A 115343-nucleotide genomic window follows, 5' to 3' on the forward strand; every position below is an offset into this window, starting at 1 on the left:
GTCACATTGCTGATCGTCCGCGTGTATTCGTAGTTGTTCGCATTCCACGTCAACGAACCCGGTGTCTCCGGCGCAGCTCCCGCAACCCCGAGACCCGTAACCGCCGCGAAACCCGCAGCAACAGCAAACACACTCAAACCTGCAACTGCACGACGTGCAGAACCTACAGACATAGATTTTCCTTCTCGAGAAGTGAGGGATATGGGTGATGCCCCACCACCTGAAGCGGGCGGGGCATCACCGGGTATCGATTGCTAGGAGCCGAAGATGTTGCCGAGGCTGCCGAGCGAACCGGTGCCGTTGCCTGGTTCTTCACCGTCGACCGGTGCGGCGATCTGGACGGAGACCTGATCGGAGGATGCCGTCACTGTGCCGGCGCCCGAGTACTCCGCCGCGACAATTCGCTGACCCTGAGTTGCGGGCTTCCACGAAAGGCTGGCCTTTCCGGATGAATCGACCGTAGCCGTGCCGATGACGGTCTCGCCGTCCTTGAAGGTGACTGTGCCACCGGCATTTGCAGGACTGATCTGAGCGGAGATCGTCTGTGCAACGCCGACCTGCCCCGCTACTACGCTGAGATCTGTTGTGGAGCTAGTTGTTCCGGCGGGCTGTTCGGCGACTGTCACATTCGCGGTGGTACTCGACCCGGTGACGCCGGATCTGCCGGCGAACACAGCCTCGACGTTCTGCGCACCGGCAACCGTCGGAACCCAGGCGTAGGTCGCTTCACCGTTGCCTGCCACCGGCACCGAAGCGAGCACCGTCCCGTCGACCTTGAACGTGACCGTTCCACCGGTGCCCGACGCGGACACAGTCGCTTTGAGAGTGGTCGACTTGCCGACCTGCGCGCCCGAGATCGGCGCCAGCGTCGTACTGGACTGAGCATCGGCCTGCGAAACATTCACGATCAGCGCTGCCGAAGCGGAACCGACGGCACGCGCCGTGTCGGCGAACTTCGCTGTGATCGAGTGATCTCCACGGGTGGTCGGTGTCCAGGCAAGTGTTGCAACACCATTGGCGAGCGCGCCCGCACCGATCTTGGAACCTGCGTCGAAGAACTCCACCGAATCACCGTCGGCACCACCGGTCACCGTCGCACTCAACGTCACCGGCTGCCCCACCTGAGCGCCACTGACCGGTGACACGGCCGTCGTCGACACGTTCTTCTGAACATTGATCGACGGGCCACGACCATTCGTCGTGTCGTCAACGAACACCGTCCCGTCGAAATGCACCGTCGTCGACAAATTGGTACCACGAGCACAATCCGCGCCGACGCGATACTGGAATTCGAACGTCTTGACGTCACCGCCCCACATCGGCCACTCCGTAGCACCCGCACTCAACCGAACAGAATCAGTAGCCACCTCGTTGACACGGAACGCACTACCGTTCACCGTCGCCGAACCATCGACATACGTCATACACGCCGGATGAAAATCGCGCACCGCATACAGATTGTGAACCCCAGCAGTTCGCTTGAACACCGTCTTCGACGTGATCACATCACCCTCGGACGGCGTGCCGTTACTGATCGTCCGAGTCACCTTGTACCCATCGGAATTGAACTCAGCCGTCACCGGAGCCGCACCAGCAACCCCGACACCCGCAACCACCGCGAAACCTGCAGCAACAGCAAAGACACTCAAACCACCGACAACACGACGAACACCACTCACGGACATCCACATCCCTCTCGCACACGGGAGCAGACAGCCGTCCAGGACAAGCGTCCGTCTGCTTTTGATGCCGTGACGTTATCCCATTGACTGTAAAGTAACTACGCTTTTCACCGAATTAGTTCATCGCCGACATCACCAAGCTGCAGCGATCATGGGTCGAAAGTCCCGAAGTACTGGTCCAGATATCGCTCCACCTGCACTGAAGAGAGAATATTCGCCCCGAAGTAGCGCATTTCAAATCTCTGATATTGGTGTCATATTCGATTTCGAACGTGATGCCAGAAGGTCGCAGAAGCATAGAATTCAATCTCGATTACAGGCTTGCGGCGAGCGCCAACTCCACTCGGACGGCAACGTCGATGCTCGCGTTTTCACACGAGAGATACAACTCGTGCGCGTCGAGTCGACCTATCGCTACCGCATCGGCGACTACTTCATTGAGCAGAACTTGAGAAATTCCACCGGATGCGAGGTCGTGCACGGTGCGCAAAGGCGTGGTGATGCGGATGGGTCCAATCTGTTCGCACTCGTCGTCCGCGAGCGGCAGTCGGTGCAGGGCGACTTGGCGGGTCGGCGCCGCGAGTGGGTGCGCTGTCGAGAGATGAATAAAGCGAGGTTGCAGGTGCCCGAGGCCATGTAGATCTGCGGCGCTGTAATGCGAGACGGTGGCGCTACCGGCGAACCACGTGCACCACTTCGCAAATTCGTCCAAGGCAGTATGTCTGACGCGTTCGAGGCGAAAGAGTCCGCGGCACTCACATGTCCATGTTCCGGATTCCGTCATCTCCTCCATCGACGCCAGACCGAAACCCAGTTCGGACGCTTGGAGAGCCGTGACGAATCCACACTGTCGCAGCGCAAGCAGCTCGAGTGATTCGTAGTCCGAAGCCATGACCACCTCCGGTGACCGTCGAAAACGCCGTTTCGAACAGACTACGGGCGACTGTGTCGCGCATCACAGGAATGAGGAAGTGCGTATTCACAGAGTTCGTTCAGACTCGTCGGGAAGAATCTGGCGAATGACTGTCGCAGCGAACAACCCTCGTCCGCGCAACCGAGTGCTCGTCATCCTTCTCGTGGTGATCGCCGTGCTCGTGGCGGCACTCGTCGGTGGAGAACTGTACGTACGCAACCAGGTGAAGACCTGCATGGCCGATCAGTTCCAGAGCGAACTGGGATCCCAGGTCGACGTCGGGTTGAGCTGGAAGCCCGTACTCCTGCAGGCAGTCGACAAGAAGGTGCCGTACATCAGCATCGACAGTGACGACTCTTCGTTCGGCCCCGCAACGGGCATGCAGGTTCACGCGAAGGTGAACGACATCAACTTGCAGCCCTCGGCGGGTAACAGCGGCACCATCGGCAGCTCCAGCGCCGACGTCACCTGGTCTACCGCAGGCATTCTCGCCACCTTGCAGGAGCAGACCTTCGGTGGCCTCGTCTCCGGCGTCACCGCCGACTCGAGCGCCGGAACACTCGCGTTCGACGTCGGACCGGTCGGGCTCGCGAAGCTCACGGTCAAGCCCACCGTCACCAACGGTGTGGTCGACGTTCAGACCGTCGGCGCCGAGATTCTCGGATTGGGTCTGCCGACAGACCTGGTCGACGGCATCGTCCAGACACTCACCGACAGCCTGCAGACGTACCCGCTGGACATGAAGCCCACCAAGCTGACCGTTACCGACGACGCAATCCAGATCTCACTGGAGGGCGGCGCTTACGCCATGCCCGTCGCCGACGCGAACAACCAGAACGCCTCGGCGGTGCCGGACAGCTGCGGCCTGCTGACCTAGTCGGTCAGACCGTCCAATACTGCTCCGGTTCCGGACAATCCGAGACGGGTGGCGCCGGCCGCAATCATGTCGAGTGCGGCCTGCGTCGTACGTATTCCGCCACTGGCCTTGACTCCCACGCCTGGGCCGACCGTCCGTGCCATCAGTTCGACGGCCTCGACCGTCGCCCCACCCGCGGGGTGGAAGCCGGTGGAGGTCTTGACGAAGTTCGCCCCGGCGCGCACGGCCGCGCGGCAGCATTCGACGATGGCCTCGTCGGACAGCGCTGCGGTTTCGAGAATCACTTTGAGGATCGCACTCTCCCCCATCGCCTCACGGACGGTGAGGATGTCTGCGAGCACAGCGCTGTAGTCGCCGGCGACCGCCGCTCCTACGTCGATGACCATGTCGATCTCGGTAGCGCCCTGATCGACGGCCAGTCGCGCTTCGGCACCCTTGACCAGTGAATGATGCTTCCCCGACGGGAATCCGACGACGGCCGCCGTCACCAGTCCGTCGGCGCGAATCGGCAACATCGACGGCGAGACACAGACGGCCAGCACACCGAGACTGCGCGCCTCGTCGATCAGGGCGGTCACATCGGCCGCGGTGGCTTCGGGTTTGAGGAGAGTGTGGTCCACCATCGCGGCAACCTGGGAACGAGTGAGTGCAGCTTCAGACATGATGGAAAGCTTGGCACACCACCACGCGACCGTCGCCGCAGCCGCACCTGAGAGACTAGGCCGCATGACCGCTGCACCTTCGATCGACGATCGTCGCTATGTTCTTTCCCTCGGCTGCCCCGACACCACGGGCATCGTCGCACGCATCTCGACCTTTCTCACCGACGTCGGTGGATGGATCGTGGAGGCCGCATACCACGCCGATGCCGACACCGGATGGTTCTTCACGCGTCAGGCGGTCCGTGCGTCGTCTGTGAGCATGAGCATCGACGAGCTTCGTGAACGGTTCAAAGCTGTTGCGGCCGAGATCGGTCCGGAAACCGAGTGGACTCTTCACGACTCCGGCGCACCCAAGAAGATCGTGCTGCTCGTGAGCAAGGAAGGTCACTGCTTGCATGACCTCCTGGGCCGCGCTGCGGGCGGAGAACTTCCGGCAGAGATCAGCGCCGTCATCGGAAATCACGAGGACCTGCGCAGTGTCACCGAGCGCCACGGGATCGACTTCCACCACGTTCCGTTCGCCAAGGACCCGGCCGAACGGGGACCGTCCTTCGAGAAGGTCCGCGCCCTGGTCGACGCCCACAACCCCGACGCCGTGGTTCTTGCACGCTTCATGCAGGTGCTTCCCGAATCACTGTGCGAGCACTGGGCCGGCCGCGCGATCAACATCCACCACAGCTTCTTGCCGTCGTTCATCGGTGCCCGCCCCTATCACCAGGCGTTCGCCCGCGGCGTGAAGTTGATCGGCGCCACCTGCCACTACGTGACCGCCGAACTCGATGCCGGTCCGATCATCGAGCAGGACGTGATCCGCGTCGACCACGCCGACGATGTCGCCGACATGGTCCGCCAGGGTCGAGACATCGAAAAGCTCGTGCTCTCACGCGGACTGCGCTGGCACCTCGAGGATCGTGTTCTGGTCCACGGGCGCAAGACGGTCGTATTCAGCTAAGGCTGATCGGCAGGCAAGAGGGCAAGGACCTCCGGTACCGGCCGGAGGTGTGCGGCCAGAATTTCGAGAGCCTTGTCTGCATCGGATTCGTCCAGCGCCTCAACCAAGGCACGATGCTGCGCATTGATCGTGTCCAGGCGGTGCGGTCCCACGTTCAGGGCGCGCACCGCAACTCTCTGTTGCCGTGACCGGAGCGACTCGTAGAGTTCGGTCAGTACCGAGTTCTGTGCAGCTCTGACCATCGCAAGATGGAATTGCCGGTCGAGACCGGAAACCTCGAACCAATCACGTTCGCGCCCTGCAGCTTCCATCGGTTCGATCAGCTCGATCATTGACGTCGGCGCGCCGAAGCCTCGGGCACACAGCACCGTCACCGCGTGACCCTCGATCAGTTGCCGGCTCTGGTAGACCTCTTCGAGCTCACGGGCTGTCACGGTTCGGACCTGCGCGCCCTTGCGCGGCAGGAGAGTGATGAACTTTTCGGCGGCCAGCCGATGGAATGCCTCTCTGACCGGCGTACGGGACACCCCCATGGTCCCGGAGACCCACAGCTCGTCCAGGAATCGCCCCCCTTCGATCGATCCACGAATGATCTCGTCCCGCAACCAGACGTAGACGCGGTCGCGTGCCGGCCCCTGGGTGGCTGACGGGTCGGCAGTTGCCGGTGTCGACATCACAATCCCTTCGCACTGGCGTCCGCCGGGTTGACGAACTTGTAACAAATTCACCATACCGACTCTGGACACACCAAGTATTCTCTGTGTATACATGACGTATACAACAGCTGTGCGGGTCGTCACACCGATCAGATCAGTCGTAAAATCCCTACTGCCAAGGAGCCCACCAGCATGTTCAGCACTCCCGCCGACCGCCGTCACGCGATCTGGCTGTCCGATCCGAGCTTTGCCGCAGCAGAAATTGCGCGTGGGCTCGGCTACGGCGCGGTGATCCTCGACATCGAACACGGGTCGTTCGACCTTGCCGACCTCGAGCGATTCATCCCCTTCCTTCGCGGCCTGGACATGGAGGTTCTCGCGAAAGTACTGGGACCCGAGCGCGGACCCATTCAGCAGGCTCTCGACTTCGGCGCCACTGCCGTTGTCATTCCGCACATCGAAAATGCTTCCCATGCAAAGGAAGTCACTGCGTTCGCCAAATTCCCACCGCTAGGCGACCGTAGTTTCGCCGGCGGGCGCACGACCAACTACGGCGGTTTCACCGACGACTGGGTCCGTCGCCAGGACACCTTCACCCGTTGCTACCCGATGATCGAGGATGCCGGAGCAATCGAGAACATCGCAGACATCCTGGCACTGGACACCGTCGACGGCGTCTTCGTTGGCCCGTCCGATCTTTCGCTGCGCCGAGAACGCGGTGCATACACACGTACCGAGGGCGATTTTGCCGACCTCGCTATCGTTGCCGCAGCGGCAGCCGAAGCAGGCAAGCCGTGGGTACTGCCGGCGTGGAGCGTGGAAGAGAAAGAATTTGCCGTCCGACACGGCGCTGATCAGATGGCGTTGATCATGCAGCACGGTGCCCTCGCTGCCGGCTTTGCCGGACCGCTCGATCAGATCACTCGGATTCGGGAGTCTCGATGACAACACAAACCTCGGAACCCGGCTCGTCACCGATAAAGGCGGCCGTCCCGCCGAAGATCGGCCGTGCCCGTTGGGGTATCGCCGGAGTTCTCGGCGTCGGCATGTTCGTCAACTACATCGACCGCGTGAACCTCTCCATTGCCGCACCGGAGATCATGCGCGACTTCGACATCAGCGCTTCGCAAATGGGAATGGTCTCGTCCGCGTTCCTGTGGACGTACGCCATGCTCCAGATGCCGATCGGTTCGTTCATCGACCGCATCGGCGTGCGGTGGGTCAATCGAGCTGCCGCGTTTCTCTGGGCCGTGGCGTCGTTCGCCTCCGCTGCGGCAGGTGGACTGGGAATGCTCCTGGTCGCCCGACTCGTCCTCGGTGTCGGCGAAGCGCCTACTGTCCCGGCCGGCTGGAAAGCAATCGGCCAATGGTTCCCGAAGCAGGAGCGTGGGACCGCGACTTCCATCTTCGACGGGTGTGCCAAGATCTCGAACGTGATCGGCATCCCGATCATGGCGTTCTTGGTCACGACGTTCAGCTGGCACGCGGCCTTCATCTTCACCGGCATCCTCTCCGTGGCCTACCTCGCGATTTGGTGGCTGCTGTATCTGACGCCCAAAGAGGCACTGGCGAAAGGTCGGCTGAGCCAAGCGGAGTTCGACTACATCCGCGAGGGCGGCGCCGAAGACGAGGACGCAGAAACCAGCGGTTCGCTCAATGGTCTGGGCTACCTCCTGCGGCGACGCAAGACTTGGGGACTCGCACTCGGGTACGCGTCCTATACGTACGCCTACTACGTGCTCTTGACCTGGCTCCCCGCCTACTTGGAGAAGAGTTTCGGGGTCAACCTCCTCAAGGGCGGCATCTACACGATGATCCCGTGGCTCGTCGCCGTGATCGCACAGTTCCTCATCGCCGGCATCCTGATGGACAGGTGGTTGGCCAAAACGGGTGACGTCACCAAGGTCCGCCGTACGGTCCTCGTGGTCAGCCTCCTGGCATCACTTGCTGTCACGGGAGCGGCATACGCGGGATCGATCGCAGTCGCCCTGATCTTCCTCTCGATCGGAGCAGCAGGACTGGCAGTGTCGGTCCCCGCAGGTTCGTCCATCGTGGCGCTCATTGCGCCTGAGGGATACACCGGGTCGCTCGGCGGCATCGTCAATTTCGTGGCGAATCTGCTCGGAATCGCGGCGCCCATCGTGACCGGCATGGTGGTCGACGCCACCGGTTCGTTCGCCGGCGCGTTCATCGCGACCGGTGCGGTACTCATCGGCGGAATCTTCTGTTACACCGTGGTGCTCGGCAAGATCGAGAGAATGCCGGCGCCCCAAGCCCAGAAAGGCACAACCACATGGTCGACGTAGCAATCGCACAGTACGCCCCAGGACTCGACAAGCAGTCGAATCTCGAGCAACTCACGAAACTGGCGAGCGAAGCGGCGGAATCCGGCGCTCGCATCGTGGTCGCTCCCGAGTACGCGATGTTCACGGCTCCGAGCATGGACTCACGTTTCGTCTTGACCGCCGAGTCGCTCGACGGCGAATTCGTCTCAGCGCTGGCAGACCTCGCAACAACTCTCGGCATTCACATAGTCGCCGGGATCAACGAGGCAGTTACGGGCTCCGACAAGATCTCGAACACCTTGGTCGCCCTGGCCCCGAAACTCGGTGTCGTTGCGATCTACCGAAAGCTGCACCTGTACGACGCTTTCGGTTACAAGGAATCGGACGTCGTCCGTGCCGGTGAGATTCACGACCCCGAAACCTTTGTCGTGGAAGACGTCCGGTTCGGTCTTCAGACTTGCTACGACCTTCGCTTCCCGGAAACGACACGACGGATCGTCGATGCAGGCGCCGACGTTCTCCTCCTCCCGGCAGAGTGGGTGCCCGGCCCGTTGAAGGAAGATCACTGGACAACTCTCGTCCGCGCCCGCGCGATCGAGAACACGATCTACGTCGCGGCGGCCGACCAATGCGCACCGGCGGGATCAGGCGCGAGCATGATTGTGGATCCGATGGGCGTCATCGTCGCATCTCTGGGAGAACGCGTGGGTATGGCGACTGCAACCGTCTCCCTCGAACGAATCGCGGAGGTTCGGATGAAGAATCCGGCTCTCGAACTACGCAGATTCGGAGTCACCGCGCGCTAGAGATTGCGCAGTCGCACGATTTCCTTGTCGAACTCGTCGATGTTCTCGATCGACGACATGTGACCGACGCCCGGCAACACGATCAACCGTTCGAGGTTGCCGGCGTCGTCGAGGACCTGCGCAAGCTTGCGCGCATGGACCGGCGGAGTGAGCCGATCGAGCGAACCGACGAGCACGGTGGTCGGCACTTCGAGATTGTCGAGTCCCTCGTGAATGTCGAGGGTGCTCAGCGCTGCTCCCCAACCGCCACGAATACGCGGCTTGCACTCACGAACGATGTTCTCGCAGAACTGAATCTCGGCCTTGGTCGCGTTCGGTGACATCGAGACGTACTGGATCGCCTTCGTCATGGCGCCCGAGGAGACAAACGGAACGGGCGAACTGAGGATGGCGCGGCCCACGGGGACCGGCACCCGAGGAAAGCGATTGGGCAGTGGGATGACCGTGGTCTCGGCGATCAACCTTTCACTCGCGGTGCTCGCGAGCATGACCGCCGACGCGTACTTCTTGACCTCGTCGGGGTGACGACCAGCCCAGGCGATGATGCTCATCCCGCCCATGCTGTGACCGACGATGACCGCCTTCTTGTCCTCGCGAACCGTGGCTGCCAGCACGGCAGAAAGGTCGTCGGCGAGGACGTCCGGGCCGAGCGGAAGATTACCGACGGTGCTGCGTCCGTGACCGCGCTGATCGTAGGTGATGACGCGATATTCACCGGCAAGCGCATTGACCTGCGGGTACCAGAATTCGGTTGAGCACGTCCAGCCGTGACTGAGAACGATCGGATCGCCGTCGACGGGACCGTAAGCCCGGACATTGATGATCGCACCGTCGTCGGTGGTCAGTTCACTGATATCAGCTTTGAGCGTCGGAGTCTTCAGGAGTGCGTTGGGCTCGACGTCGCTCGAAAGAGTCAACCCGCGCGTGGATCGCCGATGACGGATCCCAGCGACTGCCGCGACGAGTGCTCCCACTCCGACGGCGCCTGCCAGTACTCGAAGCTCTGTGGTGCGCGAACGACTGGACATGCATTTACCCCTGACTGCTGCTGACGACAGACGGATGCAATCTATGTGTGACTGCCGTTAACCGACACTATCACTCGAACAACGCGCGTTGTCAGCGTTGGAGCGAAGAGTGGGGCAACACACCGTGACCTGGAACCGCGTCACCGGATGAGCAGAAACCGCGGCCCACTACCAGCGGGAACCGCCATGCTGGATGTCGTCCACGCGCGGTCGAACGTCGACGAGATATACACACACTGCAACAACCGCGATGATGCCCAGGAGACCGACAGGGGATGTCGCCAGCAGGATCAACGCCGCAACGATGAGAATTCCGAGCCAGATCGGCTTGGTCAATTTGTTGACCGCGGTAAAGGCGTCCGGACGCTGCCTGACGGCATGAACGATCGCGTAGACAGCACCCACCAACGCGAGCACTTTCAGTGCGAGAAAGATCAGACCGACTAGCCCATCGACTTGAGTCACAACTACATCCTAAGTTCTCATCCGGTTCCCGACGAACACGAAGGCTCCCACACTCGGCTGAGCGCGGGAGCCTTCGTCAGGTGGAGCTGGGCAAAATCAGGCCTTCTTGGCCGGAGCAGCCTTCTTGGCCGGAGCCGGCGCGGTGGCCTTGGCCGGAGCAGCCTTGGCCGGTGCAGCCTTGGCCGGAGCAGCCTTCTTGGCGGCGGTGGTTGCGCGCTCCTGGACGTCGGACGCAGCAGCGGTCACGCGAGCGGCAGCTTCCTTGGAAGCCTCGTCTGCCTGGTCACCGAGGTCGAGGACCTTCAGTGCAGCCTCGTCGCCTGCATCGGCGATCTTCTCGCCGGCGTCAGCGATCTTCTCGCCGACCTCTTCTGCGGTGTCGGAGATGCGTCCGGCGGCGCGGCCGGCCAGCTTGGCAGCCTGCTCGCCCACGGCGCGCGTCTGACGAGCAACGGTTCCGAGTGCATCTTCGGTCAGCTCGACGGCGTCGCCGAGTGCCGACTCTGCAGCAGCGATGCCCTCTTCGACTGCGGGCTGCTTGCGGATGCGCTCGACTGCGTCTTCGCCACGCTCTGCGAGGGAGTTGTACAGATCGCCGGCAACCTTGAGGTATGCCTCGGCGACCTTGCGGAGTTCCTCGGGTGCGAACTTCTCTCGCAGCTCGGCGAGCTCTTCGGGCAGCTCGGACGGCAGGCCGGCGAGACGCTCGCGCAGTGCCTCGACGCTCTCGGCAACGTCACCCTGAACGGAAGCAAGCTTCTCGCGGGCACCGTCGACACGGCCGTTGACGTCACCCTGGGTGTTCTCGGCGCGCTCACGAACCTGAGCGACTACATCGGCCACGGCCTGGACAACCAGGTCGCCTGCGCCGACAGCGGCGTAGAGCGAGGTCTTGACGCTGTCGATGGCGTTCTTGTCAGTCATCTTGTTCTCCTAGTGAAGTCTCGGTGTCTAAAATTGCGGCCGATTCAGCGAAATCGGGCGCTGCGGCTGGTCTGGACGACTCGTTCTCGCGACAGAACGAGTCGTAGATTTCGAGCAGTACTTGCTTCTGCCGTTCGTTGATGGCCGTCTCGGCCAACACCGCGTCCCTGATGGGACTGTGCGGGCGTTGTTCGAGATATCCCGCTTGGACGTACAGGACTTCTGATGAGACTCGAAGACCCTTGGCGATTTGCGCCAGTACGTCTGCCGACGGTTTACGCAATCCGCGTTCGATCTGACTCAGATACGGATTGCTGACGCCGGCGAGTTGAGCAAGTTGGCGCATCGAAACTTGGGCGGCTTCCCGCTGTGCACGAATGAACCCCCCGATGTCGTGTGCCGCAGAGCTGACGACGCGAGCTGCCAAGTCGCTTGCTCCGGCTGCGGCACCGGATAATTCACGATCTCCGTCATCGGAGTTCGTCGACTTCGCTGGCATTGCGTCCTCCCTTTCCAGTGGACATTTCCCAGGATAGGAGAGGGTGCTAACTATTGCAAGCACTACTGCTAGCACTCGTGGTGGACGTCACATACCGGACAGCTCAGCCGAAGATGAGCGTCGAAATCGTGTAGATCAGCAGCCCGGCGATAGATCCGACAACGGTGCCGTTGATACGGATGAACTGAAGATCTCGACCGACCTGCAGCTCGATCTTCTGGCTCGCTTCGTCGGCATCCCACCGCTCGACCGTGTCGCTGATGACTCCGGTGATCTCGTCGGTGTAGTTCTCCGCGATGTACTTGGTGCCCTGCACCAGCCAGCCGTCGACCTTCTCACGCATGGATTCGTCGTCTCGCAGCCTGATTCCGAAGCCGGCCACGTTCTCGGCGACCTTGGTCCGCAGGGTGCTGTTCGGATCGTCGACCGACTCCATGATGAGGCGCTTGGCGACCTGCCACGTCGAGGACGCCAGACCCGTCACTTCCTCGCGGCCCATGATCTCCGCCTTGATCCCTTCGGCCTTCTTGATGGTCTCCGGGTCGTTCTGCAGATCATCGGCGAAGTCGATCAGGAAGCGGTTGGCGGCGAGACGTACCTCGTGTTCCGGGTTGGAACGGACCTTCCAGGTGAACTCGACGAGTTCCTTGTAGATCTTCTCCCCCAGCATCGCGTCGACGAATTTCGGCGACCACGCCGGCGAATCGCGAACGATCACACGGTCGATCGTCTCCTGGCTGCCGAGTGCCCACTGATGCGCGCGCTCGGCAAGCAATTCGATGATCGGCAGTTGCTTGTTGTCCTTGAGCAACTCCCCGAGCACTCGGCCGATCGGCGGTCCCCACATGGGCTCGGCCAGCCGCTTCACGATCGTGTTGTCGATGATCTGGGCAATGTCCTCGTCGCGAAGAACCTCGACCATCCCGCGCAATACCGTCGACGTCTCGGCGGCGACGCGAGCGGCATTGGCAGGTTCAGCCATCCACGTACCGAGGCGGAGCGGAATCTGCGCCTGCTGCACCTTGGCCGACACAACCTCGGGAGCCAGGAAGTTCTGACCGACGAACGAGCTCAAACTGGCTCCGAGCTGGTCTTTCTTACGCTTGATGATGGCAGTGTGCGGGATGGGAAGCCCCATCGGATGACGGAAGAGCGCGGTGACGGCAAACCAGTCGGCAAGCGCGCCGACCATGCCCGCCTCGGACGCGGCCCGGACGTACCCGACCCACTCTCCGGCGCCGCGGGATTCCTGCCACCGGCAGAAGATGTAGACCACCGTCGCGAAGCCGAGGAGGCCAGTGGCGAAGACTTTCATCTTGCGAAGGTCCCGACGCTTGGCGGCGTCGTCGAAGGCGGAGAGGCTCAGTTGCTGCACCCTCGCCATTGTGCCGAAAGGTGTGACGCGGCGTAGCGCGAGCGACACGATGTCCGATTCGCTAGGACTTAATCCCCCGAACTGCGGATGTGAGTGCCCGAGATAAAGGCACGGACATTAAGCTGGACCAGAAAGTAGACCGATCGGACGTGGCTCGCACCACAGATATGAGATGACTCGTGGCCAAGAATGCCGTGCAGGACAACGAGCAGGTAGACGGCCCAGTCGTTGCTGATGCGAAGCCCGAGAAATCCGACGGTCGCAAGCGTCGGTGGCGCGAACACAAGATCGCTCGCCGCGAGGAACTCGTCGACGGCACCATCGCTGCTATCCGGGCACGCGGCCGTGAGATCGGCATGGACGAGATCGCCTCCGAGATCGGTGTGTCCAAGACCGTGCTCTACCGGTACTTCGCCGACAAGAGCGACCTCACCACCGCCACGATGATGCGGTACGTCGAGACCATCCTGTCGCCGCGTATCTACGAAGCGATCAGCGGTGATCTCGACGATTTCGAACTCACCCAGGCCAGCATCACCGCGTACGTCGAGACGGTGGCGTCCGACCCCGACATCTACCTCTACGTCATGGCCAACGGCGCCGGCGCCAACCGCGACGTCGTTGCCGATTCCGAGCGCATGATCGCCGAATTGCTCTCCACGGTGTTGGGCAATCGTCTTCGCGAGATGGAGATGGATTCCGGCGGTTCCCTGCCGTGGGCGTTCGGGATCGTCGGCGGAATTCAGCTCGCGACGCACTGGTGGATCTCCAACAAGTCGATGTCCGCAGAATCGCTGATCGACTACCTCACCATGATGACGTGGGGCGGCATCACCGGCATTGCTGCGGTCAACGGATCACCGGCCAAGTTCAAGTCCGTTCCGCATCCCCTCGTCAAGCCTGCCGAGGACTGACTCGCCCGAGACCGAACTTTCGAGCCACAGGGGTCGATCCTGTGGCACTCTTTCGGCATGGCACAAGACTCGCTGTGGGAAACACCGGCCGCCAAGACACTGCGGGCGGAGCCCGGGTTCGAACTCGATCAACTCGATCGCAACAGCACTCCGGGATTCACCGGAAACAAAGCTGACGGCGAACGTCTACTCGAGGAGCGCGGCGCGGTCCTGTCCGACCTGCAGGAGTTGCTCTACGCCAACGGCAGGTCCGGGGACAGCCGTTCCATCCTGCTGGTCCTGCAAGGAATGGACACCGCAGGCAAGGGTGGCATGGTCCGACACGTGATCGGTCACGTGGATCCTTCGGGAGTTCAGCACGCGGCCTTCGGCGTCCCGACCGAAGAGGAAAAGCAACATCACTACCTCTGGCGGATCAAGAAGGAACTCCCCCGCGGCGGCTATCTCGGTGTGTTCGATCGCTCCCACTACGAGGACGTCCTGGTCGTGCGTGTCCACGATCTTGTCCCTGAGGATGTCTGGAGCGCGCGCTACGACGAGATCAACCAGTTCGAGAAGGAACTCGTCGACGCCGGAACCACCATCGTGAAGGTGGCGATGTTCGTCTCGCTCGACGAGCAGAAGAAGCGGCTCGAAGAGCGTCTCGACCGCCCGGACAAGTACTGGAAGTACAACCCGGGTGACGTGACCGAACGCGGTTTGTGGCCTGCATATCAACAGGCGTATCAGGCAATGCTCGACAAGACGTCGACCGAGCACGCGCCGTGGTACGTCGTGCCGTGTGATCGGAAGTGGTACAGCCGAATTGCGGTCACGGAGCTACTGATCGACGCTCTGGAAAAGCTCGATCTCGACTGGCCGCCTGCCAACTTCGACATCGAGGCGGAGAAAGCGCGACTGGCACAGTCCTGATCAGAAGCAGTCCTGATCAGAACAGGTGTGGGGATTCGCGGTGCACTTTGTGGTCGTGATGAACGGTGCTGGTGTACAGGGCAACCGCCAGTCCGATGGACGCGACGCCGGCGAGCCCGGCAATCAACGCCCAACCACCGTGCCCTGAACCGGCGGCCACGAGAAAGCTGCCGAGACAGACAACTGTGGCCAGCACCAGGAAATACGACGCCCACGCTGCAAAGAGATTGAGCTTCATCGTTCGCTCCTCCGGTCGGATCTCTTTCGTTTCGACCGTACGCCGGAGCATGACGGTCGACAAGACACTCCTGTCGTGAGGTTTCCCGACGTCTACGCCGGGTAGCCGAATTGCATGGACATCGGAACTCTTTACCGCGGAATCGAATCGGCGCGCGGACTGGACGGTCCGTCCACTGGCATCAGACGCAGAATCCTCGAGATCACCGAGCGATCCGACAGATCGCGTACTGTCGCCGCACTTCTGCGCGGCGCCCTCGTCGGGCATCCCATCCATCCCGCCCTCGTGACCATTCCCGCGGGCGCATGGACGGCTTCGCTGATCTTCGACGTGTCAGGCGATCCGCAGACTGCACGACGGTTGATCGGGCTCGGGCTGGTCTCGACGCCGCCGGCTTTGCTGACGGGCTGGCTGGACTGGTCCGAACGTGGCGACGTCGCACGCCGTGTGGGGCTGGTACACGCCGCGTCGAATGCTGTGGGGATCTGGTCTTTTGCCGCGTCGTACTGGCTGCGCGGCAAGGATTCACTCGCGCTGGCGCGAGTTCTGTCGGTGCTGGGCCTCACCGCGGTCGGTGTCGGTGGCGCGCTCGGCGGTCACATCGTTTTCAAACTCATGGACGATCCTGCCGTCGAGGCTACAGCGACTCCGGTTCTCGATCCCATCCTGGATGTGGTCAACTGAGCTGATCGGACCTCAATACTATTCAGGCGTAAGCACTTCCGGAGTAGCTCCGTAGTTCTCGCGCGGTCTCGTCCGAATCCGCCAGTGGCCTGTTCATGACCCAGTGCGGGCTGCGCGTGCCCAGTGTCGCGGCAAAGTCGGCGACGGCGTCCGGGGTCGGCACTGCGTGTTCGCCCAGATATCCGAGAACGATGAGGTCCTCCCCTGAACGAGTCTCCACGGCCAGGGCCCAACCGCACGTCTCCTCCCACAGCAACGCCACCTCACGCCCAGGGAAACGCGGCACAGTTCGATCCAACGCGATGTAGGCCTCCAGAGGATGCTCGCGCCTGCAACACCATTGCTCTATGCCGGCCCCCACGCCGACCGCCACCCGTTGTACGTACCGCTCGAACCCGAGTCCGACGGTTGCGTCGACCAGCATTTGTTCTGTCATCGAACCTCACTCCTCGCCATCGTGTTTGGAATGTGCCCAGCGCTGACCGCGCCGAAACCCGGTTCAGATCACGGACTCCGGGTATCCCCAGACGAACCGATCAAGTGGAGAGGGGACCCGATGAAGTACTCGCCCGCTATGGCTCCCGGACGAATGCTGAAGATCTCCATGGTGTCGGTGAACGCCGATCCACTCGCACCGGTGGGCTGCTCGGCAGCCGGTGCACAGAACCTGCACGTCGACGAACTGTCCGCGGCCCTGGTTCGCGCCGGACACGATGTCACCGTCTTCACCAGGCGGGCACACGTCGGTGGACCGGACCGCGTTCGCGCCCGCGCCGGGTACTCCGTCGACTATCTCGAAGCCGGCCCGACACACGCTCTCCCGGACGCCGAAATACTCCCCCACCTGGGCACCTTTGCCAGCATTCTGCGCGCTCAGTGGAGTACCGACCGACCCGATGTGGTGCACTCGCACTTCTGGATGTCTGGTGTGGCAACGGAACTCGCGACCCGCTCACTCGGCATCCCCGTACTTCAGACATTCCATTCCCTGGGATCTGCGGCGCACCGACACCTCGGAGCAGCCGACGACAGCCCCTCGGAGCGGACTCACCTGGAACCGTTGATCGCCAGGGGCGCAACCCATGTCATCGCGACAAGTTCGGACGAAATCTTCGATCTGGTTCGGCAGGGATCACCACGATCACGGACCACGATGGTGCCCTCGGGTGTCGATACCGAAGCGTTCACCCCGGAGGGACCCGCCGCGAAGAAGACCGCGCCGCACCGATTGATCTGCGTCGGAAGGCTGGTGGAGCAGAAGGGCTTCGATGTTGCCGTCGCCGCGCTGGCTTCACTGCCGGACACGGAGTTGGTGGTGATCGGCGGGCCACCCGTCGCGCAACTGAGCACCGACGAGGTTGCGATCCGCTTGGTCAAGCTCGCCGAGCGGCTCGGCGTCGCAGATCGAGTCCAATTACTGGGACGGGTTCCGCACCGCCAACTACCGAAACTGATGCGGTCGGCCGACGCCCTCGTATGCACCCCCAGATACGAACCTTTCGGAATCGCGGCGCTGGAAGCGATGGCGTGCGGCGTTCCTGTAGTCGCGACTCCTGTTGGCGGACTGCGGGATACGGTGATCGACGGACTCACGGGGCGTCGGGTGCCGGTGAACAGCCCCGTGGAAACCGCGCGCGCGGTCCGGCATCTTCTGGACGACGAAGACGAGGGCGCGGCGTTTGCACGGCAGAGTCGGGCCCGAGCGTGCGAATCGTATTCATGGGATCACGTCGCCACCGAGGTGGTCCGAACCTACGGCCGCTGCGTCACAGCACCGCCGAGAGCCCGCCAACACAAGGGCACTCACCGAAGTGAAGTGCACTGACGCTGACGGGCTCTACGAAGCTGATTTCTCGAATCTGTAGGTGACTCGAAACTATCGGCGAAAGGGCGGTATCAAGCCGGGAAACGTCGGGTCTCTTCGAGTCCGATTGCATGATCCAGCGACTCGTAGCAGGCAAACATCGACTCCTGACCAGCTGCTTTGAGTAGCCTCTGAACCGGGCGGGCGCAGACGAGCGCGAGTGTGCCGCCCACGTCGCGTGATCGCGTCGACAGGACCGACAGCACGGACAAGCCGCACGTCCCCATGAATTCGAGTTCGGAGAGATCGACAACCAGCGTCCGGTCCGCGGCAACGTGGTACGTCAAGAAGTCACGAAAAGCATTGGCGCTCATCAGGTCGATCTCGCCACGAACGTGGATCACAGCGGTATGTGCACTGATGCGGTGCGCGTGAAACGATGCGGTCGCTGTCCCGGTCGCGGGAGGTCCGTAATCTACCGATCCCTTCGCCGCGTTCGTAAAGCCTGAAATAGATGATCCTGGAACAACAGTCATGGTTCTCCCATCCCGCAACGGTTTACACTCTGCAAAAGAGAAGGGACCTCCGAAGGAGCCGCACGATGAACGGGTCTCCAGAAATACGGATAAATCCCTCATCGGCTGTGTGCTCAACCTCGGTTTGAAACAGTACGCCAGCATGACCGGCGTCACAAGTGCGTTGCGACCATTCGTTTCGGTGTTCCGAACAAAAATGTGGTTTGGTCTGCGGTTCCGCGAGGTAATCCGATGTTGCGATCGCCAACGGTCGTGAGCAGAATCGTGTCGTTTACCCCGGCACCACCATCGACCAAATTTCGTGTTCGGGGGTCACTGTGAAGGTCGAGATGGGTATCGTTCTCGGCACCAGACTTCACCGCGACCCCTGGTACGACGATCCGGAGAACTTATGGCACACCTCAGCGCACTCGAGCCCGATCAGGATCAGACTCAGCCAGTTGTGGAGTTGAGGATTCAAGCGACTCTCGATCAGCTGTCGATTTTGCGTGCACTGGCCGCCACTGTTGCCATTCAGGAAAACTTCGACCTCGACGCCATCGCCGACATCAAATTGGCCATGGACGAAATCTGTACGCATCTGATTGTTCGTGCTGCGCCTGATTCGGTTCTGGTGTGTCGGTTCGTGTTCACTCCCCCGCAACTGCACGTATCCGTATCGACGACAACCACGGAGTACGAGGACAGCACTCAGCGATCGTTCGGGTGGCACATCCTCACCGAACTCACCGATTCGATTTCGCTCGACCAGGAAGAGAACCTCGGCGGCGTCGGCTACATCACGACCATGAAGTTCACCAAGGCCCTCAGCGGGCGCCTGTGACCGCTTCCGCAGACGGCCCGTCACGCCCGCGCCGGCGGTCCACCGACGAATATCGGGACGTCATACCCGTTTTCGAGGAAATGCGGACCCTCGAGCCCCACAGTCCGGAGTACGAACGAGTGCGCACCGCACTGATAACCAGGTGCCTACCGTTGGCCGAACACATCGCCAGACGATTCGACGGACGCGGCGAGGCACACGACGATCTGGTTCAGGTGGCGCGCCTCGGTCTGGTCAACGCCGTCGACCGTTTCGATTCCACGCGCGGATCCGATTTCGTCTCGTTCGCGGTTCCCACCGTGATGGGCGAAGTTCGACGACACTTCCGCGACACCGGTTGGGCATTGCGGGTTCCACGCCGGATGAAGGAGTTGCACTTCCAACTCGGGCAAGCCATCAGCGAGCTGTCACAACAACTCGGGCACGCGCCGACCGTCGACGAGTTGGCTGAGACGTTGGGGATCGAACGTGAAGAAGTTGCCCAGGCGTTGATCGCCGGCAACGCGTACCAGACCGTCTCGGTCGACGGTGCCGCGTCCAATCACACCGACGATCTTCCGCTCGTGGAAACACTCGGTGACTACGACGCAGCACTCGAGAACGTCGAGAATCACGAGGCATTACGTCCACTTCTCGACAAGCTGCCCGAGCGAGAGCGGACGGTGTTGATGCTCAGATTCTTCGGAAACCTGACGCAGACACAGATCGCCGAGAAGGTCGGTGTGTCCCAGATGCACGTGTCGAGGTTGCTCGCGAAGACACTGAGTAATCTTCGCGAGCAACTCGACTGAGCGGGACCGAGCGGGTCAGATTGTTGCGGTGTCGATCACGAATCGGTATCGAACGTCGCTCTTGATTACGCGCTCGTAAGCGTCGTTGATATCGCTCGCCGGAATCAGTTCGATTTCTGCACCGATGCCGTGCTCGGCGCAGAAGTCGAGCATCTCCTGCGTCTGCGGGATACCGCCCACCATGGAGCCGGCGAGGCTACGACGGTTTGCGGCGAGCGAGAATGCTCGAACTTCGATCGGCTTCTCCGGCAGGCCCAGTTCGACGAGCGTGCCGTTGATGGCGAGCAAGGACATGTAGGCGTCGATATCGAGATTGACCGAGACCGTGTTGAGGATCAGGTCGAACTCGCCGCGAAGAGCCTTGAACGTCTCACGGTCATTGGTCGCGTAGTAGTGATCGGCGCCGAGACGAAGGCCGTCTTCCTTCTTGCCGAGCGTCTGGCTCAGGACGGTAACTTCCGCGCCGAGCGCCTTGGCGATCTTCACACCGACGTGACCGAGGCCGCCGAACCCGATGATGGCGACCTTCTTGCCGGGGCCGGCATTCCAGTGCCGCAGCGGTGAGTACAAGGTGATGCCGGCGCACAGCAGCGGCGCGGCAACGTCGAGTTCGATGCCCTCGGGGATCGAGAGAACAAAATGCTCGGTGACGACGATGTGCGTCGAGTAGCCACCCTGAGTGCGCTCGCCGTCGCGTCCGGTGGCGTTGTATGTACCGGTCACACCCTTGCGGCAGTACTGCTCTTCGCCGGCCAGGCAGGCGTCGCACTCTCCGCAGGAGTCGACGAAGCAGCCGACGCCCACGCGGTCGCCGACTTTGTGCTTGGTGACATCCGAACCCACCGCGGCGACGACGCCGGCGATTTCGTGTCCGGGGACGATCGGGTACTTGGCTCCGCCCCACTCGTTGCGAGCGGTGTGGATGTCGGAGTGGCAGATGCCGGCAAATTTGATGTCGATGAGAATGTCCAGTGGACCGAGCTCGCGGCGTTCGACGGTGGTCTTCTCGAGCGGACCGTCAGCGGACGTCGCGGCGTAAGCAGCAGCAGTAACCATGCACACATGCCTACCCGTGCATGGAGGGACCTGCAAATCGCAGGCCCCTCCATGACGTGTTCTTGACGTGACTTACCCGGCGTCGCGCTCCGCTTGTTCGGCGCGACGACGCAGGCGCCTCGCGGCCGCAACCATGTTGCGCAGCGAAGGCTCGAGCTGCCATGGATGGCGGGTCTTGAGGCCACCGTCCGGGTTGGCCCACAAACGATCGAGAGAGATCGATTCGCTTGCCTCGGTGAGCAATTCGTCGAGCTCGTCGATGTCGGGAATCCGAGCCGAACGAGATTCGTACACACCGGGGCCGACGCCGTGCGTGAGCGCGCCTTCCTTGAGTGCTTCGAGAACCCACGTGATGGAGCGGGTCGCGACGATAGCCGTCACATCGGCGTCCAACCGTTCGATGGCGTCGACCACCGACGACCGAGCGGAGTACGTCAGATGTGTGTGGATCTGTGTTTCCGGCTTCGCTCCACCTGTTGCCAGACGGAACGCGTCGACGGCCCACTCCAGGTAGGCCTCCCGGCCGTCCTCACGCAGTGGCAGCAGTTCACGAATTGCCGGCTCGTCCACCTGGATGATGGCGATTCCGGCAGCTTCGAGATCCGCGATTTCGTCTCGAATGACAAGTGCCAGTTGCTCTGCCGTTTCGTAGAGCGGCTGATCCTGACGAACGAACGAACGGGCGATCATGGTGACCGGACCCGTCAGCATGCCCTTGACCGGCTTGTCGGTCAGCGACTGCGCGTACGCAATCCATTCGACCGTCATCGGCTTCGGACGTGCAATGTCGCCGTAGAGAATCGGCGGACGCGTACAACGAGATCCGTAGGCCTGAACCCAACCGTTGTGCGTGAAGGCATAGCCCTCGAGCAGTTCGGCGAAGTACTGGACCATGTCGTTGCGCTCGTGCTCGCCGTGCACGAAGACATCGAGACCGATGTCCTCTTGCAGACGGATTGTGCGCTCGATCTCTTCCTGGATGCGCTTGTAGTAGTCGTCCCACTCCAAACGCCCCTGGCCGAGTTCGTAACGAGCCTGGCGAATCGCGTCGGTCTGCGGGAACGAACCCAATGTCTGGGCCGGAACCAAGGGCAGGTTCAACCGTTCCTGCTGGGCTTTACGACGCTCCTCGTACGGTGCACGCACACGATCTTCGGGCTTGATCGCGTTGACCCGAGCACGGACAGCGTGCTTGAGCTTGAAGTGCACCTTCGTCGGACGCTTACGCCACTTGTCCGAAGGACCTTCGGTGAGTGCCTTCGCCAGGGAGACGACCTCGCCGACCTTCTGCTTCGCAAAAGCCAGACGGTCTGCGACGTCTCCCGGAATGTCGTACTCGGAGAGCACGTCGTACGGCACGTGCAGCAGCGACGACGACGTGGAGACGACGAGGTCGGGCACAACGTCCTTGAGTTCGTTCAGGTACGTCAAGGTGTTGAACCGGTCGACGCGCCAGACGTTGCGACCGTCGACGACGCCCGCGTAGATGCGCTTGCGCTTGATGTTCGGCACCGCGGCCAGTTCCTCGGCCGTGATCTTGCCGTGCACCAAGTCCAGACCGAAGGCCTCGATCTTGGTGGGCGCCAAAATGTTGAGGGCTTCGCCGAACTTGCCGTACGGACCCGTCACCAACAGGCGTGGGCGGAGCGGAGCCGTCGACAGCTTCTCGTACGCACGTCCAAGAGCGGCTAGCTCCTCGGGGGTGCGGTCCTCGGTCACCGAAGGCTCGTCCAACTGAACACAGGTGGCACCGGCCTTGGCGAGCTGCTCGAAGAGCTTCTCGTACTCGGGCAGGAGCGCGTCCAACAAGTCGAGCGGGGTGAAGTTCGGATCGGACTTCTCGGTGGCAGGTCCGACCTTCGATAGCAGAAGCAGCGAGACGGGCCCCATGATGACGGGGCGCAATTCGATGCCGCGCGCCTTAGCGCGTTCGAACTCGTCGAGAAGTGCCTCCGAGTTGAGCGAGAACACCGTGTTCGCGTCGATCTCGGGCTGACGGTAGTAGTAGTTCGTGCCGAAGAAGCGCACCAGCTCGAGAGGCGGGAAGTCCGGGCGACCGCGGGCCATCGTGAAGTAGAAATCGAGCGGATCGAGGGCGCCCTCGAGCGGCTTGAACCGCTCCGGCACTGCGCCGAAGAGCAGCGCATTGTCGAGGACGTGATCGTAGAAGGAGAAGGTGTTGCCCGGAACCTGGCTCAGTCCCGTCGCAGCCAGTTCACTCCAGGTCGATTCCTGGAGTTCCTTGGCGACCGCGAGAAGTGCGTCCTTGTCCGAAGTGCCGTGCCAGTAGGACTCGAGGGCGCGCTTGAGCTCACGGCGCGGCCCGATGCGCGGATACCCCAGGACGCTGGAGCCGAATGCTGCAGTGCTGCTGGACATGCGGTCGACCTTTCTAACCGAGGGGCGCGAGCGCCCTGTGCGCCTTTGTGGTAGCCGGAACTACCAGAAAGGCGCACAGGGGCTTTGGGCCTTAGCTTGCCTGCTTGGTGGAGCGACCGTTGTCGGCGTATTCGTAGAAGCCCGCGCCGGACTTCTTGCCGGTCAATCCGGCTTCGACCATACGCAGGAGCAGCGGCGGAGCGGAGTACAGCGGCTCCTTGAACTCTTCGTACATGGAGTCGGCGATGGACTTGACGGTGTCGAGTCCGACCAGGTCCGTCAGAGCCAGCGGACCCATGGGGTGCGCGAGGCCGAGAACCGTTGCCTTGTCGATGTCTTCCTTGGTCGCGAAGCCAGACTCGACCATGCGGATCGCCGAGAGCAGGTACGGCACCAGGAGTGCGTTGACGACGAAGCCGGAGCGGTCGGCACTGCGGACGACCTGCTTGCCGAGGATGTCGCTGGCAAAAGCCTCGGCGCGCTGCGAGACGGAGGCACTGGTCTTGAGCGTCGTCACCAATTCGACGAGCGGCAGGACCGGAACCGGGTTGAAGAAGTGCATACCGATGACTCGCTCGGGACGCTTGGTCGAGATGCCGAGCTTCATGATCGGGATCGACGACGTGTTGGATGCGAGAACCGCATCCGGGTCCGTCACGACCGCGTCGAGCTCGGCGAAGATTTCGCTCTTGATCTTCTCGTCTTCGACGACGGCCTCCACGACGAGCTGGCGGTCCGCGAAATCTCCCAGATCGGAGGTGAAACGCAGACGCCATGCGGCCTGCTCACGCTCACGTTCTGTGATCTTTCCGCTGCTCACACCGCGGTCGAGCGAACGCAGGATGCGTGAACGCCCGGCTGCTGCAAGCTCGCGAGTCTGCTCGAAGACCAGAACATCGACATGTGCGCGGGCGCACACCTCGGCGATTCCGGCACCCATGATTCCGGCGCCGATAACGCCGACGCGCTGAATTTTTTCGCTGGTCACGTCAGCTCCTTGTTTGTCTCGTGGAGTTTGTCTGGTGAAGGTGTTGTAAAAGAAGCACTTCGAACTGCGTCGACGCTGGTGGCCGATGCAATCGGAACTGCCTTGAAGACGAGAGAAAGTAGTGCGGTGATACAAGCAGGGGAGAGACCCGAAGCCGAGCCTCTCCCCCACCCGAAGTCAGTTCTTAGTGGAACTGGCCCTCTTCGGTGGAGCCCTTGAGAGCTGCCGTCGAGGTGTTGGGGTCAACGGTGGTGGCGATGGTGTCGAAGTAGCCGGCGCCAACCTCACGCTGGTGCTTGATGGCGGTGAAGCCACGCTCTTCGGCAGCCTTGAACTCGCGCTCCTGCAGGTCGACGAATGCCGTCATGCCTTCGCGGGCGTAGCCGTAGGCCAGGTCGAACATGCCGTAGTTGAGCGAGTGGAAGCCGGCCAGCGTGATGAACTGGAACTTGAAGCCCATCGCGCCGAGCTCCTTCTGGAACTTCGCGATGGTCGCGTCGTCCAGGTGCGCCTTCCAGTTGAAGGAAGGGGAGCAGTTGTAGGCCAGGAGCTGGTCCGGGAATTCGCTGCGAACGGACTCGGCGAACTTCTTCGCAACCTCGAGATCCGGCACGCCGGTCTCCATCCAGATGAGGTCTGCGTACGGTGCGTAAGCCTTGGCGCGAGCGATGCAGGGCTCGATGCCGTTCTTGACGCCGTAGAAGCCTTCAGCCGTGCGGGTTCCGTCGAGGAACGGGCGGTCACGCTCATCCACGTCGGAGGTGATGAGGGTTGCAGCCTCAGCGTCGGTGCGGGCGATGATGACGGACGGAACGTCCGCAACGTCGGAAGCCAGGCGAGCCGAGGTCAGGGTGCGGATGTGCTGCTGCGTGGGGATGAGCACCTTGCCGCCGAGGTGGCCGCACTTCTTCTCCGAAGCGAGCTGATCCTCCCAGTGGACACCGGCAGCGCCGGCGCCGATCATGGCCTTCTGCAGCTCGTAAGCGTTGAGAGCGCCACCGAAGCCGGCTTCGGCGTCGGCAACGATCGGAGCGAGCCAGTTGCTGACGGAGGTGTCACCCTCGGTCTTGGCGATCTCGTCGGCGCGCAGCAGTGCGTTGTTGATGCGACGAACGACGGTCGGAACCGAGTTGGCCGGGTAGAGGCTCTGGTCCGGGTACGTGTGGCCCGAGAGGTTAGCGTCGCCGGCAACCTGCCAACCGGAGAGGTAGATGGCCTTCAGGCCGGCGCGAACCTGCTGCACAGCCATGTTGCCGGTAAGTGCACCGAGGGAGTTGATGTAGTCCTCGTTGTTCACGAGATCCCACAGGATCTCGGATCCGCGACGAGCGAGGGTCTGCTCCTCGACGACGGTGCCCTGGAGCTTGACGACCTGATCGGCCGTGTAGTTACGAGTAACGCCCTTCCAGCGAGGGTTGGTGTCCCAATCCTGCTGGAGCTCAGCTGCGGTCTTCGGGGTGCCGGTGGTCGACATCAAGACTCCATCTCTTTGATCTGCTGGTCCGGCCTGTTGTGAGCAGTACGTGCGTACTACTTCACATACTTGCCAGGCCCTTCTTGTGTACTTACCGAGAATGTCACATCGAAAAAGTGCCGTCTACCTGTTGCTAATGCCAATCTTCGCTACCTTTTCAACACACTTTGCTAAGTCTGTGAAGATTCCGACACGGCTGGTACTACCCAATCGGACAGGTTCCGTACTGGCGAGTAGCAAAGAAACCGCAGGCTGTGAACGAAATGCACTCAACTCCGCCACTTGCGAATTCCGGCAGTTCGCGCGGCACTCGGAACAGGCCCATCCGCTACTTCGGAGCCAACTTCACGACTCGCAAGTGACCGCAATCACTTCGTGGCAACAGGCTTCGCTCGGGCAATTCCAGGGATCTACCCGCCAGAAAGCCACAGACAACCCATTCGCCGGCCATATGCTGTCGAACCATGACTTGTCGTTCGACGCCCCCGACCGGGCGATAAAGCGGTGCCGGACAACTATCAGCGGCCACCGAACAACCAGGCATGGTCGCAATCCGGTCCACAGCCGCCGCAGTTGGGCTACCGGGCCGCGCCGCAGTCGTATCCCCCGCCCCAGGGATTCCCGCCTGCACCGCCACGTGGAAATCCGCCGCGGCGTCGGCCCGGCTGGGTGATTCCGGTATCCGTAATCGGAGTCATCACTGTGTTGGCTCTCTTCGGCGGGCTTGCCTGGGTCCTCTGGCCGAAGGACGTCCCAAACTCAGCCGCCGGTGGCGCGGCCCAGACCACCATCACCGCCGCGAACACACCCGGCACCACGACAACCGCTCCCAGCACGACATCCCCGACGACCACACGCGCCGCGAACTTCCCCGCCGGTGCGTCCGCCTGCCCCGGCGGGCAGCCGGCCGGAAGTTACAAGGAGTCCGCGACAAGTGGGGGCAAAACTTCGTGCGAGTTTGCCGAGGCAGTTCGGATCGCCTACGGAAACTCCGGTGCCGCCGGTGCCTCCAGCACCGTGTCCGCACGTAGTCCGGTGACCGGCAAGGAGTACACGATGGCATGCAAGGTGACCTCCGGCATCGTCACCTGTACCGGCGGAGACAACGCGGTTGTGTACTTGCGCTGACGGGCGCAATTGCGGCATCGGCAACCCGGTGCGTGTCGTTCCAGTGTCGCACTTACGGATCCTCCGATAGCGTGACCGCATGCCTCTGTACGAGTTTCGCTGTACCGGCTGCGGCCCGCTCGAGCGGTCGTTCGCGATGGCCGAAGTGCCCCAGTCGATCCGTTGCCCCCAGTGCAGTCTCGAATCGAAGCGTGTTGTCTCGTCTCCCCGTTTGAGCCACCGCTCGTCAACCGCGATGGGTTTACTGGACAGCACTGCCCGATCAGCTCACGAGCCTGCCGTGGTCAGTGGGTCACTACCGGGCCGCGGCCGACAATCTGCCCCGACGACGTCCAATCCGTTGCACCGCAAGCTACCTCGCCCCTGAGCGTCCTCACCGCGCGTCCTGGCCGTGAGTCCCGATCCGACACGAAAGTCCTGCCGCCACGAGTTTTCCGTTTCTTCGAGAATGAGGAGTGCATATGCCTGAACTGCTGTTTCCACTCGATTCCGCCAAGAAATTCACCGACCAGGCGATCGTCGGCCACAATCGGTGGCACCCGGACATCCCGGCGGCGGTGACGGTGAAACCCGGTGATGCGTTTCGTGTCCATTGCCGCGAATGGTTCGACGGCGCAATACACAACGACGACTCGGCCGACGACATTCTCAATGCACCACTGACCACGGTCCACACGTTGTCCGGCCCCTTTTCCGTCGAAGGCGCAAAGCCCGGCGACCTCTTGATCGTCGACATCTTGGATATCGGGCCTATCCCCCAAGAAGATTCGGGTCCGTTGGCCGGCCAAGGCTGGGGGTACACGGGCATCTTCCCTCGGAACAACGGCGGCGGCTTCCTCACCGAACAGTTCCCCGACGCGTACAAGGCCGTCTGGGATTTCTCCGGCCAAACGGCGACGTCGCGTCACATTCCGCACGTCTCGTTCACGGGCATCGTCCACCCGGGACTCATGGGCACGGCTCCGTCGGCAGCCTTGCTCGCCAAGTGGAATGCCCGCGAGGGCGCCCTCATTGCCACCGATCCCAATCGGGTTCCCCCGCTTGCACTTCCGCCCGAGCCCCGCGATGCAGTACTGGGAACCTTGACCGGTGACGAGTACACCCGCGTGGCCGGCGAGGCGGCTCGCACCGCTCCCCCGCGTGAGAACGGCGGAAACCAGGACATCAAGAACCTCACCAAGGGCAGCCGAATCTTCTATCCGGTGTTCGTGGACGGCGCGAATCTGTCGGTCGGCGATCTTCACTTCTCCCAGGGCGACGGTGAGATCACTTTCTGCGGTGCCATCGAGATGGGCGGCTTCATCGATCTTCGTGTGGACATCATCAAGGGCGGAATGGATACCTACGGCGTTTCCGAGAACGCCATCTTCATGCCGGGCAACACGGATCCGCAGTATTCCGAGTGGCTTGCGTTCTCGGGCACTTCCGTCACGTTGGACGGCGAACAGAAGTACCTGGATTCACATCTGTCCTACCAGCGTGCGTGCCTGCATGCGATCGAGTACCTGACCAAGTTCGGGTACGCGCCGGAGCAGGCGTACCTGCTGCTGGGTGCGGCACCGATCGAGGGCCGTCTGTCTGGCGTCGTGGATATCCCCAACTCGTGTTCGACGGTGTATCTCCCGACTGCGATCTTCGACTTCCCCCTCGCACCCTCGTCGAGCGGACCGTTCCAGATCGATCCCGGAATCGGCGCTCCGCGTTCGGAGAACAGGGTCTAGGCCTCCGGCCCCGTGAGTGGTTGAGGAGTGTGAGGACTCCTCAACAACTCACAGGGGGTACCGGTGTGAATTCTGCAAACCCACCTTTGCGAAGCCGGACTGTCACTCGTATCCTGGGAAAATGTCGAAAACCTTTGTCGGTGTCCGGCTCCGCCAACTGCGGACCGAGCGCGGGTTGAGTCAGGCTTCGCTGGCCAAGACGCTGGAGATCTCGGCAAGCTATCTCAATCAGATCGAGCACGACGTCCGGCCACTCACCGTGCCGGTCCTCCTGCGAATCAGTGAAGTCTTCGGCGTCGACACCACCTTCTTCTCCCCACAGGACGACACGCGCCTGATCGCGGAAATGCGTGAAGTTGCCCTCGATCAGGAGATGGGCATCGACGCCGACGCCCACGAAATCGCGGAGATGGTCTCCACGCACCCGGGCCTGGCCAAGGCGATGGTCAACATGCATCGCCGCTTCCGCAACACCACGGCGCAACTCGCCGCAGCGACGGAAGACCGCTTCTCGGACGGCAGCGGCAGCGGTTCGATCACCATGCCGCACGAGGAAGTGCGCGACTACTTCTATCAGCGGCAGAACTACATTCACGATCTCGACACCGCGGCCGAAGAACTCACTGCCCGGATGCGCTTTCATCGCGGCGACGTCGCCGGCGAGATCGCCAGGCGCCTGGAAACCGTCCACGGCGTGCAGATCGTTCGACGAGTCGACCTGGGCGAGAACATACTTCATCGTTACGACCCGGATACCAGGGTCCTGGAAATCTCCGCACGGCTCTCCGGCGGGCAACAGGTCTTCAAGTTCGCGACAGAACTCGCGTACCTCGAGCACGGCGATCTGCTCGACTCGTTGGTGGCCGAAGGCAACTTCACCAGCGAAGCGTCGGTCTCCCTGGCGCGACTTGGATTGGCCAACTACTTCGCGGCGGCCACCGTGCTCCCCTACAGCCAGTTCCACGACGTCGCCGAGGACTTCCGGTACGACATCGAGCGCATGTCCGCCTTCTATTCCGCGAGCTACGAGACGATCTGCCACCGCCTCTCGACCCTGCAGCGCCCCAAACTTCGCGGGGTTCCGTTCATGTTCGTCCGTGTCGACCGTGCCGGAAACATGTCGAAGCGTCAGTCCGCCACCGGATTCCACTTCTCCACCAGCGGCGGTACGTGCCCGCTGTGGAACGTCTACGAGACGTTCTCATATCCGGGCAAGATCATGCCCCAGATCGCACAGATGCCCGACGGCCGCCGATACCTCTGGGTTGCTCGCACGGTCGAACGTCGAGCGGCTCGATACGGACAGCCCGCAAAGATCTTCGCCATCGGATTGGGATGCGAGATTCGACACGCCCACCGACTCGTCTACAGCGACGGTCTGGATCTGGACGAGTCGAATCCGGGAACGCCGATCGGCTCGGGCTGCCGTGTCTGCGAACGCCTCAACTGTCCGCAGCGTGCCTTCCCGCCGTTGGGTAAAGACCTCGACATCAGCGAGCACCGGAGTTCGATTTCGCCTTACGTGATTCGCTGACCGCGCTAACGCACGTAGTTGCGCAGGAACGCGACTGTGCGATCGAACGCGATCATCCCGTCCACGGTATCGAGGTCGAACTGATATTCGTGGTCCAGCGCAGGCTCGTGATCTTCGGGGTAGAACAGTGCGTCTACTTCGACGCCCAGATCGGCGAGCCGTTCTGCCATGGGTTTCGACTGGCTGGCGGTCAGCGGGTCGACATTTCCGCCGGTGATGAACGTCGCTGGAAAGTCCGAGGTCACATGGCCCAGTGTCGACATCTGACCCACTGCAGTCGACCCGTCGAAGTCCCTCGTTCCGAGATACCCCCACAGCGATTGCTTGTCGACGCCCCAACCGAAGTACTTCCCCTGTGACAGCAGCGGTTTCAGATCGAAGACCCCACAGTCGAGGACAACTCCGCGTATCTGCTCGGGACGTAATGCCGGCTCCACACCCATTTCCGACGCGTAGTCAGGGCTGGTCATGACCGTCGCCAACTGACTGGACAACTGCGCGCCTGCCGAATCTCCCGCAAGAAAGAGATTGTTCGAATCGACATGCAACCTGTCCGCATTGCTCACGATAAATCGATACGCGTCGTTCAGTTGATTCACTGCGGTGGGGTAATACGCATCTGGTCCCAGTGAGTAGTCCACCGAAATCACTGTGAAGCCTTGATTTGCCAACAGTTTGTAGTAACCGTCGGCATCAGTTCTCGATCCTGATATCCAGCCACCCCCGTGCACCCAGACCACCGTGGGTAGCGCCGAAGTGGACTCCGACGGGTAGTAAACGTCCAGTTGTGCATCGTCGTCGCCGTCGCGGTACGACTGATCGAGAATCGAGACGATTCCTGACGGTGCATGCCTGTCGAGTTGTGCGTGAGTCGCTTCGGAGCCACCCGCTGACATCCACCGTACGAGGAGAACTCCTGGCCACGGACTGACGATTGCCGCGGTTACCCCGGACAGCAGAATGACGACGAATACCGCCGCGATTCCGACAATGCGCCTTCGCCGTCTGTCGGGGGAAGACGCGCGCACAACAACTCCTGGGGTCGGATCGGATTCACCCAGGCTAGACCAAAAGGACTAGTCGAGAATTCCCCGGCAACACACCCGCGGCGCTTTGTCTGAAATGACCATTTCTTCAGCGTCTCAGCATCATCCGACAACTAGCTGGTGTGTGCGTCGAGAAACTGAACCGTGCGATCGAGGGCAGTGAGACCGTCGGCATTGTCCAGATCGAACTGATACTCGTGACCGAGCGCCGGAACGTGATCGGCCGGATAGAACAGTGTGTCGACCGCAACTCCCAACCCCGTCAATTTGTCAGCCAACGGTTTCGACTGAGAATCTGTCAAAGGATCCGCGTTGCCGCCGCTGATGTAGGCAGGCGGAAATTGAGCGCTGACGTAGTTCAAGGTCGACATCTGATCCGCTGCGTCGGTACTCATGAAGTCACGCACGCCGGTATACGCCCAGAGGGACCGATCAACCCCCCAACCGATGATGCCGGGTCCGCCGACCATGTTCCCGACGTCGTAGATTCCACAGTTCAGGATTACTCCACGTAACTGATCCGGCCGCAGCGACGGGACCACGCCCACACGGTTCGCATACGCGGGATCAGTGACGAGAGTGGCGAGCTGACTCGAGAGTTGCGCTCCCGCAGAATCACCGGCGAGAACGACCGTCGTCGGATCAACATGCAGCCGTTCCGCATTCGCGACGACGTACGCGTGAGCGTCGTTGAGCTGCCGCACCGCTGTCGGATAGTGGTGCTCAGGTCCGAGTGAGTAGTCCAGGGACACAACGGTGTAGCCACGAGAGGCCAGCAACTCGTAGTACGGCGCGTAGTTGGACTTGCTTCCCGAGATCCAGGCACCGCCATGAGTCCAGATCACCGTAGGCAATGCGGTCGTCGTCGCTGCGGGAAAGTAGACATCCAGGTATGCGTCGTCGTCATCGGCGCGGTACTGCTGGTCCTTGATCGAGTCGACGCCTTCGGGCGCGTGCTTCTCGAGCGCCTCGGTGACTTTCACGGCATCACGATCGAAGACCCATCGTACGGTGAGTGCGCCAGGTCTCGGGCTCAGAACGAAGGCCAGAACCACGGCTCCGACCAGAACGAACACAATTGCCAGAGCCCACAGCAAGCGCCTGCGCCACCGATGCGGTGAAGGGTTCGTCATCGGGTTTCCTTCACTCTCGGCAAAATGTCCGGATCAGCGTAACGCGACGCCGGTACTGTCAGGCGCGATCAGCCGAGTTCAGCGATCCGCCGCTGCGCGAGTGCCTTGACTTCGCCCTTGGCTACTTTGCCGCCTGCCGCCATCGGCAATTCGGCGACCGTCATCACGTACTCGGGTATGTACTCGCGGGTCACTCCTCGGCTCTGCAGCCAGGCGGTCAGGTCCACCGAACTCAGATCGTCATCGGCGGACACGACGACCGCACAGACCTTCTCACCGAACAGCGGATCGTCGACTCCGACCACGGCGACCAGTTCCACCGAAGGATGCGCGCGCACGTACTCCTCGACCTCGACCGCGGAAATGTTCTTGCCGCCTCGAATGATGATGTCGGCTTTGCGCCCGACCACACGCACCCGCCCGGTCTCGTCGATCTCGACGATGTCGCCGAGAAGCATCCAACCGTCGTCGGTGTACAACTCGTCGTTTGCATCGACGTCGCCCCAATAACCCTGGCACATCAGCGGGCCGTTGACCGCAGGCTGACCGCGACGGACGGAGCCGGTCACTTCCTTTGCCGCATCGTCGAATACACGAACTTGCATGCGATCGATGACGTGGCCGCACGTCTTCAGTCGGGTATCGGAACCGTCCGAAACCGTCGTCACCGAGACGGCGCCGGTTTCGTTTGATCCGTAGAACTGCAGGACAGCCGCTCCGGTACGTTGTTCGAAGGCCAGTGCCTCCGAATACGGCACGGCTTCACCACCGGTGAACATGAAACGAAGTGACGAGAGATCGGCCGATTCCGCGGCCTCCGAACGCAACAGCATCTTGAATTGTGTACTCACACAATTCAAAGCAGTCACCCGTTCGCGCTCGATCAACTCGATCATCACCGAAACGTCGAAGCGTTCCATGACGACATTGCGAGCACCGAGTAGCGCCGGCAGGAAATGCGAAGTCCAGAGGCCGAATCCGAAAGGTGCCGGAACCGCACCGAGGAACACCTCATCCGGACCGATCGCCGCCGCCTCGGCGGCAATCTCGGAGAAACCAACCCAACGATCCTCGGTTTGTGTGACCAGTTTGGGTAGGCCCGTTGTGCCGGACGTCGAGTTCAGCATCGAAACGGCTGACGTGACAAAACACGGGCTGGTTGCGGGGAACTGCTTTAGTTCGACCGACAACGAGGTGAGTTCGCCGTTTGCGCTCACGCGTTCGAAACTCACGTCGGCGCGTTCGTCGGCGAAGACGACGTCCAGTCCGGGATGCTCTGCCCGCAGACTCGCCACGAGTTCGGCGGTATCGACGCCGCGCAGCGTGCGTGTGGTGACGAGAACGGAGGCTTCCGAGCGGGCGATCAGATGAGAGATCTCGCGAATGCCCGAGCGCGAACCGATTCCGACGGCGACGCGGCCGGTACGAAATGCTGCGCAGAGAGCCGCATGGAATACAGCGGTGTCGGGGAGCAACACGGCTACATGTCCGTATCCCTCACCAGCTAGATCCAGCGCCGACGCGATCGCATCGGCAGCCGCGTCGTACTGTTTCCACGACACCCTCGATTCCGGAGTGACAAAGGCGGTTTCGTCCGGGATGGTCTCAGACCAATGCCTGACCATTTCGCTGATGCTGACGCCGGCGAACCGGTCCGGATTCGTGGCGAATTCACCGACGGTGAAGTCGAGTGTCTTCGTTTCAAGCATGATCGTCGATCATCTCCCGTCGGCGCTGAGTACGCCCATCGATTGTTTGTACGCGTTGTCCAGTGTCGCTGCGGAATCGCATTCGCGGACGAGTTCGCCGCGCTGCATGACATATCCGCGGTCGACAACCGATTTCAGTGCAGTAAGTGCCGGTTCCGTCACGATGACGGTCACACCCTCGGCGGCCAGACCCCCGACCAGCGCTCGCAGCTCCGCGACGATTTTCGGTGCCAGTCCTGTCATCATCTCGTCGAGGAGCAACACCTTCGGGGTTTCCAGAAGGGCCCGCCCCAGAACCAACATCTGCTGCTCACCACCGCTGAGTACCCCGGCATAACTCTCGGAGCGTTCACGCAGGATCGGGAACCTCTCGAAAGCTGTTTCCACGGCATCGGCTTTCAATCCCAGCAGGTCTGCGCCGACGCGTAGGTTCTCGCGAACGGACATTCGCATGAACAGTTGCCTGCCTTGGGGTACGTAGGCAAATCCGCTGCGGACACGATCCAGTGCCGATAATTTCTGGATCTCTCGACCATCGAATTTGATTGTCCCGGTGGCGGGAACCGAGCCGTAGATGGATCCCGCCAAGCTGGTCTTGCCTGCACCGTTCGGCCCGACGATCGCTGTCACTTCACCGGCGGGGGCGACAAGGGAGACTTCCCGGACGGCGACAGCGGATCCGTATCGAACTGTGACTCTGTCGAGTTCGAGCATGTCAGGCGCCTTCCTCGTATTCGGAACCGAAATAGACTTCTCGCATCGCGTCGCTGGCCAAGCACTCCTGCGGTGGTCCGTAGAACGCCACTGATCCGAAATTGAGCAGCACGATCTTGGTGGCGAGCGCCGCGATGAGATCGACGTTGTGATCGACCAGGACTACTCCTTTGCCCTGCGCGGCAATCGATCGCACGGCACCGGAGATGGCAGCGATGCCGTCGTGATCCGCGCCGGCAAACGGTTCGTCCAACAGGAGAACATCGGGTTCGGTCGCCATCGCCCGCGCCACCTCGACCAGACGCTGCGCCCCCAAACTGAGATCCCCGCAAGCACTCTCGACGTCGGTGACCGAGTATCGCGCAGCAATCTCCCGGGCCCGCTGTGCTGTCCGGTCCCAGTTCTCGAAAGGTCCTTTGATCGCCCACCACAGCGAGTGCAGAGGTGAGGTGATCTTGTGCCCGTACAGTCCCGGGATGATGTTGTCGACGGCGTCGAGTTCCGCCGCGAGCTGCGGATGTTGAAACGTGCGCGAGAGCCCTTGCCGTGCACGGCGCTCCGACGGCCCGGTCAAGGGAGCACCGGCGAGCGCGACGGTTCCGGAGTCTGCTTGCTGTGTGCCGAAGATGCAGTCCACCAGTGTGGTCTTGCCTGCCCCGTTCGGGCCGACCAGGCCGATCACCTCTCCCGGTCCGACGCTGAACGAGACATCGTCGACAGCGCGGACGCCGCCGTAGGACTTGTGGAGCCCGCTCACTTCGAGTAGCCGAGTCATCGATTGCCACGCTCCTTGTACAGACGGTTCATTCGACCGAGAACGTTCTGACTCCACCCGATCACCCCACCAGGCGCCACGATGAGGATCACCAGGACGGCTCCGGCAAGCAGGAGTTCGCCACTTCCCTGGTAGCCGGGCATGTTCAGCGTCACGATCACCACGATCAATGCACCGAGCGGAGCACCCCACGCCGAGCCGCGACCGCCGATGATCGGCATGAAGATTGCAAGGAAAACAATACTGAGAGTGAAGGTTTCAGGAGTGACAGCTTGCACCGACACGGTGAACAGCGATCCGCCGGTCGACGCGATCGCGGCACCGATCGCCAGCGCCACAACGGTCAGGTGCGCAGGATTGACGCCGGAAGACCGTGCGACATTACGATTGTCGCGGGCAGCTTGCAACATCAGCCCCCACACCGATTTCCGAAGTCGATCGACAGCGACCGCGATCAGACACACGAACAAGATCGCGAACACGACCAATGCGTAGCGCGGTGGCTCCCAGCCGAACATCGTCACAGTCTCGACGCCCGAGACCCCGGCCGACCCGCCGGTGAAACTCGGCCCGTCGATCAACCAGTGCTCGAAAGCGATACCGAACAACAAGGTCACAGCGGCAAGGTAGAAGCCGGAGAGTTTCTGCGTTGCCAAGCTGAGGAGTACTGCAACCGCTGCAGCGGCGAGGGCGCCGAGAATCCATCCCCACCACATCGACAACCCGGTCCGAACCGAGATCAGCGCAACGGCATACGCGCCGATCGCCGCATACGCGCTGTACGCCATCGACAGTGATCCCGCGAGCACGAATGGCACGTACATGCCGAGGGCGATCAGCGAATACGTCGCAGCGAGGAACACCAGATCCTGTCGGTACAGACTCGGCCCCATCCACAGCAGCACGGCAGCGACCACGACCACGGTGATCAGCGCTTCCCGTGACACAGCGAGCATCCTCGTCCGGGAACTGCCGGCCGGAGTGGGCGGATTTGACGTCAGCGGACTGGTAGAAAGCGAGGCCATCAGACGCGAACCTTCCTCGAGAGCAAGCCTTCCGGACGGAAAGCGAAGAACACCAGGGCAATCAACAGAATCGCGGTTTGAGCAGCACTCGCACCGAAGTAGTACGGGGCGAATACCTGGACGACGCCCAACACCATTCCGCCGATCAGCGGAGCCCAACTCCGGCCGGTACCACCGATGACGAGTGCGATGAATGCCGTCAGCGTCCATGACAGACCGCTCGTGAACTGAACACCGGCCTTGGGAGCGAACAGAAGTCCGGCGACGGCGGCGATCACACCCGCGAGGGTGAACGCGATGAGGCGTACCCGATCCACCGGCAAGCCCAGGACGCGGGCGGCATCCGGACTGTCGCCGACGGCGCGAAGCAGACGGCCCGAGGTGGACCGGTTCAGCCACAGTCCGATACCGACGAAGATCACTGCAGTTCCGACGACGAGTACAACGGTCGAACTGTCGACGGTGGCACCGAGCACCGATATCGGATCGAAGTCGAAGATCTTCTGCCCGGGAAGTGGTGTTCGGCCGAAGACAGTGCCGGCGAGCTGCTGGATCCCGAACAGTACTGCGGTCACAGCCACCAACGCCGGTAGTTCCCCACGACCCGATCGCTTCTGAACCTGTTTGACCACAAGCTTTTCCGTCAGGATCGACAGCGCCACCGCTACCGCGATCCCTAGCGGCATGGCAATCCAGAGAGCGAGCCCGTAATTGATCGCGACCCAACTCGACGCCAAGGCCGCAGCCATCGCATACGGACCCATCGCAAAATTGAAGAAATCGGCGCCGACCACCACGAGATACATTCCGAGGGCTATCAGTGAAAAGAATGCACCGATCTCGATGGCAGCGAGCCACAGTTGTGCGTCTGTCATGTCAAGGCTCCTCGGTTATCCACACGGGGGTTGGTAGGAATCCCACGGATGGGCCGGCTTGTTGTCCTCACCGAATTCGACGAGCACCAGTCCGCAGAGGCTGTCCGGAGCCAGGTGATCCTGCGAGGAGAACGACAGTGTCAATCCGTCCTGGCCGAAGCTGGCGGGAAGTGCCGAAACCTGTTGAAGAGCATCACGAACGGCCGTCCGATCTCGGTGGTCGCCGGCAATTTCGATTGCCTCGGCCAACATCATGACGGCGTCGTACGCCTGTGCGTCGTAGGCAGTCAGTTGATAATCAGGCCCCTTCACCGCCTGCACCTTGCGACGCAGTTCGGCGGTTCTCGGGTTGTTCTCACTGAGCGAGCCCATGTACACCATGCCGCTCAACGCCTTCGGGTCCGCCAAAGCCCAAGATGCGGGCTGGTTTCCGATGGAAGCGAGTGAGAAGCGTTGCGTCTGTGGGGTGATCTTCGACAAGGTGTTGTGCGCGAGGATTTCGAAGTGCCCGCCGATACTGGCGACCAGAATCGCGTCCGGTTCGGTTTCCGCGAGACGTGAGACCTGTGCGGTGATGTCCGCGGCATCGACCGGCGCCTTTTCGACGCCCGTCACTCTCGCGCACTTCTCGAGCGCCGGCCGCAGGGTCTTGATGATTCCGTCGATGGACGCACTCGCGTCACCGAGAATTCCCAGGGACTTGTACCCCATCTTCTCGAAAGCCCCGCAGTACACCTGGGCGTACTGCTTCAACGAGTTCGGAATCATGAACGAGAAGTCGTTGTCGGGCGCCGAGGCAAAGGCGTCGCTGAGAACGACCGGAGCTATCGCGGGAATCTTCGACTGCTGGAGAATCGACTTGGCCTGCAGCACCGACCCGCTGCCGGTGGCGAGGATGACCGCACTTGATCCGTGATCGACCAACTTCCGAATGATCGACGGGGTCTTGGTGGGACTGCTCTCGTCATTCTCGACAACCAATTCGACCTGCTTGCCGTTGATTCCGCCGGCCTGGTTGATCAGGTCGACAGTCATACGCACGGTCTTGCCGGCGATCGTGCTGTACGACGCACCGGGCCCGGTGGAGTCCTCGTCCAAACCGATGACGATGGTGTCTTCGGGAATGACACCGGCAGATGCGCACGCGCTCGCCCCGAGGACCACTGCCGCGCAGACGGCAATCGCCTTTCCGAGTCTCACATCAATCTCCCGTCCAAACTCTGCTTGGTAAATCAAACAAGCGCTTGATTTATGAGTGTGGACAGAAGTATGCACTGGGTCACACCGATAGTCAAAATTCGAACTACACGCGCAGGAACTGCGGTGTTACGGCTTCTGCAGCTGCCGGATCGAGGAGCTGAGTTCGCGAATGACGGACTTCAATTCGTCGACGTCCGAACGGAGTTCGGCCATTTGGGAGTCAGAGCGGAGTTCGGCAAATTCGGAGGCAGGAGATACGGTCTGCGCTTCCTTCTTCGTCGTGCGCCGCGCAATGCGTGCCACCGGCTCGCCGTCGACGGAACGTGCGGCGAAGCCGTCCAGGAATACCGAAATCAGATTGCGCTGCAGATCATCCGCCAACTCGGAAAGCTGCGGGCGATACTGCGCGACGGTGGACCAGACGGATTCACGCAGGAGACGGTGAAACTGTTCGGGATCGATGTCTTCCCGAAACTCCGCGTCGGCAATTCCGCGAGCGATAGCCGATCGCCAGTAGCTGTGTGCCTTCTGAACCAGGATGGTGATGGGCGCGTCCGCCGGTTGCGACGAAAGTATGGCTTCTCCCTGATAGACCTCCGTGGCATACGGGTGATCCACCGCCGATGCAAAAGACACCGAGACCATCGTTGCCAGGCGATCTCGGGCCGAACCTCCCGGCTCGATCGAGTCTTCGTACCTGACGTTGAGGTCTTCGAGAAACCGGACGACGATCTCGTTGGCTATCGCATCCTTGGAGTCGAAGTAGTGGTAGAGGCTGCCGGAGAGAATCCCGACTTCGTCGGCGATGTCGCGTACCGTCGTCGCGGCGATTCCCCGCTCACTGAACAGCTTGGCCGCATGAGCGAGTATTTCGTCCCGTCGGGTCGAGCGCACGAGAAGATCCTTCCGACGTTCCGATCGTCAAGCGAGTGCTTGATCAATTTCTCGTCGATGCTAACACCGCACCCTCGCTGACCTGCGGTGTGAGGTCCTGGACATCCAATCGAAACACCGGACACACACTTGTCACCGACAGTCATTCCACCGCAACAACTTCCACCTACTCTGTGCACTCGACGAATACAGCGTTGTATACGCACTCCGGATACAGATCTGTCAGAGCCATTGTCTGCCAGAGCCATCGACACGAAAGGCCCGTACATGCGAACCTTCTCGAAGCGCACCCTTGCCGCGCCGGCCGCTCTCGCCGCGCTGGGCTTGGTTCTCACCGGCTGCGGAAGCAAGGCGACAGACACCGCATCGGGAGATTCGACGGCTACGTCGTGCGTCGACACCTCGGGGGACACGATCAAGGTCGGTTCTCTGAATTCACTCTCGGGCACCATGGCCATCAGTGAAGTGACGGTCCGCGACTCCATCTCGTTGGCGGTGCAGGAGATCAACGATTCCGGCGGTGTGCTGGGCAAGAAGATCCAGATCGTGGCAGAGGACGGCGCGTCGGAGCCGACAGTGTTCGCCGAGAAGGCCGAGAAACTGATCAGCAGCGATTGCGTCGCAGCAGTTTTCGGTGGCTGGACTTCCTCGAGCCGCAAGGCCATGCTGCCGGTGTTCGAGGACAACAATTCCTTGCTCTACTACCCGGTCCAGTACGAGGGGCTGGAAGATTCGAAGAACATCTTCTACACGGGTGCAACGACCAACCAGCAGATCATCCCCGCTCTGGATTACCTGAAGGAGAAGGGCGTCAAGTCGCTGTATCTGGTCGGCAGCGACTACGTGTTCCCGCAGACCGCCAACCGCATCATCAAGGCGTACGCGGCAGCGAACGGCATCGAGATCAAGGGCGAGGATTACACGCCATTGGGCTCGACCGACTTCTCCACCATCGTGAACAAGGTCCGCACAGCCGACGCCGATGCCGTGTTCAACACACTCAACGGTGATTCCAACGTCGCGTTCTTCCGTGAATACTCGAATGTCGGCCTGAAGCCCGCCGACATGCCCGTCGTCTCCGTCTCCATTGCGGAGGAAGAGGTCGGCGGTATCGGAGTCCAGAACGTCGAAGGCCAGCTGACGGCGTGGAACTACTACCAGACCATCGACTCCCCCGAGAACAAGAAGTTCGTCGAGGCGTACAAGGCGAAGTTCGGCCAGGACAAGCCCACGTCCGATCCGATGGAAGCGGCATACACCTCCGTCTACCTCTGGAAGAACACAGTCGAGAAGGCCAACTCGTTTGCGGTCAAGGATATTCAGGACAACGCCGACGGTGTGACCTTCCAGGCACCCGAAGGACTCGTCACCATCGACGGCGACAACCACCACATCACCAAGACTGCCCGAATCGGCGAAATCCGTTCCGACGGACTGATCTACACGGTCTGGGATTCGGGACAGCCGATCGAGCCGGATCCGTACCTGAAGAACTACCCCTGGGCCGAGGGACTCGGCAGCTGATCGACGAAAGGCGGAATTGACGGAATCGACGAGTAGAGAGGTGGAGCGTCTGTCATGGATGTTGTGATCGGACAGTTGTTCACGGGTTTGAGTATCGGATCGATTCTCCTGTTGGCAGCGTTGGGATTGTCTCTCACGTTCGGGCAGATGGGTGTCATCAACATGGCACACGGCGAGTTCATCATGGCCGGCTCGTACACCGCATACGTAGTGCAGCAGGTGATCTCGAATGCAACGGGATCTTTGATCATTTCTCTGCTCGTCGGTTTTGTCGTCGGCGGACTGATGGGTGTCGTGCTCGAAGTGGTCCTGGTATCGCGGATGTACCACCGACCCCTCGACACCCTGTTGGTGACATTCGGCGTCGGATTAATCCTTCAGCAGTTGGCGCGCGACATCTTCGGCGCGCCGGCAGTCAATGTTTCGGCGCCGAGCTGGCTTTCGGGCGGGGTCGATATTTTCGGCGCCGTAGTACCGAAAACCCGCATCTTCATTCTGGTGTTGGCGATCGCAGCGGTGATCGCGCTTTCGGTCGCACTGAAGCAGTCGTCGATGGGTCGACGCATCCGGGCCGTCGTCCAAAATCGCGATCTGGCCGAGACGAGCGGAATCTCTTCTCGTCGTACGGACATCACGACCTTCTTCCTCGGTTCCGGACTCGCCGGCGTCGCGGGTGTCGCGTTGACACTCATCGGTTCCACCAGCCCGACCATCGGCCAGTCGTATCTGATCGACGCCTTCCTGGTTGTTGTCGTCGGCGGTCTCGGTCAGATGAAGGGAGCCGTGATCGCAGCCTTCGCCCTCGGCATCTTGAACTCGTTCATCGAGTACTCGACGACGGCGTCGATCGCGAAGGTGATCGTGTTCGTCATCATCGTCGTCTTCCTTCAAGTTCGGCCGCAGGGCCTGTTCGCAGTCAAGACGAGGAGCCTCGTATGAGCATCCTGAACAATTCCCGAATTCGGGTGTGGGGCGGTTTTGCACTTGCCGCGATCGTGCTGTTCGCCATCGCTCCGGCTGTGCTCTCGGACTTCAGGCTGTCACTGTTGGCCAAATTCCTGTGCTTCGCCATAGTCGCTGTCGGCATCGGCTTGGCTTGGGGCAGAGGCGGAATGCTCACGCTCGGCCAGGGCGTCTTCTTCGGAATCGGCGCATACGTGATGGCGATGCACCTCAAGATCGCCGATGCCGAACTCAAGGGCGACGCGGTACCGGACTTCATGTCCATCGCGGGCAAGACCGAACTTCCGGGATACTGGCAACCGTTCGCCTCGCCATTCGTGGCGATCTTCGCCATCCTTTTCCTGCCGGCCGCTGTTGCCTTTCTCCTCGGACTCGGTGTGTTCAAGCGGAGAGTCAAGGGCGCATACTTCGCGATCCTCTCGCAAGCACTCGCCGCGGCTTTCGCGATCCTCTTGATCGGCCAGCAGTCGATCGGTGGCAGCAACGGCCTCAACCGCTTTCGCACGTTCTTCGGTTTCAACCTCAACGATCCGGCGAACAAGCAGATGTTGTTCTTCATCGCCGCCGGAGTTCTTCTCGCATCGGTCGCTCTGATTCGCCAGCTGATGAACTCCCGATACGGCGAACTCCTCGTCGCCGTCCGCGATCAAGAGGAGCGCGTACGTTTCCTCGGATACGATCCGGCGAACATCAAACTGGTCGCCTACGTGACCGCGGCGTTCCTCGCCGGTATCGCCGGTGCGCTTTTCGTTCCGATCGTGGGCATCATCTCCCCCGCCGACGTCGGGATCGTTCCGTCAATCGCCTTCCTCATCGGGGTCGCGATCGGTGGCCGCGCAACGCTTCTGGGTCCGGTACTCGGTGCGATCGGCGTCGCTTGGGCGCAGTCGACATTCTCGGAGAAACTCCCTTCGGGATGGATCTACGCACAAGGGTTGATGTTCATCGTCGTGGTCGGGTTCTTCCCGGCAGGTGTGGCCGGATTGTTCGCCCTGATGCGCCACCGCAAGAAGCGTGAGACCCCGGCCGACCCGCCGGTCAAGGTCTCCCAACCCGAACCAGTGGAGGTGTCGTCATGACCAACACAACCGCCACCAGCGAACCCACACCGGCACTGGGCGGCAACGCCGGAATGTCGTCCGAGTACCTCGAAGTACGGAACCTTTCGGTCAGCTTCGACGGTTTCAAGGCCGTCGACGGCGTCGACTTGACCCTCATGCAGGGCGACCTCAGGTTTCTCATCGGCCCGAACGGGGCTGGAAAGACAACGCTGGTCGACGCCATCACCGGACTCGTTCCCGCGACGGGTTCGATCACGAAGTCCGGCGAGCAACTACTCGGCAAGAAGGTTCACAAGATCGCCCGCCTCGGCGTCGGGCGAACCTTCCAGACGGCAAGCGTCTTCGAAGAACTCTCGGTGCTGCAGAATCTCGACATCGCGGCGGGAGCCGGTCGCTCGGCGTGGAACCTGCTCCGAAGGCGCAAAGGTGTGCTCCCCGAGATCGAGGAGGCTCTGGAGACAACCGGCTTGGAGCACCTCAGAGACACTCCCGCGGGCATTCTGGCGCACGGGCAGAAACAGTGGCTCGAAATCGGAATGTTGTTGGTGCAGAACTGTTCCGTGCTACTACTCGACGAGCCCGTCGCTGGGATGAGCCTGGAGGAGCGCGAGGAGACCGGAAACCTTCTGCGTCGCATCGGCGGTGCACGAACCGTCGTCGTGGTCGAGCACGACATGGACTTCATGCGATCGTTCGCCACGTCCGTCACAGTGCTCGCCGCTGGGAAAGTACTCGCCGAAGGAACTGTGGCGGAGGTTCAAGCCGACCCCAAGGTGCAAGAGGTCTATCTCGGCACAGCCGCTGCCGGAACCGATCTCGGCGCCGACACCGAACCGACCCCGGAGGACTGAATCATGCTCGAGCTCGTCGACATCCGCGCCGGCTACGGACGCACCGAAGTAATCCACGGCGTATCCTTACTGGTTCCCAGTGACGGGGTTGCGGCAGTCATGGGTCACAACGGTGCGGGTAAAACCACCTTGCTGCGCGCCGCCGTCGGTCTGATCAAACCTACGCGGGGAAAGGTACTTCTGAACGGTGAGGACATCACCGGACTACGGCCGAGCGCCCGCGTCGCTCGCGGACTTGCCTACGTACCGCAGGGTCAGCAGTCGTTCGGACAACTGACAACTGCCGAGAATCTTCGGGTGGTCGCCGACGGGCGCAAACGCGGAAAGGCACTCATCGCAGAGGCATTGGATCTGTTTCCCGCGCTCACCACACTCCTCGACCGTCGTGCCGGGCTTCTCTCCGGTGGGCAGCGACAACAACTTGCCATCGCCCGCGCCTTGATCACCGAGCCCAAGATCCTCATCCTCGACGAACCAACCGAGGGCATTCAGCCCAACGTGGTCGCCGAAATCGAAAGAACCGTCATGGAACTCACCGAGCGCGGCGATCTCGGTGTCCTCCTTGTCGAGCAGCACATCGGTTTCGCGCTCCAATCTGCTCAGCATTACAGCATTCTCGCGGCCGGACACGTGACCTCGACCGGTGAGGGCGGCACCACGTCCACCGAGGCGGTTCGTCGAGCGATGGCAATCTGACATGAGTGTGCGGCCGCCGCTGCGCGAACAGGTTTACCGGTCGATCCGAAACGATCTGATGTCCGGTCAGATCGCGCCCTCGGAACGACTGGGCGAGGAACGCCTGGCCCATCTCTACGGTGTCTCGCGAACACCGGTGCGCGAAGCGCTCGCAAAGTTGGAATCCGACGGGCTGGTCGAGCGCGACGAACATGGACTCTTTCCGTACCGACCGCACCTCGACGAGTTGGGTGGACTCTACGAGCTGCGCATACTCCTCGAGGTGCACGGGCTTCGTCGGGTACTCGACGGTGAGGCCCACGCTCATGATCGAGACGCGCTCGGTTCCGAGCTCGACAAGTGGTACGCATTTCTCAAACAGATGCCGGTACCGGACGCCGGTTTCGTGACGCTCGACGAGGAGTTCCACATCGCGCTCCTCGCCTCGTCCGGAAACCACGCGTTGGTCGACGCCTTGCAGGCCGTCAACTCGAAGCTGCGCCCCGTGCGGATGTTCGACTACCTGACTCCCGACCGCATGAAGGCCACCGTGGAGGAACATATCTCCGTCGTCGAACTGGTTCTGGACGGCAAGATTCCGCAAGCCCACGAGGCGCTGGTATCGCACATCGACATCTCTCGTGCGGTTGTCCTCGACCGTGCTCGTCAGGCCCTCTCATTGGCCGCCATGGCCAATGCCGTGCGTAACTGATCAGCGTCGTGTCGCTGAGTTCAGGGTGACGACTCCGGTGACGTGGTCTCTCGTCAGGGGGATCCTGAGGTACTCCCCCGGTGCGGTTGGCTTCGGGCCGAGTTCAGAACCGGGGACCGTACCCGTTGTGCCGTCCGAGCATTCGACTGCAACTTCGCTCGTGTAGTCCGCATCAGGCGCAACGTCGCAGGTGAGTCCGTCATCCGTGGTGAAGGCGGAGATACTCGAACCGACGGGCCCCTGGATTACTGTCCCGATTGGGTCCGCCGGAGCCGGTGTACTCGTGGTTGGTGTAGCCGTCGTTGTCGGCGTTGTCGGCGTTGCTGTCGATGTCGGCGTTGCTGTCGATGTCGGGATTGCTGTCGGTGTCGGCACAGACGCGGTGGTCGTCATCCCTGCAGTGTTCTCAGCTGCCGTGGTCTCAGCTGCTGTGGTCTCAGCTGCTGTGGTCGAAGAAGTCGTCGATGATGGGGGTTCGCTCACCGAAGTAGGCGTCGGGCTGACCGCACGCGCAGCAAATCCGGTTGGGAGGCTCAGCGGCGTGACCGGGTATGTCGCGTTGCCAATTCCGCATTGGGCCGTTACAAGATTGAACGTCACGTTTGTGGTGCCCAGTATCTGCGCCCCCAGAATCGCAAAAGCTGCCATCGAAAGACTTACGCTCAGCGTCGATTGCGCCGTTGTTGCCGTGGACGTTCGCGTGCTCACGAGCTTGATGTTCGTGTATTGAATCGTCGCCAAGCCAGCGGCGTTCACAGTGGCGTCCGCCCCTGTCACCGTCACCGATGCGTTCTCGGCAGGCTGTGGAATCGTGAGGACGCGAGATCCCACCGTCACCTGATTCGTGGGGCTACTCGCCGATACCGATGCCCTGTTCGAGGTATCGCACGCAGCCCCTGCCGTAATCGGCGATGCCACAGTGACTATCGGCGCACTGACCAGATCAATCCCCAGTAGGGACAGCAAGTTCACTGTCACGGTCATCGAGGTGAGTGTCGACGTCGCATCGGTATCCGAAACAATTGCCGACTGGCAGCGGCCGCTCGCAGGCTGCCCGACCGAGTAGGCAGCGCACGACGAGATCGATCCGGTCCGGGACAACGAGTTGACGCCCAGCAGCTTTGCAACCACAAGATTGGTTGTGTCCAGGTCCTTTCCAATCGTGTTCTGTTGTGAGACACCTTCGAACATCGAACTGCCGAAAAGATCTATCACGATTCCGCCACTGGACAACCCGAGCCCGCCGGCGCCTCTGCCGTACCCACTCGTCGTCCATGAACCGGTGGAAATCGGACCGGTCACGTATTCGGAGTCTGTCCACGCCGCTTCGGTCTCTCCGAACAGCGGGTGAGACGAGAAACCGGAGCCCAGAACAACCGCAACTGCCAATACGATGACTGAGAACAGGTGGCGACGCTTCATTGCCTCCCGCCGTCCGGCGGTAGAAGAACCTGAATGGGTTCGGTTTTCGGTTCGGCCAATTCGGCATCATCGTCGTCATCGGTATTGCGCGGCCAGAATACCGCAACCACCAAAGCGGCCATGGTCAGCGTGATCGCCCCCAGAACAAGAGGATTCGAGAAGTAGACGATCACCCGCGCCAATCCCGGAACGTGCCAGAGCACCTTTCGGACCGTGGTGACCTCGTATACCGCGGGATCAGCCGAAGCGTTGGCATCACCCTTGAGATCGAGAATCGTGATGCCGTTGTCCTGGGTACGAGCGGAGACGACCCGGTGGGTCACCGGCAGTTCGGACACTCCCCGATCGACGGTGACGACGTCGCCCACCTCGACGGAATCTGCCGGTACTTCCCGTACAACTGCCAGAGATCCGGTCGGAATGGTCGGCGACATCGATCCGGTCTTGAACATGATCAGTGTGATGTCGAAGGCGACGGCACAGATCACCAAAGCGATACAAACAACCCCACCGGCAGCGAGAACCTGAAGGATGCAGTCCCCGATGATCGTGGGGACCGAACGCTTCTTCGTCCGGACATGTGTTGCCCGGGCATGTGTTGGCATTGCAGCTCCTTCAGGGTGTTGCACTGAACTGCCAAGTGGGAGTTGCCGTTTTACCGATCAACGCCGAGTTACTCCAATTAGCCGAGGTTCCGGGCAGCGAAATCTCGAAGCACAGCGCCACCGCGGCGCCCGGGGACGCTCCACCGGCGGGTAGCGCGATGGCCCCGACTGCGGAACCAGTTGAGAGCGACGGAAACACCGTCGCACTTCCCACCACGAATTGTGGTGTTCCCGTGGAGAAGGCTGACGCATCACAGGTCGTCGACTTGACCACCCGATACCGAAGCGCCGACGCCAGAGTGGAGTCGCCGGCAACCGTGGCCGCCTGCAGAGTGACGGATGCTGCCGGCGAGACCGGCACTGTTCGAAGAGATATCGGGCCGTACGAGAACGCACCGGGGCGAATCAGGAGCGCCGAGGGTGTGTACGTGAAAATGCCAGGGGCACTGGATGCATGCGACGACCATCCACCGCCGACGTTCGACTCGATTCCGAAGGTTCCGGTGCGAAACGATGCATCGCCCATCGTGCTGTCCACCCAACTGGCAGCCACGGTGGTTGCACCGATACCCAGGACGAGTCCCGAGGCCGCCAGTGCGTACACCTGACGCATTCGCCGTGTGACCACGCAGGCGTCAGGGGGTGGACTGGCCGGTGAACTGCCAGAGCAAGCGCCCGGTGTCCTTGCCCGACACGATCGAGGGGTCGACTCCGGCGGGCAGCGTGACCGCGAAGCACAGTTCGACCGGCACACCCGTGCCTAGCAAGGCGACATCCGAACCCGAACCTGCCGTCAAGGCCACCGGACTAGCTGTCGTGCCCACCCATGCTGTGCCTGCTCCAATTCCCGCCGCCGTGCAGGCCGTGGAGGAGACACCTCGATACACCGAGTACCGCAGGGCGGGTTTGAGATCGGCATCACCGCCCGTCGCACCGAGTAGTTGTACCGTCGCGCCGAAAGCGCTGGCCGTGGGACCGATCCGTAGCGCTACCGGCGCATATACCGTCGTTCCGGGTGCGAGTGTGTTGAATCCCGTGCTGAATTGGAAGTGGCCGGCGGAAGCGTCGACTTGATACTCACCCCAGGTCGTCAGTCCGTCGAAACTGCCCTGGAGATTCCAACTTCCCGTCTTGAACTGCGCGTCGCCGAAAACATTGTCTGTCCACGCTGCCAAGGTGACAGCGGCGCCGATACCGAGGACAAGTCCTCCGGCTAGTAATGCACGTACTTTGCGCTTGTTTACAGCCTTCCGATCAGTGGCCATGCTGGTCTCGATTCACTTGGAATGCGAAAGAACCTCCGATTCGGGAAATCTAGCCCCCACTTTCACCCGAAATATCCGAAATGACCGAAATTGAGACAAAGACTTGACGCCTTCTCCTCCTCGCCGCCATCCGTGGGCGTTGACCAGGGGGAAATAGGAAAGCCGGCCAGATGGTTGCACCCTCCAACGACGCTTGCGTTCTATTCGCTGAGAAAGGCTCCACCTCCATGGCCGTACCACTTTCCATCCTCGACCTCGCCCACATCGGGGACGACGAAACCGCCAAAGACAGCTTCGACGCCAGCGTGACCTTGGCGCAGCGTGCCGAGGAGTGGGGCTACAAGCGAATCTGGTACGCCGAGCACCACAACATGGGTTCCATCGCGTCTTCGGCAACCAGCGTTCTGATCAGCCACGTCGCCGCGAACACCAGCAAAATCCGCCTCGGCGCCGGTGGAGTCATGCTGCCCAACCACGCACCGCTGACGATCGCCGAGCAGTTCGGCACCCTCGAGACTTTGCACCCCGGTCGAATCGATCTCGGTCTCGGCCGCGCGCCCGGTAGTGATCAGAAGACGATGCAGGCTTTGCGACGCGACCCGAGTTCTTCGGACAGCTTCCCGCAGGACGTACTCGAGCTTCAGGGCTACCTCGGCGACACCTCGCGCGTCCCCGGAATCAATGCCGTTCCCGGTAAGGGCACTCACGTTCCGCTCTACATTCTCGGATCGTCACTGTTCGGCGCCAAGCTCGCCGCGATGCTCGGCCTGCCGTATGCATTTGCCTCGCACTTCGCCCCCAACGCCCTGCGCGACGCCGTCGCAATCTACCGACGCGAGTTCAAGCCGTCGGAGCAGTTGGCGGAGCCGTACGTCATCGCCGGCGTCAACGTCATCGCCGCCGACACCCATGAGCAGGCTCAGCAGGACTTCCTCGCGGCCAAGCGTTCGCGCGTCAGTCTTCTTCTCGGGCGTGGACGCAAATTCACGGACGACGAAGCGGACATGCTGCTCGACTCCCCCGCCGGTCAGCAGGTTCTGCAAATGACCAAGTACAGCGCCATCGGCACGCCCGCCGAGGTGCGTGCGTACCTCGACGAATTCACCGAGCATGCGCAGGCCGACGAGCTGATCACGGTGTCGACCGGCACCAACCGCGAGGCATGGTTGCGCACGTTTGAACTCCTCGCCGACGTGAGCGATCTGGTGCCCGCCTAAGCTGCCGGTATGGGCGATCCATCCCGTCGCGGGTTCATCTCGGTACTGGCCGTACTACTTTCGACGGGTTGGGCCGCCAACCACTTTGCTTCGCTCATCCCGGTTCTCCGGGTGGACGAGGGCCTTTCGCATATCGTGCTCGACGGTGTTTTCGGTATCTATGCGCTCGGACTCCTACCCGGCCTGTTGACCGGTGGAGCAGTGTCGGACCGCGTCGGCCGAGCTGTAGTCGTCCTTCCCGGAGCACTCGTAGCCTCGCTCGGAACCTTGATTCTTCTTCTCTGGCACGACGCGCCCGGGCTCATGGTCGGGCGCCTCGTAGTCGGTATCGGTGCCGGTCTGGCAATCGGCGCGGGTACCGCGTGGGCGGCCGACCTTCGCGGCAAGTCCGGAACCGTGATGGCGGGCGTCGTACTCACCTCGGGTTTTGCACTGGGACCACTGTTTTCGGGTCTGTTGGCACAATTTGCCGCCTTCCCACTCGCTACGCCCTTTGTCGTCTCGTCCGTCTTGTCGGTGGGTTCGGTTGCCGCGGCAGCTGTGTGGAGTCGTACTCCTGCTCCCACCAAAGCTGCGATGTTCACACAGATTCCCGACCGTGCAGAGCGGTCGGGAGCCGGTGTGAAGGTCGCACTGCTCTGGGCACTTCCGTTGGCGCCATGGGTGTTCGCCAGCGCAACAGTGTCTTTCGTGACCATGACGGCCAGGCTCGGGGACCGCTACTCAGGTCCTCTCCTTCCGGGTTTCGCCGCGGCGCTGACTCTGGGTGCTGGAATCCTGGTTCAAACCGCTGCGCGCCATCGCAATTGGGGTCCTCAGGCCGGCACGGTCGGCGCCGCACTGGCGGCACTCGGATACTGCCTGGTCGCAGTCGGCGGCGCGCACCCCGCGCTCGGGTTGTTCATCGTCTGCGCGCTCGTCCTCGGTACGGCCTACGGACTGTGTCTGCGTGAGGGACTGCTCGACCTCGAGTCGCTGGCTCCCCCGGCCTCGCGGGGCGCTTTGACCGGGATCTTCTACGTCGGCACCTATCTCGGATTCGGACTGCCGGTGCTACTGGTTGTCATCGAACCCACGATGGGTCCGTCACTGCCGTTGGTGATCCTCGCCGCTGTTGCCGCCGTCGTTGCCGTGGTCCGATTCCGTCGATTGCGGTCGACCCAGGCTTCCACGTCACATCCGCGTCTCGAAGCCGCATCGGTCTGAACACCCGTTCGGACGGAGTTGGCGGTACTTGCAGTCGCAGCTACCCGGCGGTGTTAGCGTCGGAGGACCAGAAGGTAACTGCGTAGGGATACAGCACATGGGTAAGAGCGAGGCGGGCAAGGCCGAATCGGGCAAGAGCAGTGCCGACGATCTGACGGGTCGGCGCATCCTGATCACCGGCGCTGCCCGCAATATCGGTTCTTCGCTGGCCAGACGCCTGTACGACCGTGGTGCGTCCGTGGGACTGCTCGGCCTCGAGCCGGAACTTCTCGAGCAAGTCGCCACTTCCTGCGGCCGCGCACCCTGGCAGTTGTGCGATGTCGCCGACCCCGAGCAGGTATCTCGCGGCGTCGACTACATCGCTGAGAAGTTGGGAGGCATCGACGTCGTCGTGGCCAATGCCGGCGTCGAGGCGAACTCGTCGATCCTCGACGGAGACGTCGAAGACATGCGTCGCGCAGTCGAAGTCAACCTCATGGGCACGTACTACACCCTGCGCGCAGCGGGTCCCCACATCAGTCACGAAGATGGTTACGCCCTGGTGGTCGCCTCGGCCCACGGCGCGGCGAAGCACCCGTTCCGCGGACCGTTCGGTGCTTCGCGCGCCGGTGTCGAAGCGTTGGGCGACGCGTTGCGCCTGGAAATGAAACACCTTGGTACCAAGGTGGGCGTCGCGTATATCGGAGACATCGACACCGATACCACCGCACTCTCTTTCGACGGCGCTCGCGGAACCCTCGCCAGCGCCGGCACCACGACCGTCGCTGACGCCGTCGACGCGTTCGAGCGCGGTATCGTCGGCCGGAAGTCACGCGTACACGCGCCCCGCCGCAGCGCTGCGGTTCGCCACATCGCGCAACGAGCTATCGACCTCCGTCCCTCTCACATCCGTGGAGTCGCATGAACCCCCGCATCCCGCCCGGCCGATTCAAAGATCTCGGTCCGATCAACTGGGGAATCTGGCGTGTCCTGTCGAAGGCTGCCGGAGCACCCGATGCGCATCTGTTCAGCACCTTGGGGCGCACGGGTGGACTCTTCCGCGGTTGGCTGCACTACTCCGGCTCACTCATGCCCGGCGGCAAGATCTCTCGCCACGACACCGAACTGATCATCCTGCGGGTCGCGCACCTGCGGGACTGCGGTTACGAGATGGATCACCACATCAGGCTCGGCCGCAAAGCCGGAATCGACGCAGAAGAACTGGCCCGAATCATCGAGGGCCCTGGCGCTTCCGAGTTGAGTCCGCGTCACCGTGCGATCTTGACTGCGGTCGACGAGTTGGTCACCACCAAGGACATCACCGACAACACGTGGGGAACGCTCTCGCAGCATCTCGACGATCGTCGGTTGATCGAATTCACCTTGCTGGTCACTCAGTACGACGGCCTGGCCACCACGATCGGAACCTTGCGAGTTCAGCGCGACTTCTCCTGAAGTTCCGCGGCGACCGTAACTCAGCTCTTACCCGAAGACATCTGGACGAAACACCTGATCAATAGCGTATACAGGTATGTCGACAGGGATGAATACGGCGCCGGAGCCACTGCGTGAGGTGGTCTACCGGGAACTACGCACCGAACTGGTCAACGGGACCATCGGGTTCGATCAGCGCCTGACGGAACCGAAACTCTCCACGCGTTTCGGCATTTCTCGCACACCAGTACGGGAAGCGTTGACGATGCTGTGCGCCGATGGACTCCTGCGCCGGGAAGAATACGGGTTCTCCGCCGTGCGCCCGAGCATCCCGCGGATCCGAGACCTGTACGAGCTCCGAATCACTCTGGAACTACAAGGAATTACCCGGGCGATCGCAGATCCGACGATCCGGCACGACCGAACAATCCTCGACGACGAATTGGTGCGGTGGCGTGCCCTGGCTCTCGATCCGCCCGCTCAGGAACCGGGGTTCGTCGAACTGGACGAGGAATTCCACGTCGCCGTACTGAGGGCGTCGGGAAACAATGAACTGGTCGCGTCGCTGCTGTCGGTGAATTCCCGTATCCGGCACGTTCGGATGTACGACTTCATGGTCAACGGCCGCATCGACACCTCGATCGCGGAGCACATTCGAATCCTCGAAGAACTACGTGCCGGCAATCTGCCCGAGGCCCGCACGCTTTTGCACCAGCACATCGGCGAGTCTCTCGACGTCGTCCTCGACCGGGTGACCCGCGCGATCACCGCGCTCTCACTCGCCAACATCACGGACTGATCGGAGCAGTACACACCATGACCATCGCAGCAGAAGTTTTCACCCCGACAGCCCGGGTCGAGCAGGCATTCCAGCGGATCGAGGAAGTAGATCGCCCCGAAGTCTGGATCACGTTGCGCCGCAAGGAAGATGTGCTTGCCGATGCCGCCTCGGCCGAAGCCAGAATCGCCGCGGGCGAGCATCTTCCTCTGGCTGGGCGTCTGGTCGCCGTCAAGGACAACGTCGACGTCGCCGGTCTGCCGACCACAGCGGCGTGCCCCGAATTCGCTTATGCGCCGGATGAAACTGCCAGTGCCGTTGCGCGGTTGATCGAGCACGGAGCTGTTGTTCTGGGGAAGACCAATCTGGACCAGTTCGCCACCGGACTGGTCGGAACGCGTAGTCCGTACGGAGCCGTTCGCTGCGCCTGGGACGAGAAGTTGATCTCGGGCGGTAGTAGCTCCGGATCCGCCGTCGCCGTGGCACTGGGAATTGCGGATATCGGAATCGGCACCGACACTGCCGGTTCCGGCCGGGTACCGGCGGCATTTCACGGGATCTACGGACTCAAGCTCTCGCTCGGCGTCATTCCCGTCCACGGAGTAGTGCCCGCCTGCATCGACTACGACGCTCTGACGGTGTTCGCCGGCGACCTCGAATCGGCAACCGCGGCAGCGGCAATCATGGTCGGCCACGAACCTCGAGATCCCCGCAGCCGCGTCTGGCCTTCCGACGTTCGTCTCGCGGCGGCGCCGAATCCCCGCGTCGCCGTCCCCCGAATCGAGGATCTCGCTCAACTGAGCCCGTCGTATCTGGCAGCATTTCAGGACACTGTGACAGCTCTGGTAGCAGGCGGCGCCGAGACCGAGACCGTCGACATCTCCGGACTGCTCGACGCGGCCCGATTGCTCTACGACGGCGCCGTGGTGGCGCAGCGGTACGCCGCTGCCGGCGAGTTCCTCGAAACTCGTCCTGCCGGAGCAGATCCCGCGGTGTCCGACATCGTGCTCGGCGCGAAGCACCCCACCGGATACCAGCTAGTCGACGATCTCGACGCTCTCACCCGCGCCAAGGCAGCTGCCCGGGCACTCCTCGCCGGGTTCGACGCCCTACTGCTTCCCACCACCACCGAACATCCGACGATCGCCGCCGTGACCGAGGATGCGTTCGGAATCAACCGCCGGATGGGAACTTTCACCAACTTCTGCAACCTGCTCGACATGGCGGCCGTCGCGGCGCCCGGACACCGCACTGCCGAAGATCACCCGTTCGGCGTCATGTTCGTCGTACCCGCTTTCGACGACCAGATCGCCATCGACCTCGCTGCGCGACTCGGTGGTGTGCCTTCACCCGCCCTCGTCAATACCGGAATCGACCTCGCAGTATTCGGCGCTCACCTGCGCGGGCAACCGCTCAACACACAGTTGGTCGACCTCGGCGCGCGGTACGTCGAAACCGTCACGACCTCGGATGCCTACCGGCTCTTCGCTCTCGACACGACGCCCCCGAAGCCCGGCCTGGTCCGCCGTGGACCCGGCCTCGGGGCACCGGTCGTCGGCGAGATCTTCCGGATCTCACCGGCTGGCCTGGGAACGTTCCTCGCCGCCTTGCCTGCACCGATGGCGCTCACGAGCGTCGAGTTATCCGACGGCAGAACGACAGTCGGTTTCAGCTGCACTCATGACGCCGTAAACGGCGCAGCTGACATCACCGACTACGGCGGTTGGGCCGCGTACCTCTCTCGCTGACAGTCACGGCTTGCAGATTCGAGTGACGGCCTCGCGCACCACTTCACGGCGGCGCGCGATCTCGTCGGCGTCGACGTTCTGGTTGTCGGCCACACCGGGGGCCACTACCCAACCGAACACGAGGCCGAACAGCATCGTGATCAGGTCCTGGGGATCCCAGTGCTTCGAGATGAGGCCGTCTTCTTGAGCCTTGCGGATCGTGGCCATTCGCGGAACCCAGCTGGAATGTTCCTCGGCCAGCTTCTTCATCCGTGGTGCCTCACCCTGCAATTGACCCCAGATCATCATCCGTTGAATCTGTGGTTTGGCGAGCATTGCGTCGAACAGTTCGACGGCATGCGCGGGCATGTCTTCACCGGTGAACTCGACAGACTCCATCGCCTGCTCGAAGTCGACGTCGAGCACCGCGTGGAACAACGCGACCTTGTCACCGAAATAGGCGTAGAGGCGCTCCTTACTGGCGTTTCCGTTCTTCGCAATCCGATCGATGCGCGCACCGGCAAGCCCGTAGGTACCGAATTCTTCTTGCGCAGCGTCGAGGATTCGCTGTTTCGTCGCGGTCACGTCAGTGGGAGCCATAGTGATGATGGTAACCGAACGAACTATTTCGTTTGACTCACCCGAGAAGGCTGGAATACCTTTTTCCAATGACCACCACGTCCCACGTCGACGGCGGCACTCTGCCACCGATCCCGGCTGTCTCCGAGAATCCGAATCATCAACGTCGCTGGCTGGTGCTCTGCATCGTCGCGTTCGCTCAACTCATGGTGGTGCTCGACGGCACCATCGTCTCCATCGCCCTACCGGCAGCCCAGGAGGAACTGGGCATCAGCGACCTTGACCGCGCGTGGGTGGTCACGTCGTACGCCTTGGCGTTCGGTGCGCTGCTGCTCCTCGGCGGACGTATCGCAGACTACTGGGGCCGAAAGCGATCCTTCATCGTCGGCATGGCGGGCTTCGCGGTTGCCTCCGGCATCGGCGGCATCGCGCAGAGCGGTATCGAACTGTTCATCGCCCGCGCCGGCCAGGGCGTCTTCGCAGCATTGCTCGCGCCCGCTGCGCTGTCGATGCTCACCACCACCTTCATCGGAGAGAAGGAGCGCGCCAAGGCTTTTGCCGTCTACGGCGCGATCTCCGGCGGTGGCGCTGCCATCGGCCTGCTCCTCGGTGGAGTGCTGACGCAGTACGTCGACTGGCGCTGGTGCCTGCTCGTCAACATCCCGATCGCGCTGATCGCCATCGCTGCAGCCGTCCCGATCGTCAAGGAAACCAAAGCGCACGGCGACACGAGCTACGACCTTCCCGGCGCTGTCCTCATCGCCCTGGGGCTCGGCTCACTGGTCTACGGATTCACACGCGCCGAGCACGGCTGGGGTCAGGCGGACACTTTGCTGTTCATCGCACTGGGTCTGGTCTTCCTCGCGATCTTCGTGGTCGTCGAGAGCCGCAGCAAGAATCCGCTTCTACCGCTGAGCGTTCCGTGGCATCGTGATCGCGGCGCTGCTCTGATCGGCTCCATGCTGGTGGGCGCCGCCCTGCTCGGCGGCACGTTGTACCTGACGTTCTACCTGCAGATCGTGCTCGGATTCAGCCCGGTCATGGCCGGCGTCGGATCGCTGCCGATGGCATTCTTCATCGTCTTGGCGTCGACCATCGCAGCGCAGTTGTCCACCAAGATCGGCCCCAAGCCGCTCATGGTCGCCGGCCCGCTGGTGGCCGCAGTAGGACTGCTCATGCTGACCCAGATCGAGGTACACAGCTCCTACTGGACGCACGTGTTCCCCGGCCTCGCGATCTTCGGCTTCGGACTCGGACTGCTGATGGTGCCGATGCAGAACCTCGCACTGATCGGTGTCCCCGACCACGACGCCGGCGCTGCCAGTGCCCTGGTCAACGCCACCCTGCAGATCGGCGGCGCACTCGGAACCGCACTGTTCACCACGATCTACGCTTCGGCCAAGTCGGCCTTCACCGCCGACAACGCGGCGCCGATCCCGCCGGAAGGCATTCCTGTCGACATGTCGAATGCGACCATCCCGACCGGGGACCAATTGGCGCTACTCCCCCAGCCGGTGCAGGACTTCGTCGCCTCGATGACGGACTACTTCTTCGGCGCCGAGGTGTCCGGATACTCGGCCGCATTCGGTTGGGCGGCAATCTTGTTGGCGATCATCGCACCGGTAGTGCTGGTTCTGGTCCGCGCCAAGAAGGGTGATCTGCCCGCCGAGGGCGCAGTCCACATGGGATAACCCCCTGTGCGCCTTTATTAACCGCCCGCGGTTAATAAAGGCGCACAGCAGGTCAGGCCTTCCTCAACACCTCAGCCACCGGAGTGCTGCTGCGGCCGATCAACTTCTGCAGGTCACCAGACTCGGTGTCCAACGCCCCCTTGGCAATTGCAGCATCGGAATCCGCGAGAATCTCTGCGACCGGGGCAGGCAGGCCGACGCTCTCGAGAATCCCCTTGTATGCGTCCTCGCTCACGAACTGGTACGCGACAGGCTTGCCGGCAAACTCGCTGATCTTCTCGGCCAATTCGGCGTAGGTGAGCCTCTCGTCACCGCCCAACTCGTACACTGCACCTTCATGACCATCGGTGGTCGCGACTACTGCTGCGGCGTCGGCGTAATCCGCACGCGCCGCAGCCGCGATCTTGCCTTCCGCTCCCGCACCGACCAGTGCGCCGCGTTCGATCACACCGGCCAGGTCGTTGGTGAAGTTCTCCCAGTACCAACCGTTGCGCAACAGCGCGAACGGAATACCGCTCCGAGTGAGCACGTCCTCGGTCGCCTTGTGCTCGGCAGCAAGCTTCATCGGCGTGTCCTGAGCATTCAAGATGCTCGTGTAGGCGATGAATCCGACGCCGGCAGCCTTCGCCGCGTCGATGATGTTGGTGTGTTGCGCGAGCCGTGACCCCACTTCACTTCCCGAGATCAGCACCAGCTTGTCGACGCCCGCCAATGCGGTTTCCAACGCCGAGGCATCCGCATAGTCCGCTTGACGTACAACTACTCCGCGGGCGGCGAGGCTTTCCGCCTTCTGTGGATTGCGGACGACTGCGACGATGTCGGACGCGGCGGTTCCCCGCTCGATCAACGACTCGACTACCAGTTGTCCGAGGTTTCCGGTTGCGCCGGTGACTGCAATGCTCATGCGAACTCCCGATCCAGGTTGAAGCGTAAATGCGTTCTGCAACCATCATGCACTTATTTTTCGTAAGTGCAACACGTCGAGTTAGCGCTATGGGATCGTGCAGTAGTAGCCTGGGTTCATGACCAGCACCGACTCACCTTCACGTGCTGCCCAGACTCCTGATCCGAATGCCGACGTCGTGGACCCAACGCTCGAGGCTGACGTCTTCGCTCGCGGGTGCAACTCTCGGGCGGCATTGCAGAATGCAACCGGACGCTGGGGCGCACTCGCGCTTGCGGCATTGAACGAGGGCCCGTACCGGTTCAGTGCCCTGCGCCGACGCGTCGACGGAGTCAGCGAGCGCATGCTCTCGCAGACCCTGCAAACACTCGAGCGGGATGGCCTCGTGCACCGTGAGGTACTCGAAACCATCCCGCCCAAAGTGGAATACAGCCTGACCGAACTCGGCGCCGACGTCGCCGCAAAGATCACGGCCCTGATCGAACTACTCGAGTCGCAGGTTCCGAAAATCGTTGCGTCACAAGCGTCGTACGACGCTCGGAATCAGCTCAACTTGTCCGAAAGCTGAGCGATGAACTCGTCGAATGCGTAGGGAACGCTCAGCACCGTCGGAGCGGACGTAGCCATCGCGTAGTCCATTCCGACCAGACGAACCAGACGGCCGTTCGACACCGAGGTCATGTTCGCGAACGGACCGAAGGACATCAGCTTGTCCAGGTTGGTGCCGTCGGCGTCGACGAGAATGAAGACGTCGGCGTCGAGTGTGTCGATGGATTCCATGCCCACGGACACCGAACTGTCGCCGGAAGTGCACACTGCGTCGACACCGGGCGAGGTCTTCACCCCGAGCTGGCCGAGAAGACGGATCCGCGGGTCGGTGCCGCAGAAGACGATCAGGCCCTCGTCGGTGCGCATTGCATACGTTGCGGTTTTGCCCTGGAACTGTGGGTGATCAGCGGCTTGCTTCTCGAAGTACGCCCCGGTCTCGTCGATCAGCGTCTGAGCCTGCTCCGGCTGTCCGAGCGCTGCACCGATCATGCTCATCTGCTTGTCCCACGCCGTATCCCACGGCTGGTCGGGGAACGCGACGGTCGGCGCGATGTCACTGAGACGCTTGTACTCGCCCTCGTCGATGCCGGAGTAGACGGCGAGGATCACGTCGGGATCGAGGCCGAGGATCTGCTCGAACGGGATATCGGGATTGGTCGTCATGAGAACGGGCTTGGCACCGTTCAGACGCGAAGCGTCCCAGGGCAGGATGTTGTTCTCGATGCCGTCGCCGGAGAAGCTCTCCATGGCGACCGGAACCTTGTTCAGCGCGATCACCGCATCCTGCCCACTCCATCCGATGGTCACGATGCGCATAGGCTCCGCGTCGATCGTCGTCGAACCGTAGGCGTGGTCGACGGTCACGGGGAACGACCCCGCCTCGGCGGCACCCGAAGCTTCGGTGTCCGATCCGGAGTCACCTGAGGTTCCACAGGCGGAGAGCGTCAGCGCGACGCAAGCCGCGAGCAGTACGGAACGAGTTTTCATGAGTGGTCCTTCGAAAGCCGGATGGTCGACTCGGGACGCTAATGCGTTGCGCGCCTACACCCCGACTCGAAGGCCTCAGATGGCGGTTTCGCAACACAACTCGACACAAAAGACGAAAAACCCCGTGTGCCTTTCCGGTAGTGCGAACTACCGAAAAGGCGCACGGGGCCGAAGGCCCTGCCGTCAGAAGTTGATCATGTGGCCTGCGAGGCCGTGGATCGCTTCCTGCAGTGCCTCACTGAGTGTGGGGTGGGTGTGGACGTTGCGTGCCAACTCGTTGACCGTGAGGTCCCACTTCTGGGCCAAGGTCAGCTCGGGCAGCAGTTCCGAAACGTCCGGTCCGATGAGGTGCCCGCCGAGCAGTTCGCCGTACTTCTTGTCGGCGATCAGCTTGACGAAACCGGTCGGGTCACCGAGACCGTGTGCCTTGCCGTTGGCAGCGAACGGGAAGTTCGCGACCTTGACGTCGTAGCCCTCGGCTTTGGCCTGCTCCTCGGTCAAACCGAACGAGGCGACCTGCGGCTGGCAGAACGTCGCACGCGGCATCATCCGGTAGTCACCGAGTGTCTGCGTCTCCGCGCCGCCGATGGTCTCGGCAGCGACGACAGCCTGAGCTTCTGCGACGTGCGCGAGCTGCAGCTTGGCGGTGACGTCACCGATGGCGAAGATGTGCGGGACGTTGGTGCGCATGTAGTCGTCGATCGCGATGGCGCCGCGATCGGTCAACGCGACACCGGTGTTCTCGAGACCGAAGCCCTCCACGCGCGGTGCGAAGCCGACGGACTGCAGAACCTTGTCGACGACCACGGTCTCGATCTCGCCGGACTTGTTGTCCTTGATCGAGACGGTGACCTTGCTGCCGTCGTCGCTGATGGACTGCACAGCGGCACCGGTCTTGATGGTGACGCCGAGCTTCTTGTACTGCTTGGCGATTTCCTTCGAGACGTCGGCGTCCTCGTTGGGCAGTGCCCGATCGAGGAACTCGACGATCGTGACGTCGACGCCGTAGTTCTTGAGGACGTAACCGAACTCCATGCCGATCGCGCCGGCACCGACGATCAGGATCGAACCCGGAAGGTCACGGGTGAGGATCTGCTCTTCGTAGGTCACGACGTTCTCGCTCAGCGAGGTGCCGGGCAGCAGCTTGGTGTACGAACCCGTCGCGATGATCGCGTTGTCGAACGTGATCGTCTCGGTGCCACCCTTGCTCAGCTCCACGCTGATGGTGTTGGCGTCGACGAACGTGCCCTTGCCGTCGTACTCCGGGATCTTGTTCTTCTTCATCAAGAAGTGAATGCCCTTGACTCGCCCGTCCGCGACCTTGCGGCTGCGATCGAAAGCGGAGCCGAAATCGAAGGACACGTCTCCGGACATGCCGAACGTCTTCGCTTCTTTCGTGAAGATGTGCGCGAGTTCGGCGTTACGGAGAAGCGCCTTGGACGGAATGCAGCCGACATTCAGGCATACACCGCCCCAGTACTTCTGCTCGATGATGGCGGTGCTCAGGCCCAGTTGTGCCGCGCGGATAGCAGCGACGTACCCACCGGGGCCGGCTCCGAGGACAACGACGTCATAGTGTGAGGTCACGATTCACCAGGGTAGTCCTGCATCGTTTCGCTGTCCCCAGATGGTCGCATTACCCGTCGGTAGCCCACACTTCTCGGGCAACTCGGGCGAAATTTCCGCCGTACACGGCCTCGATCGACGGCTCGTCGAAGCCCCGGTCACGCAATACCTGATCAAGTGTCAGCACGTCCTCCGGAGGAGTCCACTGCAGTGGCCCCCACGCGGTGTACGCCTCGGAGAACGACGACGGGTTCTGCTCGATCTCTTCGCGGAAGTCGTCGGCGTCGAAGGAGAAGTCGGAGCCGATCCCGACGTGATCGATGCCGACGAGTCCCACAGCCTCTTCGATGTGGTCGGCCATCGCGGACAGCCGAGCCTGGTCGTCATCCGGTCCGTTGACGCCGAGGAATATGCCCACGCCGTTGATCCCGATGACGCCGCCGGTCTCCGCACACGCTCTGGCCTGATCGTCGGTGATGTTGCGCGGATGCTCCCACAACCTTCGGAGGTTCGAGTGGCTGTAGATCATTGCTCGCTGGGTGATAGCTGAGATGTCCAACCCCGTCCGTACCGAACAATGTGAGCCGTCGACCGTCATTCCGACGCGATTCATCTCGGCAACCAGGTCACGGCCGTATCCACTCAACCCCGTGTCCGCCAGGTCCAAGCAGCCGCAGCCGGCAGCGTTCATGTAGTTATACGTCGGCAACATCGAGCGGACTCCGAGGTCGTAGAAGTACGAGACGTTGGCCAGGTCTCCCTCCAGCGGATTCGAGTCCTCCAGGTCGAAGGCCAGGGCGATTCCGCCGGACTCCTGAATCTCGACGACGCCGTCGACGGTGAAGACAGGGGTTATCTCCGGGAACTCGACCCGCGCCTGCCACGCGAAACTCTTGGCGATTGCCGTCGAGTCCGCGCGAGTCTGCGGCGAGTAACCGACGTTCACCGAAACGTAACTCCCCGCTGGGCGCTGATATCGGAGAAGATCTTCGACAGACGCGTTCGACTGCAGAGGTAGGCAACAATGTTGTTCCCATAGTGGATATGTCCGGTTCACTCACTAATCCCGTCGATGATCAGGGAAATCCACCTGAAACTGGTCGTACGTTCAGCAAATCTCTGGTTCACTGGCGGATAACGCACCGATGCGGTAGAACTTACAAGACTCACACGCCCTGTACCTATCGACAGAGCATGTACCCAGCATGAATTCCCGCACGGGAACAGCAACAAAGGACCGTTCACTCCTGGGCGGATTCGAAGGAATTTTAGGTGGAGGTTTCTGAACGTATGCGTGCTCGCACTTTCAAGCGTGGCCGTCTGGTCGCCGCTGTAGCCGCAGTATCCGTGCTGCCGATGCTGATCAGCCCTGCAGTGTCGTCCGCAGGCGGAGATCCGTCGACCACCACGGCAACTGTTGCCAAGGCAAACACAACGGGTTCCAAGCTCTCGAGCCGCACGGACAACGGGCGCATCGCCACCATCAAGGTGTACTCACCTTCCATGGGACGCGACATTCCGCTCGAGGTCATCCTCCCAGCAGACGGCAGCGAACCCCGCCCGACGCTCTACCTGCTCAACGGTGCAGGCGGCGGCGAAGACAGGGCGACGTGGCAGCGTCAGACCGACGTCAACGAATTCTTCGCTGACAAGAACGTCAACGTCGTCACCCCGCTCGAAGGTGCATTCAGCTACTACACCGACTGGGTGAACGACGACCCGTCCCTCGGCCGTCAGAAGTGGCAGACGTTCCTGACCCAGGAACTCCCGCCCGTCATCGACGCCGAGTTCAACACCAACGGCGTCCAGTCGATCTCCGCGATCTCGATGACCGCGACCTCGGTCCTCAACCTCGCCATCGCAGCTCCGGGCCTCTACAAGGGCGTCGGTGCATACAGCGGATGCGCCGAGACCAGCACACCGGTCGGCCAGTCCTCCATCGAACTGGTTGTGGGCATGCGCGGCGACGCTGACGTGACCAACATGTGGGGCCCCCTCGACGGCCAGGGCTGGATCGACAACGACCCCGTCGTCAACGCCGAGAAGCTCCGCGGCACCGAGCTCTTCATCTCCACCGGCTCCGGACTCCCCGGCCCGCACGACACCCTGAACAACGAGGCGATCAACGGACAGGTCGGCACACTCGCCAACCAGGTGATCGTCGGCGGCGTCATCGAGGCAGCAGTCAACTACTGCACCCACAACCTCGCCTACCGCCTCAACGATCTCAAGATCCCGGCCACCTTCGACTTCAAGCCGACCGGCACCCACTCGTGGGGCTACTGGGAAGACGATCTCCACAACTCCTGGCCGATGCTCGCTCGTTCGATGGGCATCTGACCGAAATCGTTCCGACTCGACCCCGCTCCCTGCACTTCATGGAGCGGGGTCGAGTGCTTGTCTGGGCCGATTCGGGGGTTAATTCGGGGGTTAATTCCGGGGCCAATTCAATTGTCAGGCAATCGAATCGCGTCACTTTCTGCGCCCGCTCTGCTTTACTGACACATAACAAAAAGTGAACCTGTTCCAGTAAGGGCTCACAGGCACTTCGATCCGTTCCGGATCCGAAGACATTCAGGTGGAGGATCCGAACGTATGCGTGCTCGAATTTTCAAGCGTGGCAGTGTGATCGCAGCTCTCGCAGTGGCCACGGTGCTGCCGATGCTGATCAGTCCGGCGACAGCTTCTGCGGGCGGTGACACGTCCGGATCGCACGTCGTGAGCAACACCAAGACCGGCGACCGCAAGGTCACCATCTCGGTCTTCTCCCCGGCGATGGATCGCAACATCCCGCTCGAGGTCATCCTCCCAGCAGATGGCAGCGAACCCCGCCCGACGCTCTACCTGCTCAACGGTGCAGGCGGCGGCGAAGACTCGGCGACCTGGCAACGCAAGACCGACGTCATGAACTTCTTCCAGGACAAGAACGTCAACGTCGTCACTCCACTCGAAGGCGCATTCAGCTACTACACCGACTGGGTGAACGACGATCCGGTTCTCGGTCGCCAGAAGTGGCAGACGTTCCTGACCCAGGAACTCCCGCCCGTCATCGACGCCGAGTTCAATACCAACAAGGTCCAGTCGATCTCCGCGATCTCCATGACCGCGACCTCGGTCCTCAACCTCGCCATCGCGGCTCCCGGCCTCTACAAGGGCGTCGGCGCGTACAGCGGATGTGCCGAGACCAGCACTCCCATCGGTCAGAGTGCGATCGAACTTGTCACAGGTACCCGCGGCGGAGCTGACATCACCAACATGTGGGGCCCCCTCGACGGTCAGGGCTGGAAGGACAACGATCCGGTCCTCAACGCCGAGAAGCTCCGCGGCACCGAACTCTACGTCTCCACCGGCTCCGGACTCCCCGGCCCACACGACACTCTCGCCAATCCCGCGATCAACGGTCAGGTCGGTGCGCTCGCCAACCAGGCGATCGTCGGCGGCATCATCGAGGCAGCGGTCAACTACTGCACCCACAACCTCGCCTACCGCCTGAGCGACCTGAAGATCCCGGCCACCTTCGACTTCAAGCCGACCGGCACCCACTCGTGGGGCTACTGGCAAGACGATCTCCACAACTCCTGGCCGATGCTCGCTCACTCCCTGGGCGTCTGACCCGATTCGTTCTCACTCGACCCCGCTCCAGTGTTTCGGGAGCGGGGTCGAGTGCTGTCGGGAGCGAGCAGTAAGAATGGACGTATGACTTCCGATCAGCAGCCCACCACCGGCGACGACCCCTACCTCTGGCTCGAAGACGTGACCGGTGAGTCTGCACTCGATTGGGTCCGTCAGCACAATGCCGTGACCGAGGAGCAGCTCACCGACAACGAGCGCTTCGATCGACTGCAGAGCGACGTGCGCGAGATTCTCGATACCGACGCGCGAATCCCCTACGTCCGCCGTCGAGGTGAGTTCCTCTACAACTTCTGGCGCGACAGCACCCACGTTCGCGGATTGTGGCGACGCACGACGTTCGATCAGTACGTCACCGACGACCCGGAATGGGACGTCCTGGTCGACCTCGACGCCCTGGCCGAGGCCGAGGGCGAGAACTGGGTCTGGAAGGGCACGCAACTTCTACGGCCACACCGCAACCGTGCATTGATCAGCCTCTCCCGCGGCGGGGCAGACGCGGCGGTCGTTCGCGAGTTCGACATCGACAAGCGCGAGTTCCTCGCTCCCGAGGGCGAGAATCCCGGCTTCTACCTTCCCGAGGCCAAGACCGACATCGACTGGATCGACATCGATACCGTCTACGTCGGAACGGATATCGGACCAGGGTCGCTCACCGATTCCGGATATCCCCGTCTGGCCCAGCGGTGGAAGCGCGGCACTCCCCTCTCCAGTGCCGAGACCGTCTACGAGGGCCAGGCCACGGACGTGGCCATCTCGGCTTCGCACGATCCGACGCCCGGGTTCGAACGAGACTTCGTCACTCGCTCGGTCGATTTCTACAACTCTCAGCATTTCGAAGTTCGCCCCGACGGTGAGCTGGTGCTCGTGGACGTCCCCGAGGACGCCGGGATCTCGATTCACCACGAGTGGTTGTTGATCCGCACCAAGTCCGTGTGGGCCGTCGAGGACACCGAATATCCGACCGGCGCACTGCTTGCCATCCGTTACGACGATTTCCTTGCCGGCTCACGAGCACTGACATCGATCTTCGAACCCGACGCACATTCCTCACTCGAGCACTACACCTGGACACGCGATCATCTGATTCTCGTGGTACTCACCGACGTCCGCACCACGCTGCGCATCCTGACACCGGGCGAAAACGGCTGGGAGGATCGACCTTTCGAAGGGCTTCCAGAACTGACCAGTATCGAAATTCTCGACACCGACCCCGATGTCAGCAATGAATACTTCGTCAACTCGAGTGGATACACCTCCCCTGCAACTCTTTTGCACGGCGTGATCGGCGAAACCGAACCCACTGCCCTCAAGCAGGCTCCCTCGTTCTTCGATGCCGAGGGCATCACCACAGAGCAGTTCTTCGCCACCTCTGCCGACGGCACCCAAGTTCCGTACTTCGTGGTGCGCAGTCCGCGTAACGAGCCCGGCCCCACCCTGCTCTACGGGTACGGCGGATTCGAGATCTCGCTGACGCCGTCGTACAGCGGTTCTCTGGGCCGTGCCTGGCTGACGCAGGGCGGCACCTACGTGGTTGCGAACATTCGTGGTGGCGGCGAGTACGGACCCGGTTGGCACACACAGGTTCTCAAGGCCGGGCGCCACAAGGTGCACGAAGACTTTGCTGCCGTCGCGAGGGACCTCGTCGATCGCGGAATCACGACCCCGGATCTTCTGGCAGCTCAGGGCGGAAGCAACGGCGGCCTGCTGATGGGCATCATGCTGACCAAGTACCCCGAGCTCTTCGGCGCCATCGTCTGCCAGGTTCCGCTGTTGGACATGCGGCGATTCCATCTCCTGCTGGCCGGCGCTTCGTGGATGGCCGAATACGGTGACCCCGATGTCCCGGAGGAGTGGGCATTCATCTCGGAGTACTCGCCGTATCAGAACATCGACGCCGCCGCGTCGTACCCACCGATCCTGATCGCGACGTCCACCCGCGACGACCGCGTCCACCCCGCGCATGCCCGCAAGATGGCCGCACGGCTGGAAGAGCTGGGCAAGCCGGTGCTGTATTTCGAGAACATCGAGGGTGGCCACGGCGGCGCCGCGGACAATGCTCAGCTGGCCTTCAAGACTGCGCTGACCTACGAGTTCCTCTGGCAGAAACTCGGCTGATCTTTCAGCGGTCGCGCAACCACGCGACGACGCGCTCGCTCACAGCGGTGGGATTGCGTATCCAACCGTTGTGACCGAGTGGTTCGTCGATGTGCGTCATCGTCACTTGGGCCCCGGAGAGCTTGTCCACCAGGTTCTTTGCCGACCGGCGTGGAGCGAGATCGTCCCCTTCGATCGTGATCGACAGAACCGGCAAGGTCAGGCGAGCGATCCGCTCCTCGTAGTCGATATCCGCACCGACGGGTTCCATGCGACCGGTCCTGGCGAACCGGGCCCAATCGGCGATCAGTACTTTCGACTGTCGACCGAAGCCGCCGACGTTGACCCGGTCTCCCGGCCAGAAGCCGGCGATGTTGGCTGTCACCGACATCGCGGACGAGCCCAGATAGAGTCCGGGCGCACGGATTCCGGGGAATCCGCGGTGATACGGCGATCCGGAGGCAACCAGGATCAGTCCGCCGAGCCGGCCCCGAATCCTGGACGCGTACATGACCCCGATCTGGCCGCCCATGCTGTGCCCCATCAGAAATGGTGTGCTGGCCGGAAACCGCTCACGCACCACCTCGAACGTCGCCGGACAATCGATCGAGACCAGTTCCTGATATCCGAAAACACTCGACGCGCTCGGGCGCGGTTTGCTGTCACCTTGGCCACGCAGTTCACCGATGGCCGCATTGAAGCCGGCTTCGACCAGGGCCTGCGCCACCGGATCGTAGAACCCGGCGGGAACTCCGAGCCCGGGCAACATCACCACCACGGGTGCGTCGTCGTTCGGTCCGGGAAACAGACGGATCGGGGTCACGGTGCCGTCGGGGAGTTGGATCGGTACGGTCTCCATTCAACTCACACTAACCACCCACGCCGCGGATGGGCAGAGCCCACGCGCCGACTATTCGAGGCTTCCCACGATCAGCGGATCCGGAGTACCCACGATCTCGTAATCCTTGTTGTCGTAATCGAACTGACTGAGCACGTGACGCATCGCGTTTATCCGCGCGCGTTTCTTGTCATTGCTCTTGATGACGGTCCACGGAGCGGTGTCGGTATCGGTGAACCGAATCATCTCTTCCTTCGCCGCTGTGTACGCATCCCACTTGTCCAGAGAAGCGATGTCCATCGGCGAAAGCTTCCACTGCCGAACGGGATCGACCTGTCTGATCGCGAACCGCGTGCGCTGCTCCAGCGGTGAAACCGAGAACCAGAACTTGATCAAGCTGATGCCGTCGTCGACGAGCATCTGCTCGAACAACGGCACCTGGCGCAGAAAACGCTCGTGCTCCTCGTCGGTGCAGAAGCCCATGACCCGCTCGACCCCGGCCCGGTTGTACCAAGACCGATCGAACATCACCAGTTCCCCGGCTGCGGGAAGGTGCTGCACATAGCGCTGGAAGTACCACTGCGTCGACTCGCGAGCCGACGGCTTCTCCAATGCGACGACCCGTGCGCCGCGAGGATTGAGGTGCTCCATGAATCGTTTGATCGTTCCGCCCTTGCCGGCGGCGTCGCGTCCTTCGAACACTATGGCGTGCCGTGCGCCGGTTTCCTTCGACCAGTTCTGCAGCTTGAGGAGTTCGATCTGCAGCAGACGCTTGGACATTTCGTACTCGTCCCGAGGCATCCGTGCGTCGTACGGGTAGCCCTCCCGCCAGGTGTCGACCTCGAAACCGTCCGGCGACGTCAGCAGCACCGGATCGTCGTCGTCATTGTCGTCGACGGTGAAGGCGGCGGTGTCGGCCAGATCGACGGCGGTCGAGAGATCCGCGAAGGCGCTGAGGAACGGTCGGCGTTCTGCTAAATCGGTCACCGCCGACAAGTTAGTCTCCCGCAGCAACTGTTCGGTGAAGCTGGGATGAACTACCGGGGTATGACACGGCGGCCTCAAAAGATCAGGGTGCAGATGGGGGTCGTCCCCGATGGTGCGCGGCGCCATCTCGCTTCAGAATTGATGCATGACATTCGAAAGCAACACACCTCGCCCCTTCACCCGTTCCAACGACAAGAAAATGTTCGCCGGAGTGTGCGGCGGAATTGCAGATTACTTCGGCGCCGACGTAAATCTTGTCCGTCTACTCGCCGTTATCGCCGCTATTTGCACGGGTGGAACCGCGGCTTTGGTATATCTCGCGGCCTGGATGCTCATGCCGTTAGGTTGAGAGTTCCGGCAATTGACATGGCGAGAATTACGCGCCGACAAAAGGTATTTCGGGGCCTACGCGCCAACACGAGCAGGCCCCGAAATCGACAATCTACTTGGCGGCCTTCAACTCTCCACCGCTGAGCGCAGCGAGGGCCTCGAGACCCTTGACGGCCAGGCCACTGACGCTGCCCAACCAAGATGTTCAGAAAACTCGGGGACGACGGGCGGCGTAAAGCTGAGGGTGTCGAGAGATTATCGTTCGACGAACTCACGATTTTGGTCGGAAACTGCCTGCAGAAGCGCCGTGAACCCAACCCTCAATAGTTCGACGTAGTGCTCGATATCCGGCATCGTCTCTCGCGAGACGATGACATTGAGCGTCAGAGAACCTCCACGCGCGGCAATGAGGAAGTGGCGCAGAATATCTCCGTCGACCGGCGCCTGCCCGCCGAGAACTGCCACCGCCGGCGCACCTTCGAAGACATTCCCGTCGACCGATACCGGGACATTGCTGATCGTCGTGTTCTGAATGACATTGTGCGAAGGGTCCAGCTTGTTGAGCCGACGCGAGAGACCGGTGAGTCTGAGCAGAGCCGCAGGCGAGGTTTCGATGCGTGTGCCGTAACGACGGACGGCTGGGTGCAAACTCCGCCCCTTTGCCATCAGCGCCGAATCCCTGATTCGTGTCAGCCGCTCGACCGGATCTTCGACGTCTGTGTGCAGATCGACCGTCAACAGCGCCAGTTGGTTGGCCGACTCCCATTCGGCTATCTTCCGCATCGATCGGGGAACCATCGCCGCCAACCCACTGGCCGATTTCTCGCCCTTCTCCGACAGGTATGCGTCGAGAGCACCGGCGACGACGGTCAGGAAGATGTCATTGACCGTCACGTCCGGAACGGCCGCTCGGATCGCTTTGATGTCTGCGCCGTCCAGCGTCAGGAAATCGATCGTGATGTCTCCGCCCAGCACGCCGTTGAATCGGGTCGGTAGGCGGTCGGCCGAGTACGTAGGTAGCTCTCCGGCCTCTTCCGCCTCCCGAACCGTCTCGGCCGCAACCTTTGTCACGGACAGACCCCGGCCGAAGCGGATCGCCTGGCCGGGCAAACCGACGACCGTCCGCCCGATCAAATCCAGCGACGAAAGCCCCGAACCGGCACGCTTCGTCTCCGGCTTCGGCGGACCGGAGAACAGAAGGTTGGTCAGATCGCGGATCGCCAGACCGTCACCGGCTCCGTGGTGGGTCTTGAGCATGATCAGCGTCAGATTGCCCGGCAGCTCGTCGATCCCGTGCACTCCGGTCATGACGTGCAACTCCCAGGGCGGCCGGGACAGGTCCATCGGCTCCCCGAGCGAGCGCCCGAGCAATTCACGAACCGGCGCCCACCCGGCAACTGGGGCACGATGGACGTGCACGTGATCATCGACGTCGAAATCGGCCGGGACCCAATAGGGATAGTCCAGATCCAGCGGAACTCGCTGGAGGCGACTCGTGAACAGTGGCCAGTACCCGAATCTTTCGGTGATCCACCGAACCGCGTCGTCGTGCGTCATCTCTGCGAGCGGATGGCCCGTAGTGTCGAAGAAGTAGGCGCAGACCATGTGGCTCAGATGTCCGCCGGACTCGTTGTAGACGAACTCCGCGTCTCGCGGTCCCATCTGAGATACCGCGGCTGGCAACGAGTTCCGAAAGATCATGCATGCCCCTCAATTCCGACGCTGAACGAATGTCCGAATTGTAGCGAGCTGACATGCAGATCCTCTGGGTTCTGCTCGGAATCGTTGGGTATCACCAAATCCAGCAATCGGAAAAGGTGCCTGCGATTCCGATCGATCAGGAGGCAACCTCTTGGTCAGGTGAATCCGCAGTCTGCATCGCGGCTGCCGCCGCCAAATCATCGAAACTTGCTCGCAGTAGTTCGATGTAATGGTGGAGATCGGGCATGGTCGCGGTATCCGCGATGACGTTGAGGGTCAGTCCCCCACCTGCTGCGGCGACCATGAAATGCCGTAGCCCGTCCCCGTCGATAGGCGCTTGCACTGCAAGCACAGCCGCGCCCGGGGCGCCGGCAAGCGTCAACCCTTCGACCGAGAGAGGAATGTTACTCACCATGGTGTGCTGGTAACGCGGTCGATCGAGGCTGTGATCGTTCTGCTTGCGCGCATACGCCATCAATCTCATCAACGGCGCCGGCGTGGTCTCGACTGCGGCCCCGGCACGCCTGACCGCGGGATGGGACGTGCGCGCCTTCTCCGACCGTGCCGAACTCGAAATGAGCGCCAACCTCTCCAACGGGGACTTGACCTGGGTGTGCATATCCACCAGCAGAGCCACCAACTGATTCGCCGACTCCCACGCTTCGACCTTGCGTACCGAGCGAGGAACCATCGCGATCAAGGAATCTCGTGGCCGTTCGTCCTTTTCCGTGAGGTAGCGCGTCAGAGCACCTCCGACGACGGCGAGCAGAACGTCGTTGACAGTGGCACCGGGCACCGAATCCTTGATCGCACGGACCTGCTCCCCGGACATTGTCATCGGTTCCAGAGAGGCCACTCCACTCACCTTGCCGTTGAATCGAACTGCAGGCCTCTCGTTGAGGCTCTCCACCCATTCTCCTGCCCTCTTCGCAGCGTCAGCATCTCTCTGAGCGCGTCGGTTGCCTGGTACCTGCCTTGCGAAGCGATATATTCGGCCGGGAAAACCCAGTAGCGACTTGGTGAATATCCTCGCTCGCACAAACGGCACAGGCGGTTCGGACCCAGCCTGCTGCACCTTGCCCGAAAAGATAGTTTCGCCCAACGTCCTGATGGCGATACCGTCAGCTGCACTGTGGTGGGACTTGAGCACCACCGCCGTCAGTCGGCCCGGCAATTCTTCAAGTCCCTCCAAACCTACGAAGAAGTGCAGTTCCCACGGCGGACGGCGCAGGTCCATCTTCGTGGTCAACAACGCGCTCAACGGCTTTTGCAGTGCTGCCCATCCTGTTTCATTGATCTTGTTGACATACACGTGCTTTCGCACGTCGAAGTCAGGGTCTGTCACCCAGTAGGGATGGTCGAGTCCCAACGGAGTCCGTTGGACTCGTTGAGTGAACATGCGATCACATCCGAGGCGTGCGGTCACCCAGGCCACTGCCTGTTCTGCCGTGAATTCCGCGCTTGGGTGCAACGATGTTTCGAAGAAGTACACAGCGATCAGATGGTTCAGGTGACCAGCGCCCTCGTGATAGATGAATTCGGCATCGCGTGGGTTCAGCTGCGCCATCCTTGCGCCTGACGTGTTGGACGCGCCCATTGAACTCCTTGTATCGCGACTGGTTGCCCGCACATTCGCCTGAGCGTAAAAGTGACAGTAAATCCGGTGATTGCAAAACCAATGGTCCCCGAAGCCACAGGGCTACGGGGACCATAGTTTCAAGCAAGTGCAGGTTCGCCTGACTGCTCCGCTACGATGCTGTCCTCGACAACCGAACAATATGATGCAGTCGCTGGAGTGATCACGGCTTTTGTGGAGGATCCTTGATGATCTTGCTTCCAGTGGAAGTGAGACCAAGCATGTTCGATACCCACGTGATCATTCCGGTTATATAAGTTTGCAGCATGACCGATTCCGTTCTTCTATGGCGTGGGGGAAGACGACAGCGCGTTGAAATACTTCACAAACGTGCCCACGAGATCGACCGATCCGAAATCGACGATCTTGGACAGGTAGTCCAGGAAGAGATCGAACATCTTTTCTCCTTCTCCTTTTACAGGCCGGCTACGGAGCCGAGGACCGATTGGACGCTGCCCGCCGCAGCTTCACCGAGCGCACCGCCCATGTTGAGGCTTCCGGTGATCGACACGAAGATTCCGTCAACGACCTTGACCAAGTAGAACAGTGGATCCACGAGGGATCCGACGTCAACGCTTGCGAGCGCACCTATCAAACTAGCTGTGTCCACCGTATTTCACACTCCTCGAGATTGATTTCGTTCACTGGGTAAAGCAATTCACTTCTCAGTCGACGTTCGGTAACCACCCGAAGTCAACCGAGGCGATAAACGGGGTAAACAAAGCCATCCCGAGAATGTTTTTGATCAACCCCCCGGCCTCGCCCTCGAGAACATCCGCAATCGATCCCAGATCCATCATTCGCTCCTGTCATGAATAACATTGGAAGAAGAACTTGCAGGTGCTGTCAACTGAGGTCGATTGCCGAAACCAACGATCCGGTGACCCCGTCGATTCCCGGCATGAGCGAACCGGACCAGACGTTACCCAGCAGGTCGGTGAACAATGCCGCCGTTGTCTGCAGGAACATGACGATCATATTGAATCCCACGCTTTCGATTGGCCGCGAATACTCACGGAACATTTACTTTGGCATGCTTGATGCAGCCCACAAAGAACCGGTCCGAGCAGCAATTAAAGAATCCCAGTCGTACCATGAAGCCGAGATCCTCCGGGGCTGGCGCCCACTTTCCGCGGCTGTGACTGACATCAAGGTAGTGCAATAGGATCCGGTTTGGGTGCTTTTTGCCCAAGAATTTCAGATGGATCTGAAACCTGTTCCATATTCGCAGGTCTAGCGTCCAAGACGCCTGAAAATCGAGCAAAATGGAATAGCAACCGGAATGCACGTCGTCCGAAAGGCTTAGTACTTGAGGGTATTCGGAACAGAATCATCCACCAAAAGAACTAGAGGTATCCGCACTTCACAGGTTAGCGGAGGCGAACAATCGGGACGGAAAATATCAAACATCCTTCAACATTCGGATAGGTGAAGCTTCTCGTTCCCCACCTTCTCGATACACCTGTTACGCCATGAGGTTGTCCACACACACGCGGCCATCCACAAAGTGGCTTCTGAATCCGCGTCGTCAGGCCCTTGCCGCCACAGTGCATACGTGGAAGTTGTCACGAGAAACCAGTTGCTCGAGCAGGGCACCTCGAGCAGTTCGATCTCCCGATCCACGCGGTCAGGGCGACTCCATCGAATCCTGCCGTCGGTGTACTCCACCGAAGAACCTGGATACTTCGAGCGTTGCGTCGCGGTCACACTGTGGAAGCCCGAGGCCGTCCTCAGCCATACCAGCGCGGCCTGGCTGTGGGATCTCCTGCCGGAGGAACCACGCTTCGTCGAGGCCACCGTGGCTCCCAGCGTCCGAGCAGGCAGTCCGCAGTGGGTACGGCTTCACCGACGAACAGGAGTCTCGTCGGATGAGTGGATGGGTTTACCGATCGTGCCGATCGAGCAGTGCTTCATCGACGTCGCGACCACGTTGCCACGCCCGGAACTCGAGGCCTTCTTCGACGCGGCGGTATCGACCCGAGTGCCGTGGAAGTCGATAGCCCAACTGTGTGATGCGAGCCGCGGCAGGCACGGGATCCCCGCCGTACGCGAACAACTCCGCACCTGTTGCCCGCTCACTCGTTCGGAACCGGAGCGAGCAGTCGCCCGTGCGCTGACTGCGCGCAACGTCCACCTGGAGATCAACGCTCGGGTCGGACCCTACTTCGGCGACCTGGTCGACACGCGAGCCCGGGTGATCGTGGAGATCGACGGGCGCGAATTCCATACCGACCCCGCAACTTTCAACAACGATCGACGGCGTCAGAACGCACTCGTTCTCGACGGATGGATGGTGTTGCGTTACTCCGCCGCCACCGCGATGGCCCATCTCGACGCTGTGGCGGACGAAATCATCACAGTGGTCCGAAGACGCCGACACAACCGGACGTAAGCGCGGGCGTAAACGCACACAGCATCGAGCGTGCAACGGGAAACCGCGATCGCGTCGCAGTAGTGGACAAAAATGCCCGCATTTGTCTCCAGACAAGCAAAAGCCCGGCCCACCGAATGGTGGGCCGGGCTCTAGGAGCTAGGTGGAGATGGACTCAGAAGTCCATGCCGCCCATGCCGCCGGTCGGATCGCCTGCAGGCGCTCCGGCCTTCTCGGGCTTGTCAGCGACAACGGCTTCGGTCGTCAGGAACAGAGCCGCGATGGACGCTGCGTTCTGCAGTGCCGAGCGGGTGACCTTGACCGGGTCGTTGATGCCTGCAGCGAGCAGGTCGCCGTACTCGTTGGTCGCAGCGTTGAGGCCGTGACCTGCGGGCAGGTTGGAGACCTTGTCCGCAACAACGCCGGGCTCGAGGCCTGCGTTGAATGCGATCTGCTTGAGCGGAGCGGACAGTGCAACGCGAACGATGTTCGCGCCGGTTGCCTCGTCACCTTCGAGCTTGAGGTCGTCCAGTGCGGGAGCTGCCTGGAGAAGTGCAACGCCACCACCGGCGACGATGCCCTCTTCGACGGCTGCCTTTGCGTTACGCACTGCATCTTCGATGCGGTGCTTGCGCTCCTTGAGCTCGACCTCGGTAGCAGCGCCGGCCTTGATGACTGCAACGCCGCCGGCCAGCTTGGCCAGACGTTCCTGCAGCTTCTCACGGTCGTAATCCGAGTCGCTGTTCTCGATCTCGGCGCGGATCTGGCTGACACGACCGGCGATTGCGTCGGCGTCGCCGGCACCCTCGACGATGGTGGTCTCGTCCTTGGTGATGACGACCTTGCGTGCCTGGCCGAGGAGCTCGAGGCCTGCGGTCTCCAAGGAGAGTCCGACCTCTTCGCTGATGACCTCGCCACCGGTGAGGATGGCGATGTCGGCGAGCTGAGCCTTACGACGGTCACCGAAGCCGGGAGCCTTGACGGCAACAGACTTGAAGGTGCCACGGATCTTGTTGACCACGAGGGTGGAGAGAGCTTCGCCCTCGACGTCCTCGGCGATGATCAGGAGCGGCTTGCCGGACTGGATGACCTTCTCCAGCAGGGGCAGCAGGTCCTTGACCGTGGAGATCTTGGAGCTGACGAGCAGGATGTACGCGTCTTCGAGGACGGCTTCCTGACGCTCTGCATCGGTGGCGAAGTACGCCGAGATGTAGCCCTTGTCGAAGCGCATGCCCTCGGTGAGCTCGAGCTGCAGGCCGAAGGTGTTGGACTCCTCGACCGTGATGACGCCTTCCTTGCCGACCTTGTCCATAGCCTCGGCGATGAGCTCACCGATGGACGGGTCGCCGGCGGAAATACCGGCGGTAGCAGCGATCTGCTCCTTGGTGTCGATCTCCTTGGCGGTCTCGAGCAGGCGAGCTGTGACAGCCTCGACAGCCTTCTCGATGCCGCGCTTGAGGCCGAGCGGGTTCGCGCCGGCTGCGACGTTGCGCAGGCCTTCACGGACCAGAGCCTGTGCGAGAACGGTAGCGGTGGTGGTGCCGTCGCCAGCGACGTCGTCAGTCTTCTTGGCGACCTCCTTGACGAGCTCGGCGCCGATCTTCTCGTACGGGTCGTCGAGTTCGATCTCCTTGGCGATGGAAACACCATCGTTGGTGATCGTGGGGGCGCCCCACTTCTTTTCGAGAACGACGTTGCGACCCTTGGGGCCCAACGTCACCTTGACAGCGTCGGCGAGGGCGTTGAGGCCTCGCTCGAGGCCACGACGTGCCTCTTCGTCGAACGCGATGATCTTTGCCATTGCGAAGTGATCCTCCGGATAGGGGGTGACACACAAGGTGACCGCTCGTCGGGTCACCTCATCGGCACAAGGCGACCGTTTGACCAGTCACCTCATTACACGGGCGACCGATTTGCCTGGTCACCCATCTACGCCTGTGGTCTAGTCAGTGCCCGCGACGGACGACCGGGGGTGTCTATGGTTCCCGGTCTCACTGCCTCGACCTGGCACTCACGGTTCGCGAGTGCCAACTGCATTTTTAGCACTCGAGCGTGCCGAGTGCAAGGTTGAGCCTCAGCCCGCGATGCAGAACTGTCCGTTACTCAAATTGACCGCAAACGAGAGCACTCCGACGCAGTCGACGCCGTTGGCATCGGCCGTAGCGCCCGCTCCGTAACCGGCGATGGCGAAGGTGACGTTGCCGTCAGCCGCCCCGGCCCGCGCGATACCGCCGCCGAGCGCAAATGCCTGCGCCTGACCGTTACCGCGAGAAGCCCCCAGCGCGGTTCCGAAGCCGTTTGCATATGAATTGGAGTAGCCGTTGTCGGCGGCGACGCTCACAGCGGTACCGCTCTCGGCAGCACCGGCCTGCGAACGGCCGGCTCCGACGGACTGCGCGCCGCAGCTCGCGGTCTCGGAGACCTGGATGTCATTGGCCGACGGCGGCGAGACACACGTGACGGGGGCTGCCGAAGCAGCTCCCGCACCGGTCAGCGCCAGCCCGGCGGCGAGCCCCATACCTACAGTCATCACAGCCCCTGTTCTCGCCAGGCGGCCCCCCAACCGACTACTGGAAATTCCGCTGACTCGAGAGGATGAGCGACGGAACCAGACTGACGAGATCAAGGGCATAGAAAACTCCTTCGTGGAACAAGTTCATTGGATTCGGGCGCGAGAGTACCCGCTCGAGTGAAGTCCGTCACCCCCGCCTGGTCAAGCCTCGAGGACGACCCCGAGAAGGGCCGGAAGATCCGCGACCGAATCGATGACATGATCAGGCTTCTGAACCGACAGGTCGAGCACTGTTTGCCGAAACTTGCCTGTGCGCACCAGAACTCCGGTCAGGCCGACCCGCTGTGAGGAGAGGACGTCCCCGATCAGGTCGTCGCCGACCATCACCGTCGCCTCAGGTTCGACATGCATCAGCTCCGTGGCTGTCAGGAACCCCGTGAGAGACGGTTTACCCACTGCGGCGATATTTACACCTGCCACTTCCTCGAAGCCCGGCAAGTACGTTCCGGTGTCGATCCGAAGGCCGTCTACGGTCTCCCACATCATCCCGCGGTGCATCGCGACGACGGGCACACCGGCGAGCAGAAGTTCGAGCACTCGGCTCAGCGCCTCGTGGGTGAACTCCGGGCCGGCGCCGCCGAGAATCACGACCTCCGGATCGGCGTCGTCGAATTCGATTCCCTCGAGATCGGCAGACACGTCACCGTGATTGAGGACCCACGCCCGCGCGTCCGGGTAGGTCGCCCGCACGTACTCCCCTGTGAGCCTGGCGGCAGTAACTATCTGGCTCGCCTCGACCTCGATACCGGCGTCGCACAACCCCTGCGCGATGAGCGTCGAACTGCGCGAGGTTGTGTTGGTCAGAAATCCACAGGCCAATCCGCGCCGCCGAACTTCGCGTACTGCTTCCCCTGCTCCCTCGATCGGCTGCCAGGACGTGAGCAGGACTCCGTCGATATCGAACAGAACACCTTCGATGTCGGCCATTGCACCAGCCTATATTCGCCATCGAGGTCCTGCCGAGGCGTCGTAACCCGAAATCCGTCGATCGCTCAGTAGGCTCCCACCCATGGACCTGCGCGACGACGACCTCTTCTCCGTTGCCGGTTCTCTGGCCGAATTGCTCGGCGCTCCCGTCACGATCGAGGACGAGAACTCGACTGTCCTCGCGTACTCCGGCGGCGAGCAGGCCGTGGACGAAGCTCGCATCGGCACGATCCTCGGCCGGCAGGTACCCAGCCGATTCCGCCAATTACTCTCCGATGCAGGAGTATTCGATCGTCTCCACCGAGAGAGTGACCCAATCTACGTTGATCTCGAAGACCCTGCGATCACGCCGCGCCTGGTCATCGCAGTTCGCGAGAACGATCGCCCCGTCGGCTCGATCTGGGTCGCACTCGCCGGAACACCGACGCCCACACAGGAATCGATACTTCGATCCGCGGTATCTGTCGTGGCCGAGAGAATCGCCTCGGAGCGTGACCGGGTCGACAGCACACGCCGTCGCCAATCCCAGCGCGTCCAAGCTCTGATCGGCGGTGGCGAACCCGCATTCCGCGCCGCCGACGACTTGCGGTTGGCAGGCCCGCTCACCGTCGTCGCCGTCGGAACCGTTGCGGGACCACTGCCGGCGGGGTTGGTCGCCTCTTTGAGCTTGTACCTCGACACTCTGGCCGTCGACGCCGTTGCAGCTCAACTGTCCGAGACCATCTACCTTGTCATCGCGACCGACGAGACCAACGCTCGCCGATTGTCCGCCGACTTCCTCACCCGCGCCCGCGGTCGCGAATTCCTGGCAGTGGCCGTCGGTCGGACAGTGAAGTCTGCAAGCGAATCACATCTTTCGCGCTCGGACACCGACCATGTTCTCGGAGCGCTTCGTCATGGCCGGTCCGGCGGAACCGTCGCGGGAATGAGGGACACGTTGGCCTCCGTACTCGCCCTGCACGTCGCCGACATCATCGACGGACTCGGCGACTCCACACCACTCGGAAGCCTCGAACGTCACGACTCTCAGCACGGCAGCGATCTGGTCGCGACGGCAAAGGCCTTTCTCGAGCACGGCGGTGACGTGGCGAATTCTTCTGCCGCACTGCATGTTCACCCCAACACGCTCCGCAACCGCCTGCGTCGAGGCAAGGAGATGTGCGGCGTCGACCTGACCGACGCCGACACCCGCTTGATTCTGATGCTGCAGTTCAAACTCGCTCGCTGAGCAGGCGCGGCGGTGCGTTGTGCGAATCCACAACGAGGTAGCTCCGACGATGGCCGAACGGCCAGTCCTTTTGCCGCCCCCGCGATTCATGCTTGAGAGAAGAGCCGGATGTGACCGGCGTCTCGGTTCGAGCAGAGTCTGTAGAAGGAGTGCGTCATGGGAACTCGTCAGAGCCCCGATCGTGTGGTCGTGGTCGGTGCGGGTGTTGTCGGATTGTCGACGGCCTGGTTCTTGCAGGAACGTGGAGTCGAGGTCACCGTCGTCGATCGCGACGGCGTCGCAGCCGACGCGAGCTGGGGCAACGCCGGTTGGCTTGCCCCCGCATTGACGCTTCCGCTGCCCGAACCCGCAGTGCTCCAATACGGCTTGCGCGCGATGCTCAGCCCGTCGTCCCCGGTGTACGTGCCACTGACCACCGATCTGAAGCTGATTCGGTTCCTGGTCGGGTTCGCGCGCCACTGCACGCCGTCGAAGTGGCAGGAAGCGATGTCGGTCTACACCGAGGTCAACCGAACAGCCTTGGGCGCGTACGACGAACTCGCCGACGGTGGCGTCAAAGAGCTGACCCGCCTGGCCGATCCTTTCCTCGCCGCGTTTGCGTCCGAGAAGGACCGACAGACCTTGGTGGACGAGTTCCATCACGTCGAGGCCGCGGGCGGCGAGGTCGACTTCGACCTCCTCGACTACGACGCGATTCATTCGCTCGAGCCTTCACTCGGCCAGGGTGTGAAAGCCGGTTTGCGTCTGCGTAATCAGCGTTTCATCGATCCCCCGTTGTTCGTGAACTCGTTGGCGGACGCGGTTCGTGAACGCGGTGGAGAAATCGTCAGCGGTTTCGACGTCACGCAGATCGACGATCGGGTCGGCGGAGTCACTGTTCGCAGTGCACACGGTGATTCACGCGACGGCGACGCCGTGGTCATCTCGAGCGGTGCCCGCTTGAACAAGCTCGCAGCACCGTTCGGTGTGCGCAAACTGGTGCAGGCCGGACGCGGATACAGCTTCAGTGTCAAGCCCGAGCACCTCCCCAAGAACCCTGTGTATTTCCCCACCCAGCGCGTCGCATGCACTCCGTTGCACGATCGCTTCCGAGTGGCCGGAATGATGGAATTCCGCAGCCCTGACGCGCCGCTGGATCCACGCCGCGTGCAGGCGATCATCGATGCGGCCAAGCCGATGCTCAGCGGCATCGACTGGACTGCGCGGGAAGAGGAATGGGTGGGATCACGACCGTGCACTACCGACGGCTTGCCGTTGATCGGAGCCACGAAGTCGCCGCGGGTGCACGTCGCCGGTGGTCACGGGATGTGGGGAATCGCCCTGGGTCCGTTGACCGGAAAGATGGTGGCCGACTCGATGACCGGCGCTCAGACGCCGACCGTCATGCGCCACTTCGATCCGCTGCGCTGACAGCCGGTTTCACCCACTTGTAGTACGCGCCCGTCAGCAGAACCAGCCATCCGGCACCGACGAGCAGCGCAACTCGGGTATCGGCGATGACGCCGAGCAACACGATGACAAAAGCCAGGAACACGATCGCGAAGATCTGACCGTACGGCCACAGCGGCACTGGAAACTTCAGTGCCGCTGTTTCGTCTGCACTCATCTGAGCGCGGGAACGGAACTGCGAGAGCAGGATCATGATCCAGACGAAAATGGTGGCGAAGGTCGCCAGCGAGGCGATGACGAGGAACACCTGGTCCGGGATCAGGTAGTTGAGCAGTACTCCCACCAACAGGGCACCGGTCATGATGACAACAGTCATCCACGGAACACCGTTGGCGGAGACTCTCTTCATCACCTGCGGGGCCTGACCGGCATGCGACATTCCGAACATCATGCGACCCGCACCGAAAACGTCGCTGTTGATGGCGGACAGGGCCGCGGTGATGACAACGATGTTGAGGATCGATGCGGCCGTTCCCAATCCGAGGTTCTCGAAGATCTGGACGAACGGGCTGTTGTCGGAGTTGATGGTCTGCCACGGAATGATCGCCATGATGACGGCGAGGGTGCAGATGTAGAAGAGAATGATGCGCACCGGGACCGTGTTGACGGCTTTCCTGATGGTCTGCGCCGGATCCTCGGCTTCGCCCGCGGTGATACCGATGATCTCGGTGCCACCGAACGCGAACATGACGATCGCGAAACACGCGACGAATCCGCCGAAGCCCGTCGCGAAGAACCCGCCGTCCGACCAGAGGTGGCTGATTCCGGCATCGGTGTCGTGAACGCCGAATCCGAACACGATGATCGCGATGCCGCCGGCGATCATCGCGATGATGGCGGTGATCTTCACGAGCGTGAACCAGAATTCCAGTTCGCCGAACACCTTGACGCTCAACAGGTTTATCGCGCCGATGAAGAAGACGACAGCCAGAACCCAGATCCATCTCGGTACGTCCGGGAACCAGAACTGCATGTACAGGCCGAAGGCGGTGACGTCGGCGAGGCACACGATCACCATCTCGAACGTGTACGTCCACCCGGTCATGAAACCGGCGAGTGGTCCGAGGTGCTTGTTCGCGTACTCGCTGAACGAACCGGAAACCGGGTTACGGACCGCCATCTCGCCGAGCGCTCGCAACACCAGGTAGACCGCGATACCGCCGATCAGGTAGGCCAGGAGCACCGACGGGCCGGCTCGTTTGATGGCCTCGGCGCTGCCGTAGAACAGTCCGGTTCCGATGGCTGATCCGAGGGCGATGAAGCGGATATGGCGCGCTGTCAGCCCTCGCTTGAGGCCATCCTGCGTCGCGGCGTCGCTGTTCACTTCTCGGTACTCCAGTCGGATGGATCGTCATACGTGCGCGAACCATTGTCCGCTACCACCGCGCGTGTTCCCGCACGACCCTGTTGGACGGCCGTACAGTGACCTGACACACATGGTCCATTGACGGATCGCTTACGATCGACAAAAGTGTTTGTAACTTTACGTAGCATCAACTCGACTGGAGAGACTGTGTCCAACACCCTCGAAGCAAGCATCGACATCGACGCATCACCGCAGGACGTGTGGGCAATCGTCGCCGACCTGCAGCGCATGGGCGAATGGAGCCCCCAGTGCAAGGTGATGAAGGTAATCGGCGGGACCGTGCGTGAGGGCGCCAAGACGATCAACGTCAACCGCAAGGGCCTGCTGGTCTGGCCGACGTCGTCGAAGGTCGTTCGCTTCGAGCCCAACAAGTCGGTGGCGTTCCGCATCGCGGAGAACCGCACGATCTGGTCCTACGAACTCGAGCCGACCGCAACCGGCACCAAAGTGACCGAGCGTCGCGAGGCTCCCACCGGAACGTCGAAGGTCTCGCAGTTCCTCGTCAAGACCGTCCTGGGCGGAAACGCCGACTTCGAGGTCGAGCTCGTTGAAGGCATGAATGCCACATTGAAGCGTGTGAAGAGCGAGGCCGAGGCGGCTGCACGCACCTCTGCTTGACCCTCGACCTGGTCGAGGCATCAGGATCCGTTCCATGGATCCCGTGATGACACAGATAGCGCAGGCACAAGAATTGGCGAGCTCCGGCGATCGAGCCGGGGCTCGCTCTGCGTTCGAGAAGGTGTGGGAAGAGATCAGCGCCGCCCCCGATGCGCTCCACATCGTCTCCCTCGCGCACTACATGGCCGACGTTCAAGACGATCCGGCTCAGGAGCTCTGCTGGGACCTGCGCGCCCTCGACGCTGCCGATTCGTTGACCGACGCGCGAGCCCAGGAACACCACGCATCGCTGCAGGTCGCCGGTTTCTATCCATCGCTGCACCTCAACCTGGCTGCCGACTACCGCAAACTCGGACGCGACACCGAGGCCGTCGAACATCTGACGAAGGCCGAGGCGTCGGTCGGCACACTCGCCGACGACGGTTACGGCCGGATGATCAGGGGCGCCATCGAGCGACTGCGGGCAGAATTGATCCGTGACCACTAGTTCCGCCCTCTTGACGATCGGCGAGATGTCCAGGGCGTCGGCGCTCCCGATCAGCGCGCTGCGGTTCTATGACAAGGAAGGCGTGCTCGGCCCGCATTCCGTCGATCCGCACACCGGTTACCGCTGGTACACCGACGATCAGCTCCGCGACGCCCGCATGATCGCCGGTATGCGACGCGTCGGTGTTCCGATCCGCGACATGATGGCCGTCCTGACAGGGCCGGAACCGCATTCGTGCCTGGACGCCCATCTGCGCAACCTCGAGGACGGTCTCGCCGACGCCCGCGCCGAACTGGGGCGAATTCACCGGCTGATCGATTCGCTACCTGCCTCCGGCGGCGTGGACATCGACTCGTGGGATCTACGACGCGCACTCGACGCCGTGCTGTTCGCCGTGAACGAGGAATCGGAGTTCCCGATACTTCGCGGCGTCCACCTCGACATTCACGACGGCGTCGCTGCGTTTGTCACCACTGATCAGTTCCGGCTCGCGGTCGCAGAGGTGAAAGTTCACTCTGCTCTGACGGTGTCCGCTGTCGTTCCCGTGGCCTTCGCGCGATTGTTGCGCGATGTCGCCGGCGTCGTGACGCTGACTTTCTCCCCGCGCACGGTGACTGCGTCGTATCCGGGGGGGTGAGGTGTCCAGTCCCCTGATCGAGGACGGAGAGTTCCCTGATCACCGAATCCTGCGCGAGCACAACGACGCCGTCGAACTGAGCGGCGACCACCTTGCCGCCCTGCTCAACGGCACCGAGGACAGTGCCGTCGTCAGCGTCGGCGAAGACGGTGGTGCCCGGGTGGATCCGGGCGGAACAGATCCCCGTGAGAGGTTCCGAGTACTGGTCGACCGGCAGCGACTGCGCGACGCCGCCGCAGCCCAACCGGGGCGGCAACTGGTGATCCGAGTAAGCGGTGCGACGCTCCCGCTGGCGATACGCACCGGCGACTGTGTCGGGTACTACTCGTACTTGATGCCACTACAGCCTGTAGGAGAGAAGGCGTTCACGTAATCTATGGATGCTCTACCACCCCGTACTGTCAGTGCGACCAGCAGAAGACCTACCGAGTAGTTAGAGGAGCCTGTGGCACGCCGACCCACACCCCCCGGAACCCCGCAACCCACCGGGATCGGACATATCGTCGATCTGGTTCGCCATGCGATTCCGCCACTTCATCCCGCCGGCCTGCCGTTCGTGCTGGCCCCGCTGGGAGTTGCAGCTCTGGGCCGCAACCGTAAGTGGGTGCGCCGAGCCGGTCTGACCACCGCCGCCGCATGCGCCACGTTCTTCCGTCACCCGCACCGGGTGCCGCCCAACCGCATCGGCGTCGTCGTCGCACCCGCCGACGGCGAGGTGGCGCTGGTCGACAACGCCGTTCCGCCCGCCGAGCTCAATCTCGGAAGCGAGCCGCGCCCGCGCGTCAGCATCTTCCTGTCGGTTCTCGACGTGCATGTCCAGCGCAGCCCTGTCGGTGGCACGGTCAAAGAGGTCGTTCACCAGGCAGGCAAGTTCCTCTCCGCAGATCTCGCCGACGCCAGCGAGGTCAACGAGCGCAACAGCATGCTGATCGAAACCGCCGATGGTCACGACGTTGCGGTTGTCCAGATCGCGGGACTGCTCGCACGCCGCATCGTCTGCTACGCCGGTGTCGGTGACGTCCTGCCGATCGGCGACACGTACGGACTGATCCGTTTCGGCTCACGCGTCGACACCTATTTCCCCGCCGGAACCACACTCCTGGTCGAGCCGGGACAACGCACGATCGGTGCTGAAACAGTTATCGCGCAACTGCCGTGAAGACGCCGAAGATGAAGTCAGCCGTGAAGAAGCCGGGAGCAGCCCAACCCGGCGCGAAGATGCCCAAACGCACCCAGGCGGTGCGGTTGCTGCCGTCCGTCATCACCATCCTGGCGCTGTGCGCCGGGCTGTCCGCCGTCAAATTCGCTCTCGACGGACAACCCGGTACCTCGCTCGCGATGATCGGCGCCGCTGCCGTCCTCGATTCACTCGACGGCCGCATCGCGCGACTGCTCGACGCCACCAGCAAGATCGGCGCCGAACTCGACTCACTGGCCGACTCCATCTCCTTCGGCGTCGCCCCGGCCCTGGTCCTGTACGTGACCTTGCTGGACGGCACCAGCATCGGCTGGATCATCGCGTTGATCTACGCGGTCAGCATCGTGTTGCGACTCGCACGTTTCAACACCCTGCTCGACGACGACGACGTCCCCGCGTACGCACGTGAGTACTTCGTCGGCGTGCCGGCTCCGGCCGGCGCACTCATCGCCCTCACTCCCCTGGCCGCGACGGCTCAGTGGGGTGACGGCTGGTGGTCTTCGCACTTCGTCGTCATCGTGTGGACGCTCTTCTCGGCTGCACTGATCGTCAGCCGCATCCCGACGCTGGCGATGAAGTCGGTATCCGTGCCGCCGCACATGGCGGCCGGCCTGCTCGTCCTGGTGACGTTGGCTGCGGCCGCACTCATCACCTACCCGTACATCCTGCTGATCGTTCTCATCGCGATCTACCTGGTGCACATCCCGTTTGCCGTGCACTCGAAGCGGTGGGTGGCAGCACGTCCCGAAACCTGGGACATCAAGCCTTCCGAACGCCGCGCGATCCGACGTCAACCCAACGTCGGTGGCCGCCGCTCGGCCGCTCGTCTCGGATTGCGGCGACCCCGCTAGTCCACGACGTACTCTCGAGAGGTGACTTCGCCGGAACTCGCCCTCACCGTTCGACTCAACACCTCTGCCGCCGACCTACGCCGCGGGGTAGTGCGCTTGCACCCCGAAGCGTTGGCGGCGTTGGGCATCCGCGAATGGGATGCCATCGCACTCATGGGAGCCCGCGGCACCGCGACCGTCGCGGGCCGTGCGCCCACCGGAACCCCGGCAGGCACGATCCTTCTCGACGACGTCACCATGTCGAACGTCGGCCTGACCGAGAACTCTTCCGTCGTGGTCGGTCCGGTGACGGTGTACGGAGCGCGATCCGTCTCCGTCACCGGCTCGTCCATGGCGACAAATTCGATCAGCTCGACGGTTCTGCGACAAGCCCTTCTGGGCAAGGTCGTCAGCGTCGGCGACACGGTCTCGCTCCTCCCCCGCGATCTCGGTCCGGGTACGAGCACTTCCGAAGCCACCCAAGCGCTTTCCCGTACCTTCGGCGTCGCGTGGACATCCGAACTGCTCACCGTCACGGCCGTCGAACCTGCCGGTGGTCCGGTCAGCGTCCAGCCGAATTCGGCGGTCAACTGGGGTTCCGGCTCGGCGGGCACACTGACACCGAGTGCGCTTGTTTCCAGTCCGGCCGCCGTCGCAATCGAGCCTGCACCGTCGGTTCCGCTGGATCACCTCGTCGGCGCGCAGGCGCAGGCAGCCAAGCTGACCGAGTGGCTCGGCCTGGCACTCGACGAACCAGAACTGCTCCGTACGCTCGGCGCCTCACCGCACCTCGGCGTCCTCATCACGGGCCCCGCCGGCGTGGGCAAAGCCACGTTGGCCCGCTCGGTCCTGTCCTCGCGCAAACTGGTCGAACTCGACGGTCCGGGAGTCGGTGCCACCGAGGCGAATACCCGCCTGCAGCGAATCGTCGACGCCGTTGCTGCCGTGCGCGGCGGTGGTGTACTGCTGATCAGTGACATCGACGCTCTGCTTCCGGCCACCGCGGAACCGGTGTCCGCACTGATCCTCGAACAACTGCGCAGCGCCGTCGCAACCCCGGGCGTGGCATTCGTCGCGACCTCCGCCCATCCGGAGACCGTCGACGCGCGCCTTCGCGGCCAGGATCTCTGCGATCGAGAACTCGCACTTACCCTGCCGGACGGCGCAACTCGCAAGGCGTTGCTCGAACTCCTGCTCCGCCGAGTGCCCACCGGAACCCTCGAGCTCGACGCCATCGCCTCGCGCGCACCCGGATTCGTGGTCGCCGACCTCGCGGCGCTCTGCCGTGAAGCCGCCTTGCGAGCGGCGACGCGGGCCTCCAAATCCGGTGATTCTCCGGAGATCACGCAGGAAGATCTTGTCGGGGCCCTCGAAGTGATTCGGCCACTGTCCCGTTCGAGTACCGAAGAACTGTCGATCGGCAGCGTCACCCTCGACGACGTCGGCGATATGGTCGAAACCAAACAGGCGCTCACCGAGGCGGTGTTGTGGCCGCTGCAGCACCCCGACTCCTTCGCGCGCCTCGGTGTCGACCCGCCCCGCGGCGTGCTCCTCTACGGCCCTCCTGGCTGCGGCAAGACGTATCTCGTTCGCGCCCTTGCCAGCTCGGGGCACCTCAGCGTTCATGCCGTGAAAGGCGCAGAGCTGATGGACAAGTGGGTCGGCGCCTCCGAAAAGGCCGTAAGAGAGTTGTTCCAGCGCGCACGCGATTCGGCGCCCTCGTTGATCTTCCTCGACGAAATCGACGCCCTTGCCCCGCGTCGTGGTCAAAGTTCCGACTCCGGGGTGTCAGATCGCGTCGTAGCCGCGTTGTTGACCGAACTCGACGGCGTCGAACCGCTACGCGACGTCGTGGTGTTGGGCGCCACCAATCGACCGGATCTGATCGACCCGGCTCTCCTGCGCCCCGGCAGACTCGAACGTCTCGTATTCGTACCGCCGCCGGATGCGGAGGCTCGCAAAGCGATTCTGCGTGCTTCCGGCAAGTCGGTACCGCTCGCCGAAGATGTCGATTTGGACATTCTGGCCGTCGATCTCGAGGGATACTCGGCAGCAGACTGCTCGGCTCTCCTGCGTGAGGCTGCACTCGCCGCCATGCGTCGGAGCATGGACGCGGCCGACGTGACGGCCGCGGACGTGGCAACCGCCCGTGAGAAGGTACGTCCCTCACTCGATCCCGAGCAGGTGGCACACCTACAGGCGTACGCGGACAACCGATAAGGACTGACCATGGCTGCTGATCTGGTTCTGTACGGCGACATCGTGACCATGCACGAGGACTCACCACGCGCCCAGGCGCTCGCCGTGACGGGCGGCCGGATCACAGCCGTCGGAGCGCGCACGGATGTCGAGGAACTGGTGGGGCCGGACACCCGCGTCGTCGACGTCGGAGGTGCCGCTGTTCTGCCGGGGTTCATCGAGCCGCACGGTCACCCCCTGGAAGAAGCCATCGTTCTCGGGCCTGACGTCGTCGACATCCGGCCTGTCACGATCGCCGAGGCGGATGCCGTAGTTGCTGCCGTCGTCGACACTGTTCGTTCGCGAGGTGCTGCCGGCGCTTCTTTGAACGGTTGGGACCCGTTGCTGCAGAAGGGCCTACCCGATCCGACCATCGACTGGCTGGACTCCGTAGCGCCGGAGTACCCCCTCGTGATCATGCACAACTCGGGACACGTCGCGTATTTCAACACGGCGGCAGCAGTGCAGGCCGGCATCACCCGCGATACCCCCGATCCGATCGGCGGATCGTACGGCCACGACGCGACGGGCGCACTCGACGGATCCGCGTACGAAATGCCCGCGGTGTTTGCAGTCGCGGGCCACGCAGTCACCATCGGTGACGACTTCCCCGCACTGGTGGCGGCCGAATGCGCCCGGCTGAACGCCGCGGGAATCACCACCATCGCCGAATTGTCGTTCGACCCCAAGATGCGGCCCGCCCTGGCAGCGATAGCCGACGCCGGACTGCTCACCACCCGCCTGCGGCTCTACGAGATGTCCAACGACGCGCGCACTACCGAGGCGTCACCGGGCGACGGAAACGACCTGGTGCGCCAGATCGGCATCAAGGTCTGGTCCGACGGTTCACCGTGGGTCGGCAACATCGCCACCAGCTTCCCGTATCTCGATACCGAAGCCACCCGCGCGCTCGGGATCGCCTGCACACACGGGCATGCCAACTACACCGGCGAACAGATCCACGACATCAGTTCCGCCTACTTCGCCAAAGGGTGGCAGATGGCGTGCCACGCCCACGGTGACGACGCGATCACCATGGTTCTCGACGCGTGGGAGCAGCTTCTGAAGGAGCACCCCCGGCCCGATCACCGGTTGCGTCTCGAACACGTCGGCGCGATGCGTCCGGATCAGTTCGTCCGCGCGGCGGAACTGGGCGTCACGGTCAGCATCTTCATCGACCACCTGCACTACTGGGGTGACGTTCTGGTGGATGACCTGTTCGGTCCCGAATACGGATCCGTTTGGGCCGCAGCAGGATCTGCACTCGCGGCCGGACAACGGTTCACCTTCCACAACGACGGTCCCGTCACCCCCGCCAATCCGCTACGAAACATGCAGGACGCCGTCACCAGGCTTTCGCCCAGCGGCCGCGTCGTGGCACCCCAGGAACGGATCCCCGTGGACGCCGCCGTGCGCGCCCATACGGTCAACGCCGCGTGGCAGCTGTTCAGCGAAGATCACATCGGGTCCATCTTTCCCGGCGCCTACGCGGATCTTGTTGTGCTGTCGGCAAATCCCCTCGACGTCGAGCCGACCAGGCTGGCCGACATCACGGTGCTCGCCACCACCCTGGAGGGCCGGACGGTGTACGGAGACCTGAGCGCGATCGGCTGATCGGTCGCCGAACGCCGTGGACAAAGGCCGTAAACCTTCTCTGCTCGATTTCCAAGGATCGTTGCGAGAACGGAGACGGCGCAAGTGGTCTCAGGGTTCAGTGCGGATGTCGTCAATGACCTGGGCAATCGCATGTTTCGCCCAGTCCGTGATCTGCTCGTTCGTGTCGCGGTAGTACGGCAAGGCAACCAATGCAATCGACGCTCACCAGGATGTTTCCCGGGTGCAGATCCGAGTGCATCCACACCGCTGGGCCTGCGTGGTCGATGACGTGGCGCGCCTTTTCCCACGCCGCCTCCGCCAGCGCTCCGTTCAGCAGGTCGCCACACGCTGCAATACTCGCTCGAGTCGCTGAATCTCGTCGCTCAATCGGATCGGCCCGGTAGGAATGCAGCGATCCCTGTGGGCGCAATCCGATTGTGTCGATCCGACGTAGACTGTTCACGAAGTCTGCGAGTTGGATGGCCAGGTGGTCATCGACCATGCCGGGCACAGGGTTTCGCCCTGGCACCCACGGGTGCACCGACCATTGCCACGGGTATCCGAAGGCCGCCTCACCCACACCTACCGGAACGGGCACGGGGACCGGTAGGTGTGGAGCCAGATGCGGCACCAACTGTTGCTCCTTCGTGATTCCCTCTGCCGCACCTGGGGTGCGGGGCATACGGATTACGAGTGAATCGCCTACTCGGATCATGACGTTGTCGGTGCCGATCGACTCGACCAAGCGCAACGGCAGATTGGCCCACTGTGGCATCTGACTCGAGAGCAATCGCCGCACCAACGCGACATCGATGTCTGGTTCCTCCATGTGCAACTTCCGAATCTGCATGACATGAGCAAACCACTCCCGCACATTCCGGCGATCAAGAAGTCATGAAGAAGACAGCAGTCGCACAGTGCCGACAATGTCCGTCCGCATCACCGACCGCGACACATCCAGACCTCCTTCGCCGTGACTGCCGCAGATCGAATGAACATCCGAAAGGTCCCAAAAATCGGAATTGTCGAAAATTATTGCATAGGAACAGTTTTCGAGATGCAAGTCTTGTGTTCGAAACTTTGTTCGATTAGACTTTCGGCATGAACAGTCGGGAAGCATGGCAGCTGGATGGCGAGGACCTCAAGAGTGAGGTTCTCGATCTGGTGCGTGTCCGACAGGAGTTGCAGTCGCGGTTGGTGTTGTTGATCGTGGAAATGTTTTCCCGTGACGTTCTCGGCGGGAAGGGTTTTCGGGCGATCGCGCAGTGGTTGCACGGTTCGACGAATCTGGAGATCGGTGAGTGCAGTCTGCTGGTCGGGTTGGCGCGGTTGTTGATGCTCGAACCTGTTGTCGCGGATGCGTTTCACCGGGGTGACGTGGATGGGTTGAAAGCGCGTCAGGTGGCGTCGTTTGGTCAGCATCCGCCGAAGAACATGACCCTGGCGGACGTGGACAAGGCCCGGGGGATTCTGCTCGGGTTGGCGTCGAAGAACATCGCGGACTGTGATGCGGTGCGGGCAGCGATCCGCCGAATCGAGAAGCAGTACGGCAAACGCGAGGACGGCGTCCCGGTCGGCGAGGATTCCGAACGTAACGAGTTCTACGCCTCGAAAGGCCTGTACGGCAGAGTGACGGTGAAGGGTGATCTGGATGCGGTCAACGGGGCCCGTCTGATCACGTTGTTGTCGAGTTTGTCGGCGCCGACGCCGGCGAAGGACGGTGTCAAGGACACGCGTACTCCGGCGCTACGGCGTGCGGACGGGTTTTGTGAATTGTTGCGCCGGTATGAGCGGGCGGGGTTGGGTCCGATCGAGGGCGGCGTGAAACCGCACATCACGGTGACCGCGTCCGCGAAAGACATGACGGACCTTAAAGTTCTGAAAGACCTCTTGCCGTCGACGGAGGAACTCGGGTTTGCGTGGACGGATTGGGTGGGCCCGATCAGCATCGACACCGCCCGGATGCTCGCCTGCGACTGCACCGTCACCCGGATCCTCCTGGATGAGAACGGTGTTCCGCTCGACTGCGGTAAGGAAGCGAGAACAGCAACGGTGCCGCAGCGACGGGCTCTTGCGGTCCGGGATGGCGGGTGCGCGTTTCCGGGGTGCGGGACGCCGTCGGGGTGGTGCGATGCTCACCATATCGTTCACTGGAACGATGGTGGCCCAACAGATCTCGACAACCTGATCTTGTTGTGCGGTCATCACCACCGGACACTGCACCACACCGAGTGGCGTGTCGAGATCGGCCCGGATCGGAAGTCGGTGTTCTATCCGCCGATGTCCGTTGACCCGTATCAACAGCCGATCGGCGGGAACAGCCCACCAATAGCAGCCTGAAGTGAAATAACTCGAGACGCGAGCACCGGGGCACGATCATGCCCCGGTGCCCATGCTGCGTTCCGTCATCTTCGCGGAGATGTACGGCCTACCAGCGGTTCCGAACCTCCTCGGCAAATCCGAGGAGATCTCGAACGACCACGGAGGTACCGTCGTCGAGGATTACTGTGCCGGAGAACTTTCCGAACACCTGATGCTGAATCGAACGCAGTACCCCGACGTCGAAAGTCGCGGCACGGTCGATGATCGGCTCGAAAGTCATCTCGAAGCGACCATCGTTGCTCGAGAAGTTCCACGGAGCGCCGTCGTACGTTCCCTGCGGGATGCCGAAGTCGATCCTGTCCAGTTTGTGTGCCCGACCGCCGACAAACACGATGTTCTCGCTGGCCGCCGTAGTGTCGCCGAAGCCGTAACCGATGTTGAATCCGAACCGCTCGCCGTTCACCAGTCCGGATGCAGAACCCCAGTACCAGGTGTTGTCGTAAGTCCAGACTCCCCTGCCCCAATCGAGAACGCCGAACGAGTCTTCCGAGCGAAATGTGAAGTCGTCGCTCCCGATTCGCACAGTCCCGGCAGCGGGCAGGCAGTTGATCTTCTGGTTGTAGTAAAACGAACGGGACGCCTTCGGAAACGGTGTGGCGATCACCATCCGGTCATCGGCAGGACTCGCCAGGAACAAATCGGCATGAAGGCCTCGCCCACCGTCGAAAGCCGGGTAGTCGACAATCAGGTGGCGCCCACCGTCCACATGGCGAAACTCGAAGCGAGCTTTACCTTTCGACACCACCACATCACCGTCGTCCGCGCTTTCGGGCAGACCGAGCCTTCCCATCGGGAACGGCAGCATCACGTTTTCGGTGATCTCGTGTGGTGTTCGGAAATCGAGCCAGGAGACTCCGAGCAAGCCCATGTACCCGTTGTCGGCGACGGTCAACGCGATGCCGTAATCCGCAGTGAGAACGCAGTAGTAGTCCCACTCCTTGATCCGGAACTTGGGAGCGGTGATCGCAGAGCGTCGATACTTGCGAATCTCCGATGGGGCCCAACCCGTCTCGACCAAATGTCCGCGATCGTCGAGAAGCGGGCCGGGCGACATCAGTGTCTGCATTCTTACTTCCAGCGTCCCAAGATCTCGTTCGCACGGTTGGCCAATGCCATCTGGAAGAACGGACCGAAGCTCACACGTGCCACTCCGAGCGGACCGAAACTTGCCGGATCGTCCTGGTCCGGGATTCCGATCGCATTGATCGGAAGTGGAAGTTCGGACGTCAGGCGGCGCTGGGTCGCGTCGTCATGCCGCCCGACGGGGTAAAGAACGTCGGCGCCGGCGTCGGCCGCCAGCTTGAGGCGTGCGATGGCGCGATCGACACGATCGGACTCGTCACCGACCTGCTTCACGAACAGGTCGGTGCGCGCGTTGACGACAACGTGAACTCCGGCTGCGTCGGCGGCCAGACGAAGCCCACCCACGAAGTCGGCGTGCTCCTGCGCCTCACGCAAGCGTCCGCCTTCACTGTGGACGGTGTCCTCGATGTTGAGTCCGACAGCGCCGGCATCGATCAACCCGTCGATGAGAACTGCCGGCTCGAGCCCGTAACCACCCTCGATGTCCACCGAGATCGGGGCGTCGACCGCACCGGTGATCTGCTTGATCCGGTGCAGAAGTTCGTCGAAGGTGATGCCCTCGTTGTCCGGCTTGCCGATGGAATCGGAAACCGGGTGGCTGCCCACCGTCAGGGCTGCAAAACCGGCAGCCACCGCAAGATTCGCCGACCACGCGTCCCAGACCGTCGGGAGAATGACCGGGTTACCTGGCTGGTGCAACGCCAATAGAGCAGTTGCCTTGTCGTTGATCGAAGTCATGCGGTGGCTCCTCGAGATCGTGGGGTGTACCTCTCACCTACCGACTCTAGTGAGCGACCGGGCAGCCTGTGCTCTTGTAATCGACCTGGAACTCCTTGATGCCGTTGATCCAACCCGAGCGCAGACGGCGCGGATCACCGATCTTGGTGATGTCCGGGACGTTGTCGGCAATCGCGTTGAACATCAAGTCGATCTCCATACGAGCGAGGTTGGCACCGATGCAGAAGTGCGCGCCCGTTCCGCCGAAGCCCAAGTGCGGATTGGGGTTACGAGTGATGTCGAACGTCATCGGGTTCTCGAAGACGTCCTCGTCGAAGTTCGCGGAGCTGTACAGCATCACCACGCGCTGCCCCTTCTTGATCGACACTCCTGCCAATTCCGTGTCCTCGAGCGCGGTGCGCTGGAAGGCGGTGACGGGTGTCGCCCAACGGACGATCTCGTCGGCCGTCGTCTTGGGACGTTCCTTCTTGTACAGCTCCCACTGCTCGGGGTTGTCCAGGAACGCGATCATTCCGTGCGTGATGGCGTTGCGGGTGGTCTCGTTCCCTGCGACCGCCAGGATGAGCACGAAGAACCCGAACTCCTCCGGGCTCAAAGCGTCGCCGTCGATGTCGGCCTGGACCAGAGTCGTGACGATGTCATCTGCCGGGCAGGTACGACGCGCATCTGCCATTTGGTACGCGTATCCGAGGACCTCGGTGGACGCGACTGCCGGATCACCCTGGTATTCCGGGTCGTCGTAGCCCATCATCTCGTTGGACCACTTGAACAGCTTGTCCCGATCGTCCTGCGGTACACCGATCAGATCCGCGATCGCCTGGAGCGGCAGCTCGCTGGCAACCTGCTTCACGAAGTCGCCCGGGCCTTCGCTCACAGCGGTGTCGACGATGCTGCGCGCACGACGATCCAATTCGTCGCGCATGCCGTTGATCGCGCGCGGCGTGAACAGCTTCGAAATCAGCTTGCGGAGCTTGGTGTGCTCCGGCGCATCCTTGTTGAGCAGAAGATGCCGGAGCATCTCGACGGCCTCACGTGGCATGTCGTCGGCGAAACGCGCGATCGCGGTGTTCTCCCAGCTCGAGAACACATCGCTGCGCTGGCTGACCTCTTTGACGTCAGCGTGACGCGAGACCACCCAGTAGCCCTCGTCCTGGAATCCACCAACGGTCGGCGGCTGCTCACACCACCACACGGGCGCGCTTCGACGCAGTTCGGCGAATTCCTCGAAAGGGATCCGCTCCTCGAGGACAGCAGGATCGGTGACGTCGAATCCGGCCGGTAGGTCAGGCGTGCGAGTTGTGTCCGAGATGGTCATGGCGTCCTCTGATCGGTCGATTGTGCGCTACACCACAGAGTAGCTTTCACTAACGGGCTGTCAAGTGAAAGACGGAGAGTCTCGTGCAATTGACCCGTGAGAGCCCCCGCGGCACTAGGATCCCGGTAATGACAGATACCTCCGGCAGACTGACGCTGCGAGAGAAGCAGAAGCAGCGAACCCGCGCAGACCTCGTGGATGCCGCCGGCGCGCTCTTCACCGAACGCGGATACGCGGCTGTCACCGTCGAGGACATCGCCGGCCGGGTCGGTTGCAGCCGCGCCACCTTCTACCTGCACTTCCCCGGCAAGATCGACATACTCAAGGCCCTCGGCTCGAACACGGTCGTATCCAGCACGCTCGCGATATTCCAGGATCTCGACCACGTACTCGATTCCGGTTCGCGCGAAGAATTCGCCGGCTGGATCAACCGCGCTCTCGACTGGTGCCGCGATCACCACCACATGATGCGGGCGTGGGACGAGGCCATGGTCCTCGAACCCGAATTCCGAACACTGGCACGCGAAGGCATCTCCGCACTGCCCAACGCGATGCCGTCGTACCTGGCACGCTGGCCGCAGAGCCGACACGACGAGGCGAAACTCCGGGTCGAGCTCCTGCTGACACAGATCGAGCGCTTCTTCATTCGGTGGGCGGAACAGGGCGCGATCACCGCGGGTGCGGACGTCGCAGCAGACGTTCTCACCGACATCTGGTTTCCGGCACTCACGCCGCCCACGACCGATGTTGCGGCGCCGCGATAGGTTGGCCCGATGCCACTCGATCTTCGAGCGATCCTCACCACCGTCGCTGCACTCCTGTCCGGGATACTCGCGGCGCTGGCCCTGACCAATCCCGTTCTTCGCGACTGGGCCATCGTGGCCTCCCCGTCAGAAGTAGATCGCTGGATCAGCAGCGGACCGACTGCTGTCGGCCTCGGCGCCGTGATCGCCGTGCTTGCCTGCGCCATCTCACAGCGTCGCGGGTCCCGTCGGGCGGCGTGGATCGCGATCGCCGTCGGCGTCGCCGTCATCGCGATCGTTCGGGCAGTCGTACCCGAAGTTGCGTCACTGGACCTGCTGATCGCCTTGATCATCGTCAAAAGTGTTGCAGCCGGCACCATTCTGGGCTGCGTGGTTGCCGTCAGTTGGGACCGCACTGCCACGAAGAACGCGACACTCCTCGGCGTGCTCGCCACCTTCCTCGCGATCCGCACGTTCGCCGGTGGGACAGCCAGGATGACGACTTCTTCGGTGGGTGAGCCGTCGTGGTGGCTGATCGGCGCCACGGCCGCAGCAGCAATCGCCTGTGCAGTGACCGCGCAAGCCGGCTTCCGGATTCGCAAGCCGGACTCGGGTGAAATCCGCATCGCTCTCGTGGTGATCACCGCGCTGGCGATCGGGCATCGAGTGCTCGGCGCCGTGATCGACCGCCAGCAATACGCGTCCGAGGCGACCGCCTGGATCGTCATGGTTTTGGCGGCAGGCGCTGCGCTCGCCTTGACGTGGATCGCCGCTTACCGCCTCGGCGACGCCTCCGGTGCTGGTGGCAAGTTCCTCTGGGCGGCAACCGCACTGGCCGCTGCGTCGGCCCCGCTCTTCGTCGACATCGCGAAGGGTTCCGGCCACTGGGGAGACCTGAAGTCCCCTTGGGTACTGGTGCTTTTCGCGGCCCTGCCGGTTGCCGTCGGATTGAGACTGCACAAGCAGGTGCCAAACTTCGTGCCCATCGCCGTTCTCGTTGCGGTTCCACTGTCAGAACTAATGCCCTTCGACTCCGCGCACGGCGTCTGGTCAATCGCGCTGAAGATCGCCGCGCTGGGCCTCGCCGCCGGTTTGCTGTTCGGTTCCCTTGCTCCCGGCAGCCTGGTCGACGCCACACTCGGACTCGCCATTCCCTTTGCCGCGATGACCTTCTCGTCGATCGCCATTCTCACCGATCAGCTCTCTTTCCCACCGATGATGACGTCGATATACATCCAAGGCCAGCTCGACATCGATGCGGTCTCTCCCCACGGCGACGGAGGATTATTCGGACGCGGCATCGGAATCACCGTCGACTACGTCACCGCTCAGACTGTCGGCACTGCAATCCTCTTCGCCCTGATCATCGGATTCTGTGGTGCGGCGATCCTTCGACGATCCCACCCGCCCGTCGAGGTATCGGAACCCACCGAGACCGCCTGATCGGGGCAGACCGATGACCATCGACCTCCGGTCATGCACCGGCGCCCTCGCGGCCTTTCTCTCGGGAATCCTTGCCGCCCTGGCGCTGACGAACCCAGCGCGAATGAGATGGCCTGTTACCGAACCGCAGTCGAAGATCGACCAATGGATCAGCAGCCAATCCACCAGCGTCGTGGTGGGCGCCATCGTCGCCGTAGGGGCCTGCGCGTATCTCCAGCACCGCGGTTCTCGCAGGCGTGCGTGGGCGTTTGTGTACTCGGGCGTCGTCGTGTTGATTCTGATCAGATTCCTCGTCGCCGAAGAAGTCGGTCTTGATCTGCTGAGCGTTCTGGGTTTCGCCAAAACCATTGCAGCCGGACTCATCCTGGGCGGCGCTGTCGCCGCATCGTGGGACAGCCGCCTCGGACGCAACCTGCTGATCATTGGCGCGGTGTCGACGTGGTTGGCCGCGCAATCGTCCACCGGCGATTTGATGCCCGTCAGCACGTCGTCCATCGGCGAACCTGCCTGGGCACTTCTGTTGCTGACCCTGATCTGCGCAGTGGCGTGCGCAGTGACAGACGACTCCGAATTGCGGATCAGCGAAAGCGAACCGGGCGTCGCCGCAGCCGCTCTGGCAGTTGTCACCGGCCTCGCTGTCACCCAACGGATTCTGAGTTCGGTCGTCGACCGGCAAGAGAACCCACCGACGTTTTCGGGTTGGCTGGTCATGGTCGCGTCCACCGTCGCCGTCCTCACCCTGACCTGGTTCTGTGTGAGGAGACTGGACACAACTTCAGGCAGTGGCGGATTCCTTTGGGCTGCAACCGCTGTTGGAGCCGCCGCCACGACGGTGTTCGCGGATCTGACCGACCGCTTCTTTCTCGACGGTGACCGAACCTCGCCGTTGGTGATCGCTGCCCTCGCGATCATCGCGGTCGTCTTCGGCTTGTCGCGTTCTCGACACCGGGATCGCACGATCGCAGGTCTGGCTCTGCTGGCTGCGATCCCGTTGTCGGAGTGGATCTTCGACGGCGAACACGAACTTGCTCTACTGCTCCGCATTGTCGCGCTGGGCGTCGGGTCGGGATTGCTGCTCGGATCCGTTCTGCCGTCGAATCCCGTCGCAGCGACGCTGGGGTTGACGATTCCTTTCACTGCCCTGGTCTTCATGTCGATCGGGCAGCACGAGATCGAGACAGTGTCGTCAACGTACGTCCGGCACGATCCGCCCTCGACGTACGTCGAGTACAACTCTGAATTGCGAGCCTACGTCGACGCGAGCGAGCCCGATGCAGCCTTCCGGGCCGAGGCCGCGACCATTGCCTACGCGTACGAGGCGCCGCCACGCTCCGACGGCGCGGCACTCCTGATGTGTGTAGTCGTCGTCGCCACCGGGATCGCGCTCCGCCGCCGCAGCCCCGTTGACACACCGTCACCGGACTGAGACCTCCTATTGCGTTGCAACTGGTACCGGATTGACTATTTTGGAGCAGTGCCCATCGCCCGCAGGACGCTGCTCGTCGCACTGAGTGGTGTGACGGCATTCGTCGTCACCGTCGTCGCTTTGGCACCGTTCGTGAACAGCCAGTCGACGTCGATTTCGACGGGCGACCGATTCTGGTCCATCTCGACCATCGGCGCCGGCGTCTTGGCTGTGGTCGCGGTCGGGACAGCCGCGATGATGGCCCGTTGCCGATTGCGGACCGCGGCCATGACGGTCTTCGGCGGCCTCCTCCTCGAACTGCCCGGGCTCTACGATCACAACTTCGAGGCACTCTCGCCCGTCGGTGCGGGAGTCGCTGTCGGCGCGGTGACGGTTGCTGCCGCTCCCCGGGTTCGAGCTGCCTCGGTCGCGGGAACGATTGTGGCTGTGCATGTCTCGGATTCGCTCCTGGACGAAGACGCAATTCCTCGGCGGTACGCGGACTACATCGCCGACAACACCAACCAGTTTCAACCACCAGTGTTGGGGGCAACACTGCTCGCGCTCGCTTTGGCCGCCGCCTGCGTCGCCGCGTTCTGGTTCCACGATTTCGACAAGGACCACCCCAAGGAACGGATGGCCGTTCGGCCGGTGACTATCGCGGCGGTGCTCACTCTCTTCGGGGTCGCGGCAAATTGGTGGTTCGAGATCACCACCGTCACGGCGGCCGTACCCCTTCTACTCGTCGCGCTCGTAATCACGGTGATCTGCGCGCGGGTGCTGGGCGATGGCGGTCGAATCCTGCTGATGTGTACCGCCGCCGTCGCAACTCTGGCGGCGGTGTCGGCGAACCGTCCCGCAACCGAAGCTATGGAATGGTCGAAAACCCCCGCCTCGACCGCCGTCGTGATCGGCGTCGTCATCGTCGCCGCGGCAGCAATCGGCGCGATCGCTCCCTCTCGGGTCGTCGGCTACGGATTGCTCCTGGCGGTGACGGTCGCCGGGATCGTCAGCTACGCCACGTCGCCGTCGCCGAAGATCGGTGACGTTCTCACGATCAGCGATCTTCTTGTCGCCTTCACCTCTGCGGTCGTCACGTACGCGATCGCCAGCGCGATGTACCGAGAGCCACCGCGGACCGGAGCGTCACGAGCCCTCGTCGGACTCGGTGTCATCTTCGGCCCGACGGCGCTGGCCCTGCTCGTCTATCCGCAGTTCGACTACGGATGGACGGCGTACACGCCGCTCGACGAGAACAAGCCGTTCAACGGCATCACGACGGTCGGCCCGTTCGAAATCTCGACCGACATCCTGATACTCGACGCCGTGGCACTGATCATCGTGGCCGTCTGCGCCTATGCAAGTCTGCGCTTGGGGCGAGTCAATCGATCCGTACCTCCGCCGATCAGTCGATCAGATCCATCGACGCCAGGCGATGGAACACTTTGAGTGATCCCGGCGCCACCTCGTCCATCGCTGCGTACTCGGCGAGCGTGAAGTAGCGGAACTCGGCGATCTCGCTGGTCGGGCGCGGGTCTCCGGCCATCTCCGCCAGATAACAACTCATGTGCAGGCCCGTGTCCGCGGAATGTCCGAAAGCGTGAGCCTCGAAGACGTCGAGGAACGTCACCGTCCCGTCGACCAGATCGACGTCGAGTTCCTCCCGAATTTCGCGGTGCAGTGCCTGCTCGGGCGTCTCACCCGAGTCGATCTTTCCGCCGGCCATGTAGAACGCGGTCTTGCCCACGGAGCGGGTCTGGATCAGCTTGCGGTCACGAATGTGCGCAAGGGCGGCGGTACGGATGATCGTGGTGGGAGTCGACGAATTCACGTCGTCCAACCTACGTGTATCAGCGAGTGCCGATGATGTCCGAATCGACTCGCTGCACATCGAAACTGCCACGCCCGGTAATATGTACGCAAAGACAACCTCTCCGACTAGGTGAATTGTCTCGTTAATCCGATAGGTTCGATTTTGTTCGGACACCCCGCCGCCCGCTGACAACACGACGGAGTGCCTTTTGCTCGCTATCTTGCTTGCCCATGCCGTTGCCGCCCTCTTGGCTCCGCTTGTGGTGCGCAGGTTAGGGCGAAACGGCTTCTTCCCCCTCGCGATAGTCCCCCTCGCCGGCCTCGGCTGGGTCATCGACAAATGGGGCACCGTCGAGACGCTGCACATCACCTGGGTTCCCGGCCTGTCGATGGACATCGACTTCAGATTCGACGCGCTTTCCGCCATCATGGCCGTGCTCGTCCTGGGCGTCGGCACGCTGATCCTGATCTACTGCGCCCGCTACTTCAACGACGACGAACCTCGACTCGGCATCTTCGCCGCCGAGATGGTCGCCTTCGCGGGTGCCATGTTCGGACTCGTGACCAGCGACAACATGCTGCTTCTCTACGTGTTCTGGGAACTGACGACCGTCTTGTCGTTCCTGCTCGTGGGTCACTACGCCGAACGCGCCACCAGTCGCCGCGCCGCGACCCAGGCACTGCTGGTCACCACCGCCGGTGGTCTGGCGATGTTGGTCGGCATGATCATCCTCGGCCAGATCGGCGGCAGCTACAACCTGTCCGAACTGGTCGCGAACCCGCCGACGGGGTGGCTCCCGTCCGTCGCGATCGTCTTGATCCTGATCGGTGCGCTCTCCAAATCGGCAATCGTGCCCCTGCACTTCTGGCTGCCAGGTGCGATGGCCGCGCCCACCCCTGTCAGCGGTTATCTTCACGCGGCCGCAATGGTCAAGGCCGGTATCTACCTCGTCGCACGCCTGGCTCCCGGGTACGCCGATTCGCCGCCGTGGCGCATCACCATCATCAGTTTGGGTCTGCTGTCGATGATCCTCGCCGGTTGGCGAGCCATGCGCGCGTACGACCTCAAACTCGTCCTCGCCTTCGGAACCGTCAGCCAACTCGGCTTCATGATGGTCCTGGTCGGCATCGGCACGCGTGACGCCGCCCTGGCCGGCATGACGATGGTCGTGGCGCACGCGATGTTCAAGGCCGCACTCTTCATGGTCGTTGGCATCATTGATCACACCACCGGCACCCGTGACCTGCGCAAACTTGCTCACCTGGGTAAAGCGGCACCCGCTCTCGCGATCATCGCGAGCCTCGCTGCCGCCAGCATGGCCGGTCTACCACCGCTACTCGGATTCGTCGGCAAGGAAGCCGCACTCGAATCAGTTCTCGAAACCAACGCGCTAGGCCACTGGTCGTCGATCGCCGTCGTCACGGTGATCGTGTTGGGCTCGATCCTGACCGTCGGCTACAGCGTCCGGTTCATCTGGGGAGCCTTCGGACGCAAGACCTTGAGCAAGCCGAGTCCGGCCGTGAGCAAGATGCACAAGCCGGGTTGGCTGTTCCTGTTCGCGCCCGGCCTACTCGCAGTTCTCGGTCTGGCCGCCGGCATTCTCTCGCCCCAACTCGAGAAGCTGCTGACGCCGTACTCCACCACGCTGTCCCCCGGACCGCACGCCGATTACCACCTCGCGCTGTGGCACGGATTCAACACTCCGCTACTGCTCACCTGCATCGTCATCGCCGGCGGCATCGCGCTCTACATCGCGCAGCGTCAGATCAGCCGCCTGCACTTCGAGCACCCGCCGCTCGGCAACGCCGACCGTATCTACGACGCGACCCTGCGCGGCATGGACACCATCTCGATGCGCCTGACCGGTGCCACTCAGCGTGGTTCGCTCCCCCGCACGCAGTCGACGATTCTTGCGACGCTGGTCGTGGTGCCACTGTTCCTGCTGATCATCGACACCGATGGCGGCGGAGTCGACCTTCGGATGTGGGATTCACCCATCCAGTTCACTATCGCGCTGATGATGATTTCGGCCGCCATCGCCGCGACGCTGATGCGCAACCGACTCGCCAGCGTCATCCTCGTCGGACTCACCGGCTACGGCTGTGGCGTGTTGTTCGCGCTGCACGGCGCACCCGACCTCGCGCTGACCCAGTTCCTCGTCGAAACCTTGACCCTCGTGATCTTCGTGCTGGTACTGCGGAAGTTCCCCGCAGAGGTCGACGAGAGCAAGGCAATCGGCTTCAAGTGGCCGCGTGCGGCACTCGCAGTCGCGGTCGGTATCACCGTCACCACCATCGCGGCCTTCGCGACCAATGCGAGAAACACCCGTCCGATCTACGAACTGCTTCCCGACGCGGCCTACGACCTGGGCAACGGCAAGAACGTCGTCAACGTCCTACTCGTCGACATCCGCGCATGGGACACGCTCGGTGAGATCTCGGTCCTGCTGGTCGCGGCAACCGGCGTCGCCAGCCTCGTGTTCCGCAACCGCCGCTTCGGCATCGCGCCGCGAGTCGCGGACGCCCCCTCCGTCATCGTCGACAAGGCAGCGGCCAACTCGGACACGACGTGGTTGCGCGGCGGAGACCTCATCGATCCTCGACACCGTTCGCTGGTTCTCGAGGTCACCACGAGGTTGATCTTCCCGACCATCATGGTGTTGTCGATCTACTTCTTCTTCTCCGGTCACAATGCCCCCGGCGGCGGTTTCGCCGGAGGCCTGACGGCGGGCCTCGCCCTCGTGCTGCGTTACCTCGCCGGTGGCCGCTACGAGCTCGGTGAAGCCGTACCCATCGACGCGGGCAAGATTCTCGGCCTCGGTTTGGCACTGGCCGCGGGCACCGCCCTGGTGTCGCTGTTCCTCGGCGCTCCGGCACTCTCGTCGGCTGTCTTCGAGTTCACGCTCCCACTCATCGGCCACGTCAAACTGGTCACCGCACTGTTCTTCGACCTGGGCGTCTACCTCATCGTGGTCGGCCTGGTCCTGGACGTAGTCCGAAGTCTCGGCGCCCGCCTCGACGCAGAAATCGAGGTGAAAGCACCATGAGCGCAAATATCGGAATGCTGATCCTGATCGGCGTCCTCACGTCGGCCGGTGTCTACCTGCTGATCGAACGAAGCATCACCCGGATGCTCCTCGGTCTACTTCTATTCGGTAACGCCATCAACCTCTTGATCCTGACCGTAGGTGGATCGGACGGGAATCCGCCCATCGTCGGCCGAGATTCGGTCCACGAGGAGATAGCGGATCCGCTCGCCCAGGGCATGATCCTGACGGCCATCGTGATCACGATGGGTATCGCCGGCTTCGTTCTGGCACTGGCGTACCGGTCTTACAAGATCAACACCGCCGACGCCGTCGAGGACGATCCCGAGGACACCAAGATCCTCAAGCGTCGCCTGCCTGCCGACGCTCCCGACCACGACCGCTCCGACGACCCGGTCACCGGTGCCCCGAGCATCGGCGGCGACGCATTCGACAAGGACGGCAACCCTATTCCCCTCGAACAACTGGTCAACCTCGAGGACATCGAATGCTACGACGACCTCCACGACGGCGACTTCGAGGACGAACCGGTACCCGACTGGGCCACCGACCTTGCTCGTAAGAAGGAATCCGAGAAGCGGCGCAAAGACGCTCGCCAGACCAAGATCGAGGGAGGTGGCGGCGCATGACCATCTCGGACAACCTGATGGGAGCCCTTGCGCCCCTGCCCGTCCTGATCCCGATGCTGGCCGCAGCTGCGACGCTGGTTGTCGGCCGACGTCCGCGTTTCCAGCGTGTCATCACACTGATCGCGCTCATCGGCGTCGTCGCGGTGTCTGGATTGCTGCTCTACCTCGCCGACCGCGACGGTACGACGGCCGTTCAGGTCGGCGGCTGGGACTCCCCCATCGGCATCACACTCGTCGTCGACCGTCTCTCGGCGATGATGCTCGTGGTCTCGTCGGTGGTGTTGCTCGCCGTCATGATCTACGCGATCGGTCAGGGTATTCGCGACGGCAGCGAGGCCCAGCCGGTCTCGATCTTCCTGCCGACCTATCTCGCATTGACCGCCGGTATCTCGAACGCGTTCCTCGCCGGTGACCTCTTCAACCTGTACGTCGGATTCGAGGTTCTGCTCGCCGCGAGTTTCGTGCTCCTGACGCTCGGTGCCAGCGCCGACCGCGTTCGGGCCGGTGTCTCGTACGTGATGGTCTCGATGGTGTCTTCGCTGATCTTCCTGGCGGGCATCGCCTTCGCCTATGCGGCGACCGGCACCCTCAACATGGCCGACATGGCCCTGCGCTTCGACAACATTCCGCCGGGCACACGAACCGCCATCTTCGCTGTCCTGCTCGTGGCGTTCGGCATCAAGGCTGCGGTCTTCCCGCTGTCGGCGTGGCTACCGGACTCGTATCCGACCGCGCCCGCACCGATCACCGCCGTCTTCGCCGGGTTGCTCACCAAGGTCGGTGTGTACGCGATCATCCGCGCGCACTCGTTGCTGTTCCCGCAAGGAGAACTCGACAACGTACTGATGGTGTGCGGTCTGCTCACGATGGTGGTCGGCATCATGGGTGCCATCGCGCAGAGCGACATCAAACGTCTGCTCTCGTTCACACTGGTCAGCCATATCGGTTACATGATCTTCGGTATCGCACTGTCCACGACGTCCGGGCTGTCCGGCGCGATCTACTACGTCGCCCACCACATCATCGTGCAGACGACTCTCTTCCTCGTCGTGGGTCTGATCGAACGACAAGCCGGGTCGTCGTCGCTGCGCCGACTCGGCGGTCTGGCGGCCGCCAGCCCGATCCTCGCGATCGTCTTCCTGATCCCGGCACTGAATCTCGGTGGTATCCCGCCGTTCTCGGGCTTCATCGGCAAGGTCGCGCTCCTGCAGGCCGGTGCGGCCGACGCCAGCGCGCTGGCCTGGATCCTCGTCGCCGGCGGCACGATCACCAGCTTGCTGACGCTCTACGCCGTCGCCCGCGTGTGGACCAAGGCCTTCTGGCGAGCCCGCGCCGACGCGCCCGAAGGTGACCTCGCCGACGTCAGCCCGTCAGCACTGATCGACGAGTCCGAAGAGGACATCGCGTTCGTCGACCGCGAGGACGTCGGCAAGATTCCGGTCTTCATGCTGATTCCGACGGTCGGACTCGTCATCGTCGGCCTGGCACTGACGGTGTTCGCAGGCCGGATCATCGACATCAGCGACAGAGCGGCGAAGGATCTGCAAGACCGGTCCATCTACATCGACGCGGTTCTCGGCAACCACCGACCCGTGCCGGTCGACGAAGCTCCCGTCGCTGCAGACGACCCTGCTGTAGCTCCCAGTACCGATGCCCCGAACACCGACGCCCCGAACACCGAGGAGGCTCCGCGATGAAACGCGAACAGGTACTCCGCGTCGGGATCCTGCTGTGGCTGATGGTCGTATGGATCCTGTTGTGGGGCAACATCAGTTTCGGCAACATCTTCGGGGGACTCGCCGTCGGCCTGATCATCATGGTCCTGCTTCCCCTCCCTCGCGTACCGGTAGAGGGTCGGGTACATCTGCTGTCGATTCTGCGCCTGCTGTGGATGATCGTGTACTACGCGATCCAGTCGAGTATCCAGGTCGCGTGGCTGGCGATCCGTCCGTCGCCGCCGCCGGTCACCGGAGTTCTGCGGTACCAACTCGGGATCAAGTCCGACCTGGTTCTCACGCTGTGCATCGACGTACTGAACCTGATCCCGGGCACCATGGTTCTCGAGATCGACCAGAACCGGCGCATCGTCTACGTCCACGTGCTCGACGTCGGATCGCAGAAAGCCGTCAGCGCGTTCTACCGCTCGGTGGAGGATCTCGAGCGGTTGTTCATCGCGTCGTTCGAACGTGATTCGGACTGGCAACCCAGCCCATGGCACCAGCGCGACTACGAATTCGATGCACCCCGGCAGGAGGACCAACCATGAACGGGTTCATCACCACGATCTTGATCATTTCCGGAGTGATTCTGCTGATCGCCGCCGTACTGACCACGTTCCGATTGCTCGACGGTCCGAGCTCACTCGACCGCCTCGTCGCTCTGGACACGATCATCGCGGTCTCGATGTGTGGACTCGCCGTCTGGGCCGCGTACAGCAAAGACACCACGATCGTTCCCGCGATCGTGGCGCTGGCACTGGTCGGCTTCATCGGTTCCGTGTCCGTCGCGCGCTTCCGGGTGAGTGACCAGTGATCGGCAACATCCTCGACACGATCGGGGCCATCTCCATCTTCCTCGGCGCGCTGCTCGCGCTGACCGCCGCGGTGGGAATCGTTCGCTTCCCCGACACCCTGCGTCGTATGCACGCGGCCACGAAACCTCAGGTGGTCGGACTGATCCTGGTGCTGATGGGCGCCGTGTTCCTGCTTCGTGGGAGCGTCGACATCTGGATGTTGGTCCTGGTGGGCATCTTCACGCTGCTGACCGCGCCCGTGATCGCGCACAGCGTCGGCCGAGTCGCCTACCGCGAACAGCGCGAAGAGGACGACCTCATGAAGATCAACGAGCTGGAAGACCCGGACTCTCTCCTGTAGCGGCATCCCACTCGCCGTCGCGCTCGCCCCACACCGCAAGTGCAGTGCCGGGGCGGGCGAAGAAGGTGGCGAAGTACGCGACCGACATGAGAACCAGGACAGCCATCAGCAGCGGCCCGAAGATCGCCGGGTACTCGGCCATCTGCACCGCAGCGAACCGGTACGAGAGCAACAACCCCGCGAGTAGTGCCGAGCCACCGATCAACAGACGCACTCGGAACCACCCCCAGCCTCGCTCCGGATCCCGTAGCGCCGCATCGAGGGTCAAGCACAGGACGGCACCGGCAATGAGGTCGACGCCGTAGTGGAATCCGAAGCCGAGCGTCGCGGTCAGGGTCGCAACGAGCCAGAACGATCCCAGGCTGCGAATCCACCACGGTCCGCTGCGCGAGTGGATGAACAATGCGACCGCCCACGCGGTGTGCAGGCTCGGCATGCAGTTTCGCGGTGCGGCGTCGTCGAACGGCAGCGACGACGGTGATGCGAAGTCGAAGTTGGGCACGATGTTCGGCCAGTAGTCACCGATCTGGAATCCGAACCCACGCGGACCGAAGGCGAACACCGGGCCGACCACCGGGAACAGGACGTAGAAGATCGGGCCGATCAGCCCGATGAGCAGGAACGTGCGCAGCAGGTGATGCGACGGCCATCCCTTACGTACTTGATAGAGAGCAACCACGATCACCGCGACCGGCAGTTCGACGTAGATCCAGTCGAGGGCTGCTGCACCGACGGGGCCCATGGCGTCGACGATCTGGCCCATAACCCACGACGGATTCCCGAGAGCCTGGTCGGCGAGGAACACGTACTCGTCCCACACGTCGGTGCCGACGAGAATGGTGATCTCCAGCCACGTCTCGGCAACCTTGGCCGCGATGATGAGCAACGCGCCGAGAGCGACGCCGTGCAGAACGCTGAGTCGACGCTCGCCGGACAACTTCCACACCGCGTACACCGCGATGGCCGTCAGTACCCAGGTGCCGCCGGTGCCCATAGTCAGCGGCCCACCCGAGAACCAGCGAATTGCCCCGACGACCACGTCGATCACGACTGCCGCGGATACCGCGTAGATGCGTTCTTTGTTGTTCAGTCCAACCAGCGCGAGAGCGAGACCCACCCAGGGCATGGTCGCCGAGCGAGGAACGAGGAAGTAGTCGCCGAACAGGCTTTCCACCGGACCGAGATAGCCCTTGTACGACGCGAACGCCTGCACACCCAGGACCAGCACGGTCAATGCTGCTGTGCCGATCAGAAGGAGTCGATGAGAACTCGACCACGAACGATCCGACTGTCCGGGTACGCCCCCTCGTTGGGACCAACTGTCTATCAACACCGGACAATAGTAAACGCCGTGTGAACCGAATATGGACGCAGACTGGACAATCGGTCTGTGTGCCCGTATTTCGACCCTACGAAACCATCGGCAACACGGAGTGCTCTAAGTACCCAACTCCGCGACCAATGCGTCGACTACCGCAACCAGATCGCCGCCCGTCGCTTCCGCGACACGGCGTTGACGCTGGTAGGAGGCACCGCGACGGGGAATGTCCGCCACCGACGCCAACTCGTCCGCGCAGCCGAGTGAGACCGCTATCGGCGCCAAGTCGTCGAGCAGGCGATCCAGATCGTCAGTGACGAGGCACTCGTTTGCGTCGGAGTCGAGGATGATCTCGGCGTCCAGTCCGTATCTCGCTGCGCGCCACTTGTTTTCCTTGACGTGCCACGGCTGCATGTTCGGCAGAGTCTCACCGGCACTCAGTCTGCGGTCCAGATCGACGATGAGGCAGTGGACCAGAGCAACGAGAGCACCCAGTTCAGCGCGTGTCGAGACGCCGTCGAACACCCGGACCTCGATGGTTCCCCACTTCGGCGCGGGACGGATGTCCCAGTGCATGCCACCGATCTTGGTGATCACACCGGTCTTCATCTGGTCGTCGATGAACGACTCGTATTCGGCCCAGTTCTCGAACTGGTACGGAAGGCCCGCGGTGGGCAGCTGCTGGAACATCAACGCGCGATTGGACGCATAGCCGGTGTCCACACCGGCCCACATCGGCGAGGACGCCGACAGCGCCAACAGGTGCGGATAGCGCTGCAGCAGTGCGTTGATGATCGGGAAAACGCGATCCGCGGACGAGACACCCACATGAACGTGCACGCCCCAGATCAGCATCTGCCGACCCCACCACTGCGTGCGTTCGATGAGTTCGTCGTAGTCGGGTGTCCGGGTGACCAGCTGCGTCGACCATTGCGCGAACGGGTGCGTGCCCGCGCTGATGAGGTCGACGCCGAGCGGATTCGCAGCGCGGCGAAGCAGATCCAGTGACCTGTCGAGATCACTCATCGCCTCGCCGACCGTCGAGTGAATACCCGTGACGAGTTCGACGGTATTTCGCAGTAGTTCCTTGGTGATGTGCGGGGTTTCCGAGCCGGCAAGCTCTTCGACCGCCGAAAACACCTCGGCTGCTGTGTTGGAGAGATCTCTGGTCTTGCGATCGACCAGCGCGATCTCCCACTCCACGCCCAGCGTCGGGCGCGGCGAACCTGGAAATGGAACTACCACGCAGAGAATCCAATCACAGTGTCGGTAAAAACACCGTGCTGGCTACTGCGTGGTAGTCGCCGGAAGTGATGCAAAACTCAGGTGAGTTTGTCAGCTCTTGGTGATGACACCGCAAGCGACACGTCCGCCGGCGTCACCGGTGTCGAGGGTCTGCTGATCCGGTGCCGGCGCGTAACGCGTCGGGATGTTGCCGAAGTTGTCCGCACCGGCGTGGATCATGACGGATGTTCCACCGTTTGCGACCAGTTCGTCGACGGTGAACGCGTCGGTCGTGGTGACCAGCGTGGCGGTGCCGTCTTCGAGGACCTGAACCGAAGTGAGGTCACCGCTCGCCGGGTGGCCCGAGTGACCCTCGGCCTGGAAGTGTCCGCCTGCCGAGAGGAAGTTACCCGGCTCTCCGCCGCTGGGGGCTACGGAATTGGTCTCGCACTTGGCGACCTGGTGAACGTGGAATCCGTGGAAGCCGGGGGTCAGGCCCTTGGCGTCGAGGGTGACCTTGACGTCGCTACCTTCCTGCGCGAACGTGACCGTTCCGACCTTGGCGCCGTCGGTGCCGTTCAGCGTTGCGGTGACAGTCTCGGCAGAAGCGCCGGCGTGAGCCGTCTCGGAACCGTGGCCGCCTGCGCTTTCGTGCGCGCTGGGATCGGCTGCACCGGTCCACACCGGAGGAGTCGTGCCGGGGACGCTGCTGGGCTCTTCGCTGTTACTGCAAGCGGTCAAGCCGAAAGCGGCAATCGCGACTACAGGGGCAACGACGCGCCAGGACATACGCCGGGTGCTGCTGGGGGCCATCGAACCGCTCCTTTGAGGTGGCGAGAAAGTGCTTCTGATCATAACGGCGCGTGTAGTAGCTGGAACCGACGGGTCAGTTCCACCTTCACGACCGGTCAGTTGGAGGTCACGATCACGATCACGCCAGGTGACGCGTTCGCGATGCCGGCGAATCGAGGTTCTGCGGTGACTCCGAGTTCAGCTGCGATCTTCTGCGCCGCTGCCTTCTCCGCCGCGGACGATCCGTAGTACACCGTCGTCGTACTGACGGTGCCCTCGCTGTAGTTACCCGTCTCCTCGACGTTCCAACCTGCAGCCGTCAATTCCTCGGCAGTGCCTGCTGCCAGACCCGAGACGGTGCTGTTGTTGAGAACTCGAACGCTGATATTCGACGTGTCGACGCCGCTCGCGGAGCTGGAAGTCGTGGTCGTCGCAGTTCCCGAGGGACGCGACGTAGTGGTGGTATCGCCCGAAGCGGGTTGCGTCGTCGCTGCCGGCTTGGAAGTGGCAGATGCCGGTGCGGTGGCGCTCGTCGTGGCAGACGCCGAGGATTCGGTCTGCTCTGCTGCGGTGTTCTCGTCGCCCGATCCACCGTCGCTCGATCCACCCAGTGAGGCTGCTCCGAGACCGATGAACACGATCGCCAACGCGATCAACACCATGGCGATTGCGCGAAGCGGAGGTCCGGACGGCTGCTCTTTCGGGGTACTCACGATGTCGACCTTATCGCCAGTGCGTGGACAGCCCGATCATATGTACGCGTGATTCAGGTGACCTCGAAGCCGAGGCGACGGGCGGCCCTGGCCTTCTGACGGCTGGCACGCAGACGACGCAGGCGCTTGACCAGCATGGGATCAGCCGCCAAGGATTCGGGGCGATCGACCAAGGCATTGAGAACCTGGTAGTAGCGGGTTGCCGACATGTCGAACAACTCCTTGATGGCTTCTTCCTTCGCACCGGCGTACTTCCACCACTGGCGCTCGAAGGAGAGGATGTCGTGCTCCCGGCGGGTGAGGCCGTCTTCGCCCACCTCGTGCATGCCTGCTGTATCTACTACCGAATCGTCGGCGCCAGTGCCTTCGGACTGGTTCCGACTACGCGCGGTTGCGCCGTCCATGTCACTCCTCGACTGCTGTGCTCGGCGTCAGCGAGACTCGTATGCCCGGTGTTCTTTTCCGACCGATATTCTCGCGGCCGTGAGTTTCCCGGTCCCCTGGCCCGAAGGTAACTCACAATTTCCCCCGCGGCCCACGTTCCGACCGAGCAACGAATTACATCGCTGTTCTTCAGCAACCATTGAACCATGATCGAGTGTGCGGGCCGTGATAACTACGCGGGCGCGCCGCACTATCCTTGTCCGCATGGCTATCCTCCCCATCCGAATCGTCGGCGACCCGGTACTGCACAAGGCGACAGAGCCGGTCACTCAGTCCCCGGCCGAGATCGCCGAACTGATCGCAGACATGTACGAGACGATGGACGCCGCCAACGGCGTCGGTCTGGCGGCCAATCAGGTCGGCGTTTCACTCCGAGTCTTCGTCTACGACTGCCCCGGTGACGACCGCAGCAGCGAGCGTCGTCGCGGCGTCGTCGTGAACCCGGTACTCGAGACGTCCGAAATCCCCCAGACGATGCCCGACCCGGAAGAAGACTTCGAGGGTTGCCTTTCCGTTCCCGGCGAGCAGTTCCCGACGGGCCGCGCCGATTGGGCGAAGGTCACCGGCACCGACGCCGACGGCAACCCGATCGAGGTCGAGGGCACCGGATTCTTCGCACGGATGCTCCAGCACGAGACCGGGCATCTCGACGGTTTCCTCTACACGGACGTGCTGATCGGCCGCAACGCGCGCGCCGCCAAGAAGATCATCAAGCGTTCCGGTTGGGGCAAGCCCGGTCTGACCTGGACGCCGGGCACCGTCGACGATCCGTTCGGTCACGACGACGACGATTACGAAGACTGAGAATTTCGCTCTGAACGGCAACATTTCGATCGGTAGCCGGGTGGTTTTGCGATACAAGCTCCCACCCGGCTATTCGCATCCCATGACCGACGTCATCGGCATCCTCGAGGGTGCCGATCCCATCGCCGTCCGCAGCGGCGACGGTCGGCTGGTCCAGGTCTCCGCCGATCAGGTGATTGCACTCAAGACTCTCTCGGCCCGTCCGATTCGCATCGGCGAGATTCGAAACCTCGAAACGGCTGCTGCGGCGGCGTGGCCGGGGGTCGAGCAGGCGTGGATCGACGGTTGGTTGCTGCGCGCCGGTCACGGCTTCACCGGCCGCGCCAATTCGGCTTTGCCGCTCGGTGGTGCGGGGACGGTTGCCGGCTTCGACGCGAGCACCATCGAGCGGATACGCCAGTGGTTCGGTGACCGCGGCCTGCCGACCCTGCTGCTCCTCCCCGATCGACTCGGCACCGCTCCGGACGGGTGGACCAGCGAGAAGGAAACCATCGTGATGGCCGCCGATCTGGGCAGTGTCACGCTGCCGCTCGGTCCTCCGGTCACCTCGTTCGCCGACCGCCCCGACCACAACTGGCTGTCGACGTACGACGCCCACGGAGATCCGGCGTACGTCGAGGCGGTCCTCACGGCTGTCGTGGGCAGTGCAACTTTCGGCGCGATCGGAAACACCGACACGACGCTTGCCATCGGGCGCGCTGCGCTCACCGAGGGACCCGATGGCAAGCGCTGGGTAGGACTGACCGGCATTCACGTCGCCCCTGAACACCGCCGTCACGGAATCGGGTCGCTGATCTGCGGAGATCTACTCTCCTGGGGTCGTCAGAACGGTGCGACGCACGCGTACCTCCAGGTTTCGGCGGAGAACTCCGCGGCGATCGCGCTCTACGAGCGGCTCGGATTCGTCGAACACCACCGCTACCGATACGCCACCGATCCTGTCGGCGGCTGACGCTAGGCTTGCCCTCGTGCGCATCGCTACTTGGAACGTCAACTCCGTCCGTGCCCGTACCGACAGGATCATCGACTGGCTCGGTCGATCCGACGTCGACGTCCTGGCAATGCAGGAAACCAAGTGCAAGGACGAGCAGTTTCCGTACGAACGCTTCAAGGAAATCGGCTACGAGGTCGCCCACGTCGGGTTGAGCCAGTGGAACGGTGTCGCCATCGCTTCCCGCGTCGGCTTGGACGACGTGCAGATCGGATTCGAGGATCAGCCCGGGTTCGACAAGGATCCCGAAGCAGACCCGGTCCGCGAGGCACGTGCGATCGGTGCCACCTGTGGCGGTGTGCGGGTGTGGAGCCTGTACGTCCCCAACGGCCGTGAGCTGGAAGACCCGCATTACGCCTACAAGCTGGATTGGCTGGCCAAACTGCGCGACGACGCGGAGGGCTGGCTCAAGCAGGATCCCGACGCGCAGATCGCCCTGGTCGGTGACTGGAACGTCGCTCCTACGGACGACGACGTGTGGGATCCCGCTTTCTTCGAGGGCAAGACCCACACGTCGGAGCCGGAACGAGCTGCGTTCACCGCCTTCACCGAGTCCGGGTTCGCGGACGTCGTTCGCCCGTACACCCCCGGCCCCGGTGTGTACACGTACTGGGACTACACGCAGCTTCGCTTCCCGAAGAAGCAGGGCATGCGAATCGACTTCATCCTCGGCTCTCCGGCATTCGCAGCGCGCGTCGAGGCGGCCGAGATCGATCGAAACGAGCGAAAAGGCAAGGGCGCCAGCGATCACGCTCCGGTGATCGTGAATCTCGGGTAGTTGTAAAGCTCGGAGCCTGATCGTCTGTTTGCAACCTCCGGCGGCTAGTCCTCGACGAGCAGTTCCAGATACTCGGGATGCTCGCCGAGGTACCGCTGAACATAGGTGCACACAGGCCGCACCGACCATTCACGTTCACGGGCGCAGTCCATCGCGAACTGCACGAGTACGGCTGCCAGTCCCTGCCCGCCGTACTCCTCCTTGACGACGGTATGCATGTACGCAACCACGTCGCCCGCTTCGGCTCCGCTCCCCGAAATCTCGTCCTCGTCGCGGTATCCGAGGATGCCGACCAACTCGTCGTCGGAGAGCAGTTCGAATCGTTCGTGCGACGGATTGTCCACGAGCGTGACTTCCGGTGAGGTTCCGGTTCTCGAGTTTTCGATGTCGTTCATTGCGGCGACCTCCACGGCACGATCTGCAACTGCGCGATCTGCGACTGCTGCGTTCGCACGCTCTCCATAACTGTGATCCATGCCACTCATAGAATCAGCTACCGACGACGCTGTCCCGGGTTCGACCAATTTTTGCACCGGGAACGACTCCACCGCAATCGCAGTGAAACGCTTTTTCGGGGTTGAGATAGAGTCGCCCGGTGCCGCTGTGACAGCGGGCACAAATTTCATACAACCACCACGGGGGCTCGCACCAGCGGGCTGAGAGGACGGCTAGGGCCGTCGACCGGATGAACCTGACCGGATAATGCCGGCGTAGGGAGCGCACCATGCAGGAGAAGTCTGTCCGTACGGCTGTTCACGCGACTGTCCACACCGCTGTGACAACCGGCCCGATCGAGGGCAGTAGCAAGCACTACGTCGAATCGGATTCTCTCCGGATCCCACTTCGACGCGTCACTCTCACCAATGGTGAGCATCTGGACCTGTACGACACGTCAGGTCCT

General features: G+C 62.4%; 116 protein-coding genes (2 of these 116 cut by a window edge). 61 read left to right on the forward strand and 55 right to left on the reverse strand.

Annotated features, from left to right (window positions below; translation table 11 throughout):
- The 3 genes from H351_RS24015 to H351_RS24025 all read right to left on the reverse strand — a co-directional run.
- A protein-coding gene (locus H351_RS24015; protein WP_029254826.1) for an Ig-like domain-containing protein crosses the window boundary here: on the reverse strand, nt 1-173 show its 5' end (the start). 1870 nt of this gene lie to the left of the window's left edge; only the first 173 of its 2043 coding nucleotides appear in the window; it begins with the start codon at nt 171-173; the stop codon falls past the left edge of the window.
- A gap of 81 nt (nt 174-254) precedes the next feature.
- Nucleotides 255-1685 (reverse strand): Ig-like domain-containing protein, encoded by a 1431-nt coding sequence (locus H351_RS24020; protein WP_037120193.1) that lies wholly within the window; start codon nt 1683-1685, stop codon nt 255-257.
- Between the two features lie 310 nt (nt 1686-1995).
- A complete protein-coding gene (locus tag H351_RS24025) occupies nt 1996-2574 on the reverse strand; it encodes a type IV toxin-antitoxin system AbiEi family antitoxin domain-containing protein (protein WP_020906750.1) in 579 nt (192 codons plus the stop codon).
- Between the two features lie 127 nt (nt 2575-2701).
- Here H351_RS24025 and H351_RS24030 point away from each other — a divergent pair, with 127 nt between their 5' ends.
- The gene (locus H351_RS24030) at nt 2702-3472 is read left to right on the forward strand and encodes an LmeA family phospholipid-binding protein (RefSeq protein WP_029254824.1); all 771 of its coding nucleotides are present in this window, start codon (nt 2702-2704) and stop codon (nt 3470-3472) included.
- On the opposite strand, the gene deoC is transcribed toward H351_RS24030, so the two are convergent.
- Nucleotides 3469-4134: a deoxyribose-phosphate aldolase gene (gene deoC, locus H351_RS24035; protein ID WP_029254823.1), complete on the reverse strand. Its 666-nt coding sequence runs from the start codon at nt 4132-4134 to the stop codon at nt 3469-3471. The two genes, H351_RS24030 and deoC, sit on opposite strands and share 4 nt — an antisense overlap.
- 64 nt (nt 4135-4198) lie before the next feature.
- On the opposite strand from deoC, the gene purU reads away from it, so the two are divergent.
- On the forward strand, nt 4199-5086 hold the full coding sequence (purU, locus tag H351_RS24040) for a formyltetrahydrofolate deformylase (RefSeq protein WP_003941509.1): 888 nt from the start codon (nt 4199-4201) through the stop codon (nt 5084-5086).
- Here purU and H351_RS24045 read toward each other — a convergent pair.
- Nucleotides 5083-5760: a GntR family transcriptional regulator gene (locus H351_RS24045; protein WP_020968909.1), complete on the reverse strand. Its 678-nt coding sequence runs from the start codon at nt 5758-5760 to the stop codon at nt 5083-5085. The two genes, purU and H351_RS24045, sit on opposite strands and share 4 nt — an antisense overlap.
- Before the next feature lie 174 nt (nt 5761-5934).
- Here H351_RS24045 and H351_RS24050 point away from each other — a divergent pair, with 174 nt between their 5' ends.
- Genes H351_RS24050 through H351_RS24060 form a run of 3 tightly spaced genes read left to right on the forward strand, consistent with a single transcriptional unit; the run spans nt 5935 to nt 8833 of the window.
- Complete coding sequence (locus H351_RS24050) at nt 5935-6687, forward strand: HpcH/HpaI aldolase family protein (RefSeq protein WP_020968908.1); 753 nt, start codon at nt 5935-5937, stop codon at nt 6685-6687.
- Entirely contained in the window at nt 6684-8048 is a 1365-nt protein-coding gene (locus H351_RS24055) for an MFS transporter (protein ID WP_003941494.1), read from the forward strand. Before H351_RS24050 ends, H351_RS24055 begins: the two co-directional genes overlap by 4 nt.
- Nucleotides 8036-8833 carry a carbon-nitrogen hydrolase family protein gene (locus H351_RS24060; RefSeq protein ID WP_003941519.1) on the forward strand — a complete coding sequence of 266 codons (798 nt, stop codon included), beginning with the start codon at nt 8036-8038 and terminating at the stop codon, nt 8831-8833. The genes H351_RS24055 and H351_RS24060 overlap by 13 nt, the downstream gene beginning before the upstream one ends.
- On the opposite strand, the gene H351_RS24065 is transcribed toward H351_RS24060, so the two are convergent.
- The 5 genes from H351_RS24065 to H351_RS24085 form a co-directional block, all read right to left on the reverse strand.
- The gene (locus tag H351_RS24065) at nt 8830-9861 is read right to left on the reverse strand and encodes an alpha/beta fold hydrolase (RefSeq protein ID WP_021333908.1); all 1032 of its coding nucleotides are present in this window, start codon (nt 9859-9861) and stop codon (nt 8830-8832) included. The genes H351_RS24060 and H351_RS24065 overlap by 4 nt on opposite strands.
- 168 nt (nt 9862-10029) lie before the next feature.
- On the reverse strand, nt 10030-10326 hold the full coding sequence (locus tag H351_RS24070; RefSeq protein WP_003941505.1) for a DUF2516 family protein: 297 nt from the start codon (nt 10324-10326) through the stop codon (nt 10030-10032).
- 96 nt (nt 10327-10422) lie between these two features.
- A complete protein-coding gene (locus H351_RS24075; protein WP_019744417.1) occupies nt 10423-11250 on the reverse strand; it encodes a heparin-binding hemagglutinin in 828 nt (275 codons plus the stop codon).
- Nucleotides 11243-11749, reverse strand: coding sequence for a helix-turn-helix domain-containing protein (locus H351_RS24080; protein WP_029254821.1), 507 nt, complete (start codon nt 11747-11749; stop codon nt 11243-11245). The genes H351_RS24075 and H351_RS24080 overlap by 8 nt, the downstream gene beginning before the upstream one ends.
- A gap of 103 nt (nt 11750-11852) precedes the next feature.
- On the reverse strand, nt 11853-13133 hold the full coding sequence (locus H351_RS24085) for a DUF445 domain-containing protein (protein ID WP_046378191.1): 1281 nt from the start codon (nt 13131-13133) through the stop codon (nt 11853-11855).
- Between the two features lie 170 nt (nt 13134-13303).
- Here H351_RS24085 and H351_RS24090 point away from each other — a divergent pair, with 170 nt between their 5' ends.
- Together H351_RS24090 and H351_RS24095 are read left to right on the forward strand one after the other, a co-directional pair.
- Nucleotides 13304-14038: a TetR/AcrR family transcriptional regulator gene (locus H351_RS24090; protein WP_003941527.1), complete on the forward strand. Its 735-nt coding sequence runs from the start codon at nt 13304-13306 to the stop codon at nt 14036-14038.
- Nucleotides 14039-14095: 57 nt separating this feature from the next.
- Nucleotides 14096-14950, forward strand: a complete 855-nt coding sequence (locus tag H351_RS24095; RefSeq protein WP_019744420.1) for a polyphosphate kinase 2 family protein — start codon at nt 14096-14098, stop codon at nt 14948-14950.
- Nucleotides 14951-14966: 16 nt separating this feature from the next.
- Here the strand turns inward: H351_RS24095 and H351_RS24100 are convergent, their stop codons facing one another.
- Complete coding sequence (locus H351_RS24100; RefSeq protein WP_020968904.1) at nt 14967-15188, reverse strand: hypothetical protein; 222 nt, start codon at nt 15186-15188, stop codon at nt 14967-14969.
- Nucleotides 15189-15302: 114 nt separating this feature from the next.
- On the opposite strand from H351_RS24100, the gene H351_RS24105 reads away from it, so the two are divergent.
- Nucleotides 15303-15872: a DUF2231 domain-containing protein gene (locus H351_RS24105; protein ID WP_029254819.1), complete on the forward strand. Its 570-nt coding sequence runs from the start codon at nt 15303-15305 to the stop codon at nt 15870-15872.
- A gap of 22 nt (nt 15873-15894) precedes the next feature.
- Here the strand turns inward: H351_RS24105 and H351_RS24110 are convergent, their stop codons facing one another.
- Entirely contained in the window at nt 15895-16308 is a 414-nt protein-coding gene (locus tag H351_RS24110) for a DUF6292 family protein (RefSeq protein ID WP_003941464.1), read from the reverse strand.
- Nucleotides 16309-16428: 120 nt separating this feature from the next.
- Between H351_RS24110 and H351_RS24115 the strand changes: the two genes are divergently transcribed.
- Complete coding sequence (locus tag H351_RS24115; protein ID WP_020906742.1) at nt 16429-17697, forward strand: glycosyltransferase; 1269 nt, start codon at nt 16429-16431, stop codon at nt 17695-17697.
- A gap of 71 nt (nt 17698-17768) precedes the next feature.
- Here the strand turns inward: H351_RS24115 and H351_RS24120 are convergent, their stop codons facing one another.
- On the reverse strand, nt 17769-18212 hold the full coding sequence (locus H351_RS24120) for an STAS domain-containing protein (protein WP_020968900.1): 444 nt from the start codon (nt 18210-18212) through the stop codon (nt 17769-17771).
- A 391-nt stretch (nt 18213-18603) separates the two neighbouring features.
- On the opposite strand from H351_RS24120, the gene H351_RS24130 reads away from it, so the two are divergent.
- Together H351_RS24130 and H351_RS24135 are read left to right on the forward strand one after the other, a co-directional pair.
- The gene (locus H351_RS24130) at nt 18604-19035 is read left to right on the forward strand and encodes an ATP-binding protein (RefSeq protein ID WP_020968899.1); all 432 of its coding nucleotides are present in this window, start codon (nt 18604-18606) and stop codon (nt 19033-19035) included.
- Entirely contained in the window at nt 19032-19826 is a 795-nt protein-coding gene (locus H351_RS24135; RefSeq protein WP_020906739.1) for an RNA polymerase sigma factor SigF, read from the forward strand. The genes H351_RS24130 and H351_RS24135 overlap by 4 nt, the downstream gene beginning before the upstream one ends.
- Nucleotides 19827-19841: 15 nt before the next feature.
- Here the strand turns inward: H351_RS24135 and H351_RS24140 are convergent, their stop codons facing one another.
- The 4 genes from H351_RS24140 to aceA all read right to left on the reverse strand — a co-directional run bounded on the left by H351_RS24140 (nt 19842) and on the right by aceA (nt 25723).
- Entirely contained in the window at nt 19842-20882 is a 1041-nt protein-coding gene (locus H351_RS24140) for an NAD(P)-dependent alcohol dehydrogenase (RefSeq protein ID WP_019744429.1), read from the reverse strand.
- A 72-nt stretch (nt 20883-20954) separates the two neighbouring features.
- On the reverse strand, nt 20955-23261 hold the full coding sequence (gene metE / locus H351_RS24145; RefSeq protein ID WP_019744430.1) for a 5-methyltetrahydropteroyltriglutamate--homocysteine S-methyltransferase: 2307 nt from the start codon (nt 23259-23261) through the stop codon (nt 20955-20957).
- Between the two features lie 91 nt (nt 23262-23352).
- On the reverse strand, nt 23353-24249 hold the full coding sequence (locus tag H351_RS24150; RefSeq protein WP_003941541.1) for a 3-hydroxybutyryl-CoA dehydrogenase: 897 nt from the start codon (nt 24247-24249) through the stop codon (nt 23353-23355).
- Between the two features lie 184 nt (nt 24250-24433).
- Nucleotides 24434-25723: an isocitrate lyase gene (aceA, locus tag H351_RS24155; protein WP_003941533.1), complete on the reverse strand. Its 1290-nt coding sequence runs from the start codon at nt 25721-25723 to the stop codon at nt 24434-24436.
- 504 nt (nt 25724-26227) lie between these two features.
- Between aceA and H351_RS24160 the strand changes: the two genes are divergently transcribed.
- From H351_RS24160 to ramB, 4 genes are all read left to right on the forward strand, one after another.
- On the forward strand, nt 26228-26851 hold the full coding sequence (locus H351_RS24160) for a serine/threonine protein kinase (protein ID WP_244891388.1): 624 nt from the start codon (nt 26228-26230) through the stop codon (nt 26849-26851).
- Between the two features lie 79 nt (nt 26852-26930).
- Nucleotides 26931-27218, forward strand: coding sequence for an FmdB family zinc ribbon protein (locus tag H351_RS31555; protein ID WP_029254816.1), 288 nt, complete (start codon nt 26931-26933; stop codon nt 27216-27218).
- A gap of 94 nt (nt 27219-27312) precedes the next feature.
- The gene (fmdA, locus tag H351_RS24165; RefSeq protein WP_019744435.1) at nt 27313-28572 is read left to right on the forward strand and encodes a formamidase; all 1260 of its coding nucleotides are present in this window, start codon (nt 27313-27315) and stop codon (nt 28570-28572) included.
- Between the two features lie 121 nt (nt 28573-28693).
- A complete protein-coding gene (ramB, locus tag H351_RS24170) occupies nt 28694-30106 on the forward strand; it encodes an acetate metabolism transcriptional regulator RamB (RefSeq protein ID WP_019744436.1) in 1413 nt (470 codons plus the stop codon).
- A gap of 5 nt (nt 30107-30111) precedes the next feature.
- Here the strand turns inward: ramB and H351_RS24175 are convergent, their stop codons facing one another.
- The 9 genes from H351_RS24175 to H351_RS24215 form a co-directional block, all read right to left on the reverse strand.
- A complete protein-coding gene (locus H351_RS24175) occupies nt 30112-31134 on the reverse strand; it encodes an alpha/beta hydrolase (protein WP_019744437.1) in 1023 nt (340 codons plus the stop codon).
- 131 nt (nt 31135-31265) lie between these two features.
- Nucleotides 31266-32285 (reverse strand): alpha/beta hydrolase, encoded by a 1020-nt coding sequence (locus H351_RS24180; RefSeq protein WP_029254815.1) that lies wholly within the window; start codon nt 32283-32285, stop codon nt 31266-31268.
- 68 nt (nt 32286-32353) lie between these two features.
- Nucleotides 32354-33994 (reverse strand): class I adenylate-forming enzyme family protein, encoded by a 1641-nt coding sequence (locus tag H351_RS24185; RefSeq protein ID WP_029254814.1) that lies wholly within the window; start codon nt 33992-33994, stop codon nt 32354-32356.
- A gap of 9 nt (nt 33995-34003) precedes the next feature.
- Nucleotides 34004-34708, reverse strand: coding sequence for an ABC transporter ATP-binding protein (locus tag H351_RS24190; protein WP_019744440.1), 705 nt, complete (start codon nt 34706-34708; stop codon nt 34004-34006).
- A gap of 1 nt (nt 34709) precedes the next feature.
- Nucleotides 34710-35483 (reverse strand): ABC transporter ATP-binding protein, encoded by a 774-nt coding sequence (locus H351_RS24195; RefSeq protein ID WP_029254813.1) that lies wholly within the window; start codon nt 35481-35483, stop codon nt 34710-34712.
- Nucleotides 35480-36508, reverse strand: coding sequence for a branched-chain amino acid ABC transporter permease (locus H351_RS24200; protein ID WP_019744442.1), 1029 nt, complete (start codon nt 36506-36508; stop codon nt 35480-35482). Before H351_RS24200 ends, H351_RS24195 begins: the two co-directional genes overlap by 4 nt.
- Complete coding sequence (locus tag H351_RS24205; protein WP_019744443.1) at nt 36508-37383, reverse strand: branched-chain amino acid ABC transporter permease; 876 nt, start codon at nt 37381-37383, stop codon at nt 36508-36510. The genes H351_RS24200 and H351_RS24205 overlap by 1 nt, the downstream gene beginning before the upstream one ends.
- Before the next feature lie 15 nt (nt 37384-37398).
- Entirely contained in the window at nt 37399-38583 is a 1185-nt protein-coding gene (locus H351_RS24210; RefSeq protein WP_019744444.1) for an ABC transporter substrate-binding protein, read from the reverse strand.
- A gap of 126 nt (nt 38584-38709) precedes the next feature.
- Nucleotides 38710-39477 (reverse strand): TetR/AcrR family transcriptional regulator, encoded by a 768-nt coding sequence (locus tag H351_RS24215; protein WP_029254812.1) that lies wholly within the window; start codon nt 39475-39477, stop codon nt 38710-38712.
- A 267-nt stretch (nt 39478-39744) separates the two neighbouring features.
- Between H351_RS24215 and urtA the strand changes: the two genes are divergently transcribed.
- The 8 genes from urtA to H351_RS31915 all read left to right on the forward strand — a co-directional run bounded on the left by urtA (nt 39745) and on the right by H351_RS31915 (nt 46329).
- Nucleotides 39745-41001 (forward strand): urea ABC transporter substrate-binding protein, encoded by a 1257-nt coding sequence (gene urtA / locus H351_RS24220; RefSeq protein ID WP_019744446.1) that lies wholly within the window; start codon nt 39745-39747, stop codon nt 40999-41001.
- A gap of 54 nt (nt 41002-41055) precedes the next feature.
- Nucleotides 41056-41940 (forward strand): urea ABC transporter permease subunit UrtB, encoded by an 885-nt coding sequence (gene urtB / locus H351_RS24225; RefSeq protein WP_003941514.1) that lies wholly within the window; start codon nt 41056-41058, stop codon nt 41938-41940.
- A complete protein-coding gene (gene urtC, locus H351_RS24230) occupies nt 41937-43043 on the forward strand; it encodes an urea ABC transporter permease subunit UrtC (RefSeq protein ID WP_021333894.1) in 1107 nt (368 codons plus the stop codon). The genes urtB and urtC overlap by 4 nt, the downstream gene beginning before the upstream one ends.
- Nucleotides 43040-43876 carry an urea ABC transporter ATP-binding protein UrtD gene (gene urtD, locus H351_RS24235; RefSeq protein WP_019744448.1) on the forward strand — a complete coding sequence of 279 codons (837 nt, stop codon included), beginning with the start codon at nt 43040-43042 and terminating at the stop codon, nt 43874-43876. The genes urtC and urtD overlap by 4 nt, the downstream gene beginning before the upstream one ends.
- A 3-nt stretch (nt 43877-43879) precedes the next feature.
- Nucleotides 43880-44572 (forward strand): urea ABC transporter ATP-binding subunit UrtE, encoded by a 693-nt coding sequence (gene urtE / locus H351_RS24240; protein ID WP_003941544.1) that lies wholly within the window; start codon nt 43880-43882, stop codon nt 44570-44572.
- 1 nt (nt 44573) lies between these two features.
- Nucleotides 44574-45263 carry a GntR family transcriptional regulator gene (locus H351_RS24245; RefSeq protein WP_019744449.1) on the forward strand — a complete coding sequence of 230 codons (690 nt, stop codon included), beginning with the start codon at nt 44574-44576 and terminating at the stop codon, nt 45261-45263.
- A 190-nt stretch (nt 45264-45453) separates the two neighbouring features.
- A complete protein-coding gene (locus tag H351_RS32315; protein ID WP_201026952.1) occupies nt 45454-45993 on the forward strand; it encodes a hypothetical protein in 540 nt (179 codons plus the stop codon).
- Nucleotides 45994-46107: 114 nt separating this feature from the next.
- The gene (locus H351_RS31915; protein ID WP_125461331.1) at nt 46108-46329 is read left to right on the forward strand and encodes a hypothetical protein; all 222 of its coding nucleotides are present in this window, start codon (nt 46108-46110) and stop codon (nt 46327-46329) included.
- Between the two features lie 352 nt (nt 46330-46681).
- Here H351_RS31915 and H351_RS24255 read toward each other — a convergent pair whose 3' ends face one another.
- The 3 genes from H351_RS24255 to H351_RS24265 are packed head-to-tail and all read right to left on the reverse strand — an operon-like array spanning nt 46682 to nt 48555.
- Nucleotides 46682-47290, reverse strand: a complete 609-nt coding sequence (locus H351_RS24255) for a signal peptidase I (protein ID WP_021333892.1) — start codon at nt 47288-47290, stop codon at nt 46682-46684.
- A gap of 10 nt (nt 47291-47300) precedes the next feature.
- Complete coding sequence (locus H351_RS24260; RefSeq protein WP_020906724.1) at nt 47301-47918, reverse strand: hypothetical protein; 618 nt, start codon at nt 47916-47918, stop codon at nt 47301-47303.
- Between the two features lie 7 nt (nt 47919-47925).
- Nucleotides 47926-48555 (reverse strand): SipW-dependent-type signal peptide-containing protein, encoded by a 630-nt coding sequence (locus H351_RS24265; protein ID WP_029254810.1) that lies wholly within the window; start codon nt 48553-48555, stop codon nt 47926-47928.
- 227 nt (nt 48556-48782) lie between these two features.
- Between H351_RS24265 and H351_RS24270 the strand changes: the two genes are divergently transcribed.
- The 6 genes from H351_RS24270 (at nt 48783) to atzF (ending at nt 54917) form a co-directional block, all read left to right on the forward strand.
- On the forward strand, nt 48783-49772 hold the full coding sequence (locus H351_RS24270; RefSeq protein ID WP_029254809.1) for an LLM class flavin-dependent oxidoreductase: 990 nt from the start codon (nt 48783-48785) through the stop codon (nt 49770-49772).
- 9 nt (nt 49773-49781) lie between these two features.
- Entirely contained in the window at nt 49782-50978 is a 1197-nt protein-coding gene (locus tag H351_RS24275) for an MFS transporter (RefSeq protein WP_029254808.1), read from the forward strand.
- 97 nt (nt 50979-51075) lie between these two features.
- Complete coding sequence (locus tag H351_RS24280) at nt 51076-51882, forward strand: SDR family NAD(P)-dependent oxidoreductase (RefSeq protein ID WP_029254807.1); 807 nt, start codon at nt 51076-51078, stop codon at nt 51880-51882.
- Nucleotides 51879-52412 (forward strand): carboxymuconolactone decarboxylase family protein, encoded by a 534-nt coding sequence (locus H351_RS24285; RefSeq protein WP_019744457.1) that lies wholly within the window; start codon nt 51879-51881, stop codon nt 52410-52412. Before H351_RS24280 ends, H351_RS24285 begins: the two co-directional genes overlap by 4 nt.
- Before the next feature lie 76 nt (nt 52413-52488).
- The gene (locus H351_RS24290) at nt 52489-53190 is read left to right on the forward strand and encodes a GntR family transcriptional regulator (protein ID WP_019744458.1); all 702 of its coding nucleotides are present in this window, start codon (nt 52489-52491) and stop codon (nt 53188-53190) included.
- A 17-nt stretch (nt 53191-53207) separates the two neighbouring features.
- The gene (gene atzF / locus H351_RS24295; protein ID WP_029254806.1) at nt 53208-54917 is read left to right on the forward strand and encodes an allophanate hydrolase; all 1710 of its coding nucleotides are present in this window, start codon (nt 53208-53210) and stop codon (nt 54915-54917) included.
- A 3-nt stretch (nt 54918-54920) separates the two neighbouring features.
- On the opposite strand, the gene H351_RS24300 is transcribed toward atzF, so the two are convergent.
- Nucleotides 54921-55496, reverse strand: a complete 576-nt coding sequence (locus tag H351_RS24300) for a TetR family transcriptional regulator (RefSeq protein WP_019744460.1) — start codon at nt 55494-55496, stop codon at nt 54921-54923.
- A 68-nt stretch (nt 55497-55564) separates the two neighbouring features.
- Between H351_RS24300 and H351_RS24305 the strand changes: the two genes are divergently transcribed.
- Nucleotides 55565-57166, forward strand: a complete 1602-nt coding sequence (locus H351_RS24305) for an MFS transporter (protein ID WP_003941517.1) — start codon at nt 55565-55567, stop codon at nt 57164-57166.
- A 52-nt stretch (nt 57167-57218) separates the two neighbouring features.
- Here the strand turns inward: H351_RS24305 and H351_RS24310 are convergent, their stop codons facing one another.
- On the reverse strand, nt 57219-58070 hold the full coding sequence (locus tag H351_RS24310) for an SDR family oxidoreductase (RefSeq protein WP_029254805.1): 852 nt from the start codon (nt 58068-58070) through the stop codon (nt 57219-57221).
- Between the two features lie 118 nt (nt 58071-58188).
- Here H351_RS24310 and H351_RS24315 point away from each other — a divergent pair, with 118 nt between their 5' ends.
- Nucleotides 58189-58638, forward strand: a complete 450-nt coding sequence (locus H351_RS24315; protein ID WP_007735410.1) for a winged helix-turn-helix transcriptional regulator — start codon at nt 58189-58191, stop codon at nt 58636-58638.
- On the opposite strand, the gene H351_RS24320 is transcribed toward H351_RS24315, so the two are convergent.
- From H351_RS24320 to H351_RS24330, 3 genes are all read right to left on the reverse strand, one after another.
- Nucleotides 58614-59606, reverse strand: coding sequence for an iron-siderophore ABC transporter substrate-binding protein (locus H351_RS24320; RefSeq protein WP_029254803.1), 993 nt, complete (start codon nt 59604-59606; stop codon nt 58614-58616). The genes H351_RS24315 and H351_RS24320 overlap by 25 nt on opposite strands.
- Before the next feature lie 183 nt (nt 59607-59789).
- Nucleotides 59790-61193 carry a dihydrolipoyl dehydrogenase gene (gene lpdA / locus H351_RS24325; protein ID WP_003941477.1) on the reverse strand — a complete coding sequence of 468 codons (1404 nt, stop codon included), beginning with the start codon at nt 61191-61193 and terminating at the stop codon, nt 59790-59792.
- A gap of 49 nt (nt 61194-61242) precedes the next feature.
- On the reverse strand, nt 61243-62229 hold the full coding sequence (locus H351_RS24330; protein WP_029254802.1) for a dipeptidase: 987 nt from the start codon (nt 62227-62229) through the stop codon (nt 61243-61245).
- 233 nt (nt 62230-62462) lie between these two features.
- Here H351_RS24330 and H351_RS24335 point away from each other — a divergent pair, with 233 nt between their 5' ends.
- The 3 genes from H351_RS24335 (at nt 62463) to H351_RS24345 (ending at nt 66920) form a co-directional block, all read left to right on the forward strand.
- The gene (locus H351_RS24335) at nt 62463-63512 is read left to right on the forward strand and encodes an alpha/beta hydrolase (protein ID WP_021343370.1); all 1050 of its coding nucleotides are present in this window, start codon (nt 62463-62465) and stop codon (nt 63510-63512) included.
- A 255-nt stretch (nt 63513-63767) separates the two neighbouring features.
- Entirely contained in the window at nt 63768-64784 is a 1017-nt protein-coding gene (locus H351_RS24340) for an alpha/beta hydrolase (protein ID WP_059016369.1), read from the forward strand.
- 84 nt (nt 64785-64868) lie between these two features.
- Complete coding sequence (locus H351_RS24345; RefSeq protein WP_029254801.1) at nt 64869-66920, forward strand: prolyl oligopeptidase family serine peptidase; 2052 nt, start codon at nt 64869-64871, stop codon at nt 66918-66920.
- A 4-nt stretch (nt 66921-66924) separates the two neighbouring features.
- Here H351_RS24345 and H351_RS24350 read toward each other — a convergent pair whose 3' ends face one another.
- Nucleotides 66925-67758 (reverse strand): alpha/beta hydrolase family protein, encoded by an 834-nt coding sequence (locus tag H351_RS24350; RefSeq protein WP_029254800.1) that lies wholly within the window; start codon nt 67756-67758, stop codon nt 66925-66927.
- Between the two features lie 51 nt (nt 67759-67809).
- Complete coding sequence (ppk2, locus tag H351_RS24355; RefSeq protein ID WP_024487730.1) at nt 67810-68724, reverse strand: polyphosphate kinase 2; 915 nt, start codon at nt 68722-68724, stop codon at nt 67810-67812.
- 145 nt (nt 68725-68869) lie between these two features.
- Between ppk2 and H351_RS24360 the strand changes: the two genes are divergently transcribed.
- Nucleotides 68870-69073, forward strand: coding sequence for a PspC domain-containing protein (locus H351_RS24360; protein WP_003941534.1), 204 nt, complete (start codon nt 68870-68872; stop codon nt 69071-69073).
- Between the two features lie 236 nt (nt 69074-69309).
- Here the strand turns inward: H351_RS24360 and H351_RS24365 are convergent, their stop codons facing one another.
- From H351_RS24365 to H351_RS32130, 4 genes are all read right to left on the reverse strand, one after another.
- Nucleotides 69310-70755: a wax ester/triacylglycerol synthase domain-containing protein gene (locus H351_RS24365; RefSeq protein WP_029254799.1), complete on the reverse strand. Its 1446-nt coding sequence runs from the start codon at nt 70753-70755 to the stop codon at nt 69310-69312.
- A 136-nt stretch (nt 70756-70891) separates the two neighbouring features.
- Nucleotides 70892-72352 carry a wax ester/triacylglycerol synthase domain-containing protein gene (locus H351_RS24370; RefSeq protein ID WP_029254798.1) on the reverse strand — a complete coding sequence of 487 codons (1461 nt, stop codon included), beginning with the start codon at nt 72350-72352 and terminating at the stop codon, nt 70892-70894.
- A gap of 454 nt (nt 72353-72806) precedes the next feature.
- Nucleotides 72807-73001: a hypothetical protein gene (locus tag H351_RS24375; RefSeq protein ID WP_031331808.1), complete on the reverse strand. Its 195-nt coding sequence runs from the start codon at nt 72999-73001 to the stop codon at nt 72807-72809.
- Nucleotides 73002-73237: 236 nt separating this feature from the next.
- Nucleotides 73238-73381: a hypothetical protein gene (locus H351_RS32130; RefSeq protein WP_153212751.1), complete on the reverse strand. Its 144-nt coding sequence runs from the start codon at nt 73379-73381 to the stop codon at nt 73238-73240.
- A gap of 565 nt (nt 73382-73946) precedes the next feature.
- Between H351_RS32130 and H351_RS24385 the strand changes: the two genes are divergently transcribed.
- On the forward strand, nt 73947-74783 hold the full coding sequence (locus tag H351_RS24385) for a DUF559 domain-containing protein (RefSeq protein WP_029254796.1): 837 nt from the start codon (nt 73947-73949) through the stop codon (nt 74781-74783).
- Between the two features lie 154 nt (nt 74784-74937).
- Here H351_RS24385 and groL read toward each other — a convergent pair whose 3' ends face one another.
- From groL to H351_RS24400, 3 genes are all read right to left on the reverse strand, one after another.
- Nucleotides 74938-76563, reverse strand: a complete 1626-nt coding sequence (gene groL / locus H351_RS24390) for a chaperonin GroEL (RefSeq protein ID WP_003941476.1) — start codon at nt 76561-76563, stop codon at nt 74938-74940.
- 273 nt (nt 76564-76836) lie between these two features.
- Nucleotides 76837-77394 (reverse strand): DUF6764 family protein, encoded by a 558-nt coding sequence (locus tag H351_RS24395; RefSeq protein ID WP_019744475.1) that lies wholly within the window; start codon nt 77392-77394, stop codon nt 76837-76839.
- 81 nt (nt 77395-77475) lie between these two features.
- Nucleotides 77476-78261, reverse strand: coding sequence for an HAD-IIA family hydrolase (locus H351_RS24400; RefSeq protein ID WP_003941506.1), 786 nt, complete (start codon nt 78259-78261; stop codon nt 77476-77478).
- Nucleotides 78262-78343: 82 nt separating this feature from the next.
- Here H351_RS24400 and H351_RS24405 point away from each other — a divergent pair, with 82 nt between their 5' ends.
- Nucleotides 78344-79489 (forward strand): PucR family transcriptional regulator, encoded by a 1146-nt coding sequence (locus H351_RS24405; protein ID WP_021333987.1) that lies wholly within the window; start codon nt 78344-78346, stop codon nt 79487-79489.
- A 156-nt stretch (nt 79490-79645) separates the two neighbouring features.
- On the forward strand, nt 79646-80899 hold the full coding sequence (locus H351_RS24410; protein WP_007733715.1) for an NAD(P)/FAD-dependent oxidoreductase: 1254 nt from the start codon (nt 79646-79648) through the stop codon (nt 80897-80899).
- Here H351_RS24410 and H351_RS24415 read toward each other — a convergent pair.
- Entirely contained in the window at nt 80871-82262 is a 1392-nt protein-coding gene (locus H351_RS24415; protein WP_019744479.1) for an amino acid permease, read from the reverse strand. The two genes, H351_RS24410 and H351_RS24415, sit on opposite strands and share 29 nt — an antisense overlap.
- Nucleotides 82263-82451: 189 nt before the next feature.
- On the opposite strand from H351_RS24415, the gene H351_RS24420 reads away from it, so the two are divergent.
- From H351_RS24420 to H351_RS24450, 8 genes are all read left to right on the forward strand, one after another.
- Nucleotides 82452-82922 carry an SRPBCC family protein gene (locus tag H351_RS24420; protein WP_003941500.1) on the forward strand — a complete coding sequence of 157 codons (471 nt, stop codon included), beginning with the start codon at nt 82452-82454 and terminating at the stop codon, nt 82920-82922.
- 34 nt (nt 82923-82956) lie between these two features.
- Nucleotides 82957-83409 (forward strand): hypothetical protein, encoded by a 453-nt coding sequence (locus H351_RS24425; protein ID WP_003941524.1) that lies wholly within the window; start codon nt 82957-82959, stop codon nt 83407-83409.
- The gene (locus tag H351_RS32585; protein ID WP_244891389.1) at nt 83399-84046 is read left to right on the forward strand and encodes a DNA polymerase III subunit beta family protein; all 648 of its coding nucleotides are present in this window, start codon (nt 83399-83401) and stop codon (nt 84044-84046) included. Before H351_RS24425 ends, H351_RS32585 begins: the two co-directional genes overlap by 11 nt.
- 1 nt (nt 84047) lies before the next feature.
- Nucleotides 84048-84419, forward strand: coding sequence for a hypothetical protein (locus tag H351_RS32590; protein WP_244891390.1), 372 nt, complete (start codon nt 84048-84050; stop codon nt 84417-84419).
- A gap of 72 nt (nt 84420-84491) precedes the next feature.
- Nucleotides 84492-85205, forward strand: coding sequence for a phosphatidylserine decarboxylase (locus H351_RS24435; protein WP_003941540.1), 714 nt, complete (start codon nt 84492-84494; stop codon nt 85203-85205).
- A gap of 59 nt (nt 85206-85264) precedes the next feature.
- A complete protein-coding gene (locus H351_RS24440; RefSeq protein ID WP_029254795.1) occupies nt 85265-86095 on the forward strand; it encodes a CDP-alcohol phosphatidyltransferase family protein in 831 nt (276 codons plus the stop codon).
- Between the two features lie 21 nt (nt 86096-86116).
- The gene (locus tag H351_RS24445; RefSeq protein ID WP_003941536.1) at nt 86117-88294 is read left to right on the forward strand and encodes an AAA family ATPase; all 2178 of its coding nucleotides are present in this window, start codon (nt 86117-86119) and stop codon (nt 88292-88294) included.
- 9 nt (nt 88295-88303) lie between these two features.
- A complete protein-coding gene (locus tag H351_RS24450) occupies nt 88304-89926 on the forward strand; it encodes an amidohydrolase (RefSeq protein ID WP_029254794.1) in 1623 nt (540 codons plus the stop codon).
- Nucleotides 89927-90038: 112 nt separating this feature from the next.
- On the opposite strand, the gene H351_RS32960 is transcribed toward H351_RS24450, so the two are convergent.
- On the reverse strand, nt 90039-90758 hold the full coding sequence (locus tag H351_RS32960) for a phosphotransferase (protein ID WP_051636460.1): 720 nt from the start codon (nt 90756-90758) through the stop codon (nt 90039-90041).
- A 251-nt stretch (nt 90759-91009) separates the two neighbouring features.
- On the opposite strand from H351_RS32960, the gene H351_RS24460 reads away from it, so the two are divergent.
- Nucleotides 91010-92248, forward strand: coding sequence for an HNH endonuclease signature motif containing protein (locus H351_RS24460; protein WP_059016371.1), 1239 nt, complete (start codon nt 91010-91012; stop codon nt 92246-92248).
- Between the two features lie 88 nt (nt 92249-92336).
- Here H351_RS24460 and H351_RS24465 read toward each other — a convergent pair whose 3' ends face one another.
- Genes H351_RS24465 through H351_RS24475 form a run of 3 tightly spaced genes read right to left on the reverse strand, consistent with a single transcriptional unit; the run spans nt 92337 to nt 95426 of the window.
- The gene (locus H351_RS24465; RefSeq protein WP_029254792.1) at nt 92337-93356 is read right to left on the reverse strand and encodes a DUF2804 domain-containing protein; all 1020 of its coding nucleotides are present in this window, start codon (nt 93354-93356) and stop codon (nt 92337-92339) included.
- A 2-nt stretch (nt 93357-93358) separates the two neighbouring features.
- Nucleotides 93359-94111 carry an isocitrate lyase/PEP mutase family protein gene (locus H351_RS24470; protein WP_029254791.1) on the reverse strand — a complete coding sequence of 251 codons (753 nt, stop codon included), beginning with the start codon at nt 94109-94111 and terminating at the stop codon, nt 93359-93361.
- Between the two features lie 46 nt (nt 94112-94157).
- The gene (locus H351_RS24475) at nt 94158-95426 is read right to left on the reverse strand and encodes a cytochrome P450 (protein ID WP_029254790.1); all 1269 of its coding nucleotides are present in this window, start codon (nt 95424-95426) and stop codon (nt 94158-94160) included.
- Nucleotides 95427-95554: 128 nt separating this feature from the next.
- Between H351_RS24475 and H351_RS24480 the strand changes: the two genes are divergently transcribed.
- The 4 genes from H351_RS24480 to H351_RS24495 are packed head-to-tail and all read left to right on the forward strand — an operon-like array spanning nt 95555 to nt 100466.
- Nucleotides 95555-96190: a TetR/AcrR family transcriptional regulator gene (locus H351_RS24480; protein WP_020968862.1), complete on the forward strand. Its 636-nt coding sequence runs from the start codon at nt 95555-95557 to the stop codon at nt 96188-96190.
- A 9-nt stretch (nt 96191-96199) separates the two neighbouring features.
- Nucleotides 96200-97612 carry a hypothetical protein gene (locus H351_RS24485; protein WP_029254789.1) on the forward strand — a complete coding sequence of 471 codons (1413 nt, stop codon included), beginning with the start codon at nt 96200-96202 and terminating at the stop codon, nt 97610-97612.
- A 13-nt stretch (nt 97613-97625) separates the two neighbouring features.
- Complete coding sequence (locus H351_RS24490; RefSeq protein ID WP_029254788.1) at nt 97626-99038, forward strand: hypothetical protein; 1413 nt, start codon at nt 97626-97628, stop codon at nt 99036-99038.
- Between the two features lie 48 nt (nt 99039-99086).
- Complete coding sequence (locus tag H351_RS24495) at nt 99087-100466, forward strand: hypothetical protein (RefSeq protein WP_244891391.1); 1380 nt, start codon at nt 99087-99089, stop codon at nt 100464-100466.
- Here H351_RS24495 and H351_RS24500 read toward each other — a convergent pair.
- Entirely contained in the window at nt 100423-100848 is a 426-nt protein-coding gene (locus H351_RS24500) for an NUDIX hydrolase (protein WP_029254786.1), read from the reverse strand. The genes H351_RS24495 and H351_RS24500 overlap by 44 nt on opposite strands.
- 190 nt (nt 100849-101038) lie before the next feature.
- Here H351_RS24500 and H351_RS24505 point away from each other — a divergent pair, with 190 nt between their 5' ends.
- From H351_RS24505 to mnhG, 6 genes are read left to right on the forward strand one after another with little or no spacing between them, the layout of a single operon-like run.
- Nucleotides 101039-103876, forward strand: coding sequence for a Na+/H+ antiporter subunit A (locus H351_RS24505; protein ID WP_029254785.1), 2838 nt, complete (start codon nt 101039-101041; stop codon nt 103874-103876).
- On the forward strand, nt 103873-104505 hold the full coding sequence (locus tag H351_RS24510) for a Na(+)/H(+) antiporter subunit C (RefSeq protein WP_019744495.1): 633 nt from the start codon (nt 103873-103875) through the stop codon (nt 104503-104505). The genes H351_RS24505 and H351_RS24510 overlap by 4 nt, the downstream gene beginning before the upstream one ends.
- On the forward strand, nt 104502-106202 hold the full coding sequence (locus tag H351_RS24515) for a Na+/H+ antiporter subunit D (RefSeq protein WP_029254784.1): 1701 nt from the start codon (nt 104502-104504) through the stop codon (nt 106200-106202). The genes H351_RS24510 and H351_RS24515 overlap by 4 nt, the downstream gene beginning before the upstream one ends.
- Nucleotides 106199-106771: a Na+/H+ antiporter subunit E gene (locus H351_RS24520; protein WP_003945063.1), complete on the forward strand. Its 573-nt coding sequence runs from the start codon at nt 106199-106201 to the stop codon at nt 106769-106771. The genes H351_RS24515 and H351_RS24520 overlap by 4 nt, the downstream gene beginning before the upstream one ends.
- Complete coding sequence (locus H351_RS24525; RefSeq protein WP_003945061.1) at nt 106768-107037, forward strand: monovalent cation/H+ antiporter complex subunit F; 270 nt, start codon at nt 106768-106770, stop codon at nt 107035-107037. The genes H351_RS24520 and H351_RS24525 overlap by 4 nt, the downstream gene beginning before the upstream one ends.
- Nucleotides 107034-107378, forward strand: a complete 345-nt coding sequence (gene mnhG, locus H351_RS24530) for a monovalent cation/H(+) antiporter subunit G (protein ID WP_003945045.1) — start codon at nt 107034-107036, stop codon at nt 107376-107378. Before H351_RS24525 ends, mnhG begins: the two co-directional genes overlap by 4 nt.
- On the opposite strand, the gene H351_RS24535 is transcribed toward mnhG, so the two are convergent.
- The 5 genes from H351_RS24535 to H351_RS24555 all read right to left on the reverse strand — a co-directional run bounded on the left by H351_RS24535 (nt 107344) and on the right by H351_RS24555 (nt 111829).
- The gene (locus H351_RS24535; RefSeq protein WP_021333973.1) at nt 107344-108711 is read right to left on the reverse strand and encodes a phosphatase PAP2 family protein; all 1368 of its coding nucleotides are present in this window, start codon (nt 108709-108711) and stop codon (nt 107344-107346) included. The genes mnhG and H351_RS24535 overlap by 35 nt on opposite strands.
- Nucleotides 108712-108816: 105 nt before the next feature.
- Nucleotides 108817-109941, reverse strand: coding sequence for a glutamate--cysteine ligase (locus H351_RS24540; RefSeq protein ID WP_003945034.1), 1125 nt, complete (start codon nt 109939-109941; stop codon nt 108817-108819).
- A 90-nt stretch (nt 109942-110031) separates the two neighbouring features.
- Nucleotides 110032-110733, reverse strand: a complete 702-nt coding sequence (gene sodC / locus H351_RS24545; protein ID WP_020906693.1) for a superoxide dismutase[Cu-Zn] — start codon at nt 110731-110733, stop codon at nt 110032-110034.
- A gap of 95 nt (nt 110734-110828) precedes the next feature.
- Entirely contained in the window at nt 110829-111425 is a 597-nt protein-coding gene (locus tag H351_RS24550) for a LytR C-terminal domain-containing protein (protein WP_021333972.1), read from the reverse strand.
- A 53-nt stretch (nt 111426-111478) separates the two neighbouring features.
- On the reverse strand, nt 111479-111829 hold the full coding sequence (locus H351_RS24555; RefSeq protein WP_007730120.1) for a DUF3263 domain-containing protein: 351 nt from the start codon (nt 111827-111829) through the stop codon (nt 111479-111481).
- Between the two features lie 244 nt (nt 111830-112073).
- Here H351_RS24555 and H351_RS24560 point away from each other — a divergent pair, with 244 nt between their 5' ends.
- The 3 genes from H351_RS24560 to H351_RS24570 are packed head-to-tail and all read left to right on the forward strand — an operon-like array spanning nt 112074 to nt 114442.
- Entirely contained in the window at nt 112074-112673 is a 600-nt protein-coding gene (locus H351_RS24560) for a peptide deformylase (RefSeq protein WP_019744501.1), read from the forward strand.
- A gap of 10 nt (nt 112674-112683) precedes the next feature.
- The gene (locus H351_RS24565) at nt 112684-113625 is read left to right on the forward strand and encodes an N-acetylglutamate synthase, CG3035 family (protein WP_420876503.1); all 942 of its coding nucleotides are present in this window, start codon (nt 112684-112686) and stop codon (nt 113623-113625) included.
- 16 nt (nt 113626-113641) lie between these two features.
- A complete protein-coding gene (locus H351_RS24570; RefSeq protein WP_003945060.1) occupies nt 113642-114442 on the forward strand; it encodes an exodeoxyribonuclease III in 801 nt (266 codons plus the stop codon).
- Between the two features lie 44 nt (nt 114443-114486).
- Here the strand turns inward: H351_RS24570 and H351_RS24575 are convergent, their stop codons facing one another.
- Nucleotides 114487-114918, reverse strand: a complete 432-nt coding sequence (locus H351_RS24575) for a GNAT family N-acetyltransferase (protein WP_223257849.1) — start codon at nt 114916-114918, stop codon at nt 114487-114489.
- Between the two features lie 248 nt (nt 114919-115166).
- Between H351_RS24575 and thiC the strand changes: the two genes are divergently transcribed.
- Nucleotides 115167-115343: the start of a phosphomethylpyrimidine synthase ThiC gene (thiC, locus tag H351_RS24580; protein ID WP_019744505.1), read on the forward strand. Its footprint extends 1455 nt past the window's final position; 177 of the gene's 1632 nt are visible here — the first part of the coding sequence; it begins with the start codon at nt 115167-115169; its stop codon lies beyond the right edge, outside the window.

The sequence above is a fragment of the Rhodococcus erythropolis R138 genome, assembly GCF_000696675.2.
GTDB lineage: Bacteria > Actinomycetota > Actinomycetes > Mycobacteriales > Mycobacteriaceae > Rhodococcus_F > Rhodococcus_F erythropolis.

Coding starts and splice junctions, on each gene's coding strand:
- H351_RS24525 (WP_003945061.1), top strand. CDS start 106,768: ATGAACGGGTTCATCACCACGATCTTGATCATTTCCGGAGTGATTCTG.
- H351_RS24195 (WP_029254813.1), bottom strand. CDS start 35,483: ATGACTCGGCTACTCGAAGTGAGCGGGCTCCACAAGTCCTACGGCGGC.
- H351_RS24520 (WP_003945063.1), top strand. CDS start 106,199: ATGAAACGCGAACAGGTACTCCGCGTCGGGATCCTGCTGTGGCTGATG.
- H351_RS24095 (WP_019744420.1), top strand. CDS start 14,096: ATGGCACAAGACTCGCTGTGGGAAACACCGGCCGCCAAGACACTGCGG.
- H351_RS24275 (WP_029254808.1), top strand. CDS start 49,782: ATGGGCGATCCATCCCGTCGCGGGTTCATCTCGGTACTGGCCGTACTA.
- H351_RS24280 (WP_029254807.1), top strand. CDS start 51,076: ATGGGTAAGAGCGAGGCGGGCAAGGCCGAATCGGGCAAGAGCAGTGCC.
- H351_RS24310 (WP_029254805.1), bottom strand. CDS start 58,070: ATGAGCATTGCAGTCACCGGCGCAACCGGAAACCTCGGACAACTGGTA.
- urtE (WP_003941544.1), top strand. CDS start 43,880: ATGCTCGAGCTCGTCGACATCCGCGCCGGCTACGGACGCACCGAAGTA.
- H351_RS24265 (WP_029254810.1), bottom strand. CDS start 48,555: ATGGCCACTGATCGGAAGGCTGTAAACAAGCGCAAAGTACGTGCATTA.
- urtA (WP_019744446.1), top strand. CDS start 39,745: ATGCGAACCTTCTCGAAGCGCACCCTTGCCGCGCCGGCCGCTCTCGCC.
- H351_RS24290 (WP_019744458.1), top strand. CDS start 52,489: ATGTCGACAGGGATGAATACGGCGCCGGAGCCACTGCGTGAGGTGGTC.
- purU (WP_003941509.1), top strand. CDS start 4,199: ATGACCGCTGCACCTTCGATCGACGATCGTCGCTATGTTCTTTCCCTC.
- aceA (WP_003941533.1), bottom strand. CDS start 25,723: ATGTCGACCACCGGCACCCCGAAGACCGCAGCTGAGCTCCAGCAGGAT.
- H351_RS24370 (WP_029254798.1), bottom strand. CDS start 72,352: ATGGGCGCGTCCAACACGTCAGGCGCAAGGATGGCGCAGCTGAACCCA.
- H351_RS24345 (WP_029254801.1), top strand. CDS start 64,869: ATGACTTCCGATCAGCAGCCCACCACCGGCGACGACCCCTACCTCTGG.
- H351_RS24575 (WP_223257849.1), bottom strand. CDS start 114,918: ATGGATCACAGTTATGGAGAGCGTGCGAACGCAGCAGTCGCAGATCGC.
- H351_RS31555 (WP_029254816.1), top strand. CDS start 26,931: ATGCCTCTGTACGAGTTTCGCTGTACCGGCTGCGGCCCGCTCGAGCGG.
- H351_RS24065 (WP_021333908.1), bottom strand. CDS start 9,861: ATGTCCAGTCGTTCGCGCACCACAGAGCTTCGAGTACTGGCAGGCGCC.
- H351_RS24425 (WP_003941524.1), top strand. CDS start 82,957: ATGGATCCCGTGATGACACAGATAGCGCAGGCACAAGAATTGGCGAGC.
- H351_RS24110 (WP_003941464.1), bottom strand. CDS start 16,308: ATGACAGAACAAATGCTGGTCGACGCAACCGTCGGACTCGGGTTCGAG.
- urtB (WP_003941514.1), top strand. CDS start 41,056: ATGGATGTTGTGATCGGACAGTTGTTCACGGGTTTGAGTATCGGATCG.
- H351_RS24560 (WP_019744501.1), top strand. CDS start 112,074: ATGGCTATCCTCCCCATCCGAATCGTCGGCGACCCGGTACTGCACAAG.
- H351_RS24100 (WP_020968904.1), bottom strand. CDS start 15,188: ATGAAGCTCAATCTCTTTGCAGCGTGGGCGTCGTATTTCCTGGTGCTG.
- H351_RS24020 (WP_037120193.1), bottom strand. CDS start 1,685: ATGTCCGTGAGTGGTGTTCGTCGTGTTGTCGGTGGTTTGAGTGTCTTT.
- H351_RS24085 (WP_046378191.1), bottom strand. CDS start 13,133: ATGGCGAGGGTGCAGCAACTGAGCCTCTCCGCCTTCGACGACGCCGCC.
- H351_RS24480 (WP_020968862.1), top strand. CDS start 95,555: ATGACAGATACCTCCGGCAGACTGACGCTGCGAGAGAAGCAGAAGCAG.
- H351_RS24515 (WP_029254784.1), top strand. CDS start 104,502: ATGACCATCTCGGACAACCTGATGGGAGCCCTTGCGCCCCTGCCCGTC.
- H351_RS24120 (WP_020968900.1), bottom strand. CDS start 18,212: ATGACTGTTGTTCCAGGATCATCTATTTCAGGCTTTACGAACGCGGCG.
- H351_RS24190 (WP_019744440.1), bottom strand. CDS start 34,708: ATGCTCGAACTCGACAGAGTCACAGTTCGATACGGATCCGCTGTCGCC.
- H351_RS24485 (WP_029254789.1), top strand. CDS start 96,200: ATGCCACTCGATCTTCGAGCGATCCTCACCACCGTCGCTGCACTCCTG.
- H351_RS24045 (WP_020968909.1), bottom strand. CDS start 5,760: ATGTCGACACCGGCAACTGCCGACCCGTCAGCCACCCAGGGGCCGGCA.
- H351_RS24490 (WP_029254788.1), top strand. CDS start 97,626: ATGACCATCGACCTCCGGTCATGCACCGGCGCCCTCGCGGCCTTTCTC.
- H351_RS24105 (WP_029254819.1), top strand. CDS start 15,303: ATGGACATCGGAACTCTTTACCGCGGAATCGAATCGGCGCGCGGACTG.
- atzF (WP_029254806.1), top strand. CDS start 53,208: ATGACCATCGCAGCAGAAGTTTTCACCCCGACAGCCCGGGTCGAGCAG.
- H351_RS24270 (WP_029254809.1), top strand. CDS start 48,783: ATGGCCGTACCACTTTCCATCCTCGACCTCGCCCACATCGGGGACGAC.
- H351_RS24200 (WP_019744442.1), bottom strand. CDS start 36,508: ATGGCCTCGCTTTCTACCAGTCCGCTGACGTCAAATCCGCCCACTCCG.
- H351_RS24555 (WP_007730120.1), bottom strand. CDS start 111,829: ATGGACGGCGCAACCGCGCGTAGTCGGAACCAGTCCGAAGGCACTGGC.
- H351_RS24185 (WP_029254814.1), bottom strand. CDS start 33,994: ATGCTTGAAACGAAGACACTCGACTTCACCGTCGGTGAATTCGCCACG.
- H351_RS24060 (WP_003941519.1), top strand. CDS start 8,036: ATGGTCGACGTAGCAATCGCACAGTACGCCCCAGGACTCGACAAGCAG.
- H351_RS24510 (WP_019744495.1), top strand. CDS start 103,873: ATGAGCGCAAATATCGGAATGCTGATCCTGATCGGCGTCCTCACGTCG.
- H351_RS24400 (WP_003941506.1), bottom strand. CDS start 78,261: ATGGCCGACATCGAAGGTGTTCTGTTCGATATCGACGGAGTCCTGCTC.
- H351_RS24130 (WP_020968899.1), top strand. CDS start 18,604: ATGGCACACCTCAGCGCACTCGAGCCCGATCAGGATCAGACTCAGCCA.
- H351_RS24450 (WP_029254794.1), top strand. CDS start 88,304: ATGGCTGCTGATCTGGTTCTGTACGGCGACATCGTGACCATGCACGAG.
- sodC (WP_020906693.1), bottom strand. CDS start 110,733: ATGGCCCCCAGCAGCACCCGGCGTATGTCCTGGCGCGTCGTTGCCCCT.
- H351_RS24140 (WP_019744429.1), bottom strand. CDS start 20,882: ATGGTTACTGCTGCTGCTTACGCCGCGACGTCCGCTGACGGTCCGCTC.
- H351_RS24465 (WP_029254792.1), bottom strand. CDS start 93,356: ATGCAGACACTGATGTCGCCCGGCCCGCTTCTCGACGATCGCGGACAT.
- H351_RS24440 (WP_029254795.1), top strand. CDS start 85,265: ATGCCCAAACGCACCCAGGCGGTGCGGTTGCTGCCGTCCGTCATCACC.
- H351_RS24285 (WP_019744457.1), top strand. CDS start 51,879: ATGAACCCCCGCATCCCGCCCGGCCGATTCAAAGATCTCGGTCCGATC.
- H351_RS24405 (WP_021333987.1), top strand. CDS start 78,344: ATGGACCTGCGCGACGACGACCTCTTCTCCGTTGCCGGTTCTCTGGCC.
- H351_RS24320 (WP_029254803.1), bottom strand. CDS start 59,606: ATGAAAACTCGTTCCGTACTGCTCGCGGCTTGCGTCGCGCTGACGCTC.
- H351_RS24475 (WP_029254790.1), bottom strand. CDS start 95,426: ATGACCATCTCGGACACAACTCGCACGCCTGACCTACCGGCCGGATTC.
- H351_RS24395 (WP_019744475.1), bottom strand. CDS start 77,394: ATGCCCTTGATCTCGTCAGTCTGGTTCCGTCGCTCATCCTCTCGAGTC.
- H351_RS24180 (WP_029254815.1), bottom strand. CDS start 32,285: ATGACGAACCCTTCACCGCATCGGTGGCGCAGGCGCTTGCTGTGGGCT.
- H351_RS24205 (WP_019744443.1), bottom strand. CDS start 37,383: ATGACAGACGCACAACTGTGGCTCGCTGCCATCGAGATCGGTGCATTC.
- H351_RS24470 (WP_029254791.1), bottom strand. CDS start 94,111: ATGACTTCGATCAACGACAAGGCAACTGCTCTATTGGCGTTGCACCAG.
- fmdA (WP_019744435.1), top strand. CDS start 27,313: ATGCCTGAACTGCTGTTTCCACTCGATTCCGCCAAGAAATTCACCGAC.
- deoC (WP_029254823.1), bottom strand. CDS start 4,134: ATGTCTGAAGCTGCACTCACTCGTTCCCAGGTTGCCGCGATGGTGGAC.
- H351_RS24025 (WP_020906750.1), bottom strand. CDS start 2,574: ATGGCTTCGGACTACGAATCACTCGAGCTGCTTGCGCTGCGACAGTGT.
- H351_RS24335 (WP_021343370.1), top strand. CDS start 62,463: ATGCGTGCTCGCACTTTCAAGCGTGGCCGTCTGGTCGCCGCTGTAGCC.
- H351_RS24365 (WP_029254799.1), bottom strand. CDS start 70,755: ATGATCTTTCGGAACTCGTTGCCAGCCGCGGTATCTCAGATGGGACCG.
- H351_RS24115 (WP_020906742.1), top strand. CDS start 16,429: ATGAAGTACTCGCCCGCTATGGCTCCCGGACGAATGCTGAAGATCTCC.
- H351_RS24360 (WP_003941534.1), top strand. CDS start 68,870: ATGACATTCGAAAGCAACACACCTCGCCCCTTCACCCGTTCCAACGAC.
- H351_RS24315 (WP_007735410.1), top strand. CDS start 58,189: ATGACCAGCACCGACTCACCTTCACGTGCTGCCCAGACTCCTGATCCG.
- H351_RS24075 (WP_019744417.1), bottom strand. CDS start 11,250: ATGACTGACAAGAACGCCATCGACAGCGTCAAGACCTCGCTCTACGCC.
- H351_RS24300 (WP_019744460.1), bottom strand. CDS start 55,496: ATGGCTCCCACTGACGTGACCGCGACGAAACAGCGAATCCTCGACGCT.
- H351_RS24460 (WP_059016371.1), top strand. CDS start 91,010: ATGAACAGTCGGGAAGCATGGCAGCTGGATGGCGAGGACCTCAAGAGT.
- H351_RS24350 (WP_029254800.1), bottom strand. CDS start 67,758: ATGGAGACCGTACCGATCCAACTCCCCGACGGCACCGTGACCCCGATC.
- groL (WP_003941476.1), bottom strand. CDS start 76,563: ATGGCAAAGATCATCGCGTTCGACGAAGAGGCACGTCGTGGCCTCGAG.
- urtC (WP_021333894.1), top strand. CDS start 41,937: ATGAGCATCCTGAACAATTCCCGAATTCGGGTGTGGGGCGGTTTTGCA.
- H351_RS24340 (WP_059016369.1), top strand. CDS start 63,768: ATGCGTGCTCGAATTTTCAAGCGTGGCAGTGTGATCGCAGCTCTCGCA.
- metE (WP_019744430.1), bottom strand. CDS start 23,261: ATGTCCAGCAGCACTGCAGCATTCGGCTCCAGCGTCCTGGGGTATCCG.
- H351_RS24245 (WP_019744449.1), top strand. CDS start 44,574: ATGAGTGTGCGGCCGCCGCTGCGCGAACAGGTTTACCGGTCGATCCGA.
- H351_RS24050 (WP_020968908.1), top strand. CDS start 5,935: ATGTTCAGCACTCCCGCCGACCGCCGTCACGCGATCTGGCTGTCCGAT.
- H351_RS24305 (WP_003941517.1), top strand. CDS start 55,565: ATGACCACCACGTCCCACGTCGACGGCGGCACTCTGCCACCGATCCCG.
- H351_RS24255 (WP_021333892.1), bottom strand. CDS start 47,290: ATGCCAACACATGCCCGGGCAACACATGTCCGGACGAAGAAGCGTTCG.
- urtD (WP_019744448.1), top strand. CDS start 43,040: ATGACCAACACAACCGCCACCAGCGAACCCACACCGGCACTGGGCGGC.
- H351_RS24080 (WP_029254821.1), bottom strand. CDS start 11,749: ATGCCAGCGAAGTCGACGAACTCCGATGACGGAGATCGTGAATTATCC.
- H351_RS32960 (WP_051636460.1), bottom strand. CDS start 90,758: ATGCAGATTCGGAAGTTGCACATGGAGGAACCAGACATCGATGTCGCG.
- H351_RS24055 (WP_003941494.1), top strand. CDS start 6,684: ATGACAACACAAACCTCGGAACCCGGCTCGTCACCGATAAAGGCGGCC.
- H351_RS24410 (WP_007733715.1), top strand. CDS start 79,646: ATGGGAACTCGTCAGAGCCCCGATCGTGTGGTCGTGGTCGGTGCGGGT.
- ramB (WP_019744436.1), top strand. CDS start 28,694: ATGTCGAAAACCTTTGTCGGTGTCCGGCTCCGCCAACTGCGGACCGAG.
- H351_RS24030 (WP_029254824.1), top strand. CDS start 2,702: ATGACTGTCGCAGCGAACAACCCTCGTCCGCGCAACCGAGTGCTCGTC.